A 114139-nucleotide genomic window follows, 5' to 3' on the forward strand; every position below is an offset into this window, starting at 1 on the left:
CCCCGCCCCTCTCTCGCCCCGCCGGGCGAAAGAGGGGAGCCAACAGCCGTATTTGGCCGCGTTTTTTTAGGTAGCGAGTGCATCGTTAAGGGTTTGACCGTTGAAATTTTGACTGTTGACGTTTTACCCGTGAGCTCGATTGCAACTCACGGGCCATCACCGCCTCCCTGCCAACGCACCAAAGCGCATGCACTGCCCACCAAAAGAAACCTAGCTAAATACGGCTGTTGGCCCCCCTCTTTCGCCCGGCGGGGCGAGAGAGGGGTTGGGGGAGTGAGTGGTGGAAGGTGAGGACTAAAGAAAAGCGCTAAATCAAAAACCTACTTAGCAGCCGCAGCCGCATCCCACACAACATGAGAATAAGCCGCCTTACCCGGATCCTTCTTGATCACCGGCGAGCTCCCAGCCGCCAGCAGCACCTTCACCGTCCGCTCATAAGCCGCCGGCTCCAGGTACCCAATCTTCGCAGTCCCCGCATTGGTAATCAGCTTCGCCACGTTTTCCATCTGGCGCTTCTGCACCTTCTCGGTTGCGCTACCCGACATGTCCGCCGCCACCACGATCTTGGCCGCTTCGGCCGGGTTCTTCACCGCGTCATTCCAGCCCTTGAAAGTGGCCTTCAAGAACTTGCCCATGCGCGCCACAAAAGCCGGGTCTTTCAGCTTGGACTCCAGCACATACAAGCCGTCCTCCAGCGAAGCCACGCCTTCCTTCTCATAGAAGAAAGTCACGAGATCGCTTTCCTTGACGCCCGCGTCCACCACCTGCCAGTACTCGTTGTAAATCATGGTCGAGATACACGCAGCCTGGTTCTGCAACAGCGGATCGACGTTGAAACCCTGCTTGAGGATCTTGATGTCGCTGTCCTTGTAGCCGAGCTTGGCCATCCAGTTCAGGAACGGGTACTCGTTGCCGCCGTACCAGACGCCCAGGGTCTTGCCCTTGAAGTCTTTCGGGCTGGTCACGCCGCTGGACTTTTTGCAGGTCAGCATCAGGCCGGACTGGTTGAACACCTGCGCGATGTTGACCAGCGGCACGCCGGCTTCGCGCGCGGCGAGTGCGTCGGGCATCCAGTTCACCACCACGTCGGCGCCATTGCCGGCAATCACCTGCACCGGCGAGATGTCCGGGCCGCCCGGCTTGATGGTCACGTCCAGGCCCTCGGCCTTGTAATAGCCCTTGCTTTGCGCCACGTAGTAACCGGCGAACTGCGCTTGCGGCAGCCATTTGAGCTGCACGGTGACCTTGTCCGCCGCGCTGGCGTTAACGCCGACGGTTGCGCCGCACACGGCCAGCACCGCCGCCAGCAGGCGGTTGGTGATCTTGCTAGAACGAATCATGGAAAAGCTCCTTGGGTTGAGAAAACAAATGAATCAACTTTCACGCACCGACGGGTGCCAGAAGGCAGCGCGGCGCTCCAGCTGCACCAGCACGGCGTAGGCCACCGAGCCGGTCACGGCCGCCACCACAATGGCGCCCCACACCAGCGGCATGTTCATGCGGGCGGCCTCGGTCGAAATGCGAAAGCCCAGGCCGGAGGTGGGCGAGCCAAAAAATTCGGCCACGATGGCACCGATCAGCGCCAGCGTGGCATTGACCTTGAGCGCGCCAAACATGAAGGGCAGCGCGGCCGGCAGGCGCAGGGCCAGCAGTGTGCGGCCGTAGCTGGCGGCGTAGCTGTACATCAGCTCGCGCTCCAGCTTGCCGGAGGCCTTGAGCCCGGCAAGCGTGGACACCAGCATCGGGAAAAACGTCATCAGCACCACCACGGCGGCCTTGGACTGCCACTCGAAACCAAACCACATCACCGCGATGGGCGCAACCGCCACCAGCGGGATGGTGCTGGTGAGCGAGGCCAGGGGAAGGAGGCCGCGCTGCAGAAAGGGCATGCGGTCGATGGCCACGGCCACGGCAAAACCCAGGCCCGAGCCCAGCGCCCAGCCGATCAGCACAGCCTTGAGCACGGTCTGCACAAAGTCGCCCCACAGCGTGGGCCAGTGGCTGGCGAGGGATTGTGCGATCAGGCTCGGCGGCGGCAGCAAGACCCGGGGCACCTCGAACGCCACCACCAGCAGCTGCCAGAAGTAGATCACCCACACGCCAAACAGCGCGGCGGTCAGCATGCCGTAAACGCGCCGACCATCGAGCCGCGCCAGGCGCCGGATCGACTGCACGGCCAGCATCGCCAGCCCGCACGTGATCAGCCAGAATGTTGCGTTCGGTGGCACTTCGCCCATGGCTGCCGGCGTCTGCAACAACAGTGCTGCGAAGCCCAGGCAGGCAGCGATCAAGATAGCGGTGCTTTGGGTTGCGCGCTTCATGGCTGGCTCCGGTGGCGCAACACGAGACGTTCAATCAGCGCGACCACACTGGTCAGCGCCAGACCCAGCAGGGCCGACATTACCAGCGCGGACCAGATTTGAATGGTGTTGCCGTAATAAGAGCCGGTCAGCAAGCGTGCGCCCAGGCCTGCCACGGCGCCCGTCGGCAACTCGGCCACCATCGCGCCGACCAGGCCGGCGGCGATGCCCACGCGCAAGGCTGGAAATAGAAACGGCAGGGCAGCCGGCAGGCGCAGCAGCCACAAAGCCTGCCAGCGCGTAGCGGCATAGGTGTGCATCATCTCGGTCTCGATGGTCTGGGGCGAGCGCAGGCCCTGCACCATGGCCACGGTCACGGGGAAGAAGCACAAGTACATGGCGATCACCGCCTTCGGCGCGACACCGGCAAAACCCAGGCTGCCCAGAATCACCAACACGATGGGCGCAATCGCCAGCACCGGCACGGTTTGCGAAGCCACGATCCAGGGCAGCAAGGCCCGGTCCAGCGTGCGCGAGTGGACGATGCACACCGACAGAAACAACCCCAAGGCGGTGCCCATCACAAAACCCCACAGCGTGGATTCGGCCGTGACCGCGACGTGAAAGAGAAGGTTGCGCGGTGAGTCCAACGGCCAGTCCACGAGGCTGGACCAGAAATCGAGCGCCACCTGGTGCGGCGCCGGCAGCACTGGGCGCTCCATCGCCAGGGTGGCGGCCAACAAGTCTTGCCAGGTCCATGCCCCATCGGCGGGCAATACGCGCTCGATCGCGCCCGGCGCGTTGAGCACCCAGGCGCCGACATACCAAGCCAGCAGCACCGCGAACAACATGACGGTGACCGGCAAGCCCTGCTGCCTGAAGCGCGCCAGGCGGCTCTTCAAGACGGCCTCAGTCATGGTGGCCATCAGCCAGCGCTTCGCGCACCGCGTGCGCCACGTCGATGAAGGCCGTGGTGTCACGCAGGCCCAGATGCCGCGCATCTGGCAGTGGCGAGTCAATCACCTTGACGATGCGCCCCGGGCGCGGCGACATCACGACGATGCGCGTGGCCAGGTACACGGCTTCAGCAATCGAGTGGGTGACGAACACCACGGTGCGACGCTCTCGCTGCCACAGCTGCTGCAACTGCTCGTTGAGCCGGTCGCGCGTGATCTCGTCCAGCGCGCCAAAAGGCTCGTCCATCATCAGAATCTTCGGCTCGAACGACAGCGCACGCGCAATCGACACGCGCTGCTGCATGCCGCCGGACAGCTGCCACGGGTACTTACCCTCAAAGCCGGTCAGGCCGACCCGCGCCAGATGCGCCAGTGCAATGCTTTTGCTGTCGGCCTTGGAGCGGCCCTGAATCTGCAGCGGCAAGGTCACGTTGGCCAGCACCGTGCGCCACGGGAACAGGGCCGGCGCCTGGAACACATAGCCGTAAGCGCGCGCCAGCCGGGCTTCGTGCGGCGTGACGCCATTGACCAGCACCTGACCGGCGCTGATTTTTTCGAGGTCGGCAATCACGCGCATCAGGGTGGTCTTGCCGCAACCCGAGGGGCCGATCAGCGCGACGAACTCGCCTTCGCGGATGTCCAGGTCAATGTCGCTGAGTGCATGGACCGGTGAATCGGTCTCGGCCTGGTAGATCACACTGGCGTTGCGGACTTCGACTGCCAGTCGCGCGCTGGCCAGGGGCGTGGCAGCAAGCGACGACAGCACTTCAGGATTTTTCATGAACAGGCACGATAGTTGGGTGACTTGCACCACAATGAAGCGGCGCAACCGGGAAGCTAACCAATTGGTCAACTTATTCTAGCGATGCATGCTAGTTTCGTGCCACAAATATCATCAGGGTTTGTACCGCCCTTCATAAGGGAAGTGGCCCTGCATCGCGACGATGTCCGCGTGGCCCTTTCAGGTGATGTGCCATGATGCCCCTCTGGGCATCCCATGGCACAGAATAAAACCACCCTGACAAGCATGTCGCTGCATAGATTCCTGACACGGTTGATTTGGCTGTGCGTATTGCCTTTGGTCGTGCTGGCGGCCTATCTGGCCATCGAGGATGTCCGCAGGGGACACAACGAGCGCAATCGGGACGCCGAAAACCTGGCAAGAAACCTTGTCTCCGTGATTGACCAAGGCCTGAGCGCGCGCATCGGTGCCCTGCACATGCTGGCCGTGTCACCACTCGCCGACCAGGTCCCGCGCTGGCTGGAGTTCTACGAAGCAGCGCAGGGCTTCCACCAGAGTTTCGGCAGCCATGTCATCTTTTCCGATCCGCAGAGGCGCATGTTGTTCAACACACGCATGCCCTTCGGCGCTGCCCCGACCCTGATGCCGCAACACAAGGGGCGTGGCGCGACGCTAATGACACTGCAGACCGGCCAACCCGCCGTTGGCGATGTCTTTCTCGGCCCGATCGCCAACGAACCCGTGGTTGGCATAGCCGTGCCCGGCCTGCGCGACGGCAAGACGGCCTTTGTCGTCAGTACCACCGTCGAGATCCACCAGTTCCAGCCCTACCTTGAGCAGATGGCACTGCCATCCGGGTGGTCCCTCGCCCTGCTTGACGGCACGGGCGAGACCATGGCCCGCCGCGGGCCGCCCGGCATCAGTACCGGCCCCGACCACGATACCGCCAGGCGTTTCGTCGCCAAATCGTCCGCGGCGCCATGGTCTGTGGTGCTCGAGATTCCGCGCAGCACTTATCTTGCGCCGCTGGTCGAGGCCGGCGCCACGCTAGCGATCGCCCTCCTGGGCGCCACCCTGGCCGGGGTGATTGGTGGCGCCATCGCCAGCCGCCGGCTTGGAAGATCGGTCGCGTTGCTCGCGAACACACCAGCGCCGGGGGCGCCGGGGCCAAGCATCACCGAAATTGCCGCCGTGCGCCGCCAGCTCGATGAATCGTTTGATGCGCGCGCACAAGCCGATGCGGCCAGGCGCGACAGTGAGCAACGCTTTCGCGCCACCTTCGAGCAGGCGGCAGTGGGTATTTCACTGGTCGCGCCGGAAGGAAGCTTTCTGCTGGTAAACCAGAAACTGTGTGACATCGTCGCTTACCCCCGGAACGAGCTGTCGAGCAAAACCTTTCAGGACATCACTCACCCGGACGACCTTGATGCCGATCTCAACTGTGTGCGGCAGATCCTGGCCGGCGAGATCGCAAGCTACTCGCTGGAGAAGCGCTACATCCGCAAAGACGGCGCCATCACCTGGATCAATCTCAGCGTTGCCCTGGTGCGTCACCCTGATGGCAGCCCCGACTATTTCATCTCGGTGGTCGAGGACATTCAGCGCCGCAAGACCGCGGAGGCCGCGTTGCAGGCCAGCAAGGCCGCGCTGCAGGAGGCGCAGCGCGTGGCCGGTCTCGGTAGCTGGAGCTGGAACCTGCGGACTGGCGAACACGCCTGGTCGGAGGGCATGTACCTGATCTATGGCCGCGACCCCGGCTTACCGCCGGCGGTTTATCCGGAAGTTCTGACGTATTTCACGCCCGACAGCTGGGCCCAGCTCCAGGTGGCCGTGGAGACGGGTCGGGCGCAGGGCATGCCTTACGAGTGCGATGCCGAGGTCGTGCGCGCCGACGGCACCCACCGATGGGTCATCTTCTGCAGCGAAGCCCTGCGCGACGCCGACGGCACGGTGGTGGAGCTCCATGGCACGGTGCAGGACATCACCGAGCGAAAACAGGCCGCGCAGGTGCTGCGCGAACTCAACACCAGCCTGGAACAGCGCGTGGCGCAGCGCACCGCCGAACTGACGGCCGCCCTCACGGACAGCACACTATCGCGCGAACGCCTGCAGGTCGAGATGAATGAACACCAGCGCACGGTGGCGGGTTTGCGACTGGCATTTGAGGGCGCGAGTGCCGCCGGCTACGAGTGGAACAGCGAAACCGGGGTGGATATCTGGTCGGACGAACTCTGGGCACTGCTGGGGCTGGAGCCCAACTCCGCGCCAGCGTGCCACGAGACCTGGCGGCAGGCGGTGCATCCCGATGACCGGGAACGCATCGAGTTGGTCATTGCGGCGGCGGTGGCCCGGGGCGCCGAATACGAAGACGAATGGCGGGTCAATTTGCCGCCGGGTACGGTCCCGCGCTGGTTGCTGGGCCGTGCCCGCCCGGTGCCGGAAGCCGATGGCAGGGTGGTCCGCTACCGCGGCATCGTCATGGATATCTCCAAGCGCAGGCAGGCCGAACTGACCCTGGAACTGTACCGGGCCCATCTGGAAGAGCGGGTCGCCGAACGTACCGCTGAACTGTCTGACGCCGAGGCCGAACAGAGGCGGCTTAACCGCGCCCTGCGCCTGCTCAGTGAATGCAACATTACCCTGATCCACGCCAAAGACGAAGGCCAACTGCTGGACGAGTTGTGTCGCCTGGTGGTTGAGACTGGCGGCTACCTGATGGCCTGGGTTGGCGTGGCGGAGCAGGACATCGCCAAATCCGTGCGTGCCGTCGCCAAATCCGGCTACGAAGAGGGCTACCTGGACAACATCCGTGTTTCCTGGGACAGCGAGCAGGACATCGGACTCGGGCCGACAGGCACGGCCATCCGCACCGGCGCCACCCAGGTCAACCAGAACTGCTGGACCAACCCGAAGATGACGCCCTGGCGCGAAGCCGCACTCAAACGTGGATACCAATCGAGCGTGGCGTTGCCCCTCGTCATTGACAAGCAAATCCTGGGCGCCCTGACGCTTTATTCGGCTGAGCCGGAAGTGTTTGGCATGGAGGAGGTGCAGTTGCTGGAGGAATTGGCCAGCGACATGTCTTACGGCCTTCAGTCGCTGCGCGCGCGCAGCGAACTTGAACGCTACCAGCAGCGACTTGAAGCGCTGGTCGCGCAACGCACCCACGAGATTGCAGCATTGAATATCGAACTGGTGGCAAAGGCGCGGGACGCGGATTCGGCCAACCTCGCCAAGGGCGCCTTCCTGGCCACCATGAGCCACGAGCTTCGCACCCCGCTGATTGCCGTGGTCGGCCTGGCGGGACTGCTGGCCGACTCACCCCTGAATCGCCGCCAGCGCGAATACGCGGACAACATCCAGTTGTCGGCGCAGGCCTTGCGTGCGCTCATCGACGACATTCTGGATTTCTCCAAGATCGAGGCCAGGGCACTGCGGCTGGAGCAGGCGCCCTTCTCCTTGAACGCCATCCTGCGCACCACGGCAGCGGTCGTCGGTGTCGGCCTGCGCAGTAAACCCATCGAAGCCTTGTTTGACGTGCCGCGAGACATTCCTGACGCACTGGTCGGGGACTCCTTGCGGCTGCAGCAGATCCTTCTGAATCTGACCAGCAATGCGGTCAAATTCACCGAGGCGGGCGTCATCGTGGTGTCGGTGCGCTGTCTCGCCCGCCAGGACGGACAGGTGACGCTGCAATTCGCCGTTCGCGATACGGGTATCGGCATCGCAAGCGAACAATTGGGGCCCATTTTTGAGGGCTTCACCCAAGCCAACCCGTCGATCAGCCGCCTGTACGGCGGCTCCGGGCTGGGACTGAGCATCAGCGTCCGGCTCGCCGAGCTGATGGGCGGCCGGATCGATGTCAACAGCACCTTGGGGTGGGGTAGCGAATTCCGTCTCGGCGTGCCACTGACCCTGGGCATTGGCGCTCCCATGGCCGCGAAGGAGGAAATCCCGTCGGCTCTGAGCATCCTGATCATTGATGACCACGGACTGGCCCGGGACATCCTGGCGCAGACCTGCGCCTCCTTTGGCTGGCAGGCGACCGCCGTCGACTCCGGCGCGGCGGGCCTGGATGAACTGCGCCGCAGCGTGGCGCAAGGTCGCGATTACGACCTCGTCCTGCTCGACTGGCGCATGCCCGGCATGGATGGCATCGAGATGCTCAGACAGGCGTATGCCACGCCGGACATCGGCCTGCCGCTGGTGGTCCTGATGGCGTCCATTTTTGAGCTGGAGCAGGCGGTGGCGGCCAGCGATGATCTCTACCTCGACGGGATCGCGGCCAAGCCGATGACGCCGACCAGCCTGTATGACGCCGTGGTGCGGGCGTATTCAGGCGAATTCATCGGCAATGTGACGCTCCTGGGCAAGACCGACCGGCGGCTCTCCGGCATGCGCCTGCTGGTCGCCGAGGACAATGAACTCAACCAGGAGGTGATCGAGCAGATCCTCACCCGCGCCGGGGCCGAGGTCGTGATGGCCGCCGACGGACTGGCCGCGGTGAGGGCCCTGAAGGTGCCCGGAGCGCATTTCGATGCGGTCCTCATGGACATCCAGATGCCGGTCATGGACGGCTATGCCGCCACCCAAATCATTCGTGAGCAGATGGGGAAAGTCGATCTGCCCATCATCGCGGTCACGGCGTTTGCCCGCCCGGAGGACCGCGAAAGAACCCGGCTCGCGGGCATGGTGGGCCATATTGTCAAACCACTCGACGTCGAGGATTTGCTCGACATCGTGGACAAGGAACGCCACAGTTTTTCGGGCACCTCTGCTGCCAGACCGGCCCCCGTACCGCCAGCCCTGACAGATGAAATTCAATTGCCGGGGCTGGATCTCCCCACAGGGCTGCAAGCCTTCGGCGGCGACCGGAAAAAGTACAGTGAGCTGTTGCACAAGCTCCTCGCGCAGCACGGGGGCGACGCGGATGAGGCCCGTCGCCTGTTCTGCGCCGAAAACCCACAGGGCGCAGTCAAACTCCTGCATGGCCTGAGCGGCGTGGCCAGCATTCTGCAGGCCACTGAACTGGCGCGTCTGGCGCAAACGACTGAGAGGGCCTTGCTGGACGACAAGGCGGACGTGATGCTGCCCTTGTTCGATGAACTTCACGTGGCCATGCGTACCCTTGAGATGTCCATCGAGCAACTTGACGTGCTGTGGGCCATCGCTTAAAGCGCTGCGGGGCCCACACCGTACGGCGCCGGCACCATCGTCACGATGCGCGAGAACAGCGCCTGGAACTGGCCGGTGGGGCCAGACCAGGGGTCTTTATTGGCCGCGAAGGCCGCGTCGATACCGGCCCAGTCCTCGGGTGTCAGCTTCTGGCGCGCCAGCGGCAACAACTCCCGCTCTTCCGTGCCCACATGGGCCCAGGAGGTGTCAATGTAGGAACGGGCCGCCGTCTCAAATTCGGCAAAACCTGTAGCGCCGGCGGACTGGTAGCGGCGCAAGGCGTCACGCAGCGCGTGCGTGCCCTGCGCACCCTGGACGTGATCGGCCTCGAGTTGGTCGAGCAGGGCCGCAGCCTCGGGGATGCGCGCCCGCATCCTAACGAACAGGTAATCGTCTTCCTTCGGATGATGGAGCTTGTCCGGCACGTCCGTGATGTATTCGATCAAGGCGCCGAGCAGTTCAAAATCAGCATCGAGCCGGCCGTCGCGAATGCCGTCGAGCACGAAACGAAAAGCCTGAAGCACGGCGCCGAGGGCGCGATGCTCGGCGTGAATGATGTCGATCGCTTTCATGTAGGTCCCAGGTTCGGTTAAGGGTTGTCAGTGGGCCGTCACGCCCAGCCAGCTGTCGAGCAGCGCCCGGTCATTCAGCAAGGTCTCGCTGCTGCCCTGGAAAACGCCTTTGCCGCGCTCCAGCACCAGCGCCTGGCGGGTCAGCGGCAGGATCTGGCGCGCATGCTGCTCCACCAGAATCACCGCCATGCCGCTCTCCTCGGTCAGGCGCTGGATGATGGCCAGCAACTCCTGCACGATCAGCGGCGCCAGGCCTTCCAGCGGTTCGTCCAGCAGCAGCAGTTTGGGGTTGAGCATCAGCGCCCGCCCGATGGCCAGCATCTGCTGCTCGCCACCAGAGAGTTGGTTGCCCATGTTGTTGCGCCGCTCGTTCAGGCGCGGGAACATCGCATAGACCTTGGCCAGATCCCAATGTCCCTTGCTGGACACCACGGTCAGGTTCTCCTCCACGGTCAGCGAAGGGAAAATGTCCCGCTCCTGCGGCACCCAGCCCAGTCCCAGATGCGCCCGGGCGTGGGCCGGCACTTTGGCCAGGTCCTGCCCGGCCAAGCGCAGGGTGCCGGATTTAAAGGCAGTGGCGCCCATCAGGGTGGACAGCAGCGTCGTCTTGCCCATGCCGTTGCGCCCGAGCAGGGACAGGCTGTCGCCCTCCTCCATCGTGAGAGAAATCCCCTCCAGCACCACGGCCTCGCCGTAACCGGCCCAGACGTTTTCAAGTTTCAGTAGTTCAGCCACAAATCGCCTCCCCCAGATAGACTTCCTTGACCTTCGGGTCGTTGGCGATGGCTTGCGGCGTGCCTTGTGTCAGCACGGCGCCGTTGACCAGCACCGAGATTTGATCGGCAAAGCGGAACACCAGATCCATGTCATGCTCGATCAACAAAATGGTCACCTCGCGCGGCAAGGCGGCGATGGACTCAAACAGTTCACGGCTCTCGGACGTGGGCACACCGGCCGCCGGCTCGTCCAGCAGCAGCACCTGCGGCTTGGCCGCCAGCGCCAGCGCAATTTCAATCAGGCGCTGCTTGCCATAAGCCAGGTTGCGGGTTTTTTCGTGGGCCACGTCGAGCAGGCGCAAAGAACTCAACAGGCTCGCCGCCTCATCCACCGCTTCGGCGTAGGCGCCGACCGGTTTCCAGAAGCGGGCGCCCAGACCCAGGCGCTCGTTGACCGCCATGATCACCGACTCCAGCACCGTCAGCTCGGCAAACAGCCGGTTGATCTGAAAGGTGCGCGCCAAGCCGCGCTTGACGCGCTGGTGCTGGCCGAGATGGGTCACATCGTCGCCCTTCAGGATGACCTGCCCGCTGCTCGGCTCCAGAAAGCCGGTGAGCAGGTTAATCAGCGTGGTCTTGCCGGCACCGTTCGGCCCGATCAGGGCATGGCGCGCGCCGGCCTCGACCTTCAGACTGATGTTGTTGGTGGCGACGAAGCCGCCAAATTTTTTCACCAGGTTTTGGGTTTGCAGCGCGTAGTTCATGCCGCCTCCCTGTTCGTGGCCCGGCTGAGCAGCGGGCTCAGGCGCCGCAGCCCGCCCATGACGCCATCACGGGCGAACAGCACGATCAGCAGCAGCAGCGCACCGAGCCAGAACTGCCAGTACTCGGGGTTCATGTCCGACAGCACATGGTGGGCCGTCATGAACACGATGGTGCCGATGATCGCCCCGTAGAGCGAACCGGAGCCGCCCAGCACGAGGATCAGCAGCAGTTCCGCCGAGCGGTTGAAAGACAACACATCGAGCGCCACAAACTGAGTGGTCTGCGCCAGCAGTGCACCCGCCACGCCGGCGTATGCCGCGCCCAGGGTGTAGACCGCGCACAGCCTGGCATTGACCGGGGCACCAATCGCCGGCATGCGCCCGACGTTGAGCCGGATGCCCTTGAGGCTCAGGCCAAACGGGCTGTGCACCAGTTTGCGTGCGCCCCAGAACAGGCTGAACAAGACCACCACGGCGTACCAATAAGCGGTCTTGCCTTGCAGGTCAAAGCGGAACTGACCCAGCACCGGCTGCATCTCCATGCCCTGCAAACCGTCCACCCCGCCGGTGATGTAGGTCAGCTTGTTGGCCAGCTCGTACAGCATCATGGCCACGCCCAGCGTCACCATCAGCCGGGTCAGGTCGGCCCCGCGCAACACCAGCAGGCTGGTGACAAAGCCCAGCCCGGCGCACACCAGCGCGGCCACACCCAGGCCCATGAAGGGCTCGCCCAAGCCATGGGCGGCCAGCAGACCGGCCGCGTAAGCGCCGACGCCAAAGAAAGCGGCATGGCCGAGGGACACGATGCCCGCGTAGCCCAGGATCAAATCCAGCGACAGACAAAACAGGGCGGTGATGGCGATCTGGGTCAGCAGCACCAGGTTGTCCGGAAAGACGAAGTAGGCCAGCACCGGCAGCAGCCAGAAGACCAGCTCGGCCGGGCGCCAGCGATCGGCACGTTTAAGCGGCGAGAGATCAAGAACAGGAATGGAAATAGGAACAGGAAGACGCATGAGGATGTCCTTAACGTGCCGCAGGGCGACCAAACAGACCTTGCGGCCGCAGCACCAGCATCACCACCATGACGGCGTAGATGAGGAAGGCGCCGATCTGGGGCACGTAATATTTGCCAGCCACATCGACCACGCCCAGAATCAGCGAGGCCACCAGGGAGCCGACGATGCTGCCACTGCCACCGACCGCCACCACGATTAAAAAATAAACGATGTACTTGACTGGAAAGCTGGGATCCAGCCCCAGCATTTCCACGCCCAGCGCGCCGCCCAGCCCGGCCAATGCCGTGCCCAGCGCGAAGGTCAGCGTGAAGATACGCTCCACGTTGATGCCGACGCCACGCGCCGCGCGCGGGTTGTCCACCGCCGCCCGCAGCTGCGCGCCAAAGCGCGTGCCACTGACCATGCGCTGCAGACCCAAGGCGATCACCAGACTGACCCCGATCAGGAACAGGCGATAAACCCCCATGTCCAGCCCCGGCAGCTTGATCTGTCCGCGCAGAAAATCGGGCAGTGTCAGCGGCTGCTGCTGGGGTCCGAAAAAGAAATGCGCCGCCGCAATCGACATGAAGACCAGGCTGATCGAAAACAGCACCTGGTCCAGGTGCGTCGCCGCGTACAGGCGACGGTACAAGGTGCGCTCCAGCAACACGCCGACCGCCGCTGTCAGCAGGGCCGCCAGCGGCAAGGAGGCCAGAAAGGGCACGCCGGCCCGATTCAGCAGCGTGACGCACACATAGCCCCCGACCATGGCAAAAGCACCATGCGCGAGGTTGACGAAATTCATCAGCCCCAGGGTGACCGACAGGCCTACGCTGATCAGGAACAGCAGCATCCCCGAGGCGATGCCGTCAAATAAGACCGTCATGTTGATCCCTTAGGGCTTGCCCGGGTCCCTGAAGTTGGCGGTCTGCTCGAACTCGACGTTCTGCAGCTTGCCCGCCACCTTCTCGACCTTGCGGATGTAGATGGTTTGCACAATGTCACGGGTCTGGGGGTCGATGCTGATGGGGCCGCGCGGGCTGGTCCAGCTCATGCCCTTGGCCGCGGCCATGAACTTGTCGCCACTGGCGTCGCCGCCGGTTTTCTCCAGCGTTTTGGCGATCAGCTGCATGCCGTCAAAGCCGCTGACCGACATGAAGTTGGGGCGGTCCTTCGGGTAGGCCTTGTAGTAAGCCTGCACGTAGGCCTTGTTTTCCGGCGAGTTGTGCGACTCGGCGTATTGCAGGGAGCTGACGATGCCCAGGGCGTTGTCGCCCACGCCGTCGATCACGTCTTCTTCCGTCAGGTCGCCGGTGGCGATGATGCGGATGCCGCTCTTGGCCAGATCACGTTCGATGAAGCCCTTGATGAACGAGATGGTCTGCTCGCCCGGCGGCACGAACAGGAACACGGCTTGCGGCTTGACGTCCTTGATCTTTTGCAGAAAGGGGGCGAAATCCGGGTTCTTCACCGGCGTGCGCACCTCGCCCACGATCTCGCCGCCGGCGGCGGTGAAGGTCTTCTTGAACTGCGCCTCGGCGTCATGGCCGGGGCCGAAATCGGCCACCAGCGTGTAGACCTTCTTGATGTTGTTTTTGGCCGCCCAGCTGGCGATCGGCGCCGTGGTCTGCGGCAGCGTGTGCGACACACGCAGGATGTAATTGGACTTGGTCGTGATGGCCGAGGTGGCGGCGTTCATGACGATCATCGGCGTCTTCGCCTCGGTGGCAATCGGCGCCACGGCAAAAGCCGAGGGCGTCAGGCCAAAGCCGGCGAGCACATCGACCTTGTCCTTGACCACCAGTTCCTGCGCCGCGCGCTTGCTGATTTCCGGTGCGACCCCGGTGTCGTCCTTGATGATGAGCTCTACCTTGCGCCCGGCAAACACGCCACCGGCCTGTTGCAGGTACAGGCGCGCACCGTGTTCGATTTGCTTGCCATAGGACGCAAACGGACCGGACATCGGCAGCACCATGCCGATTTTCAGCGGCTCGGCGGCGGTGGCGATAGATGTTGCCAGGCTGAGGGCGCAGGCGCCCAGGGTGGACAGCCAGAGCTTGGATTGTTTGACTTGCATGATGTGTCTCCTACTTTTATGGGGGAATGATTTTGGGGAGTCGGCCCGGCCTACTGCGCGTCCGGCTGCAAGGCCGGGGCGGCGCGCTTGAAGGCGTCGAGTTCGGCACAGGCCCGGTCAATGGCGACGATGTTGGGAAACGGCGTCAGATCGACCTTGAAACGCCGCGCGCTTTCCACCTGCGGCACCAGATAAGCATCGGCCAGCGTGGGGGCGTGGCCGAAGCAGAAGGCGCTGCGTTGCCGGTCAGCCGCCAGCAGGGTTTCCAGCGCCTGAAAGCCGTCCTGAATCCAGCTCGCGCACCAGGCAAGCACGGCGGCTTCATCACAGCCCAGCGTCTTGCGCAGGTATTCCAGAATGCGCCGGTTGTTGATCGGATGAATGTCGCAGCCGACGATCGCCGCCAAGGCCCGCACCCGCGCCCGGTCTTCCGGGTTCTTGGGCAGCAGAGGCGGTGTCGGGTAACGTTCTTCCAGCCATTCGATAATGGCCGGCGACTGCGTCAAGATCACGTCGCCTTCCACCAGCGCCGGCACCAGGCCTTGCGGATTGAGGGCCTTGAACGCGGCGCCCAGATGTTCCTCGGTGCGCAGATCAACCGCGACGTAGTCGTAGGCCAGCCCCTTCAGATTCAGGGCGATGCGCAGGCGGTGCGACGTGCCGCTGCGGAAAAAATTATGGAGTTGCATCAGGGTCGTTCCACTCAGGCAGTCGCCAGACAATTGGTGACGTTCCAGCCGTACAACCACTCCATCGCGTCATAAAAACGCTCGGGCGTGCGGCCCCGCCACAAGGAATTGCGCACCAGGCGCTCGACGCCCTTGGCATGGTAGATGCGGCCCATCTCGCGCCCCGACAGCACGATGCGCGCGGTGCGGGTGATGCGCGAGTTCTGGTACAGGTCGAAGGCTTTGATGAAGTCGTTGTCGCAAACGCGCAGCGCTTCTCCCAGAGTGACCGCGTCTTCCAGCGCCATGCAGGCACCTTGCGCCATGTACTGCGTGGTCGGATGCGCCGCATCGCCGAGCAGGGTGGCGCGGCCGAACGACCACTGGCCAATCGGCTCGCGGTCGGCGGTGGCCCAGCGCTTCCATTGTTTCGGCAGGTCGATCAGCTGGCGCGCCTTGGGGCAGATACCCTGGAAGTAGCTTTGTACCTCTTCCGCGCTGCCTTCGGTCACGCCCCACGCTTCCGGCTTGCGGCTGTGAAAGGTCACCACCACGTTGTACTGCTCGCCGCCGCGCAGCGGGTAGTGCACCAGGTGGCAATTGGGGCCAACCCAGATGCTGGCCGCGTTCCATTGCAGATCTTTCGGGAAATCTTTTTTGTCGATCACCGAGCGGTACACCACATGGCCGGTGACGCGCGGCGGGTCGTTCACATACTGTGAGCGCACCACCGACTTCACGCCGTCGGCACCGATCACAGCGACGCCACGGTGGGCCGTGCCGTGCTGGTCGTAAACCGTCACGCCCGTGTCGTCTTGCTCGACGCGCTCGATCCGCGTCGAGGTCAGGAACTCGACCTTGCCGGTTTCCTGCGCGCCTTCCAGCAGCGACAAGTGCACATCGACCCGATGGATCACGGCATAGGGGTTGCCGAAACGCTGGCGGAAGGCCTCGCCCGTGGGAATGCGGCCGACCAGGGTTTCGTCGAGCGCGTCATGCATCACCATCTCGTCGGTAAAGACCGAGCGGCTGCGCGCCTTGTCGCCGACACCCAGGGCATCGAAGGCGTGGAAGGCATTCGGGCCGAGCTGGATGCCGGCGCCGATTTCGCCAATCTCCGGCGCCTGCTCCAATACCTTGACGGTAAAGCCCTGGCGCACCAGTGCCAGCGCGGCAGCGAGACCACCAATGCCGCCGCCGGCGACGATGACGGGAAGTTGCTGAGTCATGTTTGTCTCCTCGAATTTGTGTGTTGTTTATTCGGCTGCGCCGATGCTGAGCGCCACATCACCCACGCCGTCGATATGGCCGGTGATCCGGTCGCCGGTCTTGACCGCGCCCACGCCTTCGGGCGTGCCGGTGTAGATCAGGTCGCCCGGCACCAGGTGGTAGAACTGCGACAGGTCGGCCAGCAGCTCGGGGATGTTCCAGATCAGCTGGCCGAGGTCCGCCGTCTGCTTGGTTTCACCATTCACCTGCAGGTAAATTGCACCGGTACTGAGCACGCCCAGATGACCGATCGGAACGATCTCGGTACAGACCGCGGACTTCTCGAAATCCTTGCCCAGATCCCACGGACGCCCCTGATCCCGCGCCACCAGTTGCAGGTCGCGGCGCGTCATGTCGAGGCCGGCGGCGTAGCCGTAAATCATGCGCTGCGCATCGGCTTCATTCACCCGAAAACCAGATGCACCGATGGCAACCACCAGCTCCATCTCAAAGTGGTAGTTGCTGGTGCCGGCCGGATACGGCACAGTCGCGCCCGACTCAACCAGCGTGGAAGGCGATTTGGTGAAGTAAAACGGCCGGGCCGTGCTTTTGTCCACCGGGCGACCCATCTCGATGGCATGGGCGTGGTAATTGCGGCCGACACAGAAGATGCGGTTGACGGCAAAGCGCAGATCGCTGCCCTGCACCGGCAGGGAGTTAACGGCGGGCGGATTCCAGAGGTAGTTGGCTTGGGTCATGGGTACTCTTAAGGGGCTTAGTTGCGGACTTCGTAGACGCCGAGCTTTTTCTGCAGCGGCGCGTCGTCCGCGATGAAGATGAAGGCGGCTTGGTCTTTGGAGCGGTTGCTCAGGGTCACGGGCGTGTAACCCGGGATGCAGCAGGTGTCGGCTTCCGCCAGGCTGAAGGCATGGCCTTCGAGGCTGACCCCGGCGCCGCCTTCGATCTGGTGAAACACCATGGCGCAGGAGCGGGCTGGCAGTTGCAGCCGTTCACCGGGGCGCAACATCAAGGCCGAGAAGCCCAGAATCTTCTGGCAATCCGCGCCCGTTTCCGGGTTCACATAGGCCACCTGCACGGCATCAAGGTCCGGCTGGCTTTGCGCCAGTGCGACCAGAGTGGCGCGCACATCGACCCAGGGGTAGCGCAGCATCGGGAAGGCCTCGCCGGCGCGGTTGAAGACCGGCGCCGGCACCACGCCGCCGCGCTGGTAGGCGCGGTCATTGGCTTCGGCGGTGACGGTCTGCGCCTTGCCTTCGGTCACATACGAGGCTTCCATGAAATAGACCAGCGGCAGGTCCAGCACATCGAGCCAGACCACCGGCTTGTCGCCGTCGTGGCCATGCTCGTGCCAGAGACCGGTGGGGGTCAGGATCAGGTCGCCGCGGCTCATCGGGCACTTCTCGCCCTCGACCGTGGTGTAGGCGCCCTCGCCTTCCACGATCATGCGCACGGCGTTGGGCGTGTGCCGATGCGCCGGCGCCCACTCGCCCGGCAGCAGCAATTGCATGCCCAGGTAAATGGTCGCGCTGGCCTGCATCTTGTCCAGCCCATGGCCCGGGTTGGCCAGCACCAGCACGCGGCGCTCGGCTTTTTCAATCGGGGTCAGTTCGCCGGCCTGAAGCAGCAGCGGGCGCAAGCCCTCGTAGGACCAGCAAATCGGCTGGGTGCGCGGGGTCGGTTTTCCGGGCGGCAGCACGGCGCGCAAGCTGGGCCATAGCGGCACCAAATTCTGCCCGGTCAGCGCGGTGCGATAGGCCTCAGGGAGGTCTTCCAAACGACCAAGTTCTTGCATATTCTCTCCTTCATTTGTTTGATAGAGCGAATCGTAAAAGCAGACCAAAATGCTGTAAATGCAATGGCGCTAATATGGCGTATTCGAAATTCGCATAGTGCTGCCACCATGAACTCCATCGATATCCGCCTCCTGTCCGTGTTTGATGAAATCTACAAAACCCGCAGCGTCTCCGGCGCGGCGGAAGCGCTGGAACTGGGTCAGCCCGCGGCCAGTGTGGCGCTGTCCAAGCTGCGCCATCAGTTTGGCGACCCGCTGTTCGTGCGCACCTCCAGCGGCATGGAACCCACGCCGTTCGGCGAGGGCCTGGTGCGGCCGGTGCGCGCGGTGCTGGACGCGCTCGACGTGGTGCTGGGCCATCGCAATGACTTTGATCCGCTCTCCTCGGAGCGCATTTTTCGCATCTGCATGACCGACATCAGCCAGCTGGTGCTGCTGCGCAAACTGTGGGAGAAGTTGCGCGTCGCCGCGCCTGGCATCCGTATCGAGATTTTTCCGCTGTCCAAGGACACGGCACGCCTGCTGGAGAGTGGCGAGGCCGATCTGGCGCTGGGACTGATGCCGCAGCTGGAAGCCGGCTTTTACCAGCAGCTGCTGTTCAACCAGAGCTTTGTCTGCATGTTGGGCGCGGACCATCCGCGCATCGGCGACCAGCTCAGCCTGCAGCAATTCGAGGCGGAGGATCATGTGGTGGTCAGCTCCTCCGGTTCAGCCCCCTTGATCGTCGACCGCGAGATTGCGCGCCTCGGCATCAAGCGCCGGATTGCGCTGCAGATTCCTAATTTTGTCGGCGCCGCCCTGGTGGTGGAACACACCGACCTCCTCATCACCATCCCCAAACGCCTGGGCGATGTGCTGCAAGGGCGCGGTGCCTTCCGCATCTTCCCGGTGCCCTTCCCGCTGCCGGAGTACGCGGTCAAACAGCACTGGCATGAGCGCTACCACCATGACCCGGGCTCGCGCTGGCTGCGCGGCGTGATTTCGGAGTTGCTGTCGGATCCGGCTTAAGCGCTTAGGGCGCCGGCGGCGGACCCATCAGCTTGGCCACAAACATACTGGGATGCTCCTGGCTGGCGTACAGGGTCAGGGCGCGCCGGGCGCGGGTCACCGCCACGTAGAGCATGTTTTGTTCCTCGCCCATCTCCGACCTGGGCGCCGGGAACTCGCCGCTGTCCAGATAGGGAATGACGACGTGCTCAAACTCAAGCCCTTTCACGCTGGCCATGCTTGCGATCAGCACGCGGGCTGACTTCTTGCCCATGAGTTGGCGCTGTGACTGCTCGGCGACATTGAGGGATTGAAAGTACGCACTGGCGGTGTCGAACTCCGCTGCTGCCCGCTTCAGTCCGGCCAGATTGCCGATGGCGTCAAGGCGCCGCTGGCGCGACAGCAACCGCTCGTTGATCATGGAATCCATCTGCAAGGCCTCCAGCAGCCGGCCCAACAGGTCCGGCCCGGACTGCTCTTTTGCCACTTTGACGGCGGCCTCAAGACGCCGCCGCATGCCGGCGTCAACGTTGCGCAGGATCTGATTCTCGAACATGTGAACCAGGAAATCAGGCGCGTGGGACAGGACGCCCAGGGCTTCATCCAGCAGGGCTTGCTGGGATTCATCCTCGCGCCCCGTGACGGAAATTTGAGCGCCGGAGAAGTAGAAAATCGCCTGCATGACTTTTTTGCGCGTGGCTTCTTCCGCCACGCTGCTGAGGTCTTGCGCCGCGACCGCCAGCAGGCCGCGCACGAACAGCACTTCCGGGCGCATCAGGTAGCTGTCGAATCCGCTGGTGGTGTAGGAAATGCCCTCTGCCAGCAAGCCATTTTCAATTTCCACGGACTGGTAGGGGTGGCGCAGCAGAATGGCGTACTGGGCAGTTTTGGACTTGAGCTTGGGCTTCCAAAGGGCCGCCTCCTTGACCACCAGAGGCGCACATTGACTGGCGTCGTGGTAGCGCACCCATTCAATTTTTGTCTCATGTTCGGCCATGGAGCTGTAGGGCTTGCCAGCGACCCGCTTGCCCAGGGCGGCCAGCGATTTGCCGAAGCGAAAGCTGTGGCTTAAGGGAAAGTGCGCCACAGGCCCGCCCGTGTGATTTTCCAGCTCGGTGCGCATGAACCGGGCTTCGGCCCCGGCGGCCTCGTGGATCACCTGGTCCATGTCGCCCACGCCACAGAAAAAGCTGTTGGTTGTGGCAATCAGTTCCTTGAGAATTTCAAACATGGCCTGGTTCAAGTCATGCATCTCATCGACCAGGATGACCTTGGCCGACACCGGCCAACTCGGGCAGTCTCTCACCGACTCGCCGGCGAGCAGCAGGCGCGCCAGATCGTAGGTCGCGTCCTGGACACCGCGAAACTGCGGCTTGTCGCCGTTCCCCTGCCGGCGCACCCACTCATAGGCCAGAAAAATCCTGAGTTGGGTGTACTCGACACCGATGGATTCGGCGTAGTCGGGGCTGACCGGCTGCTCCTGGCGCTCCAGATCATCGCGCAGGGTGCCCTTGAGTCGGCTGTTAAGACGAAGAAACTCTTCCACCATGCTGTTGTCACCGAGGGTGGGCATGAGCAGCTCGGAGCGCCATTTTTCATGCGGACTCTCGGCCACACGCAGCACGGCTTGCCAGACGTAAGGGCTGAGCTGCTCGGCCTCTTCAAAGCAGGGAACGGCGCTGCCTTCGATGTCCCGCAGGATCGCCGCGCTGAACGACTCGAAGGTTTGAATGCGAAAGCGATGGGCAATAGTGAGTGGCACGCCAAGCGCGTGGAGTGCGGCCTTCAGCGCGGCGCACGCGGTATCGGTGTAGGTGAGCGCGAGCACCTGCTCGGGATTCGTCCCACGGGCCCAGGCTTCCGCCATGCGCAAGGCGAGTGTTGTGGTCTTGGTCGCACCCGCATTGGCTTCGACCACGATGACCCGGGCTGCGGCGATCTGAATGGCGATCTGTTCACCCGTCGGGACGATCGTCGTGGGAATGAAATGCTGCGTCGCCTTGGAGATTTCTCCCCGGGTTGGATTATTCATGCTCGATGCTTGCCATCAGGCTCGGTGGCCTGATCCCGCCCGCTCTAGAAACCGTAGGACACCGCCACGATGCCGGTGGCGCTGTTGCGCTGGCGCGTCAGCGGACTGTCCTGGGCATCGCCTTGCAGACTGCTGAAGGACACGGCGGTCGTGATCGCCGTCCTGGGGTTGAGTTGATAGGTCAAGGACACGTTGGCCCGCACATCGCGCAGACCGGTGCCGGGGGTGTAGACGGCGTAGCCGCTGTTCAGGCTTTGCACCGCATCCACGCCGAAGTAAGACTGCTGGTACTCGGCATTGGCGAAGGTGGCGGCCGCGCCCAGGCCCAGGCGCCATTGCGGTGCCAGCTCCAAGGCATAGGCAGCGCCCAGATCCAGCAGCATGCCCCGGCTGTTATTGCCCGAGCCATAACGCAGCGAGGAGGTCAGCACCATCTGGCGATTGACGGCGTAGTTGAAGAAGCCACCAAACTCCAGCTTCGCATCGATATCCCCCATGCCCTTCAGTGCGCTGGAGCGGCTCTGGTCACGCCCCAGGTCGGCAGTCAGGCGCAGGCCGTAGTCCAGGTCCGGGCGCTTGGAGAAGTTGATGCCGATGCCGTTGGTGGTGCCGGCAAACCAGCCATTCTTCCACTGGTAGTCCAGCAGCGGGAAAAGCAGGTTGCGGCGCTCGTCCGAGCCCTGGTATTGGCGGGTCGCAATCGCAGCCGCACCCACGGTGCCACCATCGCTGCCGGGCGCGGCGCCGTACAGACGCACGGCGTCGAAAGCCTGGGCGAATAGCAGAGGGGTGGCCAGGGTCAGGCCAGCGGCGAGCGACGCCATTTTGAGGGAACGAGGGGCAAGAAACACGGGGAACTCCAGGGGTCTAAAAGATGGGGAAATCAAGGGGCAGATCATGCCTCAATTAAGGCCTGTTCGGGCTCCGCAAAATTTACTATTAAATGTATAGCTGCATGCGCAATAACTGCGGTGGCTGGAGGCCAATTTGGCATATATTTCGCACAAAACCCACCGGCTTTTCTCGCGGCTCCAGGTCAGAGCGCCAAGGCAATCCCGGCCGCGCCGGCGATGTACAGAAAGCGGTCGTCAAGCGAGAGGTCGATGTCGCTGATCAACGGCGGCACGGCGCCAAAACCTTTCAGCAGCGCGGGCAGTTTGGCTGCGTCGGCCGGCTCGGGCGAGATGGTGGCGGTCTTCTTGATGTTGAACTTGCCGTTTTCGCGGTACCAGGTCCAGATCAAGCCTTCCAGGTTGGTGGTGTCGACCACCACGCCGAGAAAACCGTATTCGCGCGTCGGGTCGTGCGCCGGACGAATCTCCAGCGGCATTTGATGGTTGGCGCCGAGGTCGATGGCCTGCACATGCTTGCGGTCGCGCAGGTCCCAGAAATGTACCGAATGCCCGTATTTGTTGGCAAGCAGGTCTTCCGCCACGAGGCCGTTTTCGAACTGCGGCGGTAGGCCCCATTCGCTCGACACCATGTAGTCGCGCGGCAGGATCCACCAGAAGTCGTAGTGCAGCTTTTGCGGGCCGCGGTCGATCTCCCAGCGCCCGCGGATCTCGAAGGTCTCGCAGTCCATGATGAAGATGCCCGGCGGCCCTTGCGTGCCGTCCTTGGCGGCACCGCCCAGGGTGCTGATGTAAAGACCTTCAGGCCCGCAGTGCACGGTGTGCGGGCGCGAGTAGCCGGTCTTGCGCAACACCTCTTCCGGCTCGATGGTCTTGATGAGTTTGGGCGCGCGCGGATCCGGCTGGGTATCAACGATGTAGATGCGCGAGGAGCGAATGCCCGGAATGATCAGGTAGCGGCGCTGCAGAAAGGCGTGGCCCGACGTGGGCGAGAGTGCCGAGAGGTGAAAGGTGGGGTCCAGACGCAAAGTTTCCATTGCATGGTCGTTACTCCTCAAACTGTGGAGGGCACCGCTGTCGGCCGCGTGTTCCGTGCCGAGACGGCATAGATCTTGAAATATTAGCGTCGGGAGACTTGAAGCAAGGACATGGTGTGTGGAGTGGGCTGGGCTGAGGCAAGGAATCGCGGAGTCAACCGTGCTCCAGAAGTGGCGCCGTTGAAAGACTTTTAGCTGACTGCAAATGTGTCGGGGAAATTTACAAACCAAAATTCTCGAATGTACTCGAGGCCAAGACACGCTTTGCAAGTCATTGATTTGAATAGAGAAATTATTAAAAGTTACAACTTGGTACAAATGTTGCATTCGTATACACGCCGTGTTTAATTGACCTTCGTCAACCGGCCATCCAGGAACAACATGACTATAAAAAAATGTCTTCTGTCTGCCGCCATAGCGCTTGGGGTGAGCAGCATGGCGATCGCCAACCCCGTCTTGACCGATCTGACCCCGAATGACTACATCACAGTAGGCGCTCTGGATTGGGCTTGGGCGGCGCCCATCACTTCCGAGGTCTGGTTTGGCACCAACACCCTATATCAGGCTAGCCTGCATGAGGGCTGGCGAGAAGCCACGGACACTGAATGGGCGGCCAAACCCTCGTTCACCGACTTCGGTGGCAAATGTGCTGCCCAGTACTGGAACTCGAGCTTCACACACTGCGATTTTGGGGACGGCCTTTCCCAGCACTGGCTTCCATCCTCAGCAGGGGCAAACTCGCTGGATCTTTGGTACGTGCGCAGCTTGGCCGTTTCCCAGGTCCCAGAGCCTGGAACGCTTGCCCTGCTAGGCATGGCACTGGCTGCTGCGGCCGTCGCGCGAAGGAAGAAGCAGCGCTAAGCTCTTCGCCCCGTCTGCATGCAACGTGCTGGGGCGGCGGACTGCTTTCCAAGCTTCCGACAACACGGTTGGACCCATATTGATACGCCATGAACGCTCGACGAATGACGTCCTTCAGCTGTCGTCGGGCGACACGGCATGTGAGATCGCAGTGCCGGATTGAAGCCGAATGCAAGTTTCCGTAACTGGTCAAGTTTGCGTCGGCGCCAACACCAACCGCGAGTGCCGCAATTGACAGCCATAAAATAACTACAAAATATATAGCGTAATACACTTATTCCACGGGGGCTAGAGACCTAAAACACCATTAAATTATGACGATTCACAGGGTCAACCACCACACGAGCGGATGGACTGCAAATCAGACCCCGAGATACCCCGACAAGGCCGCGCTCTGCGCCACCTCGTCCGCCGTGCCTTGCAGCACCACTTGCCCCTTTTGCAGCACCAGCGCATGGTCCGAGTGCGCGAGCACCTTGCGGTAATCACGATCGACGATCAGCGCCGGGTGCGTCATCAGGGCGCGGCCGATGGACAGCATCTGCAGCTCGCCGCCGGAGAGTTGACCCTGCACGTGCAGTGGCGGTTTCTCACCAAGCCGTGACCGTAGTGCCGGGACACGCTTCATCTCCCGCAAGCATGGGTTGATTGCGTGAGCCCAGGGCAACTTTCGCAAGCCCTCTGTACTGGCGCGGGCTCAGACCCAAGCGCTCTTTGAGCACTGCGCCGAGATGGGATTGGTGGGCAAACCCACATGCGAAGGCAATGTCGGCAAGCGGCTCGTCTGAGGCGCGCAACGACCGGCGAGCCCGCTGCAACCGCCGCTCGGTGATGTAGGCGTGCGGCGTACTGCCGATGGCGTTCGAAAAGCTGCGCAAGAAACGCAACAGCGGCATCTCTGCGACACCAGCCAGATCCTCCAGGCTCAACGGCCCATCGATCGCACCGTCAATGTAGTCCAGGACCCGCGCATGCGCCTTGCGATCCGCCGCGTAGCAACTGGGCGCGTGACCGGGCAGCGTGAGCCGAGACAAGCCTTGACCCAACAGCAGCGCCGCGTGCTCCTCGATCAACCGGGCGTCGGGTTGTACGGCATGCAGCAGACGACGCAACGCCCAACCGAGTCGCACCGCTTGCCGATCTCCATGAAAGACCGTGCGCGGCCCCGCACGAGGAGCATCCACTTGCAGGTCTGGCATGTCGGGCGCCACGCGCAAAGTCAGGTACTCACCGCCGGTGCATGACTCCGAGAACATCTCCACGTCGGGGAGTGTGAAGGCCAGATCGCCAGGCCAGGCATCGAAGTCCTGGCGCGTATCGGAACCAATGGCATGCACCCCCCGTTGCCGCTCGAATGCCAGACCCAGCACATACCGATGCGACGCGTCGCGCACCGAGTACGGCGCCGACGGCAGCAATGCAACACTGGCCCAGCCAAAGTCGATTTTCATGGCGCGACGCCTTGTCTGAAATTTCCTGATAGATGCGATACGGGCATGTGGCGATGATAGGCGCATACCCACATAACACGGCCGCCAATCCATGACATCCACATCTGCACCGCTGGTTTGCCAGCGCGATTTCTTCTCCATCCCTGCCGACCATTGCTACCTGAACAGCGCCTTCATGGGACCCTTGCCCAAGCCGGTGGAGCAAGCGGGAGCGAGGGCACTGGTCGCACGGGCCTCGCCCATTGGAATGACAGCACAGGATTTTTTTGTGCCCGCCGAGCGAACGCGCAAGTTGTGCGCGCAGTTGGTGAACGCGGACCCGGAACGTGTTGCCTTCATCCCCACCGCGGCGTATGCCGCAGCCATCGTCGCCAAAAATTTGCATCCAAAGCCAGGCCAGAACATCGTCATGCTGGGTGACATGTTTCCGAGCAATGTTTATGCATGGCGCAACTGGCGGAGCAGCGGCGTCGAGATGCGCATGGTGCCGGCGCCCCAGGCACCCTGGTCGCCACCGGCGTTGCACACCAGCCGGGCAGCTTTGTGGAATGCGGCCGTGCTGGCGGCCATTGACAGCAACACCGCGCTCGTTGCCGTGGAGCCAGCGCACTGGACCGATGGAACGCTGTTTGACCTTGAGCGCATTGGCAAGCGCTGCCGCGAGGTGGGCGCCGCGTTCGTGGTGGACGCAACCCAAACCGTGGGCGCGATGCCATTCGATGTCCAGCAGGTGCAGCCCGACGCGTTGATGGTGCACAGCTACAAGGCTATGTTGTCGAACTATGGCCTCGGCTTCGCCGTGTTGGGTGCGCGATTCCTGGACGCCAGCCCGCTGGAGGAAAGCTGGTTGATGCGATCCGGCAGCGAGAATTTTGCGCGTCTGGTCGACTATGAAGACCTTTACGCGCCGGGCATGCGGCGCTTTGATACCAGTTTGCGTGCCAACCCCTCGTTGATTGGCATGCTGGAGGCCGCGTGCCACCTGCTGATCCAATGGCAGCCGAAGCGCATCCGCGACTACTTGCTGGAGATTGCACGCAGGCCGGTGGATCGCTTGCGCGCGCTCGGGTTCGAGATCGCAGATGAAACCCAGCGCTGCGCAAACCTCTTCGGCGTGAGACTCCCCTCCACCCTGGATCCCGAAGCCTGCCGCCAGCATCTGGCGCGACAACAGATCCATGTGTCGGTACGCGGCAGCGCGGTGCGGGTTTCGCCACACGTCTACAACGACGAGGGCGACCTGATGAAACTGGCGGACGCATTGGAGCAGTTGGTGCGCGCCGATGGACGAGGGAAATAACATGGCGGATGCGTCCCTGCTGCCGCTGGCGTTGTTTGTACTGACATCCACCCTGACGCCGGGTGGTGCGACCACATTGGCAACGGCCTCCGGCGCGCAGTTTGGCTTTGGGCGCTCCCTCCCGTTGTTGTTGGGACTCAGCGCGGGATTGGCGACGCTTGCATGCATTGCGGCCACAGGTTTGTCTGGACTCATGTTGGCCGCACCGTCGTTGCAGCTCGCCATGAAGTTGGTCGGCACGGCATACCTGTTCTGGCTGGCATGGAAAATTGGACGCAGTGGGCCGCCCCACCTACAGACTAAGCTGGCAAGCCCGCTTGGATTTTTCAGCGGCGCCAGCATGCTGTGGATGAATCCCAAGGCCTGGGCCATGACCACCGGCGCGGGCGCGTCGTTCGCGGGGCTGGTCAATCATCCTATGGAGCTTGCCGTGCTGCTGGGCGCGGCATTTGGATTGGCAGCCAGCGTGTCGTTGGCCATCTGGTGCTGGGCGGGTCTTGTGCTGGCAAGGCTGTTGCGAACTGCCAGGCAATGGCATACCGTCAACGCCATCTTGGGGGTGCTACTCGCCGCTTCTGTCGTGCCGGTGTGGTTGCCGTAGCGAGAGGTCAGGGCTTTACAAATCCAGCACCAGCCGCAACGCTAATTTATGGGAATGGCGTAGTGCATCAGCGATGCGTCGGACGTGGCGCTGTAGCGGGAGTCATACACCTCCAGATCCACCCCTCCGGTGTGCGATGCGCCAGAGGACAACATCCAGCTGGAGTAGATGTAGTTAACCGTGTTGTCTATGTTCTGGGCCGGACCCTGGTGGCAAAACTTGGCATAGCGTGCACCCGGCACCTCCAGCGCCAGCATGCCGGGGGGCAGAGCAGCCTGCTGGCTGACCTCAATGGCTGCAAAGTATTGCAGTTGATCCGAAGAAGCACGCATGGGGCTGACCACGCCGTAGCACACCCCCGGCACTGCGTGCGGCACTTCAGCCAGCCGGGGTAAAAAACTGGCCCATAGCGGCGGCAACTTCTTGGCCAGGTTGTTTTTCTCGGAATCGATACCGTAGAACAGCGTGCGCACTGCGACCAATTGCATGGCGCGTTGCTCGTACACCTGGGGCACCAGGGACACGTTGCGGTGGATGTGGCGCAGGTAGTCGGCATCCAACTCCACCTTCTTCACAAACAAGGACCGGCTGCCAAGAGCGCGGTACTGGCCCGGTGTGAGGCTAAAGCACGACTTGAAGGCGCGGGTAAAACTCTCTTGCGTCTCATACCCCGCGGCCAGTGCGATGTCCAGAATCGGCAGCTTGGTGGTTCGCAATTGGTCCAGGGCCTTGGCAAAGCGACGCGACCGTATGTAGGTCTTCAAAGTCTCGTTGGTCAAAGCCCGGAACACGCGCTGAAAGTGCCATTGGCTCAAACCCGCCGCCTTGGCCACGTTTGACAGTGCTATCTCCGTGTCCAGATGGGCTTCCACAAAGTCAATGCCTTGCTGGACGCGTTTGAGGTAGTGCATGGTGTGGGTTCTCGTCAGGCCGCGGCAAAAAAACCGGTCATGGCCACTAGCTTGCCATCGCCGTTGTATTGGCCATAGCTCGTGCCTTCACCAATCACCTGGTCTTTGCCGTCGAGCATGTTCCATGTGGCCAGGCTCTGCTGGTGGTGGGTGCTAAACGTTTTGGTCTGGAAGTGGCCGCCGGGTACCTGCTGGTGAAACGCGTCCATGTAAGCCGTCAGTTCTTGCCAGCCGTGGGTGGCCGCCTGGGGATCGTTGTAGACGCATTGGGGATCCAGACTTTGTGCAAACAGCGCATACTTTTCAGCGGCGGTGGCCGCTTTCCAGGACGCAGTGTAGGTTTCCCAGGTCAGGTTCAAAGAGTGGTTCATCGCAAGTCCAAAGTGGTTAATAACACCGGATTGTTCTGTGCGAGAAGCCATCCTTTTGATATTTTGTGCTTTTGATTGCGATGTCGCGTGCAGCGACTGCGGACTACGAAGCCCCGGGCAGCTTCAACGGATAGGGACTTCAACCGCATGAGGCAAAGTATGGCACGGTTGGGAGTGCCAAAACGCTCCCTGATTCCCAAGGATTTCCGAAGATTGAGCCGCTGAACCACGTGATTGGCGATACCCTTGCTCGCCCAATGGTTGACGGCCTTGCGCGCACGCAGGCCTGGCCCAGCAGCATGTCAAAAACGCCGCTTTGTCTTCTCACCAGTTGACGCGCTGATCGACCTCGTAGTCAGGTGAGGCTTGCGCCGCCAGATCCCAATCCGCAGCGATTTGCCCACCCCACATCGAACACAGCAGCGGGAACACCTCGTGGATTGTGCATTTGCGATGCTGTCAGAGGGAAGGCCAATCACTCCTCAATTAATAGCTACATGCGCATATTCGACGAGGGCTACAGCCACATTTCTCCATGATGAATTCCGCAAAACCCCTCAAACCCCCAAATACCCCGACAAAGCCGCGCTCTGCGCCACCTCGTCCGCCGTGCCCTGCAGCACCACCTGGCCTTTTTGCAGCACCAGCGCGTGGTCCGAATGCGCCAGCACCTTGCGGTAGTCCCGATCGACGATCAGCGTGGCGATGCCGCTGGCGCGGATCTCGCCGATCACGCGCCAGATCTCGGCCACGATCAGCGGCGCCAGGCCTTCGGTGGCTTCGTCCAGCACGATCAGCGCCGGGTGCGTCATCAGGGCGCGCCCGATCGACAGCATCTGCTGCTCGCCGCCGGAGAGTTGCGCGCCCAGGTTCGTCAGGCGTTCCTTCAAGCGTGGAAAGGTTTCCATGACGCGCTCAAACGACCAGTCATCGCGGCCGTCGAGTCCGCGCCGCGCCGCCATCACCAGGTTCTCGCGCACCGTCAGGTTCGGGAACACGCCACGCCCCTCGGGCACATAGGCCACGCCCAGACGTGCGACCTCGTGCGGCTTGAAGCGCGAGGCGTCCTGGCCGAACAAGGTGATGCTGCCGTCGCGCTGCGCGACATGGCCGAGCAGGGTGCGGATCAACGTGCTTTTGCCCATGCCGTTGCGACCCAGCAGGCCCACGGTTTCACCGCGCTCGATCTGCAGATCGACCCCGTGCAGGACGTGGCTGGAGCCGTACCAGGCGTGCAGGCCACGGGCGTCGACGATTAGACTTTGGGCCATCTCAGTGTTCCCCCAGGTAGGCCACGCGCACGTCGGCGCTGTTGCGCACGAAGTCCGGTGTGCCGGACGCGATCACCGCGCCGTTGACCATCACGGTGATGCAGTCGGCGATGCGAAACACGGCGTCCATGTCGTGCTCCACCAGCAGGATGGCATGGCTGGCCTTGAGTTCCGCCAGCAGCGTGAGCATGCGTTCGGTCTCGTCCGCGCCCATGCCGGCCAGTGGCTCATCGAGCAGCAGCACCTGCGGCGCGGTGGCCAGGCACATGGCGATTTCCAGCTGGCGCTTCTGGCCGTGCGAGAGCAGGCCGGCCGGGCGCTCCAGCAGATCGTCCAGCCCGGCGCGGGTGGCTGCGGCGCGCGCGGCCGCGGTGCTGACTTCGCAGCGCTGCGCGTCGCGCCACCAGGCCCAGGGCTTTTGCACCCGGGCCTGGGCCGCGAGCCGGCAGTTTTCAAACACGGTGAAGCTCGGGTAGATGGTGTTGCGCTGGTAGCTGCGACCCAGGCCGGCGCGGGCGCGTTTGGGCTGCGACCACGTCGTGACGTCCTGGCCCAGCAACTCCACCTGGCCGCTGGAGGGCGGAATCTCGCCCGACAGGATGTTGATCAGCGTGGACTTGCCGGCCCCGTTGGTGCCGATCACGGCATGCACCGTGCCGCGTTCGAGCTCAAGCGACACCCGGTCCAGCGCGACCAGGCCGCCCCAGCGGCGCGTGATCTCGCGCCCGCGCAACAGCACTTCAGACTGACTCATGGGGAACCTCCTTGCTGGCGGCGCCATGCGCTCCGATATGGCGCCCGCGCAGGCGCGCCGCCAGTTGTTCCGGTACCCCGACCAGGCCGCGCGGCAGCAAGGCCACGCAGGCGATGATGCTCAGGCCCAGGCCCAGATGCCAATGCTTGGCGAAGTCGCCAAAGATCGCCTCCGACTTGAAAAACTCCTGCAGCAGCGCAAAGGCGAAGGCGCCAATCAGCGCCCCGCGCAGATGGCCGAGGCCGCCGAGGATGATCATGATCAGCACCTCGCCCGACAGGTGCCAGCTGATCAGCTCGGGATTGACGAAGCCGTCCTTCACCGCAAACAAAAAGCCCGCCAGCCCGGCGAGACCACCGGAAATCACAAAGGCGGCCAGCTTGTAGGGATAGGTGGAAAAACCGGTGGCGCGCATGCGCTGCTCGTTGACGCGAATGCCGGCCAGCGCGCGGCCAAAACGCGAGCGCAGCAGCAGGGCCAGAAAACCCAGCACCGCGACCAGGCAGGCCAGCGTGAAGCCATAAAACACCAGCGGCTTGTCGAGGTCAAGCAGCGTGCCGAGCACGGGTTTGCTCAGCAGGTAGATGCCGTCGGTGCCGCCGCCCAGCGGGGTGTCGTGCACCACGTAATAGGCCATCTGGGCGAACGCCAGCGTCACCATGATGAAGTAGACGCCCTTGGTGCGCAGTGACAGGGCGCCGACCAGCAGCGCATAGAAAGCCGCCGCCAGCACGCAGGCCGGCAGCAGCCACAGCAGCGAGGGCGCGCCGTCCTGCGGTGTCAGCAGCACGGTGGCATAGGCGCCGATGCCGAAGAAGGCGGCCTGGCCAAAGCACACCAGGCCGGTGCTGCCCACGAGCAGCTCCAGGCTGAGCGCAAAGATGGCGAAGATCATGATCTTGGTGACCAGGTCAACCCCGTATTGGCCGGCCATCAGCGGCCACAGCGCGAGCGCCACCAGCGCAAGCGCGATGAAGAGAAATTTGGATTGCTTCATGTCGTTGATTTTTCGTTGAACGTGAAAGTCAGCCGGCCTTGAACAGACCGTCCGGCTTCCACAGCAGGATCAGCGCCATCAGCACATAAACCAGCACGCCGGAGGCCTGCGGCAGCAGCACTTTGCCGAAGGTGTCCACCACCCCGATCAGCAGCGCCGCCAGCAGCGCACCGCGTATGGAACCAATGCCGCCAATCACCACCACGACAAAACAGATGATCAAGACAGTATTGCCCATGCCCGGATAGACCGAGGACACCGGCGCGGCCACCATGCCGGCGAACACCGCGATGGCGACGCCGGCGGCGAACACCACGCGGTAGAGAAACTTGATGTCGATGCCCAGCGACTGGACCATCTCGCGGTTGGTGCTGCCGGCGCGAATCATCATGCCCAGGCGGGTGCGCGTGAACACGAAATACATGCCCAGCGCCAGCACCAGGCACACGCCGGAGATGAAGAGCCGGTACACCGGGTAAGTCATCAAATCGCCCAGCGGGAGCGTGCCGGCCAGAATGTCCGGCACCTTGACGCCGTAGACATCGTCGCCGACCAGCAGGCTGCGCAACTCCTCGAACACCAGAATCAGGCCGTAGGTCATCAACACTTGCTGCAGGTGCTCGCGCTCGTACAGAAAGCTGAAGAACACCCATTCGAGCACGTAACCCAAGAGCACGGCCAGCACGAGGCCGATGAACAGCGTGGCGAAGAAACCGCCGCCGAAGGTGGCTTCCACAATCGGCGCCAGCGCGTAGGCCATGTAGGCGCCGATCATGTAGAAGCTGCCGTGCGCCAGGTTGATGACGCCCATGATGCCGAAAATCAGGGTCAGCCCGGAGGCCACCAGAAACAGCAGCAGCCCGTATTGCAGCGCATTCAGGCACTGGATCAGGAAGGTGGTTAAGTCCATAGTTTGTACTCAGTGGCGAAGCGCCGCAGCGCCGGGCCGCCCCAAGCAAGGCACGGCCCCCTCGGGGGGCAGCGCAATACGCGAAGCGATAAGCGTGGGGGCACTATTTACATGCGGCAACCGCGACCGGGGTCGGCCAGCGCCTTGCTGGCGATGCTCACCAGCTTGTTCTCCTTGCCGCCGACCTGGCGCAGGTAGATGTCCTGCACCGGGTTGTGCGATTTGGACAGGGTGAACGGGCCGCGCGGGCTGTCGATCTTGGCCTTTTCAAGCGCGGCGGTGAACTCGGCCTTCTTGCTGATGTCGCCCTTCACGGCCGCCAGGCCGATGCCCAGCATCTGCGCCGCGTCATAACCCTGCACGGCGTACACGTCGGGCTGCAGCTTGTAGGCCTTGGCATAGGACAGGCGGAACGCGTTGTCGCGCGGCGTGCCCAGGCTGTCGGCATAGTGCAGCGTGGTCAGCAGGTCGGCCGCGTCCGCGCCCTGCGCTTCCAGCGTGCCGTCGGTGAGGAAGCCGGCGCCATACAGCGGAATGCTTTTCTTCAGGCCGGCGGCCGCGTAGTCCTTGACGAACTTGACCGCACCGCCACCGGCGAAGAAGGTGTAGACGGCATCCGGCTTGGCGGCTGCAATCTCGGTCAACAGCGCCTGGAACTCGACGTTGGGAAAGGGCACGTTCAGTTCCTTGACGACCTTGCCGCCGGATTTCTCGAACGCTTCCTTGAAGCCGCGCACCGACTCATCGCCGGCCGCGTACTTCCAGGTGATGGTCACGACCTTCTTGTGGCCCTTCTTGGCAACCACCTCGCCCATGGCGTAGCCGGGCTGCCAGTTCGAGAACGAGCTGCGGAAGATGTTGGGCGCGCACATCGGGCCGGTCACCGCATCGGCGCCGGCATTCGGCACGATCAGAAAAGTGCCAGTGTCCTTGGCCACCTTGGCCATGGCCATCGCCACGCCGGAGTGCACCGAACCGATCAGCACATCGACGTTGTCGCGCTTGATCAGCTTGTTCACGTTGTCGGTGGCCTTGGACGGGTCGGACTCGTCATCGACCTTGACAAACTCGATCTCGCGTCCGCTGAGCTTGCCGCCTTGCTCCGCGACATGCAGACGGAATCCGTTCTCGATGGCATTGCCGAGTGCGGCAAAGGTGCCGGTGTAGGGCAGCATCAGGCCGACCTTGAGTTTGGGCAAGCCTTGCGCGTGCGCGGGTAACGTGCTCACGGCGACTAGGGCGAGTGCTGCAACAGCGCTGTGGATCAGGGTTCTGCGGGATGGGCTCATGGTGTGTCTCCAGTTTTTTGTGTGATGAAAGCGGAAGCAATGGCGATCAGGCGTTCAGGCTGATCGCGATGCGGGGAATGACCACAATCGCTCAGTTCGAGCAATTCGGTTTGCGGCAGGCGGCGCGCGATGCCGTGAATCTGTTCCAGCGTGCCGTATTCGTCGTCCAGTCCCTGCACCGCCAGCAGCCGGCAGCGGATAGTCTCGATCTCGGCCTCGATCGACCACTCGCTGAACGGCGGGTGCAGCCAGATCTGGTTCCAGCCCCAGAAGGCCGAATCGGGATCGTCGTGGTATTTGGCCAGGCGCTCGCGCAGGTCGGTTTCCAGATAGGCCGTGCGGGCTTGCGTGATGCTCGCCACTGCCATGTCTTCGACCAGGATGTGCGGCGCCAGCAGAACAGCGCCCGCGATGTTGCGCGGGAATTGGGCCGCGTACAAGAGCGTGATCGAGGCGCCATCGCTGTGGCCGAACAGCCAGGGCGGCTGGCTTATGGTGTCGACGTCGAGCGCCGCCAGCAAGGCCGGCAGCACCTCATGCGCTTGGCGGTGCAGGAAGTCCAGGCCCCAGACTTCTTCTGCTGCGCGCGGCGTCGAGGCGCCATAGCCGGGGCGTGAATACACCAGACCACGGCAGCCCGCCGCCTCGCACAGTTGCTGCGGAAAATCCTTCCACATGGCCAGCGAACCCAGGCCTTCGTGCAAAAAGACAATCAGCGGTGCGTTCGTGCGGTCCGGCGCGATCCACTGGTATTCAATCCGCACGGGCCGGCCGGCCCAGTCGATCTGAACGAACTGCACGGTTTCGCTCATTTAGCGGCCGTCTCGCGCTCGCGCAGCTTGAAGCGCTGGATCTTGCCGGTCGCGGTCTTCGGCAAATCCGTGACGAATTCGATCTGGCGCGGGTACTTGTAGGGCGCCAGCCGCTCTTTGACGAAGGCTTTCAAGTCGGCCTCGGTGGCCTCTGCCCCCGACTTGAGCACGACAAAGGCCTTGGTTTTGGTCAGCCCCTCGTCGTCGGACACGCCGATGACGGCGGCCTCCAGCACCGCCGGGTGTTGCACCAGTGTGGCTTCCACTTCAAACGGCGACACATAAATGCCGCTGACCTTGAGCATGTCGTCGCTGCGGCCGGAGTAGGTGTAGCTGCCGTCGGCGTTGCGCACGTATTTGTCGCCGCTCTTGGTCCAGGCGCCCTGAAAGGTTTCGCGCGATTTCTCGCGGTTGCCCCAGTACATCAGGGCGGCGCTGGGGCCCTGGATGTAGAGGTCGCCTGTCTCGCTGGCGCCGTCAGCGTTCACGGGCACCGGGCGGCCGTCGTCACCACGCAGCTCGATGTCGTAGCCCGGCACCGGCCAGCCGGTGGTGCCGTAGCGCACCTGGCCCGGGCGGTTGGACAAGAAGATGTGCAGCATCTCGGTCGAACCGATGCCGTCGATGATCTCGACCCCGAAGTGGGCGGTAAAGCGCTCACCCAGTTCGCTCGGCAAGGCTTCGCCGGCGGACGAAGCCAGCCGCAGCGCCACGTCTTTTTTGGCCGGCAGCGCGGGCGAGGCCAGCATGCCGGCAAAGCCGGTCGGCGCGCCGAAAAATGCCGTGGGCCGCTGGCCGCCGATGTCGCCGCGCCAGCGTTTGAAGGTGGCGTCGGGCGTGGGCCGCTCCGCCATCAGAATCGTGGTGGCGCCCACGCTCAGGGGAAAGGTCAGCGCATTGCCCAGCCCGTAGGCAAAGAACAGCTTGGCGGCCGAGAAACAGACGTCGCGCTCGCTGATACCGAGCACCGGCTTGCCGTACAGCTCGGCTGTCCAGTAGGGATTGGCATGGGTGTGCAACGCGCCCTTGGGGCGGCCGGTGGAGCCGGAGGAATAGAGCCAGAAACCGGGGTCATCGGGGCCGGTGCCGGCCGGTTCCGCCAGCGGCGCCTGTTGCGCCAGCAAGGTGTCCAGCGCCACCATGCCGGCGGGCAAGGCAGCTTGCGGGCGCGAGACGATCACGCTCTTGACCTCATGGCCGCCCTGGGCCAGGGCCGCCTGCAGGGTCGGCAGCAAGGCCGCGGACACCAGCGCCGCTTGGGCCCGACTGTGTTTCAGCATGTAGGCGTAGTCATCGGCGGTGAGCAAGGTGTTCACGGCCACCGGCACGATGCCCGCGTACATCGCACCCAAAAAACTCACCGGCCAGTCGCTGCAGTCGTGCATCAGCAGCAGCACGCGCTCCTCGCGGCGCACGCCCGAGGCCAGCAGGGCAGCCGCCAGGCGGCGGATGCGCTCCGCCAGCTCGCCATAACTCAGGCTGCCCTGGTCGTCGATATAAGCCGTCTTGCTCGGGCGGGTCAGGTTGCGCTCTATCAGGTGCTGCGCAAAATTGAAAAGCGGCCCTGGCGGTTGGATGTCGGTGAAGCTTGTCACTTGGGGTTCCTCGTACTTGGTTCTGACTATGCGGACAAGGCAGCGAGTACGACTGTACTGGCTTGCACGGCACTGCGGCGGTGGTAGAAACCCAGGGCGCGCAGACCACCCAGCTCTTCGCCGCCGCCCGCCCGGCCCGGGCCGCCGTGCAGCGATTGCGGCATGACATTGCCGTGGCCGGTGTGCAGTTGCGCCACATCGGGCGAGATCACATGCACGCGGCCATGGCTGTCGGCCAGTTGCAGCGCCGTGGCGGCCAGTGTTTGCGGATCACTGCCGTACAGCGAAGCCACCAGCGAACCCTGACCGCGGCGCACCAGCGCCAGCGCATGTGCCGGGTCGCGGTAGGGCAGCAAGGTGGCGACGGGGCCGAACACCTCGGTGTCGTGCACGCGGTCAGCGCCATCGGCGTTGCGCACGCCCAGCAGCGTGGGGCCGACACAGCAAGCCACCGTCGAGTCTGCGTCCACCAGCGCGTGCGTGGCGCCGTCATGCAGGGTTTCGGCCTGTTGTTTCAGATAGTCCAGACCTTCACGCACGCTGGCCAGCTGCGCCTGATTGACCAGTGCGCCCATGCGCACGGACTCGTTGCGCGGATTGCCGACCGTGGTCTTGGCCAGCCGTGCCGCAATCGCCTCCGCCGCCGCGCCATAAAACGCCTCGGGCACGAAGATACGGCGGATCGCGGTGCATTTCTGCCCCGACTTGACCGTCATCTCGCGCGCCACTTCTTTCACCAGCAGGTCAAAAGCTTCGCTGCCGGGCACGGCGTCGGGCAAAAGCAGGGCCGAGTTGACGCTGTCAGCCTCGATATTGACGCGCACAAAACGCTGCGCCACGGCCGGGTGGGAGCGGATGACGGCAGCGGTTTCGGCCGAGCCGGTGAACGACACCACGTCGAAGGTCTGCAGTGCGTCCATCAGGCCGGCCGAGCTGCCGCAGACCACCGACAGCGCGCCCGGCGGGAAGATGCCGGCATCGACCACATCCTTAACCATGCGCTGGGTCAGCCAGGCGGTGGCGGTGGCCGGTTTCACGATCACCGGCACGCCGGACAGCAAGGCCGGCGCCGCTTTTTCCCACAAGCCCCAGCTTGGGAAGTTGAAGGCATTGATGAACAGCGCCACGCCGCGCGTCGGCACCAGCACATGCTGGGACTGGAACAGCGGGTCCTTGCCCAGGCGCGCGGCCTCGCCGTCCCGCATGAAATTAAGCTCACCGAGCGTCTCGCCGAGTTTGGCGTAGGTGCCCAGCGTGAAGATGCCGCCGTCGATGTCCACCGCCGAATCGTTCTTGACCGTGCCGCTGTTGGCGGTGGCGATCTCGTAATAGGCATCGCGGTTGGCCTGCAGCACCTTGACGGCGGCTGCCAGCATGGCGGCGCGCTCGCGGTAGCACAGCGCGCGCAGTGCGGCGCCACCTTGTTCGCGGGCAAAGGCAAAGCCGGCCGCCAGATCCAGGCCGGTGGCGTCCACGCGCACCAGCTCGGTCCCGAGCACGGGGTCGATGAGTGCCGTGCCGGCGCCGCGGCCGCTTTGCCACTGGCCACCGATAAAGTTGGAAATCAGTTCTGTCATGTGTTCTTTCGATTTAACTTACGTCATCCGGGCGTCGGTCTGGTTTCGTAGATTTCAGCGGGTGAAGTCAATGCGGCCTTCGGGCAGCAGATAAAGCACAAGCGCGCGACCGCCGGTGACGGTAGGCGGGTGGGCGCTGCCGGGCGGGTAGACCAGCCAGCCAGCGGCGCGGCCGTCAAACCGGGCGCCGTCGTCGATCGGCATGATCAGGTCGATCTCGCCGGTCGGGTGCGCATGGTGCGGGCCGGCAATGTCTTTCATATCGACCACGTCGACCGAGAAGCCGCCCAGGTCCGGCGCGGGCTTAAAGATGCGCCCGTAGCGGACGCCGCCGCCTTCGCGGTCGCACAACCAGCCCTCGGCGACACCGGCTTCGCAGCTTTGTTTCAGGCACTCATAAGTGACTGTGCCGACGCCGTGTTCGGCATTCAGCCAGGTATCCAGCGCGGCATCCAGGGGGCGCCCGGCCAGCTGGGCGCTAAGTTCTGCGATTTGTTCGCGAAATTGGGTGGGTGACATGGTTCGTCTCCGTGGTTACGATTCAGCTTGCACATTTCAACAAGATGAATTATTGTGCAGGCACGAACCATAAAGTTTCCCCTACATCATGTCAAGCACTATATTGCAGTTATCCGGGTTAGCACCTAGTCTGACCACCACCGACCTGGACCTCACCAAGGCGTCAACCGGCCCCGCCGAAGGCGTGGAGGGAGAGGAAAAAAACCCTTTCCTGGCGGCGCTGGGCGATCGCGTACGCGCCCTGCGTGCGCGCCGCGGCATGACGCGCAAGGCGGTCGCGATAGCGGCCGATGTGTCCGAGCGGCATTTGGCGAACCTGGAATACGGTGTGGGCAACGCCTCCATTCTGGTGCTGCTGCAAGTGGCGGGCGCCCTGCAGTGCTCGCTGGGTGAACTGATTGGCGACGTGACCACCCTGTCGCCCGAGTGGCTGCTGATCCGCGAATTGCTGGAGCAGCGCGACGATGCCACGCTGCAACGGGTGCGGATCGCGATCGGCGAAATGCTGGGCACGGGCGGCGGCAATGCGGGCTTGAGCCCGCGCATCGCGCTGATTGGCTTGCGCGGCGCCGGCAAGTCAACGCTGGGCCAGATGCTGGCCGATGACCTGGGCTTTCCCTTTGTGGAACTGAGCCGTGAAATTGAAAAATTTGCCGGTTGCAGCGTGTCCGAAATCCAGGCGCTCTACGGCGTCAACGCCTATCGCCGCTACGAGCGGCGCGCGCTGGAAGAAGCGATCCAGATCTACCCGGAGGCGGTGATCGCCACCCCCGGCGGCCTGGTGTCGGATGCGGCCACCTTCAACCAGCTGCTGGCCCACTGCACCACCGTCTGGCTGCAGGCCGACCCGGAAGACCACATGAAACGCGTTGCTGCGCAGGGCGACCTGCGACCGATGGCGGCCAGTAAGGAGGCCATGGAAGACCTCAAAGGCATCCTTACAGGCCGCGCGGCTTTTTATTCCAAGGCTCAATTCAAACTCGACACCAGCGCGCAGCCGCTGGAGCCCACTTTTTTGGCTTTGCGGGAGATCGTCAGAAAAGTATTGCAGCTGCCGGCGTGAATTAATTTTCGAAAGATGCATAAAAATGCATTGTCACATCTCAATATATGCACTATCATGCGTGCAGTGGCATTGATTAATGCATTTTTGTGCTTCATATTAAGGAGAGCAACCCGTGAGCAATCCCAGCCGTGTCGAATACCAAACCACCCCGTCCCAGTACAAACACTGGAAACTTGAGTTCAATGGCCCTGTCGCCACGCTCAAGGCGGATTTTGATGAAAACGCCGGCCTGCGCCCCGGCTACAAGCTCAAGCTCAACAGCTACGACCTCGGCGTCGACATCGAGCTGAACGACGCCATCAGCCGCATCCGCTTCGAACACCCCGAAGTGCGCACCGTGGTGATGACCAGCGCCAAGGAGAAAGTGTTCTGCTCCGGCGCCAACATCTTCATGCTTGGCGTCAGCAGCCACGCCTGGAAGGTGAATTTCTGCAAATTCACCAACGAAACGCGCAACGGCCTGGAAGACTCTTCCACCCACAGCGGCCTGAAGTTCCTCGCCGCCGTGAATGGCGCTTGCGCCGGCGGCGGCTACGAGCTGGCGCTGGCCTGCGACGAGATCATCTTGGTGGACGACCGCTCCAGCGCGGTGAGCTTGCCGGAAGTGCCTTTGCTGGGCGTGCTGCCCGGCACCGGCGGCCTGACCCGCATCACCGACAAGCGCCATGTGCGCCACGATCTGGCCGACCTGTTCTGCACCAGCGTCGAAGGGGTGCGCGGCGACAAGGCCGTGGCCTGGCGCCTGGTGGATGCGATCGCCAAGCCGGCGGTGTTTGCCCAGAAGGTACAAGAGCGCGCGCTGGCACTGGCCGCCCAAAGCGACCGCCCCGCCGAAGCCAAAGGCGTGAGCCTGAGCCCGTTGGAGCGCACGTTAGAGGCCGACGCCCTGCGTTACTCCCATGTCACGGTCGAAATCGACCGCGCCAAGCGCACCGCCACTTTCACCGTCAAGGCGCCCACAGGCAAGCAACCCACGGACATCGCCGGCATCACAGCCGCTGGCGCCGCCTGGTACCCATTGGCCATGGCACGCGAACTGGAAGATGCCATCCTGCAGATGCGCACCAACGAAACCGACATCGGCACCTGGTTGATCAAGACCGAAGGCGACGCGACTGCCGTGCTGGCGATGGACGCCACGCTGCTGGCGAACCAGGGCCACTGGCTGGTGCGCGAAACCATCGGCCTGCTGCGCCGTACGCTGAGCCGCCTGGACGTGTCCTCACGCAGCCTGTTTGCCCTGATCGAGCCGAATTCGTGTTTTGCCGGCACCTTGCTGGAACTGGCCCTGGCCTGCGACCGCAGCTACCACCTGGCCTTGCCCGATGATGAAGTGCGCACGCCCCGCATCACGGTGGCCGAGACCAATTTCGGCCTGTACCCGATGATCACCGGCCAGAGCCGCCTGGGCCGCCGCTTTTATGACGAACAGCCGGCGCTGGATGCCGTGCGCGCCAAAGTCGGCCAGGCACTGGACGCCGACGCCGCCTTCGCGCTCGGCCTGGTGACCTCCAACCCCGACGACATCGACTGGGCCGACGAAGTGCGCATCGCGGTGGAAGAACGCGTCTCGATGTCGCCCGACGCGCTGACTGGCATGGAAGCCAACCTGCGCTTCAACGGCCCGGAAAACATGTTCACCCGCGTCTTCGGCCGGCTCACTGCCTGGCAGAACTGGATTTTCCAGCGCCCCAACGCCGTCGGCGAAAAGGGTGCGCTCAAGGTCTATGGCAAGGGCGAGAAATCAGTTTTTGACTGGAATCGGGTCTAGCCCCCGTGTTCATTGCGTAAGCAGCTATTATTTTTCTAGCAAATATCCACTGGAGATAAGCATGAGTTCAATCACCTACAGCGACAAGATTCCCAACAACGTTAACTTGAGCGAAGACCGCACCCTGCAGCGCGCGCTGGAGCAGTGGCAACCCAACTACCTGAAATGGTGGGGCGACATGGGTCCGGACGATTCGCAGAACTTCGATGTCTACCTGCGCACCGCCGTCAGCGTCGATCCGCAGGGCTGGGCGCAGTTCGGCCATGTGAAGATGCCCGATTACCGCTGGGGCATTTTCCTGAACCCGGCCGAGAAAGACCGCAAGATTCACTTTGGCGATCACAAGGGTGAAGACGCCTGGCAGGACATTCCCGGCGAATACCGCGCCAACCTGCGCCGCATCATCGTCACGCAGGGCGACACCGAACCCGCGTCGGTCGAGCAACAGCGCCACCTGGGCCTGACCGCGCCCAGCCAGTACGATCTGCGCAACCTGTTCCAGGTGAACGTCGAGGAAGGACGCCATCTGTGGGCCATGGTCTACCTGCTGCACAAATACTTTGGCCGCGATGGCCGTGAAGAAGGCGAAGCGCTGCTGGAGCGCCGCAGCGGCCAGGAAGACAACCCGCGCATCCTGCAGGCCTTCAATGAAGAAACGCCGGACTGGCTGAGCTTTTTCATGTTCACCTACTTCACCGACCGCGACGGCAAGTTTCAGCTGTGTGCCCTGGCGGAGAGCAGTTTCGACCCACTGGCGCGCACCACCAAGTTCATGCTGACCGAAGAAGCGCACCACATGTTCGTGGGTGAGTCCGGCATCTCGCGCATCATCCAGCGCACCTGCCAAGCCATGAACGAAATGAAGACCGACGACGTGGGCAAGCTGCGCGCGGCCGGCGTGATCGACCTGCCGACGCTGCAGCGTTACCTGAATTTCCACTTCAGCGTGACGATCGACCTGTTCGGCGCGGACGAGTCCAGCAACGCCGCCACCTTCTATAGCACCGGCCTGAAGGGTCGCTACGAGGAAGGCAAACGCATGGACGACCACATCCTGAAGGGCAGCACCTACAAGGTGCTCAATGTGCAAGGCGGCCAACTGGTCGAGAAGGAAGTGCCGATGCTCAACGCGCTGAACGAAGTGCTGCGCGACGACTACATCAAGGACTCCATCGGCGGCGTCGAGCGCTGGAACAAGGTGATCGAAAAAGCCGGCATCCCGTTCAAATTGAAGGTGCCGCACAAGGCCTTTCACCGCAATATCGGCGCGCTGGCGCAAGTCAAGGTGTCGCCGGACGGCCGTGTGCTGAACGAGGCCGAGTGGAAAGCCAATGTGGACAACTGGCTGCCCAGCGAGACGGACCGCGCTTTTGTCGGCAGCCTGATGGGCCGCGTGGTGGATCCCGGCAAGTTTGCCAACTGGATCGCGCCGCCGATGCTGGGCATCAACCGTCAGTCAGCTGACTTTGAATATGTGCGGTTTAACTGATCCTGTTTAACGTGAGTTGCCTCACTGAGCCCGCAGGGGGAGTGGGGCACATGCCGCCGCTCATGTCCCCCGCCCTTCGGGCTCCTCCTTGACTTCGCTATGGCATGTACCCCACTCCCCCTGCTGCGAACGGTATTGCTTGCAGGCCGGCCCGAACGCGACGCAGGATCAGGTGACTGGGGTGTACTGCGCAGTGAGGTCAAGGAGGAGGCCGAAGGCCGGGGGACACGAACGAAGCAGTGCACCCCAGCCGCCTGATCCCACACCAACGCAGCGAACGAAGTAACTCACACGAACGACGCAAAATACACAAGTGATCCAGAAAACAGAGAGGCATGACCATGACAGAAGCCGCCATCAAGCAGCACTTGATTGACCCCGAGATATGCATCCGATGCAATACCTGCGAAGCCATTTGCCCGGTGGCTGCGATCACCCATGACTCACGCAATTACGTGGTCGATGCCGAAAAATGCAATTTCTGCATGGCCTGTATCGCCCCCTGCCCGACCGGCTCGATTGACAACTGGCGCACCATGCCACGCATCAAGGCCTACAGCCTGACAGCGCAATTGAGCTGGGATGAGCTGCCGCCCGAGTTGACGGCTGAGGAGTTGGCGGCCGAAGGTATAGCGGCCGATGCGCCACCTGTGGAGATGCCAGTAGCGCCGGTGTTGCCGGCGGCCGTCAGCCTTGAGGCCACGTTCAACAGCGCCCAGTACGGCGCCACGCTGCCGCCTTGGTCGGCCGCGCACGCCTACACCAATCTCTATGGTCCCAAGGCCGCCGGAAAATCGGTCACCGCCACCGTCGGCGGCAATGTGCGCGTCACGGCGGTGGGCCACGACTACGACACCCACCACATCGTGCTGGACTTTGGCGCCATGCCGTTCCCGCTGCTCGAAGGCCAATCGATTGGCATCATTCCGCCCGGCGTCGACGCCAATGGCAAACCGCACCATGTGCGTCAATATTCGATTGCCAGCCCACGCAACGGCGAACGCCCGGGCTACAACAACCTGTCTCTCACCATCAAGCGCGTGCTGGAAGACCACCAGGGCCAGCCGGTGCGCGGCGTCGCCTCGAACTACATGTGCGACCTGCAGGTGGGCGACAAGGTGCAGGTGATCGGCCCGTTCGGCGCCAGCTTCCTGATGCCGAACCACCCGCGCTCCAACATCGTGATGATCTGCACCGGCACCGGCAGCGCGCCGATGCGCGGCATGACCGAATGGCGGCGGCGCTTGCGCCAGTCCGGCAAGTTCGAGGGCGGCAAGCTGATGCTGTTCTTCGGCGCACGCACCAAGGAAGAACTGCCCTACTTCGGGCCGCTGCAAAACCTGCCCAAGGATTTCATCGACATCAACTTTGCCTTCTCGCGCACACCAGGCCAGCCCAAGCGCTATGTGCAGGACGTGATGCGCGAGCGTGCCGCCGACCTCGGGCCCTTGCTGAACGACCCGAACACTTACTTCTATGTCTGCGGACTCAAGAGCATGGAAGAAGGCGTGGTGCTGGCGCTGCGTGACGTGGCGCAGCAAGCCGGCCTGTCCTGGGACACCGTCGGTGCGGCGCTCAAGACCGAAGGCCGGCTGCATCTGGAGACCTATTGATGAGCGACTTTCAAACCCTGACCGTGTCGCGCCGCGCTGCCGGCGTGACGCAGGTCACGATGTCGCGCCCGGCGGTGTTCAACGCTTTCGACGAGGCGATGATCGCCGAACTGGACACCGTCTTCACCCAACTGGCTGACGACAACAGCGTGCGCGTGATCGTGCTGGCCGGGGATGGCAAGCACTTCAGCGCGGGCGCCGACCTGCAATGGATGCAGCGCGCCAGCACGGCCTCGCAGGAGTGGAATCTGCAGGACGCACGTCGCTTTGCCGGCATGCTGGCGCGCATCGAGAATTGCCCCAAACCCACGGTGGCGCGCATCCAGGGTGCCGCGCTCGGGGGCGGTGTCGGCCTGGTCTGCGCCTGCGACATCGCCATCGCCACCGGGAGCGCCTCGTTCTCGGTAAGCGAAGCCAAATTTGGCATCTTGCCGGCGGTGATCGGGCCCTATGTGGTCAACGCGGTCGGCAAGCGCCAGGCCCGGCGTCTGGCGCTTGCCACCACACGCATCACGGCCACCGAGGCTATCGCCATCGGCTTGGTGCATCAGGTGGTCGTCGCCGATGCGCTCGATGCGGCGGTGGATTCCGCCGTGACCGAACTGCTGGCGGGCGGCCCCAATGCCCAACGCGAGATCAAGCAACTTTTTGCGCTACTCGAAGTCGGCCCGATCACGCCGGAGGTGCGGGAGCTGACAGCCCAGACCATCAGCCGCGTGCGCGGCACCGAGGAAGCGCGCGAGGGCTTTACCGCCTTCCTGGACAAGCGCCCTGCCCCCTGGATTCCGCAAGCATGAGCAATACCCTGAACAGCGCCCCCTTGCTGGTGGTCGGCGCCGGCATCATGGGCGTCGGCATCGCGCAGGTGGCAGCGCAGGCGGGCCACGCCGTGATGCTGTTTGACGCCCGCGAAGGCGCGGCTGCGGAGGCTAGGGCCAAGCTGGCCAAGACGCTGGAGGCGCTGGCGGCCAAGGGCAAGCTCAGTGCTGAAGATGTCACGCAGATCCTGTCGCGCATCCAGGCGATCAACGCGCTCGACGCGGCAGCGTCTGTGCGATTGGTGGTGGAAGCCATCGTCGAGAAGCTCGATGTCAAACGCGGGCTGTTCCAACAGCTCGAAACCATTGTGGCCGCCGACTGCGTGCTCGCCACCAACACCTCGTCGATCTCGGTCACCGCCATTGCCAATGGCCTGCAGCATCCTGGCCGGCTGGTCGGCATGCATTTCTTCAACCCGGTGCCCTTGATGAAGCTGGTTGAGGTGGTGTCGGGCCTGCAGACCGAGCCGGCGGTGGCGACGGCGATCTTTGATTTGTCCAAGGTGTGGGGCAAGGTGCCGGTACATGCGCGCTCGACGCCCGGCTTCATCGTGAACCGCATCGCCCGCCCCTATTACGCTGAGACGCTGGCCTTGCTGCAAGAGCAGGCCGCCACGCCCGCCGTGCTCGATGCCTGCCTGCGCGCCGCGGGCTTTCGCATGGGTCCGTGCGAACTGATGGACCTGATCGGCCATGACACCAATTTTTCGGTGACCCAATCGGTCTATGAGGCCAACTTTTTTGACAAACGTTTTGCCCCCTCGCTGGTGCAGCGCGAGCTGGTCGATGGCGGACTGCTAGGCCGCAAATCGGGCCGCGGCTTTTACGACTATGCGGACGGCGCGGCGGCGGCGGCGGCGGCGGCGGCAACAGCAGTAGCGATGGCCGCCGCCGAGTCCATGCCAATGCCCAGCGCCGAACTGCTGCGCGTGCATGGTCAAGGGCCGCTGGCGGACCGTTTTGTTGCGGTGCTGGAAACAGCCGGCCAGACCGTTCAATGCGTGCCGGCCAGCGACTGGCTCGGGCTGGAAGTGGACGGCGCGCAGCTGCGCCTGAGCGACGGCCGGACCGCCTCCCAGCTCGGTGCCGAGGTCGCTGTGTTTGACCTGCCGCTGCAGGCCGGCCAGGACCTCACGCTGGCCTGGGCGCCTTCGCTGCGCGCCAGCGAGGCCTGGACGGCCACCGCCGCGCATTGGCTCGTCGCGCTGGGCTTCAAGCCACAGCGCATCGCCGATGTGCCCGGGCTGGTGGTGGCGCGCACCCTCGCCATGCTGATCAACGAAGCCGCCGACGCGGTGCACCAAGGCGTCTGCACGGCCGAGGGCGCCAATGCCGCGATGAAGCTGGGGGTGAACTATCCGGCCGGACCGTTCGAGTGGCTGGCGGACTGGAATGCCGGCGCGGTCATCGGCCTGCTGGATGCACTGGATGCCCACTACCGCGGCGAGCGTTATCGCGTGAGTCCGTGGTTGCGCCAGCATGTGTGGCAAAGCCTCACGCCAAGCGTCAACTGCTCATGAAGTTTGCCGAGTTCCACACGGGCCAGGTCATCCAGGCCGGGCCTGTCGAGGTCAGCGAGGCCGAGATCATCCAGTTCGCCACCGCCTACGACCCGCAGTGGTTTCACACCGACCCCACAGCGGCCGCGCAGGGCCACTTCGGCGGCCTGATCGCCAGCGGCTGGCACACCTGCGCCATGGCCATGCGCCTGGTGGCCGACGCGGCGCTGCACGGCTCGGAGTCGTTTGCCTCACCCGGCCTGGCCTATGTGAAATGGCCGCACCCGGTGCGACCGGGCGACCGCTTGTCGCTGTGCGCGACGGTGCTTGAGACGCGTTGCGCGCGCGAGCAGCCCCACCTGGGAATATTGCGCTGGCGCTGGCAACTTTTCAACGCCCGGGGCACCGAGGTGCTGGACCTCGAAGCCACCAGCCTGTTTAATCTTTCCTGACCTCGACGCAATTGCGCCCGGCCGCCTTGGCCGCGTACAGCGCACGGTCAGCGGCGGCAATCAGTTCGTCGCCTGTTCGGCCATCGCGCGGAAACGTCGCAACGCCAAAGGAGGCGGTCACCGCGATCATCTCTGCGCCATAAGGAATTGGCGCAGCCGCCATCGCACTGCGCAACTGCTCGGCCCGCGCCATCGCGCTGTCCTGCGCCATTTGCGGAAGGACCAGCAGAAACTCCTCACCACCGTAGCGGCAGTAGATATCGCTGGCGCGCGCGTGCCGCTTCAACAGCCCGCCGAAGACCCGCAATACCTCGTCTCCACCCAGGTGTCCGTAGCAGTCATTGACCGCCTTGAAATGGTCCAGGTCGCCCATGATCACGCTGACGGGATAACCATGACGCCCGGCTACGATCAACTCCCGGCCCAAGGTTTCCTCAAGGTAGCGGCGGTTGTACAGGCCGGTCAGCGCATCATGCGTTGACTGTTCGCGCAACTCGTCATGCAAGGCCTGCACTTCGCGCTCGGCACGGGTGCGCTCGGTCACATCCATGAGCAGGCTGATCAACGCCAGCTTGCCGCCGATTTCCATGGCATTGGTATGGACCTCAACGTCGAACTCAACCCCATTTTTGCGCAGACCACGAAATACATAATCAACCCTCGTGACCTCGCCGCTGAGGCGCTTGCGCACGCTTTCTGCAACGAGTGGGCGATCATTCTTGGCGACGATGTCGAGAATCCCCAAGCTCCGAACATCATCCGCGCTGTAACCGAACATTTCGTCGAATTTGGCATTGGAGTAGCTGAACACACCCTCCTCCATGATGACGATGCCAACCAGGGACTGGCTCACCAGCTCGTGGAACCTGGCTTCCGATTCGCGCAGGGCGCGCGTAATTTTCTCGTTCTCGCGCAGGGCGGTCTCCAGTTTTTCGGTCCGGCTGCGTACCTGTTCTTCCAGCATGACGGCGGTCTGGAACAGACCAAAGTCGGAGCTCTGCACACTGGCGCTGCGCTCAGCACGGTCCATGAGCGCCCGGATGATCTTGTTGAGCCGGACGATTTCGCCCTGCAAGGCCCGCGGATCCGGGCTGGCATCCGGCCAGCCCCGCTCAGACACGTTGAGTCTCCATCGGATCGATACCGATCGCAATGCCAACGAACGTCTGATTGACATGCACACCATGAAACTGTTCGCCGTAAGTATTGAACCCCACGGTATTGTTGTGCTGAAGGAGCTCATCCACTCTATTTTTTAGCGGGCCTTGGGAAATTTCCAGTTTGCGCAAGACGCAATCGCAGCCGAGCACAAATTGCGGCGGACCGATTTCCGCGCGGATCTGCGTAAACGTTCGCTCCAGGTCATCCAGCAAATCCACGCCCTTCGCCACCCGCAACACCAAGCCGTTCTCGATGGCGCAAAAAAAAGTCAGGCTGCCATCCCCATTAACTTTCTGGATGGAGCGCACGAAGTTCGTACCGTCGATCATGACCACCACCGGCCAGGCGGCAAAACGCAGTGGGTCGAGATCGCTCGCGTCGATGCCCAGTATCCGCGCATACTCCTGCGCCGCCGGCAGGCCATTGATTTCCTTGACAACACGAAGATCGGTATCGGCCTCGGTAACGACCAGCCGCTCATCGGTGGCGACAAAATGCTGCGTCATGAAGAGCTTGAACGGCAAGCGGGTGGTAACCAGCAGCAAGACGGCGCTATCGGTGTGGAATCGCCCCTCGAAATAGACATGGGTACGACCAAAAAGCACACCGTCCCCCGCCGAGCCCCCGATCAGGGGAAGCCTGCCCAGCGCGCTTTGCAAGGCACGCGTGACCGGCTCTTCGCGGACCGACAAACCATCAATCAACAGCAATGCAAAGCTGTTATCTGTATCGGTTTGCGGCGCGTGGCTTTCCTGCCTTTGCAACAGTTCCTGAACGAAAGCCTGAACCGAGGTCATCGCGAATTGCTGCAAGTGGTCAAGCAGCCCGCTCACGGCATTAAAGTCGCTGGCCGGAAAGCTCGCCCCGGTCAGGCTGAAATTCCGATACCCGGAGGGGCCGATTTCGCCGGCCGTGGTGCAACCCACAACCTGGACGCCGGCAAACAAACGCTTCATTTCCGCGGCGAGTATCTCCAGGTTGTAGGCACTGGAGCAGAAAAAAATAACCAGTGCCATGTCTGGCTGCATTACTGCAGCGTGAAATTCACGTGCAGCCTCTAGCGCCCCGCTGGCGCACGACTGCGCCCTGCGTATACGGGCCCGGTTGTCCATATTGTCATCCTTGTTATGCGCCCACCAACCAACGACGCGCTGCTCCAGGCTATTCGCGCATTTTAATGGTAGCCAACTATTGGATGAAATAGTGAAAACATTACGCTGTCAGGGCAAGCGCTCCGGGACGGAGGCAAGCCCATTGCGGTCATGGAGGTCGCTACAAACGCCGTCCTTGAATGACGCGAATCAAGATCACCACGACGGCGACAACCAGGAGGATGTGGATGAATCCGCCCATGGTGTACGAGGTGACAAACCCCAGCAGCCAGAGGACAACCAGAATGATGGCAATGGTTTCAAGCATTTTCTTCTCCTTTGGGCACCGTTTGACGAGTGGTAAATCCTGCGGTCCACCGCCATCAAAACATGGCGGGAGACCCCGGCTCGTGAATGCAAGAGTAAGCCGGGGAAACCATCCTGAACTTGACGGACTGACTTGTCAACCGAAACACTTCGCACTATTATATTTTTAGGTGGTCATGCCTATCGCCACCTGATAGGAAGCAAGCACACATCTACTAAAACTGGAGGTTCAACATGATCATTCGTACCACCCTCGCGGCCGCCGTTGCTGCGGCCGCTTTGCTCACCGCGTCCGGCTGCGCTGTAACGCGCGGCCAGGAAACCGTAGGCGCCTACGTTGACGACACCACGATCACCACCCGTGTCAAGGCGCGCTTCGTCGAAAACAAAGACGTAGATGCGAGCAGCATCCGGGTCGAGACGCTCAATGGCACTGTCATGCTGTCAGGCTTCGCCAAGAACGCCACCGAGAAGAACACCGCCGAGAGCCTTGCGCGCGGCGTGAGCGGCGTGAAGTCGGTCAAGAACGAGATCGCCATCCGTCCCTGAGCCTTCGCTCAGGCTCGCATTCATGCGGCGCTTATTGCGAAAACGCAATGCGCTGCAATGCCATACGTCCTGACCAGCAATCGCTGATCGGCATTTGATCCATTTAGGATGATTGATATGAATTGCACTCCCGAACAATTCCTCGCCGCCAGCCAGTCGAATTTCCAAACCCTGGAGGGTCTGACAAACCAGGCATTTACCGGCTTCGAAAAACTGGTTTGCGGACGCCATGGAAAACTTCTTGAAAAACGCACCGGCAGGAACTGAGACCGCTGTTGCCGCGTTCAGGAGCGCGGTGACCGCCAGCAAGAGCGTCATCGAGACAGCCCAGAATTCGGCCAAGAAGGCCGCGGAAGTCGTTGAGTCAAATTTCGCTGCGGCGACAAACCATGCGACCAGTGCCGCTACCAGTTCGTCCAAGAAACGCTGATTCGGCGCACGCGTCATCGCGTGTCGGCATTCGAACTGGGCCTGTGGGCCGAGATCAAGACGAGGAGAACACTATGACGAAAATCATCGGCCTCGCGGGCAGTTTGCGCGCCGGATCATTCAATGCGTCGCTGCTGCGTGCGGCTGCACAGCTCATGCCGAATGACGCCAGCCTGGACATCGCGAGCATCAAAGGCATCCCCCTGTACGACGGCGATGTGGAGGCCAACGAAGGCATTCCGGCCACGGTAACAGCACTGAAGGACCAGATCGCGGCTGGCGACGGGTTGCTGCTGGTTTCGCCGGAGTACAACAATGCCATGCCAGGCGTGTTCAAGAACGCGGTGGACTGGCTGTCGCGACCACCGGCCGACATTGCGCGCGTTTTTGGCAATCGCCCGGTCGCCGTCATCGGCGCATCGCCCGGCGGCTTCGGCACCACACTGGCCCAAAATTCCTGGCTGCCGGTGCTACGCACCCTCGGTACGCGGCCCTGGTTCGGCGGCCGCTTGATGGTGGCGCATGCAGCGGCTGTGTTCGACGACAAAGGTGTGTTGGTGGACGAAAAAATCCGGGCGCAACTGCAGCAGTTCATGCAGGGCTTTGTGGCATATGTGAATGCCTCCGTTACGATGCGCCAATGAAAAAGTCAAAAAACGGCAAGAACGACAAGCTGAGCAAGGACGAGTACTACAACCGACTTGAGCCCTTGCAGCTGGAGCTCAACGATGTGGCGCGCTGGTTGCAGCACACCGGTAAACGCCTGGTGGTGGTGATCGAGGGGCGCGATACCGCCGGCAAAGGCGGCGTCATCACCGCCATCGCCGAGACCTTGAACCCGCGGCTATGCCGCACGGTGGCACTGGCCAAGCCGAGCGAGCGCGAGCAGACGCAATGGTATTTTCAGCGCTACGTGCCGCAGCTGCCGGCGGCGGGCGAGATCGTGCTCTTTGACCGCAGCTGGTACAACCGCGCCGGCGTCGAGCGTGTGATGGGCTTCTGCTCCGAAGGCGAGGCCAAGGTTTTTCTAAAACAGGCGCCGGTGTTCGAGCAGATGCTGATCGACGATGGCATCCTGCTCTTCAAGTACTGGCTGACGGTGGACCAGGCGCAGCAGGAAGAGCGTTTCACGGAGCGTCTGGCCGACCCGCTCAAGCGCTGGAAGCTCAGCCCCATCGACTTGCAGGCGCGCGAAAAATACGCCGACTACGGCCGCGCGCGCGATGCGATGCTGAAAGCCACCCATACGGCCAAGTCACCCTGGACCCTGGTGGATTTCAACGACCAGCGGCGCGGCCGGCTCACGCTGATCCGCCACCTGCTCGATCACATTCCGGAGCGCCAGGTGCCCGAAAAACTGATCGAATTCCCACCGCTGGACCACAAGCCGCTGCGCGAGCGCTTTGGCACGCCGCTCAAACCCATCCCGACGCTGCGCTGACGCCCTGCCCTTACGGCTCCACCTGCACCAGAACAAAACCACGGCGGCGGTTCTGGTTGTCGGCATCGGACGTGTTCATCGCAGCGTACAGATCGGCGGTCTTCACCCAGACCGGTGGATATTTGTAGCGCGACACGTCGAGCACGAGGAAACGATCGCTCTTCGCGTCAAACGCGGCCAGAGGCGAGATGTGTCCACCCAGCTCCTGACCCAAGGCGCGACGCAGGTAGTTCACGACCACATGCTGGTTGGGCGTGCCCAGTGCATTCGCGGCCATGGCTCGAAAATGGTCAAGACTTCTCTCATCGACGTGAAAAACCTGGGTTCTGACGCCATGCGACTCAAGCAACTGGCCCAATTGATCCAGCGTCATGCCCTGTTTCATCAGCAGCGCCTGGGGCAGGATCCGCTCCGTATCCTCGTTCAGGACATTGTCCTGCGTGAAGGTTTTAAAGGGTTCGATGCCCGGTGTGACCGGCGCGCGGACGGCCAGCGCATTGAGCACCATCACCATGCTCGCCACGCCGCAGTAGGCCTGGTTTTTCTGCGTCACAAACTGGATGCTCAGAGGCCAGTAAGCTTGTCGCGCCGAACTCTGCACCAGCAGCTGGCCGCCCGCTTCATCGCCCAGGCTGATCAGGTTGGCCGGTAGTGGCAGCGTCTGGGCCGTCGCCGCTAACGCGGCCAGGCAAGCGGAGACCAGGGCGAATCTGAGCGGGAGAAGTCGAAGTTTCATGGTGTGTCTCCTGGTGATCGGGTTGAAGAGTGATAGAACCGATGGTGCCATGGGCTTGAATGTCCGGCTCGGCGAGATTAGGCTTGGGCGGTTAGATTTACGGTTTGGCTTTCCAAGGAGACCGCCCATGTCCAGTTCCACCCGCCGCATGCTGCTCACCACCGGCGCCACCGTCCTCGCGGCCAGCGCCGCACCCCCCTGGCTCAGTTCCGCCTGGGCGCAGGCGCGTCAACTGCAGCCGACACCCAGCCAGACCGAAGGGCCGTTTTACCCTGTGGCCCTGCCCGCCGACAGCGACTTTGACCTGCTGCACAACGGCCACTCGAACTACCAGCACGGCCAGCCGGCCTGGGTTGAAGGCACGGTGCTGGACACGGCAGGCCGTCCTGTGGCGGGCGCGGCGGTGGAGATCTGGCAGTGCGACCACGCGGGCCATTACCACCATCCCGGCGATGGCGGCCGTGCCGATCCGGCGTTCCAGGGTTTTGGCCGCGTGACCGTGGGGCGCGACGGTGGCTACCGCTTTCGCACCCTCAGGCCGGTGCCGTACAGCGGGCGCACACCACACATCCACGTCAAGGTGCGGCTAGGCCGCCAGGAACTGCTGACCACCCAACTGTATGTGGCGGGCGATCCGGGCAACGAACGCGACTTTCTCTGGCGGCGCCTGAACGAGCCAGACCGTGCCGCGCTCACCGTTCCCTTCATGCCCGAGGCCGACGGACTGCGGGCACGCTTTCCCATCATCGTGCAGGCTTGACGTCCTGATGGGCATACCAACCTGGCGGCAAATCTGAACGCCTGCTCTCATCCCCTTGTTTTTCAAAGCGACGGCGAACGTGATCCGCATACCGGTGGCACCCGCGGATGGATGCCGACACCGCACATTGCTGGCTGCGCGGCTGCGTTTGGGACGCTTGCGTTGATCTGAAAAATCGATCAGACGATATGCAGCACGCGTGATCTTGGTAAGCTCTTCCCGATGACCAACCGACACGCACGGGAGACCCGCCATGAGCCACAAACACTACGCACTGCTGTGCACGATTTTCCAGGACCCGCTGCCCGCCAACATCCACTGGCGGGAGCTTGAGTCGCTGCTGAACCATCTCGGCGCGACCGTCGAACCATCGCACGGCGCGCGCTTCAAAGTGTCGCTCAACAAGGTCAGCGATTTTTTTCACCATCCGCACCACAACAGCGACTGTTCGCGCGACCTGATCAAGCAGGTGCGCGAGTTTCTGGCGCATGCCGGCGTCAGCCCGTCGACTTACGGCGCCGAGAAAAATAGTTAAGCTCGCGGTTCACCACCTTGCCCGGCGGCTGGCCCGGCATGTGCGCTTATCCGTACCGTTTGCTGCGCAGGTTGTGTACGACTTCGCGCAACAAGGGTTGCAGCTTGCCGGTGTCGAGGCGCAAGGCCACACAGGTGGAAAGTACGTCGATGATCAACAGATGCAGCAGACGCGAGACCATCGGGATAAACCGCTCACAGAGCTCCGAGTGATCAGCAGCCAGATGCATGTGGCCTGCTGAAGCCAGCGGCGTACCACTGGCCGTGATGACAATGGTGGTGGCACCATTCTTCCGTGCGATGGCGCAGGCGTCCAGCAGATCGCGGGTGCGGCCAGAGCTGGAAATGATGACGACGCAATCGCCAGGGCGCAGCATCGTCGCGCTCATGACTTGAAAGTGGGCGTCGCTGTTGGCATGGGTGTTGATCCCCAGCCGAAAGAATTTGTGCTGCGCATCCTGCGCAATCATTCCGGACGTTCCCGCGCCAAAAAATTCGATGCGTTTGCCCCTGCTATGGGCGTCGGCCAAAAGGGTGGCTACTGCCTCTATCGCGACAATATTGGCACCGTGGCGGTAGGCCGAAAAGGCCGCCATGGTGTTGTCAATGACCTTGACCAGGATGACCCCCGTCTTGTCTTCGGCATCGACACAACGATGAATGAACGGCACGCCTTCTTCAACACCGCCTGCCAGCTTGCGCTTGAAATCCGACAAGCCGTCATACCCGACGCTGCGGCAGAAACGCACCACCGTCGGCTTGCTCACTTGTGCCTGGCACGCCAATTCACTGACGGACGATTTGGCAAAGCACTTCGCGTCAATCAACAGGAGCTGGCCTACCCGCAACTCTGCAGGCGACAGCGAGGGCAAAGCGGCTTTGATTCGCTCCAGCATGGCAGCTGATGCAACAACGCCTGCGCCTGATTTCGCACGCGCTGAAACACCATCGCCGTGCTCACCGAACTGCTTGGCCACGCCCAAGCGCGTCAGCACTGGCATGGGCAGTTGCGGGCTTGTGGCCTGATTCAGGTTGATCAACACGATCAGTCAATCAGGACGCCGCAACAAGCGAGGCGATCAGGGTACGTCGGTTTTGTTTCATCAAAGTCTCCTCAAGCAATAGTCATTGAACGGGCACGAGATTCAACCGAAGTCAAGAGCCTGACAATCGGGTGCCCCGCTCCTGTCGGCAGATGATACGGAGCGCAAGCATATATATCCAATAGATATTTCAAGGCTATTGATACGAAAATAGGAATTAACGAAAACCCTGATAGCCAGCAATAAAGCGGTAAAACGAGGCGGGAAATCCCGATTTCTAGCGCTATTGGACCCATTGCAATATACATATGTTTGGCGTTTGATCTGGGCCAAACCTGCAAGCGACGGCGAGGGCAGCACGGCCTTGATTCGGTCCAGCATAACGGCTAGTGCAACAAGACCTGCGCCTGATTCTGTCCCGCGAGTTTGAACACCATCACCGTGCTCACCAGTTCATGGGCTTGCGACTTCAGACCGCCGGCTGCGGCCGCCATCTGCTCGACCAGGGCGGCATTCTGCTGTGTCGCAAGGTCCATTTGCCGGATGGCCTCACCTACCTGCGCGACGCCCGAGGCCTGTTCATGGCTGGCCGAGCTGATTTCCCCCATGATGCCGGTGACGCGCTCAATCGCGCGGACAACTTCAGTCATGGTGACCCCGGCCTGGTTCACCAAGTTGCCACCCTCCTCTACGCGTGACACGCTATGGTTGATCAACAACTTGATTTCCTTGGCCGCTTCGGCTGATCGCCCGGCCAGGCTTCGCACCTCGGAGGCCACCACGGCGAAGCCGCGGCCTTGCTCGCCCGCCCGGGCGGCTTCCACGGCGGCGTTGAGCGCCAGGATATTGGTTTGAAAGGCGATGCCATCAATCACTTGAATGATGTCGGAAATCTTCCGCGAACTGTCGTTGATGCCTTTCATGGTCTGGACAACCTGGCTCACCACCTCGCCCCCTTGCGCGGCAACCGTCGATGCACTTCTGGCCAACTGGTTTGCCAAAACAGCACTTTGCGCATTCTGCTTGACCGTAGCGCTGAGTTCCTCCATCGCCGCGGCAGTTTCTTCCAAGGCACTGGCTTGTTGCTCGGTCCGGGCGCTGAGGTCGTTATTGCCATGCGCGATTTCAGCACTGGCCGTGGCCACGCTGTTGGCGCCGGCGCGCACCGCCCGGACAATGTTTTGAAGAGACGCTTGCATGCGGGCCATGGCAGCCATTGCACTGATCGTATCGCCCTGCCGAACGGGTATCGTGCTGGCGAGGTCGGCATTTGCAATGGCGCTGGCCAACACCGCCACGTCGGCGGGTTCTCCCCCGAGTTGCCTCACGATGCCACGAACCACCAGCCAGGCCAGAACGGCCGCCAGCAAGGCCGTGCCGACGGCGCAGGCGGTCAGTCCATTGCGTGCCAGGGTATAGTTGCTTTGGGCATGTTCGTATTGGGTCAGGTTCTTGTCTTCCTGATGACTCACGTTGTCGCTGATGGCCCGTTGCAGGGCAGCGGTCGCAGGTGCGGCCTCCTTGAGCAACCTGACGGCCTCCGAGTCCTTGTGAGCGATTGCCAGTTCAATGACGTGGCTGTTCAGGGGCCACGCTTTGCGGGCAGCGGTCTCGACGGCGGTGCGCTTGATCTGGTCGACCTCATCCGCCGAAAAAGTCTTCAGCTTCGCGTCGAGCTGCTCATAGCGGGCCTTCTCCGCCTGGAACCTGGCCTGCTCCTCCAGAATTTCCTTGTCTTCGTTCAAGAGCAATACTCGTTGCAGGATCAGCGCCACGTTGTGCGCCGACTGCGACATGTTCTGGGCCAGCGCTATCTGCACGTTATTGCCTTTGACAATGGCTTCGAGGTTCGCCTGCACACTGCTCAGCAGGTTCAAAGCCAGCACGCTCGACAACACGGATAGCAACAGGGTGCTACCAAAGGCAAGGGTCAGCCGGGCGGCTATTTTTCTTGAGGACAGATTCAACATGGGCAAGGCCTATTGGCTCTCCAGATCAAATATCCGTTTCATGCCCACCCATTTCTCGCCCGGCGGTGTCCAGGGCGTGGGCCATTGGTAGCGCCACATCAGCGCTTCCCATTCCACGATCGCGGGATTGGCGCCAGCGACAACCGCCTGCGTGCCGTACACGGAATCGTCCGTCTCCATGATCATGAACAGCCGGGTTCCGAGCCGGTAGATTTCCATGCTCGTGATGCCCGAAGCCCGCAGATGGTCACGGACCTCAGGCCAGATTATTTCGTGCGCTTTTTCATATTCCGCTATGAGGGTCGCATCGTCAATCAAATCCAGCGCCCGGCAATGTCTCATAAGGCGCGGTCCAGGTGGGTGTAGCCGCCGTCGACAAACATCCATTGACCCGTGGTGTGCGACGAGGCATCAGACAGCAGGAACACACACATGCGGGCAATTTCTTCGGCCGTCGTCATGCGATGGCCCAGGGGGATTTTTTGGGTGATGCTGGCCAGCTTTTCCTCGGGCTGCTCAAAGCTGGCGATCCATCGTGCGTACAGTGGCGTCATCACCTCGGCCGGAATGACGGCGTTCACCCGTACCCCAAAGTCAAGCAAGGCGGCGGCCCATTCGCGCGTCAACGACAGCTGTGCGCCTTTGGATGCGCAATAACCGCTGGTATTGCCCTGACCGGTCAGCGCGGTCTTGGACGACACGTTCACGATGGCGCCCCTGGAGGCCTTGAGGTGCGGCACGCAGTAATGCGCCATCACGTAATAGTGAATCAGGTTTCGCTCCAATGAGCCGACAAAGGCGTCGCGCCCGGCATCCAGCCCGATGTTGTCATTGATGCCGGCGTTGTTCACCAGGCCGTCAATCCGGCCAAACAGGGCCTGTGTTTGGGTTACGGCCGCGCGGCAGGCCGCATCGTCGGAAAGCTCCAGCTGAATAAACTGGTAACGCGGTTGCAGGGCCGTCAACTGCGCAGCGAACGCCTCCGGCAGAGGGCTTTTTCCGTACACCACGGGGATCGCGCCCTCCTGCGCCAAGGTCAGTGATATGGCCGCACCAATGCCGCTGGCACCGCCCGTGACGATCACCACTTTGTCTTTGAGTTGCAAGTCCATAAAGTTCCTTCTCTTCAATCTATCGCCGCCGGCAGCGGCAAGCCATAGCACTGCACGGCATTGCCGCCCCAAAACGCCTCTTGCTCCTGCGCCGTGAGACGCGACGTGGCCCACGCCTGGGCTATGCGATGGACCGACGCGTAGGGCGCAGCGAGCTCGCACACCGGCCAGTCCGAGCCGAACATCAGGCGCAGGGGGCCAAAGGCCTCCAGCGCCTGGTCAAAGCAGGCGTGTATCACGCGGGCATCCATGGACCGCACGCCCACCTGCTGCCAATTGGTTTCGGTCACCAGACCGGACAATTTGCACATCACATGCGGCATCGCGGCCAGTTCCCGAACGCCGGCGGCCCAACGCCGGGGAACGTCGGCGTCGCTGAACCAATCCCGCAGCGCGGGCTTGCCGACATGGTCCAGCACCAGCCAATGGGCATCGTGCCGGGCGCAAAAATCCACCGCAGCCGGCAGTTGACGGTCAAACACCAGAACGTCATAAACAAGCTGCCGCTTTTGCAGACTTGCAACGCCTCGATTGAAGGCGGCACTGCCGATCAGCGTCGTGATGTCCGGCTCGTCCTGCAGAATATGGCGCAAGCCGCGCAAGGCAACGTGATCGGCCCAGTGATTCAGCTGCGCCTCCAATCCTGGCCCCGTCAGGTCCGCCCAGCCCAGCACGCCAACAATGCGCGGGTCTTGTGCTGCCAGACCCAGCAGGAAGTCGGTCTCGTCCAGCACGCCGCGGGCCTGCACCGCCACCACGGCGTCGATGCCACAGGCCTGCATCGACGACCGGCAATCAGCGGGCATGCGGTCCTGCTGCAGCACCGGCATGTGCGCATTGATCCACGGAAAATCCTGTGCCTGGTAATGCCAGAAGTGCTGATGGGTGTCGATTTTCATCATCGTTGTCCGTGGACGCGGCTGGTCTTTGTATCAGCCCCTGAATTCATATTGCTGCAAGGACTGGGGCTTCATCGCAATGGAAAAACCCGGGGCCTGCGGTGGCATGTAAGCCGCATGGCGAATCACGCAAGGGTCGATGAAGTGTTCATGCAAATGGTCCACATACTCGATCACCCGACCCTCTCGCGTGCCCGCGATGCACAGGTAGTCGATCATCGACAGATGCTGGACGTACTCGCACAGCCCGACGCCGCCGGCGTGGGGGCACACCGGCAACTTGTATTTGGCGGCCATCAACATCACGGCCAACACTTCATTGAGACCGCCCAAGCGGCAGGCGTCGATTTGCACCACGTCAATGGCGCCGCGCATGATGAGTTGCTTGAACATGATGCGGTTCTGGCACATCTCCCCCGTCGCGACCTTGACCGGAGCGACCCCTTCACGAATGACGCGGTGACCCTCGATGTCGTCCGGGCTGGTGGGTTCCTCGATAAACCAGGGCTTGGCAAACGCCAGCTCGCGCACCCATTCAACGGCCTGGTTCACTTCCCAAATCTGGTTGGCGTCGATCATCAGGTGGCGCTCGGGACCGATCGTCTCGCGGGCGATGCGCAGGCGCCGGATATCGTCCGCCTTGTCGCGCCCCACCTTGAGCTTAATATGGTTGAAACCGGCATCCACCGCTTCCTGGCACAGGCGGCGCAGCTTGTCGTCGTCGTAGCCCAACCAGCCGGCCGACGTGGTGTAGCAGGGGTAGCCTTCGCGCGCCAACGTGGCCAGACGTTCTGATTTGCCGACCACCTGTTGTTGCAGGAACGCCAGCGCTTCCTGCGGCGTGATGCAGTCCGTGATGTAGCGGAAGTCAATGAGCTGGACGATTTCCTCGGGGCTCATGCGGGACACCAGCTGCCACACCGGCACCCCTTCCTGCTTGGCCCACAGGTCCCACACGGCATTGACCACGGCGCCGGTGGCCAGGTGAATGGCGCCCTTGTCCGGGCCGATCCAGCGCAGCTGGCTGTCCGATGTCATGTGCCGCCAGAAGCGCCCCATGTCCTCGGTCACCCACGCCATGTCCAGGCCCACCACCAGATGACGCATGGCCTCAATCGCGGCGCAACAGATCTCGTTTCCACGCCCGATCGTGAAAGTCAGGCCATGCCCTTCCAGGCCCGCCTGGTCGGTTTCAAGAATGACGTAGGCGGCCGAATAATCGGGGTCCGGGTTCATGGCGTCGGAGCCATCCAGGTGCTGGGAAGTCGGGAAACGCACGTCTATCACGCGCATCGATTGAATGATGCTCATCGCTGTCCTCAAGTGAAAAATGGTCGGTGGATGTGATCGCTCAGCCCTCAGGCCTGCACGGTGATCTGGGTTTGTGTACCCAGGCCTTCGATACCCAAATGCATGGTTTGCCCGGGCCGGAGGTACACCGGCGGCTTTTGTCCGAGGCCCACGCCGGGCGGCGTTCCCGTGGAAATCACATCCCCGGGTTGCAGGCTCATGAAACGGCTCAAGTAGCTCACCAGGAACGGAACCCGGAACACCATGGTGGCCGTGCTGCCGTTTTGGTAACGCTTGCCATCCACCTCCAGCCACATCTTCAGGGCGTGCGGGTCCGGCACTTCGTCGGCGGTGACCAGCCAGGGGCCGGTGGGTCCAAACGTATCGCAGCCTTTGCCCTTGTCCCAGGTGCCACTGCGGTCGAGCTGGTATTCGCGCTCGGACACATCGTTGATGACGCAATAGCCCGCCACATGCGAGAGGGCGTCAGCTTCGTCAATATAGCGGCCGCCTTTGCCGATCACCACGCCAAGCTCGACCTCCCAATCGGTCTTCACGGAGCCGCGAGGAATTTCGACAGCGTCATCAGGACCGACCATGGCACTGGTCCATTTACTGAACACCACCGGCTCGGGGGGGACCGGCATGCCGGACTCGGCGGCATGGTCCGAATAATTCAAGCCGATGCAAATGAACTTGCCCACCCGTCCCACGCACGGGCCCAGGCGCAAATCTTTTTGCGGCAGGCCCGGCACCAAAGGCAGGGACTCTATGTCGATATCGCGCAAACGGCTCAGGCTTTCAGGCAGCAGCGCCTGCGCGCCCACGTCGACGATCCATGTCGACAAATCCCGCACGCGGCCTTGCGCGTCCAGTACCCCTGGTTTTTCCTGACCTGCTACTCCGTAGCGTAAAAGTTTCACAAAATGTCCTTCAAAAATTGGAAGCCTCAACCCGTGAAAGACTTGCGCGATGGCACAGGTCTTTCACGCATTCACGATCAGTCGTACAACACGGCGGCGATTTTGGGGTCGCTCATGTTGGACTTGTCGTAGTAGTAAAAACCGGTGTCGATGATTTTTGGCAGCTTCTCGCCCTTCAACGCTTTCACCGCGGCCTCGACTGTCTTGTAGCCAATACCGACCGGGTTCTGGGTGATGGCGCCCGCAATGGTGCCGTCCTTGATCATGTCTTTCTGGGCCTTGCCGGAGTCAAAACCAATGATGGTCACGCCGGTCTTTTTGGCTTCCTTCAAGCCCTTGCCGGCGCCGATGGCGGAGCCCTCGTTGGTCCCGAAGATGCCCTTGAGCTGCGGGTGCGCCTGCATCAAGGTCTTGGCGATTTCTGCGGACTTGAGGTGGTCCCCGCCGCCGTATTGCACATCGACTACCTTGATATTGGGGTACTTGGCCTTGATTTGATTCACAAAGCCATCGCGCCGGCCGGTGCCTGTGCCGCTGGTCTGGTCGTGACCGATCACGGCCACCTCACCCGCGCCGCCAATTTTTTCAGCCATCTTGTCTGCGGCCAGGGCAGCCGCTGATTTGTTGTCGGTCTGGGTGGTGGTGAGCGGAATGTCGCTGTCCACGCCCGAGTCGAACGCAATGATGGGAATACCGGCAGCCTGGGCTTTCTTCATCAAAGGAATGGTTGCCTTGCTGTCCAGGGCAGCCAAGCCAATGGCTTTCGGCTTCTTGGCCATTGCCGCCGACAGCATGTCGATTTGCTTGTCCACTTGCTGTTCCGTCTCCGGGCCTTCGAATGTCACTTTGACTTTGTAGTCTTTGGCCGCCTGGTCAGCGCCCTGTTTCACGGCCTGCCAGAACTGGTGCTGGAAGCCTTTGGAAATCAGCGGAATATAGATTTCCTGGGCAGCGGCAAAGCTGCTGAAACCAGCGAATGCGAGGCCAGCGGTCAGTGCCAGCATTTTTCTCTTCATGTTCATGAAATGTCTCCTGTGGAAGTTGTACTTGGTGTGAAATGAAATCGTCGGATAACGGGGGCGGGATAGGTTTTGAACAGCGTCAGCGCGTCTCCTTGGCGAGGGTTGGTAGGACTTGATCAGGCTCTGCATCACTTTTTGTTGCGCCGCAGGTTGTCGGTGTAGACCGCCAGGATGATGATCACGCCGGTGAGCACCATTTGCCACTCTTGCGCCACCGACATGATGCGCAGCCCGTTGATCAGCACGCTCATGATGAAGGCGCCGATGATGGTGCCCAGGATGGTGCCGACCCCGCCGCTGAGCGAGGTGCCGCCGATGACCACGGCGGCAATGGCGTCGAGTTCATAGCCTTGGCCCAGCGCAGGCTGCGCCGAATTCAAGCGCGAGGCAATCAACAGGCCGGCGATGCCGCAGATGCCGCCGCTGAAGGTGTAGATGATGATTTTCCAGCGGTCGACGTTGACGCCCGACAGGCGAACGGCTTCCTCGTTGCTGCCCAACGCGAAGGTATAGCGGCCCAGCGCGGTCTTGTTCAACACCACCGCACAGACGATGGCCACCAGAAACATGATCAGCACGCCATTGGGGATCGGCAGCAAGGGAAAGACGTCGCCGATCCAGGAACCGAGCGCGATCTGGTCAAAGCCGTCCACGTCGTTGAAGTAGATCGGGCGGGCGCCGGTGATGATCAGGGACAGGCCCTTGAGCAACATCATCATGCCCAGCGTGGCAATGAACGGCGGCACCTTCAGCTTGGTAATGGCCAGGCCGGAAGTACAGCCTGACAGCGCCCCCACCGCAATGGCAGCCAGCACCCCCAAGGGCAAAGGCAAACCGAGATTAACCATGAACATACCGGCCATCACAGCGCAGAAGGTCATCAGGACGCCGACCGACAAATCAATGCCGGAGGTGATGATGATGAAGGTGCTGGCGATGGCCAGCACGCCGATGACGGTGGTGGACTGCAGAATGCCGATGATGTTGTCCGCCGTCATGAACGCATCCGGCTTGAGCGCGGTGAAGATGCCCATCAGCGCGATGAGGCTGGCGAACGCCAACAGTTTTTGCTTGGCCTGGGCACCGGACAGACGGACCAGCCAGGCGCGAAGAAGAGTAGGTTGCGGCATCGTGAAGTCCAGAAATAAAAGTAGGTAGAGCGTCAGTGAGGGGAGGCGTCAGTGCATGGGCGCCGCATCGAGCTCGCGCCGTGTGGCCAGCGCCATCAGGTTTTCTTGCGTGGCTTGGTCACCGGGTATCTCACCGGTCACCCGGCCCTCGCACATGACCAGAACACGGTGACTCAATTGCAGGACTTCCGGCAGCTCCGATGAAATCACAATGATGGCCTTGCCCTGTGCGGCCAGGTCGTTGAGCAGTTTGTAGATTTCGCTCTTGGCGCCGACATCGATGCCGCGGGTCGGCTCGTCGAAAATCAAGACCTCGCAGTCGCGCACCAGCCATTTGGCAATCACCACTTTTTGCTGGTTGCCACCCGACAGCAGACGCGCGGTCTGGGTCAGCGAGGGCGTTTTGATGCGCAGCTTGTCCACCATGGTCCGGGCTATCTGGTTGATACCCGCACGGTTCAGGAACATGCCCCAGCGCAAATAGCTGCTCAGACTTGGCAGTGTGATGTTGGACTCGACGTCCATGCCCGTGGCCAAGCCAAAGTGCTTGCGGTCCTCGGACAGGTAGCCAATGCCGGCCTGCACGGCATCGCGAGGGCTGCGCAACAGCAACTTGCGTCCGCGCACGCGCACCTCGCCGGCGTCAATCGGATCGGCGCCGAAGACGGCGCGCGCCACCTCGGTACGACCCGCGCCCATCAGGCCGGCAAAGCCGAGGATCTCGCCGCGCCGCAGCGTGAAGCTGACATCGCGAATGGCCCGGCCGCGCTGCAGGTGGTTGACCTCCAGCACCAGCTCGTTGGCTGAGGTGTCGGGAATCCGCTTCTCGTGGTGTTCCAGCTCACGACCGACCATCATGGCAATCACGGTGGACATCGGCGTGCTGGCCGGCACGGTGTCGACATAGCAGCCATCGCGCATGACGGTGATCCGGTCGGCGATGCGCTGGATTTCATCCATCTTGTGCGAGATGTACACGATGCCGACGCCCTCCGCCTTGAGCTGGCGAATGATGCGAAACAGCTCCTCGATTTCGGCATTGTTCAAGGCGGCCGTCGGCTCGTCCATGATGAGAACGCGCGAACGAAAGGACAGCGCTTTGGCAATTTCCACCATCTGCTGGCGTGCCACCGTCAACTCGCTGATCAGCGTCGTCGGCGCCAGCGCCAGATGCATGCGGTCAAACAGCGCTTGGGTGTCGCGGTTGATTTGCGCTTCGTCCAGAAACACGCCCAGACGTCCGCGCGGCTCGCGTCCCAGGAAAATATTCTGAGCCGCCGTCAGATGGTTCATCAAGTGCAGCTCCTGGTGCACGATGCCGATGGCCAACGCCTGCGCATGGGCCGGGCTTTCCAATGTCACCGGCTGGCCGTCCAGCAGCACCTCGCCCGAGTCCTTGCTGTACACCCCGGCCAGGATCTTCATGAGCGTGGACTTGCCGGCGCCGTTTTCGCCCATCAAGGCATGCACTTCGCCGGCGTTCAGCTCAAACTGCACCTCGTGCAGCGCACGCACACCGGGAAACGATTTGCTCAGATTTTTGATAGCAACGATGGGGGTCACGAGCAGGTCTTTACAAGGAGGATGCGGTTAAATCGTCACGCCGCCATCGACCAGCAAGGACTGGCCCGTGACGAAGCGGGACTCATCGCTGGCCAGATAGACCACCATCGGCGTGATGTCGTCAACCGTGGCCAGGCGCCCTATCGGTTGCCGTGCGATGAAGTCGCGTTCCGCCTGCGCGGGATCGGCTGCCGATGCAATGCGCCCGCGCAGGGACGGTGTATCGACCGTGCCGGGGCACAAGGCATTGCAGCGCACGCCTTCCTTGACGAAGTCGGCGGCGATGGACTTGGTCATGCCAATCACCGCAGCCTTGCTGGCGCCATAGGCGCAGCGGTTGGGGAAACCCTTAATGGAGGACGCCATGGAGGCCATGTTGATGATGGACACGCTGGCCCGGTCATCACGCGCATGCGTCAGCATGGCCGGCAGAAAGGCGCGAATCATGTTGAACATGCTTTTGACGTTGAGATCGAAGCTCTTGTCCCAGTCCGCTTCGGTGCAGTCCAGCACAGTGCCATTGGCCACCATGCCGGCGCAATTGAACAGGACATCCAGCGGCGGTGTTTGTGCCGCGAGGGCATTCACAGCCCCGCTGTCGCGCACATCCAGCAGCACCACCTGAATGCCGGGGCAGGCCTTGGCCAGGCTTTTCAAATGCGCCTCGCTGACATCGGTGGCAATCACCGTGGCGCCTTCCGCCGCGCAGGCGATGGCACTGGCGCGCCCGATCCCTTGGGCGGCTGCCGTAATCAACACTGTTTTCCCCTGCAAACGCCCCTTGACCATGGTTCAAATCCTCTTTATAAATTCACTAATGAAAAAACAATTCATATTTGAGCTAAATTGTAGGTATGTTTTATTTAGCAAAAGATAGGCATTTACCCTAGTTCCCGATCTGCCGACCTGCAGGCAGGCGCAGGCAATTCATCCCATAAACTTCCCACCATGCAAACCTCACCACCCAAGACACGCGGGCGAAAACCACTGGCAGACGCTGCCAGCGGCCCGCCACAAACTGCCGACGACCGTTACCGGGCGCCGGCGCTGGACAAAGGACTGGACATTCTGGAATTACTGGCCCAGCAGCCGCAGGGGCTGACGCGCGCGGAAATCGTGAAGGAAATGGACCGCAACGCCAATGAGATTTACCGCATGCTGGAGCGCCTGGTGGCGCGCCAATATGTCATGCGCTCCATCTCCGGTGATCGCTATGCCCTGAGCCTCAAGCTGTTTGCGCTGGCGCACATGCATCCACCGCTGAACCGGCTGATCAACCAGGCTTTGCCCATCATGGATGAGTTCGCACGCAAGTCCGAGCAGTCTTGCCACATGGGGGTGTACGACCGGGGCAATGTGCTGATCAGCGCCCAGATCAACAGTCCGCGAGGCTGGGGCCTGGCTTTGCAGCGCGGTGCGAGCGTTACCTTGGTGGGGACCGCCTCCGGACAGGTGCTGCTGGCGTTTTCTGACGAGGCCGCACGTCAAAGAATGCTGGCGGAACATGCGCCGCTGGAAGGCGAGATCCCGCTGGCCGGGAAAAATCTGGCCACCACCCTGCAGGACATTCGATCATGTGGCTACCTGGAACGCGACAGTTTGCAGTCCTTTGGCGTGGTGGATATTTCCTTTCCCATCCTGGGTCCCGACAACACCGCCCTGGCCGCCCTCACCTGCCCGTTCATGCGGCGCATTGACCGGCATGCGGGACCGGATCAAAAAGAGGTTCTGACCCTGCTGGGAAACGCTGCCCGAGCGCTGTCCCTGACCCAGGGCATGACGCAATAACTAATTCTCGAACAGGCCCCCGACGTTCAATATCTCGTAGGAAATTTCAGGCCGCTGCGCCAGACTGCGCTTGATGGCGGCCGGGATGGCCTGGCGCGTCTTTCGGCACAGGCCGGGCTGCTCATGCACCAGGATCGTGATGCCGCGCAGGCTGCGGACGACGTTGGGGCTGGTGCTGATGCTCAGCCGAATGCCGACCTGCTGTTCCATCCGCTCTTCCATACCGCGCAGATCGCTGAGGCTGCTCAAGTTTTCCAACCGATGCAAAAGGCGCTTCTCATCCTCGCGGGTCAGGCGTAACACCCGCAGGTCGCCAGCCGGCTTCTCCAGCAGCGCGTCGCGCCCGCAATTGCAGGCGCCGGGCGGGCACTCGGTGCGTATGGGGAAAGGAGGAAGCGTCGTAGTCATGGGCCTTGCCATCGTTTACCTCGGGCCGGGATGGCAGTGGGAGCGATCATAGTCAGGCTTGGATACCCATCCGCTGACCTTTATCGAAATGGATCTGGCCTCAAGCGGCGCTCTTCAAAGCAGCCAATCAACGACTGAAAACCAGGGTAACTGACCTGCCTCGTCGACGGCTCTTGAGTGCCCTAAACGGAAATACACATGGCGCAATTGGTAACCACAAAGCTGTCATTTACCTCAAGTTCCCTTCGATTGCGAGCTCCCTTCACTCCCTTCATATTGCCGGTGACGCAGGTACGTTGCTAAATAACGTTCGCTGGTATCGGTGTCAAAGGAGGGGTATTGGACTCTGGAACTGCGGTTCTGGCCGCATTCATCACCATTGACAGGAACGCGTAGTAGCCGTTGATTCCAATCAAATCCATCACCCCTTGCTCTCCAAAATGTTGCTTGGCCCTAAGCCAAGTCGCATCGCAGACGCTTTTGTTTTGATGCAATTCCGTGGAAAACTTGTAGAGGGCGGTTTCATCTTCAGGCAGATTTTCAGGGATTCGTCCGTCCGAGATGGCGGCCACGGTTGCGGAAGAAATCCCTTCTCTCTCAGCAATGGGGACATGAATGGCCCATTCAACTTGCTGCGACCAATGCCTGGCCGTGATCAAAATTGCCAGCTCTGATAGTCGCAAGCCCAACGCACTCCTGTATCGCAGGTATTCCCCCATGCGCCCGGCATGCGCCATCAATTCAGGACTGCGCAGCAGCGGAACAAAAGGAGAAATCAATCCACCGCGCGGCCCGTCGACGATTTCTTGGGCATACGTCTGTTGGTCGGCACTCCATTGCTCTTGCGCAATGGGGGGCATTCTGTCCACGCTCATGCCTTTACACCCTTGACGGCTTGCAATGCTTGATCAATCGAAACTGCCAGCAGGTCCACAATTTTGTCCACGTCGGATTCGCTGACGACAAAGGGCGGTGCCAGCAAAACATGGTCGCCCACACGCCCATCAATCGTTCCCCCCATGGGATACACCAATAGTCCATTGGCCATGGCCAGCTTCTTGATCAGGGCGTGCAGTTTCAGACTGGGGTCGAACGATTCTTTGGTACTTCTGTCTTGCACCAGTTCGATGCCCATGAACAGCCCACGCCCCCGAATGTCACCGATGTTTGGGTGGTCCTTCAAGCGTTCGCTCAGTGACTGCCGCAAGTACGCCCCACGATCTTGAACCGCAGCAAGTAGATGGTCGCGCTCAATGACTTGTTGCACGGCCAACGCCGCAGCCGCAGCCGTTGGGTGTCCGATGTAGGTGTGGCCATGTTGAAAAAGGCCACTTCCATTTTTCAGAGGATCCATCACCCGACTTGAAGTCAATACCGCGCCAATGGGCTGATAACCACCGCCCAAGCCCTTGGCAATCGTGACCAGGTCAGGGACAACACCCTCCTGCTCGAATGCGTGCAGGGTTCCTGTGCGGCCCATCCCGCACATCACTTCGTCGGCAATGTACAAAATCCCATAGCGGTTGCACAAGGCACGCACCCCCTGAAAATAGCCAGGTGTCGGCGTAAGCGCTCCGGCGGTTGCACCGACCACTGTTTCTGCAACAAAAGCGATGACTTTCCCGGGGCCAATTTCCTGGAACTTTGCGTCCAGTTCTGCCAGCAGCCTTTGGGTGTATTGATCCTGGCTTTCCCCGGTCTGGCGGTCACGGTACTCGTAGCATGCGGACACTCGCCCCACATCCATCAAGATGGGCGCGAACTGCTTTCGGCGCCATTCGTTGCCACCCACCGCCAGCGCGCCCAAGGTGTTGCCGTGGTAGCTTTGCTGCCTGGCGACAAACTGTGTTCTCTGCGGTTGTCCGATTTCGACAAAGTGCTGACGCGCCAACTTGAGGGCCGCCTCTACGGCCTCAGAGCCACCGGAGACGAAATAGGCCTGATTCAACTCGGCTGGGGCCGTTCGGATCAGTTGGTCAGCAAGCGCCTCAGTGACTTCGGTGGTGAAAAAGCTGGTGTGGGCATAAGCCAATTTGTCAATCTGGGCATGCATGGCTGCCAGCACATCCGGGTGCGCATGGCCCAGGCAGGACACAGCCGCGCCGCCGCTGGCATCGATGTAGTGTTTGCCGCTTTGATCGGTGATGTGAATGCCCTTGGCACCTACTGCGGTTAAGGGAACGGAAAGAAGTGAGCGATGGACGATGTGACTCATGGTGAAAATATTGGTGACTGTGAATTGAAATTTCTAAATGTTGGAAAACGGGTATCCGCTTTTCAATCAGTGGCTGAGAATCTTGGAGAGAAACTGGCGTGCACGTTCAGATTTGGGCGCTGCGAAGAACGTTTCTTTTGCATCGTCCTCAACGATTTCTCCTCGGTCCATGAAGATGACCCGATTGGCGACCTTGCGGGCAAATCCCATTTCATGGGTCACGACCATCATGGTCATCCCTTCTTTGGCAAGCTGCACCATCACATCAAGGACTTCGCCGACCATCTCGGGGTCCAGTGCTGAAGTGGGCTCATCAAACAGCATCACGATGGGATCCATTGCGAGTGCCCGCGCAATGGCGACACGCTGTTGCTGGCCGCCTGACAACTGTCCTGGGAACTTGTGCGCATGTTCTTTGAGCCCCACACGCTCAAGGAGTTGCTGAGCTTTGAGCACTGCCTCATCCTTGCTGCGACCCAGAACCTTCACTGGTGCAACTGTGAGGTTTTCCACAATCGACATGTGGGGGAAGAGCTCGAAATGTTGAAAAACCATGCCCACCCGTGAACGTAGCTTTGGTAAGTCGGTTTTAGCACGTCCAACCGAGATGCCATCGACCTCAATGGTTCCCGATTGAAATGGCTCCAGGCCGTTCACGCACTTGATGAGGGTTGATTTGCCCGACCCGGAAGGCCCACAAACAACCACAACCTCCCCCTTTGTGATGCTGGTGCTGCAGTTGTTCAATACCTGGAAGGCACCGTAGTGCTTCGAGACGCTATCGATCTTGATCATTTGATCCTCAATTTCTCTTTAAGCGTGAACCAAATGGCGGTTCAAGCGCTTTTGATATTTCTTGACAAGGGTAGACATGCCGTAACACATGGCAAAGTAGGCGATTGCTACGAAGCTGTACATCTCCACCAGACGACCATCTCGTTGCGCGATTTTTGATGCAGCCCCCAAGAAGTCCGTGGCGGATATCACATACAGAAGGGACGTGTCCTGAAACAGGATCACGGTCTGGGTTAGCAGCACTGGCAACATGGCCCGAAATGCCTGAGGCAGAATCACAATCCGCATGGATTGGAAATAGGTGAGCCCCAATGCGGAAGCTGCTGAAACTTGACCACGTGGCACGGACTGAATTCCAGCACGCACCACTTCACAGAAGTAGGCGGCCTCAAAAAGGGTGAATGTAATCAAGGCCGTGCGCGTGGTTCCTATTTCAACTGGCCGTTCCGATCCAATCAGCCACCCCAGCATTGAAGGCACCAAGAAGAAGAACCAGAAGATCACCAAGATCAATGGCACAGAGCGCATCAAATTCACATAGCTTGCACAGGCCAATGACAAGGGTTTGACAGGCGAGAGCCGTCCCAATGCCAGTAAAGTGCCGAGGACGATTCCTCCAACGGTGGCCACCAGCGTCACTTCCAGCGTGAATCCCAACCCTTGAAGCAGGTAGGGCCAGACTCGGGTTATTACAGAGAAGTCAAAATTACCCACGTCAATGTCCCCCTTGTCCAAACAAGTCTGGAATGCGACTGCGACGTTCAATGGCCGCCATGAAGCGATTCACGATCATTGCAGTGATCAGGTACAGCACTGTCGCTGCGCCGAAGGCTTCATAGGTCTTGAACGTGAACTCATTCATTTGGCGCGCCTGGGCGGTTAGCTCCAGCAATCCAATCGTGAGTGCCACAGACGAATTTTTGAAAATTGTCATGAATTCGCTGGTAAGTGGCGGAATGATCAGCCGGGCTGCCTGTGGAAGCATCACGTTCGCGTAGGCCTGTGGCAACGTCATTCCCAGGGCAAGGGCTGCGTTCTTCTGCCCCTTTGGCAGAGTGTTGATGCCGGCTTTGACCTGCTCTGCGATCCGGGCAGAGGTGAACAATCCCAGGCAAAGAACTGAAGTGACAAAGGGTCCCCAGGGTGGAAGAATTCCCTTGATCCAATCGCCCATCGCCTTTGGCAGCAACTCAGGCAACACGAAATACCATAGAAACAACTGCACCAGAAGCGGGATATTGCGGAAGATTTCGACATACGCATCACCGAGTCTCACCACCCACTTTGGGGGTAGGGTTCGCAGCACACCTACAAAAAAACCTAGTGCCAGCGCCAACACCCAGGCGCAAAGTGCCAATGCCACCGTCCAACCAAGGCCCGAGATGAACCAATCAAGGTAATTGACACCTGGGTCGGGCGTTTGCTCAAAAAAAACGTTCCACTGAAGTGCCATGATTTGGAGTCCTTTGTGACTGTCTGCCACGCATCGGTTAGTCCTGTTGAAACAGATACATCCAGTCCGCAGACCAAATGCGATTTGGACTACAGGTGCCAACCGTTACGTGGTGCTCGGAATCAATGGGCGGCGTGATCCGACGGAGTCTTGATGAGAGTTTTAAGCCCTTCTGGCATCGGGTAGCCGATATTCACGCCGTTGGGTGCGATGGGCCCCTGGAACCATTTTGCGTAGATGTTTTTGATTTCGCCAGATGCCATCAGCTTGGTCAAAGTAGAGTCAATAATCTTCTTGAATTGAGGATCGTCTTTTCTCATCATCAGTGCGTAGGGGTCTCCACCGAAAGAGTCCTGCAGCAGGACGAGAGCCAGAGGGTCACGAGCGTTTGCACGCAAACCCGCCACCAAAACATCGTCCTCCATGAAAGCCATGGCACGTCCTGATTCCACAGTCAGCAGGGATTCAGCGTGGTCCTTTCCAGACATGAGAACCAAGCCGAGCTTGCGCTCGTCGTTTATCGTACGGATCAAGGTGGCAGTGTCGGTGCCCTGTGTCACAACAACGGCTTTACCCTTGAGATCGTCAATCGTCTTGAGTCCGGAGCCAGTCTTGGCGATGAACTTTTTGGCGACCCAGAACGTTGATACGGAAAAACCAACTTCTTCCTGGCGCTTGATGTAATTAGCGGTCGACCCACATTCCAGATCAACCGCGCCGTTCTTGACCAGTGGAATTCGGTTTGAGGAATTCACCGGTTGCAGCTTCACTTGCAGGTTTGGAATTTTGAGCTCCGCCTTGACTGCATCTACGACTTTGTTGCACAGGTCCATGGAGTAACCAACAGGTTGCTGTTTGTCGTCGTAGTAGGCAAACGGTACTGAAGACTCGCGGTGTCCTAGAGTGATAGTGCCGGTTTCCTTGATTTTTTTCATCGTACCAGTCAGTTCTTGAGCTGATGCCTGGGTGGCGGATACCGTGATGAATGTGCCAACCAAAAATGCCAGCTTTGCAAAGCGCATTGAATTGAAAGAGGAACGCATTGGAGTCTCCAAAAATTGCGGGGTAAAAACACCATGTGACCTGACCATCAGACCCCATGAAAAGGAAATCAACTGCCGCCCACATGGAAACGTATGTTTCACCTTTTGCAAACTAGCAACAAATGATTCCTTCAAGCCGATATTGCAACGTTTGTGCCAAATTTAAACAATAGGGGTTTTTACTTAAGAAATGCGGATATCAAAGGACTTTCCTAGGGCATCCGATGATTCGCATCAATATTTCCGCAACAAATGTTTCAACTGGTGCGCTCGCGCACCAATTCCGGGCGCCTTGCCACCATTCAATTCACCGGATTGGGGTGCGTCGCGTCGGTGCCTGAAGGTAGGCACCTGATTCAAAGAGACTTTGCTCAGTCTGATCAATTTTCTTCACAATGCCTTCGCCAGCATCCGCGACAAGCAATTCCAGCAATGCCTCTGTCACAGCCACCGCTGCGGCAACAGAAGGGAAAAACGAAGGGCTTGTTGCGGAGAAAAGAACCGGCACATCGGATGCCAATGCCAACGGTGAAGCATTGCTGTCAGTCAGGGCAATGATTTTGGCACCAGCAGTTCTTGCTGCTTCGACAACGGCAAGTGATTCGCGGGAATACGGTGCGAAGCTGATGGCGACGACGACATCTTGCTTGGAAATAGACCGCATTTGCATCTCAAGTCCGCCGCCCTGCCCATCAATGAGATGCACTGAATCCCGAAACAAACGGTAGCCATAGACCAGCGCATACGCCACCGGAAAGCTCGCTCGAAATCCGGCGACATGCACGGACCTGGATTTTTTTAACGCTTTGGCTGCGTCTTTCAGTGCCGATGCGCAAAGTGCCTCGGTCAGTACCAGGTTGGCTTGCTGCGCCGAAAAAAGCTCCCCCACCAGATCAGCTGTTTTTCCTCTGGTAGTCAGGTTCTTTGCACGCTCTCCATACCCTTCCCTGCGCAATCCCAGATCTTCCGCAAAAGCTGACTTCAGCTCAGGCCAACCGCTGAATCCAAGTTGTTGCGCCAATCGCACCAAGGTTGAGGGTTGCGCCTTCGCATGCTCAGCCAAAGTTCGCATGGAAGAAATCACCACATCGTTGGGGTGATCCACGATAAACCGCGCCGCGGCCCGGAGCGTGGGACTCAATGCTGGAAATTGATCAAGAATTTTCTCTTTGGCGCGCATAGCTACCTCGCTGAAACATACGCATCATTTTTGCATCAAATGTTCCGTGCGCATAAAAGTAGTATTAAAGCAATGTGCTGGCATCCGAGCTTGGAGCTGGAAAATGAGGGCTCAAGACGGGTTCGACGCATCTCGTTGACGTGAATTTGGCATGCTCCATACCGGCCGCTCACGACCGACCGAAGATGGTCGAGACCCGACCATTGCCCAGAAATACCTGACTTCCAAGAATCAATCTTTCCTCATCATTCAGCGATACAGATTTGGCCAGCACGCCGACCAACAGGCATCCGTCTCAACTGCACCTCGCGGTTCAATCAGCCACCCGCCATCACCCATAAAGTCGCCGCGCCCACCAGCAGCGACAACGTGGGAATGACGGCCAACACACAGCACCGACTGCGCGACAGCGGCTGTGCGCTGGCCAGCAGCAGGCCCAGGCTGGCCAGCGCCGTCGGCTCCGGCGTCAACCCGAACAGCTCGATCTGCGTCCACGGCCGGCCGGCGAACAGCCCGGCCAGCGGATACAGCAGCACGCCGCTGAGGGCCAACAGCCAGCCGAGGTTCCGCACGCGAACACCCATTCCAACAACACCAGCAGTCGGCCCGTGCCCGTCGCGCGGCAAGGCGCCCAAGCCCAGCAGCAACACAGCCTGAATCGCGAAGGCCACGGCGAAGTACTGCGCCGCCCAGTTGATACTGGCATAGCGCTGCCAGTGAAAAGCCCAGCCGACCCAGAGCCAGATGGCAGCGAGCAGGGCCGCCAGCACGCGACCGGCACCGGCGCGCCGGCTTGCGGCCAGCCCCAGCGCGACCAGGCCGGCGGCGAGCGCGACCAGCTGCGCCGGCCAGACCTCGCGGTGGTAGAGCTCGATCAGGCGCCAGTAGGTCGCGGGCGAAAACATCAGCAAGTCGGACAGCCGGTAGCTCCACCAGTCGGACATGCTCACAGCCTCTCGACGTGGGCGACCATGCGCTGGCGAAAGGCTTCGTCGGGCAGCCGGCCGCGGGCGGCGCCCATGTTCTCGCGCACATGGGCGATATCGCGGGTGGCCGGAATCGCGCAGCTCACGGCCGGGTGCGAGACGATGAACTTCAACGCGAACTGGGCCCAGTTGACGCAGTCGATCTCGCTGGCCCAGGCCGGCAGCGGGTGACGCTGCAGCTGGCGCAGCAGCGCGCCCTGGCGAAACGGCCGGTTCACCAGCACGGCGATGCCGCGCTCGCGCGCCAACGGCAGTAGCCGCTCCTCGGCCTCGCGGTCGAGCAGGTTGTAGCTGAACTGCACGAAGTCGATGCGCTGACTGCGCATAAGATGTTCGAACTCGCGGTGGCGGCGGCCCTCCGAGGTGGTGATGCCGACATAGCGCAGCTGGCCGGCCGCTTTCATGGCCTGCAGCAGCGGCAGCTGTTCCTGCCAGGCGACCAGGTTGTGGACCTGCAGCAGGTCGAAGCGCGGCAGCCGCCAGAGCTGGCGCGAGGCCTCGATTTGCGCCGCCCCGCTCGACGAGGTCCAGACCTTGTCGGCGGCAAAAACGCGCCGCTGCGCCGACAGCGTTTGCAGGCCGTCGCCAATCACACCTTGCGAGGAACCGTACATGGGCGAGGAATCAATGAGGCGGCCGCCGGCCTCGAAGAAGTGGCGCATGACCTCGGCGCAATGCACGCGCGCCGGGCGGTCGTTGCCGACGTTGAAGGTGATCCAGCTGCCCAGCCCGACCAGCGGTATCTGCTCGCCGGACGAGTCGATGGTTCTGGTCAGCAGCTGCGGCAACGCCATGTTTTGGGCCTGCACTTGCACAGACGCGCCCGCCGCGCCCAGCGTGGGAATCAGCTGCAGCAACAGATCGCGGCGTCTCATTTTTTCAGCCTAGCACAGGGGCAAAGCGCGCGCAGTAGCATCAACACCCAACCCGAAAGACGTCATGGAGAACCGCATGATGAAGCTGAGCCGAACCACCCGTCTTCTCACGCTGCTGGCCGTGCTGGCCTGGAGCCCATTCGCCTTGGCCGACGAGGCGGCCTTGTGGTCGCTACTGCAGGGCGGCGGCCAGGTGGTGCTGATCCGCCACGCCTTGACCACTGCGGGCGTGGGCGACCCGCCGGGCATGACGCTGGCCGATTGCAACACGCAGCGCAATCTGAACGAGGAAGGCCGGGCGCAGGCGCGCCAGCTCGGCGTGGCTTGGCACGCACGCGGCGTGGCGGTGGGACGGCTGCTGTCCAGCCCCTGGTGCCGCTGCGTTGAGACCGCGCGGCTGGCCTTCGGCCAAACGCCCGAGCTCGCATCGGCGCTGGGCAATCTGTTCGATCACCCGGAGCGCGTGGCCCGACAGCTGACCGAGCTCACACCGCTGGTCAGCCAGACGCCGGCGCGCGGTAACACGGTGTTGATGTCGCACGGCTCCACCATCCAGGCGCTGACCGGCATCTCACCGGCCACGGCGGAGATGGTGGTGCTCACGCCTCAGGGCAGCGGCGGCTTCACGGTCGCCGGACGACTGAGCGCGCGCTCGCCCTGACGGCCACCAGCGCACAGCGCCGACACGTCAATGTCAAACCCTGAGAATCAGGGTTTATACGAATGTTTAATTTATTGTACGTTAGTACAATTCAAACTTGAAGCAGGTTTATACCGAGCGCTTGCCCACTCGGCTCCTGCCACCTCTAACTCTTTGGAGACCCCATGAAACGCCGTCAACTGATCCGAACCGCCGTCGGCCTCGCCTTCACCGCCGCCCTCGCCGCCCTGCCCGCGCAGGCCCAAAGCACGACAAAAATCGCCTACGGCTACACGGCGGTCAGCGATTTCGCCTCGGTGTTTGTCGCCGCCGAAGAAGGCTATTTCAAGAAGCGCGGCCTGGACGTGGAATTGAAATTCATGCCGCTGAACTCCGCCATTCCGGCCGCCGTCCAGTCCGATTCGCTGCAGATGGGCGGCCCGACCCCGACCGTGTTCCTGCAGTCGATCGATGGCGGCCTGGACCATGTGGTGCTGGCCGGCGGCGGTGTGCTGTCCAAGACCTACACCGATCTGGCGGCGGTGGCGCGCGCCGGCTCCGGCATTCGCACGGCGCAAGATTTTGTCGGCAAAAAAGTCGGCGTGCCGGGCCTGGGGGCGCTGCTGCATGTGACCTTTCGCCAGTGGCTCAAGAGCAATGGCGTGGACTATCGCAAGGTCAGCTTCATCGAGGCGCCCTTCCCGCAGCACGCCGACCTGATCCGCGGCGGCTCGATTGACGCGGTGATCACGGCCGGGCCCTTCATGGCGCGCATCGTCGACGGCGGCACCGGCTATGTGGCCTCGTTCTACACCACCTTTCTGCCCGAGGGCCTGCCCACCATTGTTCATGCCGCCCGGCGCGACTGGGCGCGGGCCAACCCGGCGGCGGTCAAAGCCTTTACCCAGGCGGTGCAGGAAGGCGCGACCTTCATGCTGAACCCCAAGAACGATGGCCGGGTGCGCGAAGCGCTGGCCAAGTACCTGCGCCTGCCGGCGCCCGCCGTGGCAAAGATGCAGATTTCCCCGCCCGGCCCGGTGGTCGGTGAGCGTGCGCTCGGCAGCTGGATCCAGATGATGAATGGGCAGGAGATGCTGAAGACCGCGCCCGTCGCCACGATGCTGATCTTCAAATAGACGCTATTATTTTTATAGCTGTCTGCGCTTATTCTATAAGCGCTAGAGGCCTATTTCATACTAAACCAACGAATCCCATGACCCCTGACCTGCTCGAATTCGACCAGCTAGCCATTCACCTGGGCGGGCGCGAAATCCTCTCGCCCACCAGTTTCTCGGTGGCGCGCGGCGAGTTCGTCTGCATCATCGGCCCCTCCGGCTGCGGCAAGACCACTTTGCTGCGCGCCGCCGCCGGCTTTGTCACGCCCAGCGCCGGCGCGGCGCGGCGCCACGGCGTGCCGATTAGCGGGCCCTCGCGCGAGGTGGCTTTTGTGTTCCAGGACTATGGCCGGGCGCTGCTGCCCTGGCGCACGGTGCAGGGCAATATCGCGCTGGCGCTGGAGGCGGCTCACATCCCGGCCGACCAGCAGCCGGCCCGCATCGCCAAAGTGCTGGCAACCGTGGGCCTGTCGGCACACGCCGCCAAGTTCCCGGCCCAGCTCTCGGGCGGCATGCAGCAGCGCGTGCAGATTGCGCGCTGCCTGGCGCAGGAGCCCGAGCTGCTGATGATGGACGAGCCCTTTGGCGCGCTCGACGCCATGACGCGCGAGAGCCTGCAGGACGAGTTGTCCAGCCTGGTGCGCACCACCGGCCTGACCGTGCTGTTCGTCACCCACGATCTGGAAGAGGCCATCTACCTGAGCGACCGGGTGATTGCCCTGCGCGCCAACCCCACCGCCAACAAGCCCAGCTTGGCGGCCATGGTGGAAGTCAGGATCGAACGGCCGCGCGACCAGTTGCTGACCAAAGAGCACCCCGAATTCCTGCGCTTGCGCCGCGAGCTGTATGGCTTTCTGGGCCACCACTGAAAGGCGGCCAGTGATGTTGCGCCTGCTCCGTCCCTTGCGTTATTTACGCCCCTTTGTCTTCCCGGCCCTGCTGCTGGCCGCGCTGGAGTGGTACGCCCGCACCTCCGGTCAGGGCAGCGATGCGGTGGCGCCGCCGAGCCTGGCCGCGCGCGCCCTGATGGGCGCGCTGTTGTCCACGGGCGAGTTTTCCATCCTGCAGGCCACCGCCTTCACCCTGGGCAGTGCCGGGCTTGGGCTGTTGCTCGGGCTGCTGAGCGGTGTCGGCTTGGGGGTGGTGCTGGGCCTGTCCCGGCGCGCCGCTGACATGAGCTTTTTGTCGGTCGAGGTGCTGCGCCCCATTCCCTCGGTGGCGCTGATCCCGCTGGCCATGCTGGTGTTCGGTTTTGGTTTTCGCATGGAAATCAGCATCGTCGCCTTCGCCACCTTCTGGCCGCTGCTGCTGCTGACGCAGGCCGCCGTGCAGCAGGTGGAGCCGCGCCTGCTGGAGGTGGCGACAGCGCTGAACCTGAGTCCGCTGGCGCGCACCACCAAGATTGTGCTGCCGGCCGTGCTGCCGCGCTTGTTCGTCGCCCTGCGCCTGGGCGTGGCGATTGCGCTGGTGGTGGCGGTCACGGTGGAGATTGCCGCCAACCCCAGCGGCATGGGCTATGCGCTGATGATCGCGCAGCAAAGCCTGGCCCCCGAGCTGATGCTGGCCTGGCTGTTCTGGATCGGCCTGGTCGGCTATGCCCTCAACAGCGCCGCGCTGGGACTGCAACGTTGGGTCGCGCAACGCATGGGCGCCGCGCCTGCGGGAGCCGCGCCATGACAACGACTTTCAGAATCCGCGCCTGGACCGAGTCGCTGGGCGTGCTGCTGACTCTGATCGGCCTGTGGTGGCTGGCCAGCCACCAGCAGTGGGTCAGCAAGGTGTTTTTGCCCACGCCCGAGGCCACCGTGGCCAGCCTGCTGGAGGGCTTGATCCAGGGCGACTTGCTGCAATTCACGCTGTCCACCGTCGTGCGCATGGGCCTGGGCTGGGGCCTGGCCTCGGTATTGGGCGTGGCGCTGGGGGCGCTGATCGGCAGCTCGGCCACGGCGCGCGCCTGGATCGGGCCGACGCTGGAGTTTGTGCGCCCGCTGCCGGCCTCGGCCCTGCTGCCGCTGGCGATTGCGATCTTCGGCCTGAGCGCCGGCATGGTGCTGTTCGTGGTGGCCTTTGGCGCCATGTGGCCAGTGCTGCTGGCCACCGTGCATGGTTTCGCCTCCATGCATGTGCGGCTCACGGAGGTGAGCCAGGCGCTGCAGCTGTCGCGCCTGGCTTTCGTGTTCAAGGTGGGCTTGCCCAATGCCATGCCGGACATTCTGGCGGGCATGCGCCTGTCGCTCACGGTGTCGCTGATCGTGGCGGTGGTGGGCGAAATGATCGCCTCGCAGTCCGGTCTTGGCCAAGCCATTTTGCTGGCCGCCCGCTCCTTCCGGGCCAGCGAACTGTTTGCCGGCGTGCTGCTGCTGGGCGCCATCGGTTTTGCCAGCAACGCGCTGCTGGCTCTGGCGGAAAAGAAATTGTTGAACTGGCAAATGCCTTGACTGTCACGTCAGGGGTCTTAAGGAAAAACCAACCATGACACGCAAATTTGTAGACCTGTCGATCTTTCTGGAAAACGATGTGATGTCCGATCCGCCGGGCCTGGGGCCCAAGATCGAGTACTTCACGCACGAAGACAGCTTCGAGCACATCGAGCCTTTCTTCCCCGGGCTGGCCAAGCAGGACTTGCCGGACGGCGAAGCCTGGGCGGTGGAGCTGGTGACCCTGTCCACCCACAATGGCACGCACCTGGATGCGCCCTACCACTTTCACAGCACCATGGACAAGGCGCTGGGCGACAAGAAGCCATCCCTGACCATCCACGAGGTACCGCTGGAATGGTGTTTCCAGCCCGGCGTGAAGCTCGATTTCACACAGTTGCCGGACGGCTATGTGGTGACGGCGGCGGACGTGGAGGCCGAGCTGCAGCGCATCCGGCACACGCTCTCGCCGCTGGAGATTGTGGTGGTCAACACCCGCGCCGGTTCGCGCTACGGCCAACCGGACTTTCTCGCAGCCGGCATCGGCATGGGCTATGAAGCCACCATGTACCTGCTGGAGCGCGGCGTGCGCCTGACCGGCACCGACGCCTGGAGCTGGGACGCGCCCTTTGTCCACACCGCCAAAAAATACCAGGAGACGCAGGACGCCTCGCTGATCTGGGAAGGCCACAAGGCCGGACGCGACATTGGCTACTGCCATCTGGAGAAACTGCACAACCTGGAATGCCTGCCGCCGACCGGATTCCACATCTCCTGCTTTCCGCACAAGATTCGCGGCGCCTCGGCCGGCTGGACCCGCGCCGTCGCCATCTTCGATGAACGCCTGACGGCCAGCGCGTGACATCTCCTGCCCCTCACAGCCCCACCCGATAACGCCCACCATGCCACTCAACCACACCCACGACCCTGCTGCCACGAGCTGGCTGGCATCGGCCAACGCCGCCGGCGGTGACTTTCCCCTGCAGAACCTGCCGTTCGCGGTGTTTCGACGCAGCGGCAGCGCCGAGCCCTTTCGCGGCGGGGTTGCCATTGGCGACCAGGTGCTGGACCTGGCGGCCTTGAGCCGCACCGAGGGCCTGCAGGGGCTGGCGGCGCAGGCCGCGCGCTTGTGCGCCCAGCCGGTCCTCAACGACTTTCTGGCCCTGGGGTCGCCGGCCTGGCAAGCGCTGCGCCACGCCCTGTTTGCCCTGCTGCACAGCACGGCCACCAGCACGACCGAGGCGCTGGTGCGCGCCTGCCTGGTGCCGCAAAGCGCGGTGGACTACGCGGTGCCGACCCGCATTGGCGACTACACCGATTTCTACACCTCGATTCACCACGCCCACAAGGTCACGCAGTTGGTGAAACCGGGTGAGCCCATCACGCCCAACTTTCAGTGGCTGCCAATCGCCTACCACGGCCGCGCCTCCAGCATCGGTGTCAGCGGCCAGACCTTTCGTCGCCCCCTCGGGCAAGCCATGGCGCCGGGCGCCAGTGCACCGGTCCACGGCCCCTGCACGCGGCTGGACTACGAGCTGGAAATCGGTGTGTACATCGGCCCCGGCAATGCCCAGGGCGAGCCGGTGGCACTGGAGCAAGCCGAGTCCCACATCTTTGGCGTCTGCCTGCTCAACGACTGGTCGGCGCGGGACATCCAGTTCTGGGAAATGGCGCCGCTGGGCCCGTTTCTGGGCAAGAACTTTGCCACCACCATTTCCCCATGGATCGTGACCCTGGAGGCGCTGGCCCCCTACCGCCTGGCCTGGACCCCACCGGCCGGCGCAGCGCAGCCGCTGGCCTACCTGGACACCGCCAGCAACCGCCAGGCGGGCGCGCTCGACATCTCGCTGGAAGTCTGGCTCGACACTGCCCAGCGCCGCGCCAGCAACGACGGCCTGGGTTGCGCTCCGGCCCGCCTGAGCCGCACCAGCTTCAAGCACCAGTACTGGACCGTGGCGCAAATGGTGACGCATCACACCATGGGCGGCTGCAACCTGCAAAGCGGCGACCTGCTGGGCAGCGGCACCATCTCGGGACCGGGCCCGGCCGAAGCCGGTGCCATGATTGAACTGACGGCCGGCGGCCGCCAGCCCGTCACGCTGGCAGGCGGCCACGGCCAGCCGGAACAGCGCGCTTTCCTGCAGGACTTTGACACCGTCATCCTCACCGGCTGGTGCGAGGCACCGGGGCGCGCACGCATTGGTTTTGGCGAGTGCCGCGGCCAGGTGCTGCCGGCCCTGAACGCCTGAACCGCCTCACGCTCACCTGCCCCGCTATCGGCCTATCCGCGTCAGCACATCCCAATTTGTACAAACGTACTTTTATTTATACATACGAACCACATCAATTCATCACCGTCCCTGTTCTCTCTCAACTCACCCTGAAAAAAGTCCATCATGAAAAATCTCTCCCAACTCCAGCTTGCCGCCGTCCTCTGCACCGCCCTCGCAGGCCCCAGCGCCTTGGCACAAAGTGCCAGCAGCGTGACGATCTCGGGCCTGGTCGACGCCTACGCCGGCAGCCGCCAGCTCAGCGGCGGCACGCGCCAGAGCAAAGTGGACAGCTCCGGCCTGTCGACCTCGCAGATCAATTTCGACGGCCGGGAGGACCTCGGAGACGGACTGCGGGCCGAGTTCGCGCTGGGCCTGTTTTTGCGGCCCGACGACGGCGGCCAGGGGCGCTTCAACGGCGACACGTTTTTCGGGCGCAATGCCTACGTCGGCCTGGGCGGCAACTTCGGAACCGTGCGCCTGGGCCGCCAGGGCACCGGGAATTTCCTGAATTTCATGCGCACCAATTCCTTTGGCGACTCCGCCCCGTTTGGCCCGACCTTCCTGCACACCTGGATGTCGGCGATTGCGCAGGGACCCCAGTTTGTCAGCGTCGGCACGCCCCCGACCAGCCGCGCGCTGACGGGCACCCTGGGCACGTCTGACAGTGCCTGGAACAACTCGCTGGTCTATATTTCGCCCTCGCTCGGCGGCACGGTGTTGCAGGCGCAGTGGGCGCCAGGTGAAGTTGACGGTGTGGGCAAGCGCTTTGGTGCCAGCGCCTTCTATACCGGCGGCCCCCTGGTGCTGGGCCTGGCGACCGAACAGATCGGCGCCAACTCGGTGCCCGCCAGCGGACCGGCCGCCGCGCTCATCAGCCAGCAGTCCACCTGGCATGTGTCTGGCGCCTACGCCTTTGGCTTCGGTCGGCTCAGTGCCGGCCTGATCAACACCCAGCGCGACTACACCACGGTGACTGACGACCGGATGCGCACTGTGCATCTTGGCGTGACCATTCCCGTGGGTGCCGGCAGCGTGATGGCCCAGATCGCGAACAGCAGCCAGCAGCCCGACGTCGGCAACGAAGTGACGCGCACCACCACCAGCGTGGGCTATTCCTATCGTTTCAGCAAACGCACCGATGCCTACGCGGTGTTGATGCATGACCAGTTCACCGGCCAGTCCAGCGGCAGCACGCTGGGCGTCGGCATGCGCCATCGCTTCTGATCTTCGTTTTCGTTTTCTCCAGGTCTCCAAAGTTTGAGGCGTCGCTTGCGGCGCCTCTTTTTTTGGGGCTGATCAGCCGGACTTGAACGGTTGTACAATTTTCGCTGCTCAACCGACGGCAGGCGCTTTCAGCGATCCTGAAACATCTCATGGCCTACGACTCTGCGATCCCCACGCCCCAACGGCCGCCCAAAGAAGCGCGGCCCGACCGCCGCTATGCCATTTTGCTGGCCGCCGAAAAGCTGTTTGCCCAGCGCGGCTACAACGGTGTCTCGATCCGCCAGATCGCCGACGAAGCCGGCGTGCCGCTGGCCCTGGTGGGCTATTACTTCGGCCCCAAGAACGAGCTGTTCCGTGCCATTTTTGAACACTGGAACAGCACCATCCGCGAACGCCTGGCCGCGCTGGCCACGGTGCGCACGCGCGCCGCAGAACCCGATTACCTGGAGCAGGTGGTGGCCGCCTTCGTCGGCCCGGTGCTGCGTTTGCGCGCCAGCCCGGAAGGCGAGTGGTACGCGCTGCTGATGACGCGCGGCCTGAACGAGCCGCACCAGGAAACCGACCTGGTGCTGCGCGAGTATTTCGACCCCATGGCCCTGGCCTTCATTGACGCCTTGCTGGACGCCTTTCCCGGCAAAACCCGTGCCCAGGTGGCTTGGGCCTACCAGTTCATGCTGGGCGCGCTGCTGCACCACATCGGCGACGAACGGGTGCAGCGCCTGTCCCACGGCAGCAACACGCCCAACGACCCGGCGGCGGCGCCCCTGCTGGCCGCCTTCATCACCGGCGGCATGCGCCAGGCCATGGCGATGCCCTTTACGGCGCCCGCAACGCCGGCCTAGCCGCTGCTGCTTGCTACGAAGACGATAGCCGCTGACGCCTGTTTGACAGGGGCGGCAATCCGTTTTTGTCTATAGTGACGGCAACTCATCTTTGGGGAGCCTCAATGCGTATCTGGAAGCAAGCCATCTCGGTGGAAGAACTCACCGCCATTCACGTCAACACCGCGGTCGCCCATCTGGGTATCGAGTTTCTGGAGGTGGGTGATGACTTCATCCGGGCCCGCGTGCCGGTGGCCCCCCGCACCCAGCAACCCTATGGCTTGTTGCACGGCGGCGTGAGCGTGGTGCTGGCCGAGACCCTGGGTTCCTGCGGCGCCGCCTACGCCAGTCCCGCTGGCCACCGTGCCGTGGGCCTGGACATCAATGCCAATCACATCAAGGGCGTGCTCAGTGGTTGGGTCACCGGCATCACCCGTCCGGTGCACCGCGGCCGCACCACGCAGGTCTGGCAGATCGACCTGCACAACGACGCGGGCGAGCTGACCTGCGCGTCGCGCATCACGATGGCGGTGCTGGCGCCAAAATAAAGATCAAATCGGCCTCTAGCCCTTGTCCAACCAGCACAAGCAGCTATTAAATGCAGAGCAATCCCGGGTGCTATTCCGAAGCCGCCTGCGCCAGCTTCTGGCTCTTCCAGTAGACGTCATCGCCGACCGTGCCATCGGGGCGGTGGCGGTTGAGCACGCGGGCCAGCACGAACATCAAATCACTCAGGCGGTTCAGGTACTGGCGCGGCGTGTCTTTCAAAGTTTCCTGAGCTTCCAGCGCCACCACGGCACGCTCCGCGCGCCGGGCCACGGTCCGGCAGACGTGGGCCAGGGAGGCGGCACGACTGCCGGCGGGCAGGATGAACTCCTCCAGCCGTGGCAATTTCTCGTTGTGTTCGGCCAGCGCGGCGTCCAGCGCCAGCACCGCCTCGGGCTTGAGCAGCTCGAAGCCGGGGATCGACAGCTCGCCGCCCAGGTTGAAGAGCTGGTGCTGGATTTCCACCAAAAGTGAGCGCACGCTCTCCGGCATGTCCTCGCACAGCAAGACACCGATGTTGGAGTTGAGCTCGTCCACGTCGCCCATGGCGTGCACGCGCAAGCTGTTTTTAGAGACGCGGGTGTTGTCACCCAGGCCGGTGGTGCCGTTGTCGCCGGTGCGGGTGGCGATTTGTGTCAGGCGCTTGCCCATGATCAGACTCCTTGGTTGGTGGCGCCTTGCTTGGTGGCGTTATGGCTGGATTGTCGCGCCAGCCGAAAGACCACATGGAAGCCGCCCGCCGCCGGGTGCTCGACCGTCAAGCTGGCCTGGTGCTTCTCGGCCACCCGCCGCGCCAGGGCCAGGCCCAGCCCGTGACCGGCACGCGCCGGCGTGGCCTGCGCATACGGCTGGCTCAAAGACGCCAGGGCTTGCGGCGCGAAACCGCAGCCCTGGTCGTGCACGCTCAGGATGTAGTCCTGGACCGTCTCGTGCAGCGCCAGCGTGACGGTGCCACCTTGCGGACCGTGGCGCAGGGCATTCCAGCCCAGGTTCAACAGCACGCGCTGCAGTAAACGCGTGTCGCCGCGCACCAGGGCACAGTCCAGCGCACAGTGGCGCTCGATGCGGGCGCCCAGGCGGCGAGCGTCTTCCCACAGGTCGTCCGCGCTTTGGTGCAGGATTTGCACCAGGTCGATCTCGGCAAAGCCGGCCGGGTCCAGCGCCTCGGCCCGGCCCATCAGCAGCAGCTGTTCCGACAGCTCCAGCGCGCGCCGGGCGCAGGCGTCGATGCGGTCGAGCAAGGCCGCATGGTCGGCTGGCCTGTCGGCGCGCAGGCTGTCCGCCAGTGAGCGCAAGGACAACAGTGGCGAGCGCAGATCATGGGCCAGGTGGCGCATCAGCTCCTCGCGGTGCTGCTGCGCTTCGGGCGTGTTGCCATCCGTGGCCAGGGCGCTGGCGATCTGGTCGACCGCCTGGGTGATGGCGTCAATGCGCATTGCAACCGGGTCAAAAAAACCGCCGACCTCAGTTGCTTTGGCCGGCGAGCGGCCCGATGGCGCCAGGGCGGCGATGCGACGGGTCTCACGCGTCATCGCGCTCAGGCTGGCCTCCAGGCGGCGCCAGCTCCACAAGGGGTAAGCCAGGGCCATGGCGGCGATCGGCGCGGCCGGCGGCCACCACCAGCCGCCCAGCTTCAAAGCCCCAACCGCGGCCAGCGCCGCGCCGGTGCAGAGCAGCAGCGTGACCCACAGCGCGGCCTGCGGCGTGGTGAGCAGCAGGGCCGCCATCAAGGCCAGCAGCAGCGCACCCGAGAAGAGCAGACGAACCCCGTCAGGCATCGGCCGTGGGGCGTAACCGCTGCGCAGACCATCCAGCACATTGGCCACAAACTCGATGCCCGGCATGGTGCCGCTGCGCCCCGCCAGCGGCGTCACCAGGTTGTCGCCCAGACCGGTCGCGGTGGCGCCGATCAACACGATGTGCCCCTTGAGTTCAGCCGCCGCAATACGCCCGTCCAGCAAGTCCACCAGCGAACGCCGGGCAAAATGCCCCGGTGGCCCGGCAAAGGGCACGAGCAGGGCCTGTCCGGCTGGCGCGGCGCCGGCTTTGAAGGTCTGACCCGACAGTTCGAGCAGCTGCTGCGCCACATGGGGAAACGAGACGCCGCCGGCCGTCTCCAGCGCCAGGTAGCGCCGGCTCACGCCATCGCGGTCGACCAGCGCCTGGGCGTGGCCGAGACGCGCCACGGCAGCCAGTTCGGGCAAGGGCAGTACCACCGCGTCACCCGGGGCCGGCATGAAGACCGGCAAGACCACGCGCCCATGGCGGGCCAGCGCCGCCGCCAGCCGCGTATCGGCACTGGGGTCATCGCGCTGCGCTTCTGAAAAAATGACATCCAGCAGCACCGGGCCGGTGCCGGCCGGGGTCAGCCGGTCCATCGCGTCGGCCAGCAACTGGCGCGACCAGGGCCAGCGGCCGCCGCGCGCCAGGCTCTCCTCGTCGATGGCCAGGATCAGGATGTCCGGCGCCGGGGCCCGGCCCGACAGGCTCACGCTGCTGTCGTAGAGCCAGAAATCGGCCCGGTCCAGCCAGCCGCCACGAATCGCGGCCAGCAGCAGCGCCGCCAGCAGCAGTGTCAGCAACGCCCACTCACGCACATGACGGTGGAGGGACCGTCTCACAGCGTCCTCACAACAGGGGCAGCAAGAGCAAGAACAGGAGGCCCCAAGGGTGTCGCTGGGCGGGCACTTCCAGGCGCTGGGCGGAGGACCAGCTTCCGGCACGACCTTCTGACAAGACCACCTGGGTCCGCACAAAATAGGCGCCGGGCGGTGGTGTCGGCAGTTCCAGCCGGGCGCCCGGCACCACCTGATCAAACTCGGTGCGCGAGAAGTCGGCATCCGGCGCCAGCTGCACGCGGTGACTGAAGCCGGCCGGACCCGACCAGGCCAGTGTCAAACCGCCCTCGCCCAGCGCCGGCGCCGCCATGGCGGATGGCGCCAAAAGGGTGAAGCTGGCGCTGTCACCAAAGGGGCCGCGTGGACCATCACCTGACAGCCGGCGCTCGCCCGGCGCGCGCAGCGTCGCCACGCGCCAGTGGTAGGTGCCCGGCGTCCAGTCCGCCGGCAGCGCCAGTCGCTGACCGGTGACGCCGGGGCGGTCCAGCACCAGCTCGGCAAAGCGCGCGTCGCGCGCCACCTGCAGCTGGTAGGCCGGCGCATCCGCTTGACCCGTCCAGACCAGTTCGGCGCCCGGCGCGACGCTGGCGCCGGGTGCGGGCGACAGCAAAATCGGCGGCTCGGGCCGGGCTCGCAGGGCCAACGCCATCAGCGCCTCCTGGCCCTCCAGGCCCTGGGCATCGGCCGCGCGCAGCCGCAAGTGGTAGTCGCCATCGGGCAGACCCGTCAGCAGCCAGCGGGGGGAGGTGGTGCGTTCGTCCTGCAGCAGCCGGGTAAACGCGGCGTCGGCCGCCACCTGCCAGCGCCAGGCTTGAGCTCCGGCCAACGCCGGCACGTCCAGCGGCTGGGTGGTGCGCTCGATGCGAACCGGCACGCCCGAGACATCGGCTGCCGGCAACAAGGGCAGCACCGCGCCGAGCCGACCTTCTTCAGCCCGCAAGCCCTGGGCCGCATTCAGGCGGGCGTTGCCGGCGGCGGCGCCAACCGCCACCACGCCCGACACCACCTCGTGGCGGCTGATCATGCCATCGGCGGCGACACGAAAGCGCGTGCCGCGCACCGCCGTGACCACGCGGGGCGTGCGAATCTCGAAGCGCGATGCCGGCACCTTCAAGGGCGGCACGCTGCTGTCGGCCGAGCCGTTTTGCAGCTCGATGGTGGTGGCCCGGACCTCCGTGTCGGCCACCTGGCGCGACAGCCCCAAACCGGCCTGAGTGTGCGGCGGAAAGACGACGATGGCGCCATCGGGCAGGCGCAAGGTCAGCGTGCCGGACGCGCCGGTGTCAAAACGGTCGCCGGCCTTGAGCTGCATGCCGGTGGCCAGGCGGCCGTCCGCACCGGAGGCGGCACCGGCGACGCTGCCGGTGACCAGGCCCTGCACATGGATGATGTCGGCCGATCGCTCGGACCAGCGCAGCCAGGCCAGCGGAATGCGCAGGCTGCTGCCGGGCTTGAGCTGCAGCGCATTCTTGATGTGGTTGAGGCGTTTGAGTTCGGGCCAGCGCTGCGGCTCCACCAGGTAACGCTGGCTGAGTCCGATCAGGGTGTCGCCTGGCACGACGGCCAGGGTGAGCTCCTCGGCGGCCTGGGCGGAAAAGCCCAGTTGCGCCAGAAACAGCAGCGATGCGAGCGGCCAGCGCGGCAGCGCCGCCCTAGCCAAGGGGTTCGAGGCGGTAACCATGGGCATAGACAGAAGTGATGCGCCAGCCATGGGCCGGCAGGTTCAGGGCGCTGCGCAACTGGCTCACATGCATGTCCAGCGTGCGCGTTTGCACGGCGGCGTTGAGACCCCAAACGGCCTCCAGCAGGTAAGCGCGGGACAAAAGGCGCCCCCGATTGCGAAACAGGAGCATGGCTAGCTGAAACTGGCGCAAGCTGAGCTCCACCGCTGCGCCATTCACCGTGACGGTGTGAACCGCCGGGTCGAATTCATAGGGCGGGACCGACAGCCCCGGGCTGTCCCCCTGCGGGTCGGCCCGGCGCTTCAGGGCCGACAGGCGGGCCAGCAATTCGCCGTTGCGCGGGGGTTTCACCAGGTAGTCATCGGCGCCATGGCTCAGGGCTTCGACGATGTCCTGCTCAGCATCGCGGCTGGTCAAAAACAGCACGGGCACGCGGTCCTGGCGCTGCCGCAGGGCATCGAGCACCTGCAGCCCCGTCTGGTCAGGCAGGGCCCAGTCCAGGATCAGGACGTCAAAGGTGTCACGCAAGGTCGCGCGCAGAAAATCGTCGCCGCGGCCATGGACATGGCAGCTGTGCCCGGCCTCGTGCAGCACGCGCACCGTCATGGCGGCGTGGTCGGGCTCGTCTTCCAGCAGGCCGACTCTCAAGACAAGGACCTCACGCGGGCGCCAAATCGTTCATGTCCAGGCGACGAGCCGCGGGCAGTGCTGTAGCACGGCAAGGCGAGACAACAACGACAGGGATGATTTTGAAATGGAATAAAGTAGTCATGTTGTACTCAAAGCGCCCGTATTATGGCCTTCACAGGTCCTGCTCAGCCGACGGCTGAGGGGCGCAAACTGGAACTCATATGAACGCACCCACGCCCAGCACCCACCTTCTGCCCGACGTCCATCAGCGTGCCGTGCCGCCGGCCCTGATTGAGGCCTTGAAGGCCCGCTTTGCCGAGCGCTGCTCCACCGCCCTGGTGGTGCGCGAGCAGCACGGCCGCGACGAGTCCGCCTTCGCCACCGTGCCGCCACCGGCGGCCGTGGTGTTTGCCGAAAGCACGGCCGACGTGGCCTTCGTCGTGAAGCTGGCCAGCGAGCACCGCGTGCCGGTGATTCCGTTTGGCGTCGGTTCCTCGCTGGAAGGCCATTTGCTGGCCGTGCAAGGCGGCATCAGCATTGATGTGAGCCGCATGAACCAGGTGCTGTCGGTCAATGCCGAAGACCTGACGGTGACGGTGCAGCCCGGCGTGACGCGCAAGCAGCTCAATGAGGAAATCAAATCCACCGGCCTGTTCTTTCCGATCGACCCGGGCGCCGACGCCACCCTGGGCGGCATGAGCGCCACCCGCGCCAGCGGCACCAACGCCGTGCGCTACGGCACCATGCGCGAAAACGTGCTGGCGCTGGAAGTGGTGACCGCCAGCGGCGACATCATCCGCACCGGCACGCGCGCCAAGAAGAGCAGCGCCGGCTACGACCTGACGCGCCTGATGGTGGGCTCGGAAGGCACCCTGGGCGTGATCACCGAGGTGACGGTCAAGCTATACCCGCTGCCGGAAGCGATCTCGGCCGCGATCTGCTCCTTCCCCAGCATCGAGGCGGCGGTGCGCACCACCATCCAGATCATCCAGATGGGCATCCCGATTGCGCGCGTGGAACTGATAGACGCCAACACCGTGCGCATGGTCAACGCCTACGCCCACTTGACGCTGCGCGAGGAGCCTTTGCTGCTGATGGAGTTTCACGGCTCGCCGGCCGGGGTGAAGGAACAAGCCGAGCTGGTGCAGGAGATTGCCAGCGAATTCGGCGGCAATGCCTTTGAATGGGCCACCACGCCGGAGGAGCGCACGCGGCTGTGGACCGCGCGGCACAACGCCTACTTCGCCGCGATCCAGTCCAAGCCTGGTTGCCGCGCGATTTCCACCGACACCTGTGTGCCTATCTCGCGACTGGCCGACTGCCTGCTGGACTCGGTGGCCGAGGCCGACGCCAGCGGCATCCCCTACTTTCTGGTCGGCCACGTCGGCGACGGCAATTTCCACTTTGGCTACCTGATCGACCCCGACAAGCCCGAAGAGCGCGAACTGGCCGAAGGCTTGAATCAGGCGCTGGTGGCGCGCGCCTTGCGCCTGGAAGGCACTTGCACCGGCGAGCACGGCGTGGGCCTGCACAAGATGGATTTCCTGGTGACCGAGACCGGCGCGGGTGCCGTGGACATGATGCGCAGCATCAAACGCGCGCTCGACCCGCACAACATCATGAACCCGGGCAAGATCTTTACGCTATAAATTAAATAGCTACTTGCGCAGAGTGGATGAGGGCTAGAGGCCGATTTTGTTTATATTTCGGCGACCTCGGCAATGGCATTCACCATGTACTCGATCTTCTTTTGCATGTCCAGTTCGGTGTCGGCGAAGCGCTGGGCGATGGCCGCAAACTCGTCCTGCATCTCGATGAAGGCGTCCACCATGTCGGGGTCGAAATGGCTGTCGCGCCCCTGGAAGATGATGCCCACCGCCTCGTTGTGGGGGACGCCGGCCTTGTACACGCGGTCCGAGATCAACGCGTCGTACACATCGGCAATCGCCATCAGGCGTGCCGAGACCGGAATGTGATCGCCCGACAAGCCCTGCGGATAACCGCTGCCGTCCCATTTTTCATGATGGGAGCCAGCCAGCTCCTTCAAGGTCTGGAACGACCCCGCCCGGCAGTCCAGGGTCTTTTCGGCCTGTCCGATCGCATCGCAGGCCAGGGTGGTGTGGGTTTTCATGATCTCGAACTCCGCCGACGTCAGGCGGCTGGGCTTGAGCAGAATCCGGTCCGGAATGCCGATGGTGCCCATGTCGTACAGGGGCGCCAGCTGGAACAGGACCTGGATATACGGCGCCGTCAACACCGCCGTAAATCGGGGATGCTCCTGGAGCCGCTGCGCCAGGGCCTGGACGTAATGCTGGACCCGCTGGATGTGCTTGCCGGTGTCGGAGTCGCGCGTTTCCGCCAATGCGGCCATGGCCACGGCGGCCACGGACATGGCCGCGTGCGCGGGGTCCGTGTCGACTTGGGGGTTGCTGTCGGGTGAGTTCAAAATGGGGTTCCCATGGTCAATCGCATCTTCAATTCGTGGTCAGAGCAGCAGTTTAGGCCACCGGGCGGCGGCCGTGGCGATTTCTCCGGCGGCGCCGGCGTTCAGATCTGGCGGGGCTGAAACGGTGCGCGGTACAGCCACACCGGACGGCCATCGGCGCAACGCAGCATGGCCTGCGGCGTGAGCGAGGCGGCCTCGAACTCCAGACTCACCAGCCAGCCACCCGGCGCGAGCTGCGCCCCGGCCTTGGCCACCGCCCGCGCCATGCTCTCGGGCCGCTGAAACAGATACACCAAGTCATAGGGACGCCAGTCGGCGCGCCAGATGTCGCCCCGACGGACTCGGGCCCACGGGCAGCGCAGTGCGCACAGCGCGCGCAACGGCCAGCTCCACTCCAGGCCATGCAGCTGGGCCTGTGGGTAGGCCTCGCGCAGGGCTTTCAGGCCGTCGCCCAGACCGCAACCGGCATCCAGCACCCGCGCACCCGGGGCCAGCGGCGCCTGCGCGGCCAGATCGCGCAAGGCATGGGCCGGGGTCGGGAACAGCGGCGCATCGCGCCAGGCATTCAAGGGGTAAATCAGCAGGAGCAGCGCCAGAGGCAGCAACCAGGCCCAGGCCGGCACGCTGGCGGCACCGGAGAGAAAGAGCGACAGGGGGAAGCCCAGACCGACCATGGCGCGGCGCCACCAGGTATCGGCCAACACACTGAAGGCGACGCCCAAGGCCGAAGCCACGGCCAGCGCCACCCCAAGCGGCCAGGCCAGCGGGCCCTGCAGGCCCCAGAATACGGCCCAAGCGCCGCTCCAGGCCAACAGGGCGGGCAGCGGCCAGGGCCATGGCCAGAGGCGCCGCAGCATCATTCTCTCAATGAACGGCGGCGGCGCGCTGCAGCTTCTCGACCAGGCCGTTGAGCTCATCGAGCGAGCCGAACTGGATGCTGAGCTCGCCCATTTCCTCGATGCGCCCTGCCCGCTTGACGCGCTTTTTCACGCGCACCTCGACCTCGGCGGTGAGCAGATCGGACAGCTCTTCCTCGACCCGCTTCATGTCGCCGGACTTGGTCTGCCGGGGTTTGCTCGCGGTCAGCGAAAAGTCGGCCGTGAGCTTTTTGGCCAGATGTTCGGCCTCGCGCACCGACATCTTCCTGGCACTGATCTGGCTGGCCGCCGTGATCTGCGTCGCCCGGTCCAGCACCAGCAGCGCCCGGGCGTGGCCCATGTCGAGGTCGCCCGCCATCAGCATGGTTTGCACCGGCTCGGCCAGGTTCAGCAGGCGCAGCAGGTTGCTGGCGGCGCTGCGCGAACGCCCCACGGCCTGCGCCGCCTGTTCGTGCGTCAGGCCAAATTCCTTGACCAGGCGCTGCAGGCCTTGCGCTTCTTCCAGCGGATTCAGGTCCTCGCGCTGGATGTTCTCGATCAACGCCATGGCAGCGGCCGACTCGTTCGGCACGTCGCGCACCAGCACCGGCACGCTGTCCAGGCCGGCCAGCTTGGCGGCCCGAAAGCGGCGCTCGCCGGCGATGATTTCGTACTTGCCCTGGTGCTCACCGTCTTTGAGCTGGCGCACCAGGATCGGCTGCAGGATGCCCTGGGCCTTGATCGATTCGGCCAGCTCGTACAAGGCGCCCTCGTCCATGCGCGTGCGCGGCTGGTAGATGCCGGGCAGCATGTCCACCAGCAGCAGCGAGGCCGGCAAGCCGGGACTGGTGGGATTGCCTTCGGACGAATCAAATGAGGCTTTTTCATCCACTTTGGGCCCGAGCAAGGCTTCGAGTCCGCGGCCCAGGCCTTTGGGTTTTTTGGTAACCATTGAAATCTCTTTTCTTAAGTAGCTTGCAATTGACGCAGCAGGGCCTGCCCTTGCGGCCAGTCGCCCAGGCCGGACTCGGCGTTGAGATGGCCCTGCGCCCCGGCGTCGACAAAGTCGGCGCCCCAGGCGCTGGCGAACGCTTTGGCGCGCTCCAGGCTGCAGTAGGGATCATTGCGGCTGCCTACCAGAATGCTTTTAAAGGGCAGCGGCTGCAAAGGGATCGGCGACCAGCTGGCCAACACCGGGCGCATGTCCTCGCGCTCCGCGTCCCCCGGTGCCACCAGCAGCGCGGCCTGGACCATATGGGTGTTGCGCGAGTGCGCGGCCCAGGCCGCCACCAGCAGGCAACCCAGGCTGTGCGCCACCAGTACCACCGGTTCTTTTTGCTGCAGGAGCACGTCTTCGAGACGGGCGATCCAGTCGCCGCGCAAGGGGCGCAGCCAGTCGTGCTGCTCCACCCGCTCATAGCCGTGCGCGGCCTGCCACAGGCTTTGCCAGTGCGCGGGGCCGGAATTTTGCCAGCCGGGCAGGATGAGGACCGTGCTTGTTGTCATTTGCTATTATTTGAATAGCCGCTGGCGCTTGTTTGACAAGGGCCAGCCGCCAATTTGTTTACATTTTTGCGATGCGCTCGACCATTTCCTGGGCAAACGCCACATAGGCTTGCGCGCCCTTGGACGAGGGATCAAACACCACCCCGGGCGCGCCGTAGCTGGGCGCCTCGGCCAGCCGCACATTGCGCGGAATCACGGTGTTGAACACCTTGTCGCCGTAATACTGTTTGAGCTGTTCGCTCACCTGCTGCTGCAAGGTGATGCGCGGGTCGAACATGACGCGCAGCAAGCCGATGATGGCCAGGTCCTTGTTCAGGTTGGCATGCACCTGCTTGATGGTGTTGACCAGATCGGTCAGACCCTCCAGGGCGAAGTACTCGCACTGCATGGGCACGACCACGCCGTGCGCGCTGCACAGGCCGTTGAGCGTCAGCATCGACAAGCTGGGCGGGCAGTCGATGAGGATGAAGTCGTATTCGGCATCGACGGCGGCCAGCGCGGTCTTCAGGCGTTTCTCGCGGCGCTCCAGGTCGACCATTTCCACCTCGGCGCCGGCCAACTCCCGGTTGGCACCCAGGATGTCGTAGCCGCACTCGGCCTCGATCAGCTTCTCGCTTTGGACCCTCGCCTCCGCCACCGTGGCGGATTCCAGCAGGACGTCGTACACGCTGAGTTCCAGCTTGCGTTTGTCCACCCCCGAGCCCATGGTGGCATTGCCCTGCGGGTCCAGGTCCACCATCAGCACGCGCTGGCCGACCTTGGCCAGACCGGCGGCCAGATTGACCGTGGTGGTGGTCTTGCCGACGCCGCCCTTTTGGTTGGCGATGCAGAATATTTTGGCCATGGAGTGCTTACCTGAGAGGGGGATAAAACCGAACGGAACTTCTATCAATTCGTCATTGCGAGCGCAGCGCGGCAATCCATGAACCCTGGATTGCCGCGCTGCGCTCGCAATGACAGAGATGTGGATTGATAGAAGCGCACCGAATGAAGAATGAGTGTTTCACGTGAAACAGCTTGTGCGTGCCACTTAGCGCGCAAGAACGAACTTTCATGACTCGGATGTTTCGCATTCGGGATCATGCAAGTTAGCGCGACAGCGCCAGCTTGATGCCGAAGCCGATCAGGAACAGGCCGGCCAGCTTTTGCATGGTGCGCGAGATCCGGGGATTGGCGCGCAGGCGCTCGGCCAGAAAATGCGTCAGCAGCACCACGGCAAAACAATAGATAAAGGCCAGCACGGCAACCGTCACCGCCATCACGCCAAAGGTCAGCACACCCTGATGCTGGGCCGGGTCAATGAACAGGGGGAAGAAGGCCATGTAGAACACGATGGCCTTGGGGTTGAGCACGGTGATGGTCAAGGCCTGCTGAAAGTAGTGGTGCGGCTTGATGTGCAGAATCGGGGCGGCACCCGGCTTGGCGGTCAGCATCTTGAAACCCAACCAGGCCAGATAACCCGCGCCCAGCCACTGCACGGCACGGAAGGCCGTGGGGTACGCGGCCAGCACCGCCGCCACACCTGCCACCGCCAGCCACATCAACACCTGGTCACCGGCCATCAGCCCCAAGGTAGCGGCCAGGCCCCCCTTCAAACCGCCCTTGGTGGTGGAGGTGATGATGGCCAGGTTACCGGGGCCGGGGATGAACAAGAGGATGATGAAAGCGACGACAAAAGCGCCGTAGTCGGCTATGCCAAACATGGGATTTTCTTTCAAGGAAGAAGGTGAGTTTACGTTACACCATCGCGGACGCTTACACCAAAGAGCGAACAAATCCCAACGAACTGCGGTGCGTGCACTGCACACCTTAAGAAACACGGCCAAATACGGCTGTTGGCCCCCCTTTCCGCCCCGGCGGGGGTGGAAAGGGGTTGGGGGATAGGGGGGACTCGTTAGCGCAAGCAAAAAACCCAAAAACCCAAAAACAACAAGCCTCTCTACAATCCCACCCCGTGAACGATACAAACAAAACCGCCCCCAACCCAACGACCCCACTCGCCGCGCGCAGCCCAAGAATCCGGGGCAGCATGCCCGAAGGCGTGGCCTATCCCAAGGAAATCAAGAGTTTTGTGCGGCGCGCCGGTCGCGTCACCACCGGCCAGACCAAAGCGTTTGCAGACCTCGGCCCCCAATTCCTGCTGCCCTACCAGACAGACGCTATTGACTTCATAGCTGCTTACGCAGATGCCACGCGGGCTAGAGGCCAGAATGATTTAAATCCGGCCCAAGTCATCCTGGAAATCGGTTTTGGCATGGGTGAAGCCACCGCCCATATCGCGGCCGTGATGCCCGAGAAAAACTTCCTGTGCTGCGAAGTGCATGAACCCGGCGTCGGCGCCCTGCTCAAGCGCATTGGCGAGCAGGACTTGCGCAATATCCGCATCGTGGCCCATGACGCGGTTGAAGTCATCGACCACATGCTGCCGCTGCAAAGCCTGGACGGGGTGCACATCTTTTTCCCCGACCCCTGGCACAAGAAAAAACACAACAAACGTCGCCTGATTCAAAGCCCGCTCATCGCCAAGCTGGCGGCGCGCCTCAAGGTCGGCGGCTACCTGCATTGCGCCACCGACTGGCAGCCCTATGCCGAGCAGATTCTGGAAGTGCTCAGCAACGAACCTTTGCTGAAAAACACGGCCTCGCAAAGCCAACCCGAGCTGGCCGGCTATGCGCCCAAACCGCATTACCGCCCGCTGACCAAGTTCGAAAACCGTGGAATCAAACTCGGGCACGGCGTGTGGGACGTGGTATTTGAGCGCGTCTGAGTTTTCCAAACCGCCCGCGCGCAATGGCGTGGGTCCGAGCTGCATCGGCCTGCCCGCCGGAAACTGGTCGCTCACCCTGGATTTCCTGGCCGAACGCTTCGCCGCCATAGGGCGCGAGGTCTGGCGCCAGCGCATGCTGGACGGCGATGTGGTGAACGAACACGGCATCACGCTCACGCCCGACTGCGCCTACCAGGCCCATGTGCGGGTTTATTACTACCGCGCCGTGCCGGACGAACCGCGCATCCCGTTTGACGAAGTCATCCTGTTTCAGGACGAGCAGCTGATCGTCGTGGACAAGCCGCATTTTCTGCCGGTGATGCCGTCGGGCGGCTACCTGACCGAGACCGTGCTGGTGCGGCTCAAGCAAAAACTGGGCATCGACACATTGGTGCCGGTGCACCGCATTGACCGCGACACTGCCGGGCTGGTGATGTTTTCGGTGCAGCCTGAAACCCGCGCCGCCTACCACGCCCTGTTCAGCCAGCGCAGCGTCAAAAAAACCTACGAAGCCATCGCGCCGTGGCGCGCCGATCTGAAGTTTCCCCTCACCCGCGAGAGCCGCATTGTCGAGGCCGGACACTTCATGTTGCAACACGAGGTGGACGGCCCGCCCAACGCGGTCACCGAAATGGATGTGCTGGAGGTGCACGGCGCGCTGGCCCGCTATGCCTTAAGCCCCGTCACCGGCAAGCGCCACCAGTTGCGCGTGCACATGGCCGCACTCGGCCTGCCCATCCTGGGCGATGGCTTATACCCTACCCTGACGCCCGAGGGGCAAATCGACTACGCGCAGCCGCTGCAGTTGCTGGCCAGGTCGATCGAATTTGTGGACCCGGTCAATGGCCAGGAACGCCGGTTTGAAAGCCGGCGCGTGTTGCAGGCCATGGCACCCGAGGGCTGTCATCCCTAAAATACGGGCAGACTCTGAACATCCCGGAGACGTTCCATGCAACTCACTGTGCTGCCCCTCACGCCAGCGCGCTGGCCTGACTTGGAGACCCTGTTCCATGCCAAGGGCTGTTCGGAGGCGCGGGGCTGCTGGTGCATGTGCTACCGCCATAGCGGCTCGCGCGGACCCTTACCGGCAGGCACCACGCAGGCGCAGGCAAGCCGTTCCGAGTTGAAGGCTCTGGTCGATTCGAGCCGACCGCCGGGACTCATCGGCTACCAAGGCAAGCTTCCGGTTGGTTGGGTGTCGCTCGGTCCGCGCGAAGACTTCGCCAAACTCAAGCGCTCGCCGGTGATGAAGGCGGTTGATGATCAGCCGGTCTGGTCCCTTGTGTGCTTTGTCGTTCCCTTGCAATACCGCGGCCAGGGCGTCGCCCGGGCGTTGCTTGATGGCGCCATGGCCTATGCCAAAAAGCGTGGCGTGAAGTTGCTGGAGGCCTATCCGGTGGACAAGCCCGGTCGCTCCAAGGACGATTTGATGTGGTTCGGCGCCAAGTCCATGTACGACGCCGCCGGGTTTCAAGAAGTGGCGCGGCGCAAGCCGCAGCGGCCGGTCGTTCGCATTCATCCCGTCTGAGGTACACCTGCCTCACAGTGTTTGAGATTTATAAGATTCACTTACAATACATCTTATAAACACTGAAAGGATTTTTCATGAGTTCCTGTGCCACCAACCACGTCACGCCTGAAGCCGTCTATCCGTTTGATGCGCGCGGCGTTGCCAAACGTTTCCGTCATGCGGCCATTTTTGGCGCGCTCGATTCGCTGCAAGCCGGTGAGACCATGCGTTTTTGCAACGACCACGACCCGATTCCCCTGCTGCACCAATTGCACGCCCGGTACGGCAACGCGGTGTCCATCCAGTACGTGCAGCGCGAGCCGGGCGCCATCGTCATCGACTTTGCCTGCCTCTGATCGCTACGACAAGCCCCAGCTGGGCGAATGCGTGAGCGCCACGCCCACGATATAACCCACACTGAGCAATGCCCCGGCAAAGTACGGCAGGCGCAGGGCTTGCGGCGTGTTGCGGCCCAGGGCACGCATGCCCAGCAGGATGTACGCTAGCAGCGCCAGCACCTTGGCCGTGAGCCAGGCATCAACAAACGGATATTGCCCGATGCGCCAGGCCAGCCACAAGGCAGAGCCGAGCAGCAGCGTGTCCACCAGGTGCGGGGCGACGCGCAACAATCGCCACTGGCGCCACGGCTGCGACGTCAACTCCAGCGTGCCGCGCAAGGCAAACAGGCTGATGCTGAGCACGACACAAGTAACGTGCAGGTGTTTAACCCAAAGATATTCCAACAGACTTCTCCGTGAAGGCCGACGCGACAAAACGCGTTCTAGTCCATGCCAATGACTCGCCCCCTGCCCTGCAAGCGGCACGCCATGGTACACAGGCCATTGCGAAAAACTGGCGTCTTGGCCGCCAAAACCCGCAAACCCGAAGCGGGCAAAACACACTTGCCCTGAGCCGGCAGACAAATAGACATACGATTTACATGTATTAAAGAACCAACTGCAATTCACGCAGCCCCTTCGCCAATACACACCGCCACCCCCTCTTGAACATCAGGAATTCCATGACCGTCAACATACTGCTGCTCGAAGACATTCATGCCAGCGCCACGCCCATTTTGCAGGGCATGGCGGGCGCCAATATCGTGCGCCTCAAACATGCGCCACCGGTCAGCGAGCTGAAGACCCTGCTGGCCGATGTGCATGTGCTGGGACTGCGTTCGCGCACCCCCCTCACACGCGAAGTCCTGGCGCAAGCGCCGAATCTACGCGCCGTGGGCGCCTATTGCACCGGCACCAACAACATCGATCTGCTCGCAGCGTCCGAGCTGGGGGTTGTGGTCTTCAACGGCCCCTTTTCCAACACGCGTTCGGTGGCCGAACTGGTCATCGGCCACGCCATCCACCTGCTGCGCCGCGTGCCGGAGCGCCATGCCGCAGCCCGGCGCGGTGTCTGGATGAAGGACGCCAAGGGCGCCAACGAAGTGCGCGGCAAAACATTGGGCATCGTGGGCTACGGCAAGATCGGTACCCAAACCGGGCTACTGGCCGAGGCCATCGGCATGCGGGTGATTTATTTCGACATCGAAGCGCGCCTGCCCTTGGGCAACGCTACCCCGGCCGCCTCGCTGGAAGCCCTGCTGGCCGAGGCCGACGTGGTGACACTGCATGTGCCGCAAACCGAACGCACCCGTAATCTCATCAATGCGCAACGCCTGACCCAGATGAAGGACGGCGCCGTGCTGATCAACCTGGCGCGCGGCCATGCCGTGGACATCGAGGCTCTGGTCGAAGCCCTGGACGGGCCGCGCCTGCGCGGCGCCGCGCTCGACGTCTTTCCGCGCGAGCCGGCCTCCAGGGAAGACGCCTTCGAGTCACCGCTGCGGGCGTCGGACAAGGTCATTCTCACGCCCCATGTGGGCGGCTCCACCGTGGAGGCCCAGCGCAATCTGGGGGTTGAAGTGTCAGAAAAGCTGCGTGACTATTTGATGCTGGGCGCCATCCGCGGCAGCGTCAACCTGCCCGAGCTGCCGGTGGGTTCGCTGCGCGCGCCCTCGCGTCTGGTGCATATCCATCGTGATCGCCCCGGCGTCATGGCGCACGTCAACAGTGCGCTCAGTGACGCCGGCCTTAACGTGTCGCTGCTGCATCTGGAAACCCAGGGTGGGTTTGGGGTGGCGGTGATTGATGTCAGCGCGCCCGTGGATGCGGCGACGCTTGCCAGCCTGGGTGAGATTGAAGGCACGGCGCGGGTGTTTACCACGCTGTCTTCACACGGCTGAGTGACACATCGGCGGCTGATCAGCCGTCTTTGCCGTCCAGCCGGGTGCGCATCAGCCAGGGTGTGAAAACCCACAGGTAAATCGCAAACGCCACGCTCCATGCGACGGCCGCACCGATGAGCGAAACCGCCAGCAGTCCCGGTGACACCAGCGGCAGCAGCACGCGCAGCACCGCGGCACTCATCACCAGCACGTAAGCCAGAACTTCGGCATTCGTCGCCTTCAACGGCCGGCCGGTGTGGCCGCGCGCGGTGCGGGTGATCATGCCGATGATGAGGCCGCCGGTGGCGCCCACCGCCAGTGCATGCACGCCCGCCGACACTGGCACCAGACCGATCTGGGCCAGTGCCAGCAGCCCCAGCCCGACCGGAATCCAGGCATAGGCGGCATGCAGAATCCACAAAATCGGCCGCTTCACCGTCACCGCCGGACGCCAGGTCAACAGCCGTTTAACATGCAACACACTGGCCAGCGCCAGCAAAAGCATGCCCAGCACACCGGGAGGTGCAAACACCCAAAGCGCCAGACCCAGCGCCGTGGCGCCCAGCGTGAGGCGCTCAATCCAAGCGGTGGCGCTCAACTTCAAACCCGGCGTGACCGCCATGGTGAAGGCCGGGATTACCCGCCCGGCAATCACGCATTCAATCATCATGATCAGCGCCAAACCAGCATACAGAGGGGTGACGGCGGCCACGTTCAACACACCCGTTACAGCCAGATGAAACGCCAGGTTGGCGCAAGCCAGCAGCGTCAGGATCACGCCCATGGGCAGGTTGCGGTGATTGCCCGCACGCAGGAACAAGCGAACCAGAATGCCGGCGACCAGCGGCAACAACGCCATGTCCAGCACGGCGTACACCGCATAAGGACCCGTGACCGAGGCGACGCGGGCTGCCAGCCACAGGGCGGCCAGCGCACCCAGCGTGGCGCCCCGCGGCGTTGCCAGACCGGTCCAGGCTTTGCCGGCTGTCAGCAGGAAGCCCACGATAATGGCCACAGCAAAGCCGAACAGCATCTCGTGCGCATGCCACAACAGGGGCGGCACGGCCGGTGCCAATTGGATTTGCCCTAGAAACATGGCCACCCACAGCGGCACGATCAGCGCGGCAATCAAGGCACCGCCGACATAAAAAGGCCGGAAGCCCAGCCGCAAGAAAGGCAAGTCTTTGGGCAACTGCGCGGCCGCTTTGACTTCGTTGAAGATGGGCAATGAATCTGGTTTCATGGCATTGCAATGACCAAGGTCATCAAGTGTTGTTGATAAATGCATTTTACATGCATCTTAAGATTTGTCTGGCCTAAAATAGTCATATAAGCATATTTGGAAGGACCCCATGAGACTGACGGACTACACCGACTACACCCTGCGGGTTTTGATGTTCTGCGCGCTCAACCCCGAGCGATCCATCACCATAGCCGAGCTGGCCGAAAGCCATGCCGTCTCCAAAAACCACTTGATGAAGATCGTCAATGATCTGGCTCGCCAGGGTTTGCTGCAGACCACGCGCGGACGCGGCGGCGGCCTGCGGCTGCTTAAACGCGCGGCCGACATCAATATTGGCGACGTGGTGCGCAAGTCCGAAACGGATTTCCGGATCGTGGAGTGTTTTGACATCAGCCACAACGCCTGCACCATCACCGCGCACTGCCAGTTAAAACATGTGTTCAAGACCGCGCTGCAGAGCTATCTGGCCGAATTGGACAAGGTGACGCTGGCTGATGTAACGCGTCCGATGGCCGTTAGCCGGCTATCTGGCAGCGCAGCTGTCAGCCTCGTGCCGGTGAGCGCGATTGCACGACCGGCGGCGACTAAAGTGCCGCTCGCGACAGACAAACCAGCAAAGGTAAGGGCCAAGGCCAAGCCGCCCAGCCTGCTGTGACCCCCGAGCTAGTACGACAATAGCGCCACCAAGGTCCGTTATAAGATGACGGGGGCTCAATACTTATTGGGCCTATCTCCCACCGGGTAACGAAGAATAATGACGCCATTGATTCCAGATGACTCGCCCGCCAAGCACGCCACCGTGAAAGGAACTTGGGCTCCCGATGCCAGCACACTGAAGCGCTGGTTGAGTCATACAACCGAATATCACATTCTGTTTCCGGCAATCGCGGTTTTCGTGTTGGCGGTGTTCTGGTGGACGACCCTGGCCCTCATCGAAGTCGAACACGACGCTGCCCGGCACGCTGCGGCGTCGTCGAGCCGCGAACTGGTCGAGACGTATGAAGCACAGGTCGTACGCGCGTTGCGCGAAATCGATCAGGCCTTGAAGCTCGTCAAGTATGAATATGAATCCCCCAGAAAGCACGCCGTCCTGCGCGAACTCAAGGCAAAGGCCTTGCTGCCGCCCGACTTGTTGTTCGCGGTCAGCATTGCCGACGACCTGGGAAATGTTGTGGAGAGCACCCGACCACCTCAGATTCGCAATGTTGCCGATCAGGAATATTTCGCCGTGCAACGTCGGGCCGATACCATCTGGGTCGGTCGTCCCTGGAAAGATCCGGCTTCAGCGGAATGGCAACTTCAGTTCAGCCGCAGGCTGAATGGGCCCGATGGAAAATTTGCCGGCATCGTCGTGATCGCTGTCGACGCCGCTTATTTCGTCAGCGGTTATGAGCCCGCCAAACTGGGCGAGCATGGCGTGCTGGGTATCCTCGGCGCCGATGGCGTATTCCGCGTCAGGCGCAGCGGAGAGACGGTATCTGCCGGCGATACCGTCAATTACGCAACGGCGGTGCCTGCCGGGGATGCCGAAGACAGCAAAGTCACGCCCTCCATCAACACCTGGGACGGTGTGCGGCGCTACACCAGCGCGCGCCCACTCTATGATTTTCCCCTGACGGTGATTGTCGGATTGTCGGAAGATGAACAGCTTGCCGCCACGCGGCAAAACAGGCATGCCTACCTGTGGCGGGCAGCCGCAGGCAGCGGCCTGGTGGTCCTGATTCTCGCGCTACTGGCCCGCATGAGTCAGCAACTGGCGCTAAGCCGTCGACGCGCGGTCGAGGAGCAGGTCGCACATGCCGAGCGTGTCGAATATCTTGCCTATCACGATGGCCTCACGACCTTGCCCAATCGCAGCCTGTTCAGCAAGCTCTTGGGCCAGAGCATTAACCAGGCGCATCGCTACAAGCGGCAACTGGCAGTGCTGTTTCTCGATCTTGACCGCTTCAAACAAATCAACGACACCCTCGGCCACGACGCCGGCGACCAACTGTTGCAGGAAGTCGCGACCAGACTCAAGGCCTGTCTGCGCGATAGCGACACCGTCGCCCGGCTGGGCGGCGACGAATTCATTGTCTTGCTGCCGGAACTGGACGAGGAAAAGTACGCAGCGACCGTGGCCCAGAATATCCTTTCCGCTATCGCCCGACCATTTGGCCTGCGCGGTGAGGAATTTCGCGTCACGGCAAGTATCGGGATCAGCACCTACCCGCAAGACGGACTGGACGAGCAGACACTGACAAAAAATGCCGATGTTGCGATGTACCAGGCGAAAGCGGAAGGTAAAAACAATTTTCAGTTCTATTCCGAGAGACTGAACGTCAACTCGCTCGAACGGCTTACCCTGGAGTCGGGCTTGCGCCACGCCCTGGAGAGAGACGAGTTTCAGCTTCACTACCAAGTCAAGCGGGATATCCGCAGCGGCCGGATCACGGGCATGGAAGCGTTGCTGCGTTGGCGGCATCCCGACCTGGGTACGGTGGCGCCCATGCAATTCATCCCGGTCGCCGAGGAAACCGGTTTGATCGTGCCCATCGGCAAGTGGGTGCTCAGGACCGCCTGTCTGCAAAACATGGTCTGGCAGAATCAGGGTCTGCCCCCTATGAGCATGGCCGTCAATCTGACGGCGCGTCAGTTTCTCGATGAAAACCTGCTGCGGGATCTGGCGGTGATACTCGCGGACACCGGTATGCAAGCGCATCTGCTGGAGCTGGAAATCACCGAGAGCCTGCTGATGCACGAGGTCGAAAAGACTCTGCGGATATTGAGCGGACTCAAGAGCATGGGAATCCGGATAGCCATCGACGACTTTGGCACCGGCTATTCATCACTTGCCGCGCTCAAGCAATTCCCGCTCGACACCATCAAGATTGATCGCTCCTTCATGTGCGATGTTGCCAGCGTTACCGAAGACAAAAATCTGACCGAGGCGATCATCGCAATGGGGCGGACGCTGAGCCTGACCGTCGTGGCCCAGGGCGTGGAAACGAGGGAGCAAGCCGAGTATTTGCGCCAGAACGCCTGCGACGAATTCCAGGGCTTTTATCTCAACGAGCCCGTGCCGGCGGATCAAATTACCGAGTTGCTGCGGAAACAGTCGGGGGTTGCGGACGGCGCACCCATCTTGCCCTCATGACGCGAGCGGCGGGCGCCGCCGAACTGGATTGACGACTATTGGATTGGCAAGACCTTCACGCTGCCATCCACCAGATTCCTTTCGATATAGCCAATGGTATTGGGGGTCTCGGCGACGTGTTTCTTCACATCGATACTGTTCGGCACGGCGATCGGGGGCTGGCCCCGGCCGGTGAATATGATCTTCGACCAGTGCGCCTTGAGCTGCGCGGGGGACTTGCCGGCGAACGTGGTATAGAACTCGTCGCGCGCAGCCGATCCTTCAGCCTGGTCGATCGGCACGGCCAGGCGCCCATCGGGGAAGCGGCTCGCCTTGCCCAGAAAAATATCCACGACCTGGTTTTTGCTCAGCGTGGCCACCGGACCGTTCGCTGAAACCACCGCCACAACATCGGCAGCGGTCGCACTGGCGCACAGACCCAAGGTCAGTCCGATAAGGGTTAATCCGATGGGGCTCATAAAGGGTATGGCTCTCATCAGAATACGAAATCAAGGGCGGCGCTGAACACATTGACCTTACCGCCCGCTTGAAAATCCGGCTGGCGGTTGATCAAGGTACCCGGTGAGCCGGCGCCGATACGGGTGTGATCGAACTGCACCTTGAGAGCGCTATTTCTCGCGAAATCCCAACGCGTACCGACGGAAAGGGTGGTCTGAACAGGCGCCGTTTCCAAGAGAGCGTTAAGGCCCGCGTTGAGCCCGGTGGCAGGTCCCGCCAGAAATGCGGGCAAGGCCGATACCGTCAAACCGGGATCGGATGTGTTGCTCTGCGCCTTGGCTTGGGCGTAAGTGAAATAAGGCGTGAACTGCCCCAATCGGTATCCGCCGCTGGCATACCAGGCGGCCCTCTTGCCCAGCACAGAATCGCCCTCGGTCAAGCCCCATTCACCCATCACAAACCAGCTGCCCGGATCGTACCTTGCGCCTATCCCGATGAAGGTAAAGGGCTTGTTGCTGGCTCCGTATTTGTCCGCCAGAGCGACTCCCTCGGCGCCAAACTGCCTGAATCCATCAAACAGCGGCTTGTAGGCATCCACAGTCAAATGGGTCTGGTGGTATGTGGCGTGCACGGTCGCGGCGCCGTATTCGCCAGTGTAGGATACGCCCCAGGTGTCCTTCGCTGTCGCCACGCCGCCGCCAGCCGGGAGTCTGGTTTCACTGTTACCGTAAGAGCCCTGCACGGTATTCGTGAATTCACCAATCTGTACCCGGTAGCTGGCATCGACGCCGTCATTGTTGCTGACCGGAATCAGGCTATACAACTCGACCGGCGGACGTACCCATGGATTCGCGTAGCTCAGCTTTCGATAGTCGGAAACCAGGAAGACCGGCAGCACGATCCGACCGACACGGACACTGAAATCTGGCGTGAACTGATATTTGACATTCGCCCACTCGATGGTTGGCGTGTATGAGTTGTCGTATCGCTGCTCCGAAACGACTTGCACCACGGCAGACATCTGCCGGGTGAAATTGGCAGTGACCTGCGCCCCTATCCGGCTGTCCACATCGGCACTCCAGGTGTGACTGTAGCCAGCGCCGGTGGGAGCCAAAACAGTGGCTCCGAAGTCAGCCTTGTTCTCGCTCGAATGGACTGCACCCAATGTGCCAAACCCGGCGAATGAAAGCATCGGCGTGGCGGCATCCTCTGCGTGAGCGCCGCTGGCATGCAGCGCTATGACCAGCAGGGCAATAGGTGTCAGTTGGCATGACTTGCCATCAAATGATTTGATACTTGCTCCAGGATCGGATGAATGCGGCGCCACCCCACGGGTTCAACGGCTTTGGGATTACTGAAATTGTTCTGAAATGTAACTCACACTGTAAGGGACAAACGCCGCGATTACCCTGACAACGGACACCCCGGCTCGTTATGCCTTGATTTCTTTGGCGCTGATCTGGTACTTGAAGTCGTCCGGCGCATAGGAGTCGAGCCGGCCGGCGTCGTTTTCGGCCGTGGGGTACATGAAGAAGCCCAGTTTGGGGCCTTTGGCATGCGGCAGGTTCACGTCGTGCGCATTGTTGTAGGCCATCCAGTTGCCTTCCCAGCCCCCAAACAAGGCCTTGTTGACCGGCGCCACGACGGCGTTTTTCGTGGTCTTGATCCACTCCGGCGTTTCCAGGCGCATGACCTTGGCCACGTCGGCGGGGTCCATGGCCACCCAGCCCTGGCCCTTGAGGAAGACCTCGGCGCGGCAGTGCTGCGCGCCCTTGAGACTGACCGGGTTGCCACTCAATTCCCGGTAGCCAAAAGCACTCGGGGCCACGCGCAGGCCGTACACATCGCGGGCAGGCAAGCCGACTGAGCGGCACATGCCGACAAACAAGGCGTTCAAGTCAGCACACTTGCCGCCCAGGTTGCCAGTCTCCAGCATGGTCTTGATATCGCCTTCGCCGCAACCGCGCACTTTGGGCTCGCGGTAGGTATTGGCCACGATCCAGTCGTAGATTTTTTGCGCTTTTTCCACATCGGTGCTGGCGCCGCGAATGGCGTCCGTGGCGGTCTTGCGCACGATGCCGTCGGTGGGCAGCAGGCTGGTGGGCTGGGTCCAGTACTTGAGCGTGGCCGCGTCCTCGGAAATGTTGTGCCCGGCAGTCCAGTCCACCGCCCGGTTCTGGGTCTGGACGCGGCTGGTCAGCTCGACAAAGGGCTTGGCCTCGCTCTCGGCAAACTCGACGTAAAGCATGCGCGCGCCATACTGGTTGTCGTCGGTCAGCTCGGTCTTGCCGTTGCTGGAGAAGCTGCTTTCCAGGGATTTTTGCCAGTCGGTGTTGACCGACGGAATGGGCAGCCAGACGCGGGTGACGCCCTGCGGTTTAACAATGTCCACCCGCGTGGTGACCTCGAAGGTGCGCCAGTTGCCCGGTTGAGGCGTGAACTGGCGTTCGGTCGGCGCCGTACCCTGCGCAAAATTGATAGCGGGTAGCGCAGAAGATACGCCGGCTACAGCCGTATTTCTTATAAATTGGCGACGAGCGAGGGCGTGGACGTGGACGGTGGTCATGAAGAGAACTCCGGAAAAGTGGTGAAAACGGGCGCCATCGGCGTAGGTCAAGATACCCCGAACTGGCTCTGGCGAACGCGGGCAAGCCCGGTTCGGCGGGTCAATTATCGCTGCGGGCCCCAGCGTATCAATGCGTGCGCTGGCGCAAGGATTCAGACGGACTCTGTCCAAAAAGCTTGCGGTAATCGCTGGAGAACTGGCTGAAATGCCAGAAACCCCAGTCGGCCGCCACATCCTGAACCGTGCGCGAAGCAGACGAACTTTCACGCAAATGGCGACGCGCGCCGTTGAGGCGGATGATGCGCAGGTACTGCATCGGGCTGATGCCCAGCACGTCCTCGAAACAATACTGCAGGGTTCGGCGGCTGACGTACAGGCGCTCGCACAGGTCGGGCACGGTGGTGACCTGATCGCTGTGTCCCAGCACATGGTCACGCACCTGCGCCACGATGCGCTGGCGCCGCATGAAGCTGCTGCTGACCGCCGTGTCCACCTCGCTGGTGTCCAGCATGGACAGCAGGGCCATCATGACGGTTTGCTGCGCATACGCCACGCTGGCCACTGGTTTCGGGCCACCCTCCCCCTCGTCTTGTGAGATCAGGTGGGCCAGCGTCTGCAGGCAGGCCTGCCTGGCAGGCTCGGCCACATGCAGCACTTCCGCACCGGCCAGTTGATCCCAGTCAATCCGGCAGCCCGTCTGGCTGGCGGCGGTTACCAGGGCATCGCGCTGTATCACCATGCCGTAGATCGCGTAATCGGCCGGGGTGAGCAACTCAAACCCGCAGTTACCCGGACGCACCATGATCGTGTCCGCGTCGCCCAGGCGGCCGTTGATGCGGGCATCCATCCCGCCCTGCACGCAGGTTTTTCCGACCTTGCCCTGTACGCCAAACCAGAACGCATCGGGCCAGACACGGCAGGACTGGCGCACCGCCTGGCTGGTGTGTTCCAGGAACACTTGCATCTGCGGCAATTGCAACTCCGTCAATACGCCGTGAAACGGGCCACGCGTGATCTGGTCGTAGCTCTGCTCCCACGCGGTCAGGTTGCGCGCATGGTCGTCGGCATCATGGGCCGCCACGGTTCGAATTTGGTGCAGGCCGCCCAAGGGTGGCGCGGCCGGCGCCCTCTCATTGGGCTGAGAATTTGAGGCAAAGGGCATGAGGCACCTCCTTCCAGGCGAAAACCGGCATCCGGTTGGACAGACGGGCTCACGATTAAGCACAACTCATGCCGTGCATGCAACTCAAAAACGCAAGGTAAAAGTTTGCCGAAATTCGATAACGCCAAAAAACCAGGCTGACTACATTGAATGGGTTGTTGAACAGAAAAGGAAAACTCCGATGAATCCAAATACGCATTCACACGGCACACATGTGCTCAAGCCGGTCCTCGGCACCCTGCAACTGTGGGGTATCGCCGTCGGGCTGGTGATCTCCGGCGAATATTTCGGTTGGAGCTATGGCTGGGCCTCCGCCGGCACGTTGGGCTTCACCGTCACCTCGCTCTTCATTGCGGCGATGTACGCCACTTTCATTTTCAGCTTCACCGAACTGACCACCTCCATCCCGCATGCAGGCGGACCGTTCGCCTACAGCAAGCGCGCTTTCGGCCCCACGGGCGGCTACCTGGCCGGCGCGGCGACCTTGATTGAATTTGTGTTCGCGCCACCCGCCATCTCGCTCGCCATTGGCGCCTACCTGAACGTGCAATTCCCGTCCCTGGACCCCAAGACGGCCGCCCTGGGTGCGTATCTCGTGTTCATGACGCTCAACATTGTGGGCGTGCAGATCGCGGCCACGTTTGAGCTGGCCGTGACCTTGCTGGCCATCTTTGAGTTGCTGGTGTTCATGGGCGTGGTGGCGCCCGGCTTCTCGCTCGTCAACTTCACCAAAGGCGGCTGGTCGGGCGCGGACAGTTTCAGCCTGGCCTCGGTTCCCGGCATGTTTGCCGCGATCCCGTTTGCCATCTGGTTCTTCCTGGCCATCGAAGGTGTGGCCATGGCGGCCGAAGAGGCCAAAGACCCGAAGCGCTCCATTCCCATCGCCTACATCACGGGCATCCTGACGCTGGTGGTGCTGGCCATCGGCGTGATGGTGTTCGCCGGTGGCGCGGGTGACTGGACCAAACTCTCCAACATCAACGACCCGCTGCCGCAAGCCATGAAACTGATCGTGGGCGAGAACAGCGGCTGGCTGCACATGCTGGTCTGGCTCGGCCTGTTCGGCCTGGTGGCGTCCTTTCACGGCATCATCCTCGGCTATTCACGCCAGATTTTTGCCTTGTCGCGCGAAGCCTATCTGCCCTCTTATTTCGCCAAGCTGCATCCACGCTTCAAGACCCCGCACCGCGCCATCCTGGCCGGGGGGGCGATCGGTATCGCCGCCATTTACAGCGATGAACTGATCAAGATCGGCGGCCAGACCCTGACGGCCAACATCGTCACCATGTCGGTGTTTGGCGCCATCCTGATGTACATCATCAGCATGCTCAGCCTGTTCCAGTTGCGCCGCACCGAGCCGAACATGGTGCGCCCGTTCCGGGCACCGTTCTATCCCTACTTTCCGGCCTTTGCGCTGTTGGGCGCTTGCGTGTGCATGGTGACCATGATTTATTACAACCCCCTGGTCTTTGGCCTCTTCGTGGCGTTCATGGCCTTGGGCTATGGCTACTTTCTGTTGACCGGTCACCATCGAAGCAGGGCAATAGCTGCTATCGTCCCGGATTTGACCTGAACGCATCGTGCAACGCCATCAGTACACCCATACCGTCGGACCCAAGACTTACGGCTTTCGCGACCTGAAAGAGCTGATGGCCAAGGCCACACCGGAACGCTCCGGCGACTTGCTGGCGGGTGTGGCCGCGCGCAGTGCAGAAGAACGCGCCGTGGCGCAGATGGCACTGGCCGAGTTGCCGCTGGCGACCTTCCTGAACGAAGTCCTGATTCCGTATGAAGAAGACGAAATCACGCGGCTGATCATCGACAGCCACGACGCCGCCGCGTTTGCGCCAGTCAGCCACCTGACAGTGGGCGACTTTCGCAACTGGTTGCTCGGCGACGAGGTGGACAGCGCCGTGCTGGCCGCCCTGGCCCCCGGCATCACGCCGGAAATGGCGGCCGCCGTGAGCAAGATCATGCGCAACCAGGACCTGATCCTGGTGGCCAAAAAATGCCGCGTGGTCACGCAGTTTCGCAACACCATCGGCCTTGCTGGCCGACTGTCCACCCGGCTGCAGCCGAATCACCCGACCGATGACGCCACCGGCATCGCCGCCAGCCTGCTGGACGGCTTGCTGTATGGCAGCGGCGATGCGGTGATTGGCATCAACCCGGCTACCGACAACGTGGCCCAGGTCATCAAGCTGGTGACGATGATGAACGACATCATCAGCCAGTACGAGATCCCGACCCAGTCCTGCGTGCTGACGCATGTGACCAACACGATGGAGGCCATCAACCGGGGGGCGCCGGTGGATCTGGTGTTCCAGTCGGTCGGCGGCACCGAAGCCACCAACCGCAGCTTCGGCGTCAGCCTGGCGTTGCTGGGCGAGGCACGCAGCGCGGCCCTCTCCTTGCATCGCGGCACGGTCGGCGACAACGTGATGTATTTCGAGACCGGGCAAGGCAGTGCGCTGTCGGCCAATGCGCACCACGGGCTGGACCAGCAAACCTGCGAGGCGCGGGCCTACGCGGTGGCGCGGCGCTTCAAGCCACTGCTGGTCAATACGGTGGTCGGCTTCATCGGCCCCGAATACCTGTTTGACGGCAAACAAATCATCCGCGCCGGGCTGGAGGACCATTTCTGCGCCAAGCTGCTGGGCCTGCCGATGGGCTGCGACGTCTGCTACACCAACCACGCCGAGGCCGACCAGAACGACATGGACGTGCTGCTGACCCTGCTCGGCGTGGCCGGCTGCAGCTTTGTGATGGGCATTCCGGGCTCGGACGACATCATGCTCAATTACCAGACCACCTCTTTTCACGACGCTCTGTATGCGCGCCGGGTGTTGGGATTGAAGCCCGCGCCGGAGTTCGAGACCTGGCTGCAGAAAATGCAGATCTTCAGCCGCGACGAGCAGTTCCGGCTGCACCCCGCCTTGCCGCCGGCTTTTCAGAAAGCCCTGCTGCGCCTGCCTTAGCTTGCACGTCAACGCCCACCTGCCATGAACGCCCCTCAATCGCCCGTCATCGCCAACCCGTGGGCCGCGCTACGCCAGTTCACCGACGCCCGCATCGCGCTCGGACGCGCCGGCGTGAGCTTGCCGACGGCCGCGCATCTGGACTTCCAGCTGGCGCATGCCAAGGCGCGCGACGCGGTTCATCTGGCGCTGGATGTATCGCAATTGGCGAGCACTTTGACCACTTCACTGCAAGAGCAGAGCGCGCCCTGCCTCACGCTGCACAGTGCCGCATCCGACCGCACCACTTACCTGCAGCGCCCCGACCTGGGGCGCCGGCTCGACGCTGCCTCAAGGGAGGCCTTGAATGCGCTGACCCGCCCGACAGGAGAACCACCGTCGGCACGCCCTTACGACCTGGCCTTCGTGGTGGTGGACGGCCTGTCCGCCTTGGCCATCGAGCAAAACGCCGCGCCCTTCCTGATCGCCCTGCAAGCCCGGCTCGCGGCGGAGAACAGGTCCATCGCACCCATCTGCATCGTTGAACAAGGCCGCGTGGCCGTCGGCGACGAGGTGGCCGAACGCCTCGGCGCCAAGGCGGTGCTGGTGTTGATCGGCGAACGGCCGGGCCTGAGTTCACCCGACAGCATGGGCCTGTACCTGACCTGGATGCCGCGTGTCGGCTTGACGGATGCCAGCCGCAACTGCATCTCCAACGTGCGCCCGGCCGGGCTGGGCTTTGACGAGGCCGTGGGCAAACTGCACTATCTGCTGTCACAGGCCCGTCAGCGGCAAGTGTCCGGCGTCGAACTCAAGGAAGAAGCTGCCGGCAACGACCAGCTGACGGCAGACCAACAGAAGAATTTCCTGCTGGAACATGCGCAGGCGCCAATCGAGGCGAATCCATCGCCTTGAGGCCGCCGGTACGCCATCCGAAGATGGCCTGCGCTGACGCGCCTCACGGCACGCGCAAAAGACCACAAAATTCTTGGGGTATATTGCCCGGAAACATCAAGCGCTATCGGCAGGAGACAAACAGCACTATGAACGTTACGGCGCATGAAGGCGATCCCGCGGCTCGCGGCATTCTGGTTCGGGGCAATGAGACAAACGACGCGAACGGGGCTCGGCACACCGTGCTGGGGCTGCTCGACGCATTGGATTTGACGCCCCATGTGATGGCTGAAACCGGGGCCGATGGCCTTGGACCTTTTGTACGGCTGTGGCTCAACGAGCATCAGACCCAGGCCTGGGCGCCCAACCACGACACTTTGCAACTCTGCGAAACGCTGCACCTCGACCCGCTGAACCAGCCCGCTGACCTGACGCGCGAGATCGTGGTGAGCCTGCTCATGGGGCCGGTGGCCTTCGAGTTCCCCAGCCTGGATGAGCTGGTATCGGCGGTGCGCATCCGTTGCAACATCGTGCAAGCCGCCCGCAAAACATCGCTGGCCTTTCATACCCGTGCGCTTGATCGCCCCCTGGACTGCTGGACCTATGACGAGGATCGCGGCTTCACGATCCGGCCCGGGGTGTCGCTGATCACGGCCCTGACCAAAGCCACCCAGCCGGAAGTCTCGGGCAGCCTGTATGCATTCTCCTGCTACCGCGCCACCGAGTACGTGATGTTGCTGGGCATCGCGCAAGAGCTGGAAACAAGCAACCCGGCCCTGCTGCAGCAATTGCAGGCGATGTGGACGACGCGCCCCATCGCATCGGGCGAGTTTCATGACGTCTTTCTGCGCGAACAGGGTTCGATGGATGTGCCCCTGCCGCCGCGTTATTTCGTGCCGGGTGACCGCACCTGGTTTCGCAATCCC

111 protein-coding genes and 1 pseudogene (1 of these 112 cut by a window edge) are annotated in these 114139 nt (G+C 62.5%); 41 read left to right on the forward strand and 71 right to left on the reverse strand.

Annotated features, from left to right (window positions below):
* Positions 1–320: 320 nt before the first annotated feature.
* The 4 genes from C5P05_RS21855 to C5P05_RS21870 are packed head-to-tail and all read right to left on the reverse strand — an operon-like array spanning position 321 to position 4037.
* Positions 321–1340, reverse strand: a complete 1020-nt coding sequence (locus tag C5P05_RS21855) for an ABC transporter substrate-binding protein (protein WP_114971969.1) — start codon at positions 1338–1340, stop codon at positions 321–323.
* A 33-nt stretch (positions 1341–1373) separates the two neighbouring features.
* On the reverse strand, positions 1374–2321 hold the full coding sequence (locus tag C5P05_RS21860) for an ABC transporter permease (RefSeq protein ID WP_114971970.1): 948 nt from the start codon (positions 2319–2321) through the stop codon (positions 1374–1376).
* Positions 2318–3226, reverse strand: a complete 909-nt coding sequence (locus C5P05_RS21865; protein WP_232834616.1) for an ABC transporter permease — start codon at positions 3224–3226, stop codon at positions 2318–2320. Before C5P05_RS21865 ends, C5P05_RS21860 begins: the two co-directional genes overlap by 4 nt.
* Positions 3210–4037 (reverse strand): ABC transporter ATP-binding protein, encoded by an 828-nt coding sequence (locus tag C5P05_RS21870; RefSeq protein ID WP_114972085.1) that lies wholly within the window; start codon positions 4035–4037, stop codon positions 3210–3212. Before C5P05_RS21870 ends, C5P05_RS21865 begins: the two co-directional genes overlap by 17 nt.
* A 216-nt stretch (positions 4038–4253) precedes the next feature.
* Here C5P05_RS21870 and C5P05_RS21875 point away from each other — a divergent pair, with 216 nt between their 5' ends.
* The gene (locus C5P05_RS21875) at positions 4254–9173 is read left to right on the forward strand and encodes a PAS domain S-box protein (RefSeq protein WP_114971971.1); all 4920 of its coding nucleotides are present in this window, start codon (positions 4254–4256) and stop codon (positions 9171–9173) included.
* Here the strand turns inward: C5P05_RS21875 and C5P05_RS21880 are convergent.
* Genes C5P05_RS21880 through C5P05_RS21925 form a run of 10 tightly spaced genes read right to left on the reverse strand, consistent with a single transcriptional unit; the run spans position 9170 to position 17987 of the window.
* Entirely contained in the window at positions 9170–9745 is a 576-nt protein-coding gene (locus C5P05_RS21880) for a hemerythrin domain-containing protein (protein ID WP_114971972.1), read from the reverse strand. The two genes, C5P05_RS21875 and C5P05_RS21880, sit on opposite strands and share 4 nt — an antisense overlap.
* Positions 9746–9772: 27 nt before the next feature.
* Positions 9773–10480, reverse strand: coding sequence for an ABC transporter ATP-binding protein (locus C5P05_RS21885; RefSeq protein WP_114971973.1), 708 nt, complete (start codon positions 10478–10480; stop codon positions 9773–9775).
* Positions 10473–11225, reverse strand: coding sequence for an ABC transporter ATP-binding protein (locus tag C5P05_RS21890; protein WP_114971974.1), 753 nt, complete (start codon positions 11223–11225; stop codon positions 10473–10475). Before C5P05_RS21890 ends, C5P05_RS21885 begins: the two co-directional genes overlap by 8 nt.
* Positions 11222–12238, reverse strand: coding sequence for a branched-chain amino acid ABC transporter permease (locus C5P05_RS21895; RefSeq protein ID WP_114971975.1), 1017 nt, complete (start codon positions 12236–12238; stop codon positions 11222–11224). The genes C5P05_RS21890 and C5P05_RS21895 overlap by 4 nt, the downstream gene beginning before the upstream one ends.
* Positions 12239–12248: 10 nt before the next feature.
* Positions 12249–13106, reverse strand: coding sequence for a branched-chain amino acid ABC transporter permease (locus C5P05_RS21900; protein ID WP_114971976.1), 858 nt, complete (start codon positions 13104–13106; stop codon positions 12249–12251).
* A 9-nt stretch (positions 13107–13115) separates the two neighbouring features.
* A complete protein-coding gene (locus C5P05_RS21905) occupies positions 13116–14297 on the reverse strand; it encodes an ABC transporter substrate-binding protein (RefSeq protein WP_114971977.1) in 1182 nt (393 codons plus the stop codon).
* Positions 14298–14347: 50 nt separating this feature from the next.
* Positions 14348–14986: a maleylacetoacetate isomerase gene (gene maiA, locus C5P05_RS21910; protein ID WP_198674819.1), complete on the reverse strand. Its 639-nt coding sequence runs from the start codon at positions 14984–14986 to the stop codon at positions 14348–14350.
* Between the two features lie 14 nt (positions 14987–15000).
* The gene (locus tag C5P05_RS21915; RefSeq protein WP_114971978.1) at positions 15001–16194 is read right to left on the reverse strand and encodes a 3-hydroxybenzoate 6-monooxygenase; all 1194 of its coding nucleotides are present in this window, start codon (positions 16192–16194) and stop codon (positions 15001–15003) included.
* Between the two features lie 27 nt (positions 16195–16221).
* On the reverse strand, positions 16222–16932 hold the full coding sequence (locus C5P05_RS21920; protein ID WP_114971979.1) for a fumarylacetoacetate hydrolase family protein: 711 nt from the start codon (positions 16930–16932) through the stop codon (positions 16222–16224).
* A 17-nt stretch (positions 16933–16949) separates the two neighbouring features.
* Positions 16950–17987 (reverse strand): cupin domain-containing protein, encoded by a 1038-nt coding sequence (locus C5P05_RS21925; RefSeq protein WP_114971980.1) that lies wholly within the window; start codon positions 17985–17987, stop codon positions 16950–16952.
* Between the two features lie 108 nt (positions 17988–18095).
* Between C5P05_RS21925 and C5P05_RS21930 the strand changes: the two genes are divergently transcribed.
* Positions 18096–18995: a LysR family transcriptional regulator gene (locus C5P05_RS21930; protein ID WP_114971981.1), complete on the forward strand. Its 900-nt coding sequence runs from the start codon at positions 18096–18098 to the stop codon at positions 18993–18995.
* Positions 18996–18999: 4 nt separating this feature from the next.
* On the opposite strand, the gene C5P05_RS21935 is transcribed toward C5P05_RS21930, so the two are convergent.
* The 3 genes and pseudogenes from C5P05_RS21935 to C5P05_RS21945 all read right to left on the reverse strand — a co-directional run.
* On the reverse strand, positions 19000–21006 hold the full coding sequence (locus tag C5P05_RS21935; RefSeq protein ID WP_114971982.1) for a UvrD-helicase domain-containing protein: 2007 nt from the start codon (positions 21004–21006) through the stop codon (positions 19000–19002).
* Positions 21007–21050: 44 nt separating this feature from the next.
* The gene (locus tag C5P05_RS21940) at positions 21051–21857 is read right to left on the reverse strand and encodes a MipA/OmpV family protein (RefSeq protein ID WP_157979426.1); all 807 of its coding nucleotides are present in this window, start codon (positions 21855–21857) and stop codon (positions 21051–21053) included.
* Between the two features lie 215 nt (positions 21858–22072).
* Positions 22073–22858 (reverse strand): annotated as a pseudogene (locus C5P05_RS21945) (selenium-binding protein SBP56-related protein); the annotation flags it as partial.
* 471 nt (positions 22859–23329) lie between these two features.
* Here C5P05_RS21945 and C5P05_RS21950 point away from each other — a divergent pair.
* Complete coding sequence (locus C5P05_RS21950) at positions 23330–23755, forward strand: PEP-CTERM sorting domain-containing protein (RefSeq protein WP_157979427.1); 426 nt, start codon at positions 23330–23332, stop codon at positions 23753–23755.
* Between the two features lie 361 nt (positions 23756–24116).
* On the opposite strand, the gene C5P05_RS21955 is transcribed toward C5P05_RS21950, so the two are convergent.
* Entirely contained in the window at positions 24117–24329 is a 213-nt protein-coding gene (locus C5P05_RS21955; protein WP_420130766.1) for a hypothetical protein, read from the reverse strand.
* Between the two features lie 16 nt (positions 24330–24345).
* Positions 24346–25206, reverse strand: coding sequence for a helix-turn-helix transcriptional regulator (locus C5P05_RS21960; RefSeq protein WP_114971986.1), 861 nt, complete (start codon positions 25204–25206; stop codon positions 24346–24348).
* Between the two features lie 91 nt (positions 25207–25297).
* On the opposite strand from C5P05_RS21960, the gene C5P05_RS21965 reads away from it, so the two are divergent.
* Positions 25298–26506 carry an aminotransferase class V-fold PLP-dependent enzyme gene (locus tag C5P05_RS21965; RefSeq protein WP_114971987.1) on the forward strand — a complete coding sequence of 403 codons (1209 nt, stop codon included), beginning with the start codon at positions 25298–25300 and terminating at the stop codon, positions 26504–26506.
* The gene (locus tag C5P05_RS21970; protein ID WP_232834617.1) at positions 26490–27107 is read left to right on the forward strand and encodes a LysE family translocator; all 618 of its coding nucleotides are present in this window, start codon (positions 26490–26492) and stop codon (positions 27105–27107) included. The genes C5P05_RS21965 and C5P05_RS21970 overlap by 17 nt, the downstream gene beginning before the upstream one ends.
* 41 nt (positions 27108–27148) lie before the next feature.
* Here C5P05_RS21970 and C5P05_RS21975 read toward each other — a convergent pair whose 3' ends face one another.
* The 11 genes from C5P05_RS21975 to C5P05_RS22025 all read right to left on the reverse strand — a co-directional run bounded on the left by C5P05_RS21975 (position 27149) and on the right by C5P05_RS22025 (position 38113).
* Positions 27149–28018: a helix-turn-helix domain-containing protein gene (locus C5P05_RS21975; protein ID WP_114971988.1), complete on the reverse strand. Its 870-nt coding sequence runs from the start codon at positions 28016–28018 to the stop codon at positions 27149–27151.
* A 14-nt stretch (positions 28019–28032) separates the two neighbouring features.
* The gene (locus C5P05_RS21980; RefSeq protein ID WP_114971989.1) at positions 28033–28389 is read right to left on the reverse strand and encodes a nuclear transport factor 2 family protein; all 357 of its coding nucleotides are present in this window, start codon (positions 28387–28389) and stop codon (positions 28033–28035) included.
* A gap of 557 nt (positions 28390–28946) precedes the next feature.
* Positions 28947–29660 (reverse strand): ABC transporter ATP-binding protein, encoded by a 714-nt coding sequence (locus C5P05_RS21985; RefSeq protein ID WP_114971990.1) that lies wholly within the window; start codon positions 29658–29660, stop codon positions 28947–28949.
* Position 29661: 1 nt separating this feature from the next.
* Positions 29662–30414 (reverse strand): ABC transporter ATP-binding protein, encoded by a 753-nt coding sequence (locus C5P05_RS21990; RefSeq protein WP_232834618.1) that lies wholly within the window; start codon positions 30412–30414, stop codon positions 29662–29664.
* Positions 30401–31411 (reverse strand): branched-chain amino acid ABC transporter permease, encoded by a 1011-nt coding sequence (locus tag C5P05_RS21995; RefSeq protein ID WP_114971992.1) that lies wholly within the window; start codon positions 31409–31411, stop codon positions 30401–30403. Before C5P05_RS21995 ends, C5P05_RS21990 begins: the two co-directional genes overlap by 14 nt.
* Before the next feature lie 28 nt (positions 31412–31439).
* The gene (locus C5P05_RS22000; RefSeq protein WP_114971993.1) at positions 31440–32321 is read right to left on the reverse strand and encodes a branched-chain amino acid ABC transporter permease; all 882 of its coding nucleotides are present in this window, start codon (positions 32319–32321) and stop codon (positions 31440–31442) included.
* Positions 32322–32428: 107 nt separating this feature from the next.
* A complete protein-coding gene (locus C5P05_RS22005; protein ID WP_114971994.1) occupies positions 32429–33610 on the reverse strand; it encodes an ABC transporter substrate-binding protein in 1182 nt (393 codons plus the stop codon).
* On the reverse strand, positions 33607–34422 hold the full coding sequence (locus C5P05_RS22010) for an alpha/beta fold hydrolase (protein ID WP_114971995.1): 816 nt from the start codon (positions 34420–34422) through the stop codon (positions 33607–33609). The genes C5P05_RS22005 and C5P05_RS22010 overlap by 4 nt, the downstream gene beginning before the upstream one ends.
* Positions 34419–36017: a benzoate-CoA ligase family protein gene (locus tag C5P05_RS22015; protein ID WP_114971996.1), complete on the reverse strand. Its 1599-nt coding sequence runs from the start codon at positions 36015–36017 to the stop codon at positions 34419–34421. Before C5P05_RS22015 ends, C5P05_RS22010 begins: the two co-directional genes overlap by 4 nt.
* Positions 36018–36043: 26 nt before the next feature.
* On the reverse strand, positions 36044–37594 hold the full coding sequence (locus C5P05_RS22020) for a 3,4-dehydroadipyl-CoA semialdehyde dehydrogenase (RefSeq protein WP_114971997.1): 1551 nt from the start codon (positions 37592–37594) through the stop codon (positions 36044–36046).
* A gap of 54 nt (positions 37595–37648) precedes the next feature.
* Positions 37649–38113, reverse strand: a complete 465-nt coding sequence (locus C5P05_RS22025; protein ID WP_114971998.1) for a DUF4863 family protein — start codon at positions 38111–38113, stop codon at positions 37649–37651.
* Positions 38114–38201: 88 nt separating this feature from the next.
* On the opposite strand from C5P05_RS22025, the gene C5P05_RS22030 reads away from it, so the two are divergent.
* The 7 genes from C5P05_RS22030 to C5P05_RS22060 all read left to right on the forward strand — a co-directional run bounded on the left by C5P05_RS22030 (position 38202) and on the right by C5P05_RS22060 (position 46821).
* Entirely contained in the window at positions 38202–39176 is a 975-nt protein-coding gene (locus C5P05_RS22030; RefSeq protein WP_114971999.1) for a helix-turn-helix transcriptional regulator, read from the forward strand.
* 115 nt (positions 39177–39291) lie between these two features.
* Complete coding sequence (gene boxC, locus C5P05_RS22035) at positions 39292–40950, forward strand: 2,3-epoxybenzoyl-CoA dihydrolase (RefSeq protein WP_114972000.1); 1659 nt, start codon at positions 39292–39294, stop codon at positions 40948–40950.
* Between the two features lie 61 nt (positions 40951–41011).
* A complete protein-coding gene (gene boxB, locus C5P05_RS22040) occupies positions 41012–42439 on the forward strand; it encodes a benzoyl-CoA 2,3-epoxidase subunit BoxB (RefSeq protein WP_114972001.1) in 1428 nt (475 codons plus the stop codon).
* Between the two features lie 335 nt (positions 42440–42774).
* Positions 42775–44052, forward strand: coding sequence for a benzoyl-CoA 2,3-epoxidase subunit BoxA (gene boxA / locus C5P05_RS22045; protein ID WP_114972002.1), 1278 nt, complete (start codon positions 42775–42777; stop codon positions 44050–44052).
* Entirely contained in the window at positions 44052–44849 is a 798-nt protein-coding gene (locus C5P05_RS22050; RefSeq protein WP_114972003.1) for an enoyl-CoA hydratase-related protein, read from the forward strand. The genes boxA and C5P05_RS22050 overlap by 1 nt, the downstream gene beginning before the upstream one ends.
* Positions 44846–46390: a 3-hydroxyacyl-CoA dehydrogenase gene (locus C5P05_RS22055; RefSeq protein WP_114972004.1), complete on the forward strand. Its 1545-nt coding sequence runs from the start codon at positions 44846–44848 to the stop codon at positions 46388–46390. The genes C5P05_RS22050 and C5P05_RS22055 overlap by 4 nt, the downstream gene beginning before the upstream one ends.
* Positions 46387–46821, forward strand: coding sequence for a MaoC family dehydratase (locus C5P05_RS22060; RefSeq protein ID WP_114972005.1), 435 nt, complete (start codon positions 46387–46389; stop codon positions 46819–46821). The genes C5P05_RS22055 and C5P05_RS22060 overlap by 4 nt, the downstream gene beginning before the upstream one ends.
* Here C5P05_RS22060 and C5P05_RS22065 read toward each other — a convergent pair.
* The 3 genes from C5P05_RS22065 to C5P05_RS22075 all read right to left on the reverse strand — a co-directional run bounded on the left by C5P05_RS22065 (position 46808) and on the right by C5P05_RS22075 (position 49401).
* A complete protein-coding gene (locus tag C5P05_RS22065; protein ID WP_198674820.1) occupies positions 46808–47941 on the reverse strand; it encodes a sensor domain-containing diguanylate cyclase in 1134 nt (377 codons plus the stop codon). The two genes, C5P05_RS22060 and C5P05_RS22065, sit on opposite strands and share 14 nt — an antisense overlap.
* Positions 47934–49094, reverse strand: coding sequence for a nitric oxide-sensing protein NosP (gene nosP, locus C5P05_RS22070; RefSeq protein ID WP_114972007.1), 1161 nt, complete (start codon positions 49092–49094; stop codon positions 47934–47936). Before nosP ends, C5P05_RS22065 begins: the two co-directional genes overlap by 8 nt.
* 160 nt (positions 49095–49254) lie before the next feature.
* Entirely contained in the window at positions 49255–49401 is a 147-nt protein-coding gene (locus C5P05_RS22075; protein WP_114972008.1) for a lmo0937 family membrane protein, read from the reverse strand.
* Positions 49402–49634: 233 nt separating this feature from the next.
* Here C5P05_RS22075 and C5P05_RS22080 point away from each other — a divergent pair, with 233 nt between their 5' ends.
* The 4 genes from C5P05_RS22080 to ppk2 all read left to right on the forward strand — a co-directional run bounded on the left by C5P05_RS22080 (position 49635) and on the right by ppk2 (position 51819).
* The gene (locus C5P05_RS22080) at positions 49635–49949 is read left to right on the forward strand and encodes a BON domain-containing protein (protein ID WP_114972009.1); all 315 of its coding nucleotides are present in this window, start codon (positions 49635–49637) and stop codon (positions 49947–49949) included.
* Between the two features lie 241 nt (positions 49950–50190).
* Positions 50191–50379 (forward strand): hypothetical protein, encoded by a 189-nt coding sequence (locus C5P05_RS35320; protein ID WP_420130767.1) that lies wholly within the window; start codon positions 50191–50193, stop codon positions 50377–50379.
* Between the two features lie 73 nt (positions 50380–50452).
* Positions 50453–51022, forward strand: a complete 570-nt coding sequence (locus tag C5P05_RS22090) for an NADPH-dependent FMN reductase (RefSeq protein ID WP_114972010.1) — start codon at positions 50453–50455, stop codon at positions 51020–51022.
* Complete coding sequence (gene ppk2 / locus C5P05_RS22095) at positions 51019–51819, forward strand: polyphosphate kinase 2 (protein WP_114972011.1); 801 nt, start codon at positions 51019–51021, stop codon at positions 51817–51819. Before C5P05_RS22090 ends, ppk2 begins: the two co-directional genes overlap by 4 nt.
* Positions 51820–51829: 10 nt before the next feature.
* Here the strand turns inward: ppk2 and C5P05_RS22100 are convergent, their stop codons facing one another.
* Positions 51830–52555: a phytochelatin synthase family protein gene (locus tag C5P05_RS22100; RefSeq protein WP_198674821.1), complete on the reverse strand. Its 726-nt coding sequence runs from the start codon at positions 52553–52555 to the stop codon at positions 51830–51832.
* 127 nt (positions 52556–52682) lie between these two features.
* On the opposite strand from C5P05_RS22100, the gene C5P05_RS22105 reads away from it, so the two are divergent.
* Complete coding sequence (locus C5P05_RS22105) at positions 52683–53315, forward strand: protocatechuate 3,4-dioxygenase (RefSeq protein ID WP_232834620.1); 633 nt, start codon at positions 52683–52685, stop codon at positions 53313–53315.
* A 253-nt stretch (positions 53316–53568) separates the two neighbouring features.
* Complete coding sequence (locus C5P05_RS22110; protein WP_114972013.1) at positions 53569–53850, forward strand: type II toxin-antitoxin system HicA family toxin; 282 nt, start codon at positions 53569–53571, stop codon at positions 53848–53850.
* A gap of 46 nt (positions 53851–53896) precedes the next feature.
* On the opposite strand, the gene C5P05_RS22115 is transcribed toward C5P05_RS22110, so the two are convergent.
* From C5P05_RS22115 to C5P05_RS22165, 11 genes are all read right to left on the reverse strand, one after another.
* Positions 53897–54745 (reverse strand): MurR/RpiR family transcriptional regulator, encoded by an 849-nt coding sequence (locus C5P05_RS22115; RefSeq protein ID WP_114972089.1) that lies wholly within the window; start codon positions 54743–54745, stop codon positions 53897–53899.
* Between the two features lie 533 nt (positions 54746–55278).
* Positions 55279–56862, reverse strand: coding sequence for a methyl-accepting chemotaxis protein (locus C5P05_RS35035; protein ID WP_114972014.1), 1584 nt, complete (start codon positions 56860–56862; stop codon positions 55279–55281).
* A 9-nt stretch (positions 56863–56871) separates the two neighbouring features.
* Positions 56872–57204, reverse strand: coding sequence for an L-rhamnose mutarotase (locus C5P05_RS22125; RefSeq protein WP_114972015.1), 333 nt, complete (start codon positions 57202–57204; stop codon positions 56872–56874).
* Positions 57201–57974: an SDR family oxidoreductase gene (locus C5P05_RS22130; RefSeq protein ID WP_114972016.1), complete on the reverse strand. Its 774-nt coding sequence runs from the start codon at positions 57972–57974 to the stop codon at positions 57201–57203. Before C5P05_RS22130 ends, C5P05_RS22125 begins: the two co-directional genes overlap by 4 nt.
* A 14-nt stretch (positions 57975–57988) precedes the next feature.
* Positions 57989–58873: an amidohydrolase family protein gene (locus C5P05_RS22135; RefSeq protein WP_232834621.1), complete on the reverse strand. Its 885-nt coding sequence runs from the start codon at positions 58871–58873 to the stop codon at positions 57989–57991.
* A 33-nt stretch (positions 58874–58906) separates the two neighbouring features.
* A complete protein-coding gene (locus tag C5P05_RS22140) occupies positions 58907–60184 on the reverse strand; it encodes an L-fuconate dehydratase (protein ID WP_114972018.1) in 1278 nt (425 codons plus the stop codon).
* Positions 60185–60231: 47 nt separating this feature from the next.
* Positions 60232–61086, reverse strand: a complete 855-nt coding sequence (locus C5P05_RS22145) for a fumarylacetoacetate hydrolase family protein (protein WP_114972019.1) — start codon at positions 61084–61086, stop codon at positions 60232–60234.
* 77 nt (positions 61087–61163) lie between these two features.
* Positions 61164–62108 (reverse strand): ABC transporter substrate-binding protein, encoded by a 945-nt coding sequence (locus C5P05_RS22150; RefSeq protein WP_198674822.1) that lies wholly within the window; start codon positions 62106–62108, stop codon positions 61164–61166.
* 128 nt (positions 62109–62236) lie between these two features.
* Positions 62237–63238, reverse strand: coding sequence for an ABC transporter permease (locus tag C5P05_RS22155; protein WP_114972020.1), 1002 nt, complete (start codon positions 63236–63238; stop codon positions 62237–62239).
* A gap of 48 nt (positions 63239–63286) precedes the next feature.
* Positions 63287–64801: a sugar ABC transporter ATP-binding protein gene (locus C5P05_RS22160; protein ID WP_114972021.1), complete on the reverse strand. Its 1515-nt coding sequence runs from the start codon at positions 64799–64801 to the stop codon at positions 63287–63289.
* Positions 64802–64828: 27 nt separating this feature from the next.
* Positions 64829–65590, reverse strand: a complete 762-nt coding sequence (locus C5P05_RS22165; protein ID WP_114972022.1) for an SDR family oxidoreductase — start codon at positions 65588–65590, stop codon at positions 64829–64831.
* Between the two features lie 159 nt (positions 65591–65749).
* Between C5P05_RS22165 and C5P05_RS22170 the strand changes: the two genes are divergently transcribed.
* Positions 65750–66589 (forward strand): IclR family transcriptional regulator, encoded by an 840-nt coding sequence (locus C5P05_RS22170; RefSeq protein WP_114972023.1) that lies wholly within the window; start codon positions 65750–65752, stop codon positions 66587–66589.
* On the opposite strand, the gene C5P05_RS22175 is transcribed toward C5P05_RS22170, so the two are convergent.
* The 10 genes from C5P05_RS22175 to C5P05_RS22220 all read right to left on the reverse strand — a co-directional run bounded on the left by C5P05_RS22175 (position 66590) and on the right by C5P05_RS22220 (position 75544).
* Positions 66590–66997: a hypothetical protein gene (locus C5P05_RS22175; protein WP_114972024.1), complete on the reverse strand. Its 408-nt coding sequence runs from the start codon at positions 66995–66997 to the stop codon at positions 66590–66592.
* Between the two features lie 299 nt (positions 66998–67296).
* Positions 67297–67866 carry a carboxymuconolactone decarboxylase family protein gene (locus C5P05_RS22180; RefSeq protein WP_114972091.1) on the reverse strand — a complete coding sequence of 190 codons (570 nt, stop codon included), beginning with the start codon at positions 67864–67866 and terminating at the stop codon, positions 67297–67299.
* Positions 67867–67868: 2 nt separating this feature from the next.
* Entirely contained in the window at positions 67869–69212 is a 1344-nt protein-coding gene (locus tag C5P05_RS22185; RefSeq protein WP_114972025.1) for an aspartate aminotransferase family protein, read from the reverse strand.
* 66 nt (positions 69213–69278) lie between these two features.
* Positions 69279–70007 (reverse strand): amino acid ABC transporter ATP-binding protein, encoded by a 729-nt coding sequence (locus C5P05_RS22190; protein ID WP_114972026.1) that lies wholly within the window; start codon positions 70005–70007, stop codon positions 69279–69281.
* An 18-nt stretch (positions 70008–70025) separates the two neighbouring features.
* Positions 70026–70721, reverse strand: coding sequence for an amino acid ABC transporter permease (locus C5P05_RS22195; RefSeq protein ID WP_114972092.1), 696 nt, complete (start codon positions 70719–70721; stop codon positions 70026–70028).
* A gap of 1 nt (position 70722) precedes the next feature.
* Positions 70723–71460, reverse strand: a complete 738-nt coding sequence (locus C5P05_RS22200; RefSeq protein ID WP_114972027.1) for an amino acid ABC transporter permease — start codon at positions 71458–71460, stop codon at positions 70723–70725.
* Positions 71461–71582: 122 nt separating this feature from the next.
* The gene (locus tag C5P05_RS22205; protein WP_114972093.1) at positions 71583–72482 is read right to left on the reverse strand and encodes a transporter substrate-binding domain-containing protein; all 900 of its coding nucleotides are present in this window, start codon (positions 72480–72482) and stop codon (positions 71583–71585) included.
* 328 nt (positions 72483–72810) lie between these two features.
* Entirely contained in the window at positions 72811–73683 is an 873-nt protein-coding gene (locus tag C5P05_RS22210; RefSeq protein ID WP_114972028.1) for a MurR/RpiR family transcriptional regulator, read from the reverse strand.
* Between the two features lie 317 nt (positions 73684–74000).
* Positions 74001–74627: a DUF6064 family protein gene (locus C5P05_RS22215; RefSeq protein ID WP_114972029.1), complete on the reverse strand. Its 627-nt coding sequence runs from the start codon at positions 74625–74627 to the stop codon at positions 74001–74003.
* 2 nt (positions 74628–74629) lie between these two features.
* Complete coding sequence (locus C5P05_RS22220; protein WP_114972030.1) at positions 74630–75544, reverse strand: aldo/keto reductase; 915 nt, start codon at positions 75542–75544, stop codon at positions 74630–74632.
* Positions 75545–75620: 76 nt separating this feature from the next.
* Between C5P05_RS22220 and C5P05_RS22225 the strand changes: the two genes are divergently transcribed.
* The 10 genes from C5P05_RS22225 (at position 75621) to C5P05_RS22270 (ending at position 84582) form a co-directional block, all read left to right on the forward strand.
* Entirely contained in the window at positions 75621–76205 is a 585-nt protein-coding gene (locus C5P05_RS22225; protein ID WP_157979428.1) for a histidine phosphatase family protein, read from the forward strand.
* 164 nt (positions 76206–76369) lie between these two features.
* Entirely contained in the window at positions 76370–77320 is a 951-nt protein-coding gene (locus C5P05_RS22230) for an ABC transporter substrate-binding protein (RefSeq protein WP_114972032.1), read from the forward strand.
* A gap of 77 nt (positions 77321–77397) precedes the next feature.
* Positions 77398–78168, forward strand: coding sequence for an ABC transporter ATP-binding protein (locus C5P05_RS22235; protein WP_114972033.1), 771 nt, complete (start codon positions 77398–77400; stop codon positions 78166–78168).
* Positions 78169–78181: 13 nt separating this feature from the next.
* Positions 78182–78976 (forward strand): ABC transporter permease, encoded by a 795-nt coding sequence (locus C5P05_RS22240; RefSeq protein ID WP_198674824.1) that lies wholly within the window; start codon positions 78182–78184, stop codon positions 78974–78976.
* Entirely contained in the window at positions 78973–79737 is a 765-nt protein-coding gene (locus C5P05_RS22245; RefSeq protein WP_114972034.1) for an ABC transporter permease, read from the forward strand. Before C5P05_RS22240 ends, C5P05_RS22245 begins: the two co-directional genes overlap by 4 nt.
* 34 nt (positions 79738–79771) lie before the next feature.
* The gene (locus C5P05_RS22250) at positions 79772–80578 is read left to right on the forward strand and encodes a cyclase family protein (protein WP_114972035.1); all 807 of its coding nucleotides are present in this window, start codon (positions 79772–79774) and stop codon (positions 80576–80578) included.
* A 40-nt stretch (positions 80579–80618) separates the two neighbouring features.
* Positions 80619–81965, forward strand: a complete 1347-nt coding sequence (gene fahA / locus C5P05_RS22255) for a fumarylacetoacetase (protein WP_114972036.1) — start codon at positions 80619–80621, stop codon at positions 81963–81965.
* A 147-nt stretch (positions 81966–82112) separates the two neighbouring features.
* Entirely contained in the window at positions 82113–83213 is a 1101-nt protein-coding gene (locus C5P05_RS22260; protein WP_114972037.1) for a porin, read from the forward strand.
* Between the two features lie 149 nt (positions 83214–83362).
* On the forward strand, positions 83363–84055 hold the full coding sequence (locus C5P05_RS22265) for a TetR/AcrR family transcriptional regulator (protein WP_114972038.1): 693 nt from the start codon (positions 83363–83365) through the stop codon (positions 84053–84055).
* A gap of 104 nt (positions 84056–84159) precedes the next feature.
* On the forward strand, positions 84160–84582 hold the full coding sequence (locus C5P05_RS22270; RefSeq protein WP_114972039.1) for a hotdog fold thioesterase: 423 nt from the start codon (positions 84160–84162) through the stop codon (positions 84580–84582).
* A gap of 70 nt (positions 84583–84652) precedes the next feature.
* On the opposite strand, the gene C5P05_RS22275 is transcribed toward C5P05_RS22270, so the two are convergent.
* From C5P05_RS22275 to C5P05_RS22290, 4 genes are read right to left on the reverse strand one after another with little or no spacing between them, the layout of a single operon-like run.
* Entirely contained in the window at positions 84653–85231 is a 579-nt protein-coding gene (locus C5P05_RS22275) for a cob(I)yrinic acid a,c-diamide adenosyltransferase (RefSeq protein WP_114972040.1), read from the reverse strand.
* Between the two features lie 2 nt (positions 85232–85233).
* Positions 85234–87201, reverse strand: a complete 1968-nt coding sequence (locus C5P05_RS22280; protein WP_198674825.1) for a CHASE2 domain-containing protein — start codon at positions 87199–87201, stop codon at positions 85234–85236.
* Between the two features lie 7 nt (positions 87202–87208).
* Entirely contained in the window at positions 87209–88885 is a 1677-nt protein-coding gene (locus C5P05_RS22285; RefSeq protein ID WP_198674826.1) for a FecR family protein, read from the reverse strand.
* On the reverse strand, positions 88851–89528 hold the full coding sequence (locus tag C5P05_RS22290; protein ID WP_114972043.1) for a response regulator transcription factor: 678 nt from the start codon (positions 89526–89528) through the stop codon (positions 88851–88853). The genes C5P05_RS22285 and C5P05_RS22290 overlap by 35 nt, the downstream gene beginning before the upstream one ends.
* Positions 89529–89731: 203 nt before the next feature.
* Between C5P05_RS22290 and C5P05_RS22295 the strand changes: the two genes are divergently transcribed.
* Positions 89732–91159, forward strand: a complete 1428-nt coding sequence (locus C5P05_RS22295; protein ID WP_114972044.1) for an FAD-binding oxidoreductase — start codon at positions 89732–89734, stop codon at positions 91157–91159.
* A 50-nt stretch (positions 91160–91209) separates the two neighbouring features.
* Here the strand turns inward: C5P05_RS22295 and C5P05_RS22300 are convergent, their stop codons facing one another.
* From C5P05_RS22300 to C5P05_RS22325, 6 genes are all read right to left on the reverse strand, one after another.
* Positions 91210–91956: an HD-GYP domain-containing protein gene (locus C5P05_RS22300; protein WP_332871361.1), complete on the reverse strand. Its 747-nt coding sequence runs from the start codon at positions 91954–91956 to the stop codon at positions 91210–91212.
* Positions 91957–92057: 101 nt separating this feature from the next.
* Positions 92058–92816 (reverse strand): class I SAM-dependent methyltransferase, encoded by a 759-nt coding sequence (locus C5P05_RS22305; RefSeq protein ID WP_114972045.1) that lies wholly within the window; start codon positions 92814–92816, stop codon positions 92058–92060.
* A 4-nt stretch (positions 92817–92820) separates the two neighbouring features.
* Positions 92821–93765: a ParB/RepB/Spo0J family partition protein gene (locus C5P05_RS22310; protein WP_114972046.1), complete on the reverse strand. Its 945-nt coding sequence runs from the start codon at positions 93763–93765 to the stop codon at positions 92821–92823.
* A gap of 14 nt (positions 93766–93779) precedes the next feature.
* On the reverse strand, positions 93780–94319 hold the full coding sequence (locus tag C5P05_RS22315) for an RBBP9/YdeN family alpha/beta hydrolase (RefSeq protein ID WP_114972047.1): 540 nt from the start codon (positions 94317–94319) through the stop codon (positions 93780–93782).
* A 58-nt stretch (positions 94320–94377) separates the two neighbouring features.
* Complete coding sequence (locus tag C5P05_RS22320; RefSeq protein ID WP_114972048.1) at positions 94378–95163, reverse strand: ParA family protein; 786 nt, start codon at positions 95161–95163, stop codon at positions 94378–94380.
* Positions 95164–95407: 244 nt separating this feature from the next.
* Positions 95408–96022 (reverse strand): LysE family transporter, encoded by a 615-nt coding sequence (locus tag C5P05_RS22325; RefSeq protein ID WP_114972049.1) that lies wholly within the window; start codon positions 96020–96022, stop codon positions 95408–95410.
* A gap of 326 nt (positions 96023–96348) precedes the next feature.
* Between C5P05_RS22325 and trmB the strand changes: the two genes are divergently transcribed.
* From trmB to C5P05_RS22345, 4 genes are all read left to right on the forward strand, one after another.
* Positions 96349–97086 carry a tRNA (guanosine(46)-N7)-methyltransferase TrmB gene (gene trmB, locus C5P05_RS22330; protein ID WP_232834624.1) on the forward strand — a complete coding sequence of 246 codons (738 nt, stop codon included), beginning with the start codon at positions 96349–96351 and terminating at the stop codon, positions 97084–97086.
* Positions 97073–97999, forward strand: coding sequence for an RluA family pseudouridine synthase (locus tag C5P05_RS22335; protein WP_114972051.1), 927 nt, complete (start codon positions 97073–97075; stop codon positions 97997–97999). Before trmB ends, C5P05_RS22335 begins: the two co-directional genes overlap by 14 nt.
* Before the next feature lie 36 nt (positions 98000–98035).
* Positions 98036–98614 carry a GNAT family N-acetyltransferase gene (locus tag C5P05_RS22340; protein ID WP_114972052.1) on the forward strand — a complete coding sequence of 193 codons (579 nt, stop codon included), beginning with the start codon at positions 98036–98038 and terminating at the stop codon, positions 98612–98614.
* A gap of 77 nt (positions 98615–98691) precedes the next feature.
* Complete coding sequence (locus C5P05_RS22345) at positions 98692–98952, forward strand: DUF2249 domain-containing protein (RefSeq protein ID WP_114972053.1); 261 nt, start codon at positions 98692–98694, stop codon at positions 98950–98952.
* Positions 98953–98955: 3 nt separating this feature from the next.
* Here the strand turns inward: C5P05_RS22345 and C5P05_RS22350 are convergent, their stop codons facing one another.
* Complete coding sequence (locus C5P05_RS22350; protein WP_114972054.1) at positions 98956–99339, reverse strand: SirB2 family protein; 384 nt, start codon at positions 99337–99339, stop codon at positions 98956–98958.
* Positions 99340–99617: 278 nt separating this feature from the next.
* Between C5P05_RS22350 and serA the strand changes: the two genes are divergently transcribed.
* Positions 99618–100835 (forward strand): phosphoglycerate dehydrogenase, encoded by a 1218-nt coding sequence (gene serA / locus C5P05_RS22355; protein WP_114972055.1) that lies wholly within the window; start codon positions 99618–99620, stop codon positions 100833–100835.
* Between the two features lie 19 nt (positions 100836–100854).
* Here serA and C5P05_RS22360 read toward each other — a convergent pair whose 3' ends face one another.
* On the reverse strand, positions 100855–102060 hold the full coding sequence (locus tag C5P05_RS22360) for an NnrS family protein (RefSeq protein WP_114972056.1): 1206 nt from the start codon (positions 102058–102060) through the stop codon (positions 100855–100857).
* Positions 102061–102169: 109 nt separating this feature from the next.
* On the opposite strand from C5P05_RS22360, the gene C5P05_RS22365 reads away from it, so the two are divergent.
* Together C5P05_RS22365 and C5P05_RS22370 are read left to right on the forward strand one after the other, a co-directional pair.
* Positions 102170–102715, forward strand: coding sequence for an Rrf2 family transcriptional regulator (locus C5P05_RS22365; protein ID WP_114972057.1), 546 nt, complete (start codon positions 102170–102172; stop codon positions 102713–102715).
* Between the two features lie 99 nt (positions 102716–102814).
* Entirely contained in the window at positions 102815–105196 is a 2382-nt protein-coding gene (locus tag C5P05_RS22370) for a putative bifunctional diguanylate cyclase/phosphodiesterase (protein ID WP_114972058.1), read from the forward strand.
* A gap of 35 nt (positions 105197–105231) precedes the next feature.
* Here C5P05_RS22370 and C5P05_RS22375 read toward each other — a convergent pair whose 3' ends face one another.
* From C5P05_RS22375 to C5P05_RS22390, 4 genes are all read right to left on the reverse strand, one after another.
* Positions 105232–105654 carry a phosphate ABC transporter substrate-binding protein gene (locus C5P05_RS22375; RefSeq protein ID WP_198674827.1) on the reverse strand — a complete coding sequence of 141 codons (423 nt, stop codon included), beginning with the start codon at positions 105652–105654 and terminating at the stop codon, positions 105232–105234.
* Between the two features lie 17 nt (positions 105655–105671).
* A complete protein-coding gene (locus tag C5P05_RS22380; RefSeq protein WP_198674828.1) occupies positions 105672–106961 on the reverse strand; it encodes a hypothetical protein in 1290 nt (429 codons plus the stop codon).
* A gap of 105 nt (positions 106962–107066) precedes the next feature.
* A complete protein-coding gene (locus tag C5P05_RS22385; RefSeq protein WP_114972059.1) occupies positions 107067–108200 on the reverse strand; it encodes a transglutaminase-like domain-containing protein in 1134 nt (377 codons plus the stop codon).
* A 127-nt stretch (positions 108201–108327) separates the two neighbouring features.
* Positions 108328–109362, reverse strand: a complete 1035-nt coding sequence (locus C5P05_RS22390) for a helix-turn-helix domain-containing protein (protein WP_114972060.1) — start codon at positions 109360–109362, stop codon at positions 108328–108330.
* Between the two features lie 181 nt (positions 109363–109543).
* Here C5P05_RS22390 and eat point away from each other — a divergent pair, with 181 nt between their 5' ends.
* From eat to C5P05_RS22410, 4 genes are all read left to right on the forward strand, one after another.
* Complete coding sequence (eat, locus tag C5P05_RS22395) at positions 109544–110935, forward strand: ethanolamine permease (protein ID WP_114972061.1); 1392 nt, start codon at positions 109544–109546, stop codon at positions 110933–110935.
* Between the two features lie 7 nt (positions 110936–110942).
* Positions 110943–112340 (forward strand): ethanolamine ammonia-lyase subunit EutB, encoded by a 1398-nt coding sequence (locus tag C5P05_RS22400; RefSeq protein ID WP_114972062.1) that lies wholly within the window; start codon positions 110943–110945, stop codon positions 112338–112340.
* Between the two features lie 24 nt (positions 112341–112364).
* On the forward strand, positions 112365–113234 hold the full coding sequence (gene eutC, locus C5P05_RS22405; RefSeq protein ID WP_114972063.1) for an ethanolamine ammonia-lyase subunit EutC: 870 nt from the start codon (positions 112365–112367) through the stop codon (positions 113232–113234).
* A 128-nt stretch (positions 113235–113362) separates the two neighbouring features.
* Positions 113363–114139 carry the 5' portion of a hypothetical protein gene (locus tag C5P05_RS22410; protein ID WP_232834622.1) on the forward strand. Its footprint extends 375 nt past the window's final position, so the window shows 777 of its 1152 coding nt (coding positions 1–777); the start codon lies at positions 113363–113365; its stop codon lies off the right edge, out of view.

This window comes from Rhodoferax ferrireducens (assembly GCF_003347515.1).
In the GTDB taxonomy this organism is placed as follows: domain Bacteria; phylum Pseudomonadota; class Gammaproteobacteria; order Burkholderiales; family Burkholderiaceae_C; genus Rhodoferax.

Bases quoted from the DNA above. Each gene is read 5' to 3' on its own strand.
- C5P05_RS21855 (WP_114971969.1), bottom strand. From the start codon at position 1,340: ATGATTCGTTCTAGCAAGATCACCAACCGCCTGCTGGCGGCGGTGCTG.
- C5P05_RS21860 (WP_114971970.1), bottom strand. From the start codon at position 2,321: ATGAAGCGCGCAACCCAAAGCACCGCTATCTTGATCGCTGCCTGCCTG.
- C5P05_RS21865 (WP_232834616.1), bottom strand. From the start codon at position 3,226: ATGGCCACCATGACTGAGGCCGTCTTGAAGAGCCGCCTGGCGCGCTTC.
- C5P05_RS21870 (WP_114972085.1), bottom strand. From the start codon at position 4,037: ATGAAAAATCCTGAAGTGCTGTCGTCGCTTGCTGCCACGCCCCTGGCC.
- C5P05_RS21875 (WP_114971971.1), top strand. From the start codon at position 4,254: ATGGCACAGAATAAAACCACCCTGACAAGCATGTCGCTGCATAGATTC.
- C5P05_RS21880 (WP_114971972.1), bottom strand. From the start codon at position 9,745: ATGAAAGCGATCGACATCATTCACGCCGAGCATCGCGCCCTCGGCGCC.
- C5P05_RS21890 (WP_114971974.1), bottom strand. From the start codon at position 11,225: ATGAACTACGCGCTGCAAACCCAAAACCTGGTGAAAAAATTTGGCGGC.
- C5P05_RS21895 (WP_114971975.1), bottom strand. From the start codon at position 12,238: ATGCGTCTTCCTGTTCCTATTTCCATTCCTGTTCTTGATCTCTCGCCG.
- C5P05_RS21900 (WP_114971976.1), bottom strand. From the start codon at position 13,106: ATGACGGTCTTATTTGACGGCATCGCCTCGGGGATGCTGCTGTTCCTG.
- C5P05_RS21905 (WP_114971977.1), bottom strand. From the start codon at position 14,297: ATGCAAGTCAAACAATCCAAGCTCTGGCTGTCCACCCTGGGCGCCTGC.
- maiA (WP_198674819.1), bottom strand. From the start codon at position 14,986: ATGCAACTCCATAATTTTTTCCGCAGCGGCACGTCGCACCGCCTGCGC.
- C5P05_RS21915 (WP_114971978.1), bottom strand. From the start codon at position 16,194: ATGACTCAGCAACTTCCCGTCATCGTCGCCGGCGGCGGCATTGGTGGT.
- C5P05_RS21920 (WP_114971979.1), bottom strand. From the start codon at position 16,932: ATGACCCAAGCCAACTACCTCTGGAATCCGCCCGCCGTTAACTCCCTG.
- C5P05_RS21925 (WP_114971980.1), bottom strand. From the start codon at position 17,987: ATGCAAGAACTTGGTCGTTTGGAAGACCTCCCTGAGGCCTATCGCACC.
- C5P05_RS21930 (WP_114971981.1), top strand. From the start codon at position 18,096: ATGAACTCCATCGATATCCGCCTCCTGTCCGTGTTTGATGAAATCTAC.
- C5P05_RS21935 (WP_114971982.1), bottom strand. From the start codon at position 21,006: ATGAATAATCCAACCCGGGGAGAAATCTCCAAGGCGACGCAGCATTTC.
- C5P05_RS21950 (WP_157979427.1), top strand. From the start codon at position 23,330: ATGGCGATCGCCAACCCCGTCTTGACCGATCTGACCCCGAATGACTAC.
- C5P05_RS21960 (WP_114971986.1), bottom strand. From the start codon at position 25,206: ATGAAAATCGACTTTGGCTGGGCCAGTGTTGCATTGCTGCCGTCGGCG.
- C5P05_RS21965 (WP_114971987.1), top strand. From the start codon at position 25,298: ATGACATCCACATCTGCACCGCTGGTTTGCCAGCGCGATTTCTTCTCC.
- C5P05_RS21970 (WP_232834617.1), top strand. From the start codon at position 26,490: ATGGACGAGGGAAATAACATGGCGGATGCGTCCCTGCTGCCGCTGGCG.
- C5P05_RS21975 (WP_114971988.1), bottom strand. From the start codon at position 28,018: ATGCACTACCTCAAACGCGTCCAGCAAGGCATTGACTTTGTGGAAGCC.
- C5P05_RS21980 (WP_114971989.1), bottom strand. From the start codon at position 28,389: ATGAACCACTCTTTGAACCTGACCTGGGAAACCTACACTGCGTCCTGG.
- C5P05_RS21985 (WP_114971990.1), bottom strand. From the start codon at position 29,660: ATGGCCCAAAGTCTAATCGTCGACGCCCGTGGCCTGCACGCCTGGTAC.
- C5P05_RS21990 (WP_232834618.1), bottom strand. From the start codon at position 30,414: ATGAGTCAGTCTGAAGTGCTGTTGCGCGGGCGCGAGATCACGCGCCGC.
- C5P05_RS21995 (WP_114971992.1), bottom strand. From the start codon at position 31,411: ATGAAGCAATCCAAATTTCTCTTCATCGCGCTTGCGCTGGTGGCGCTC.
- C5P05_RS22000 (WP_114971993.1), bottom strand. From the start codon at position 32,321: ATGGACTTAACCACCTTCCTGATCCAGTGCCTGAATGCGCTGCAATAC.
- C5P05_RS22005 (WP_114971994.1), bottom strand. From the start codon at position 33,610: ATGAGCCCATCCCGCAGAACCCTGATCCACAGCGCTGTTGCAGCACTC.
- C5P05_RS22010 (WP_114971995.1), bottom strand. From the start codon at position 34,422: ATGAGCGAAACCGTGCAGTTCGTTCAGATCGACTGGGCCGGCCGGCCC.
- C5P05_RS22020 (WP_114971997.1), bottom strand. From the start codon at position 37,594: ATGACAGAACTGATTTCCAACTTTATCGGTGGCCAGTGGCAAAGCGGC.
- C5P05_RS22025 (WP_114971998.1), bottom strand. From the start codon at position 38,113: ATGTCACCCACCCAATTTCGCGAACAAATCGCAGAACTTAGCGCCCAG.
- C5P05_RS22030 (WP_114971999.1), top strand. From the start codon at position 38,202: ATGTCAAGCACTATATTGCAGTTATCCGGGTTAGCACCTAGTCTGACC.
- boxB (WP_114972001.1), top strand. From the start codon at position 41,012: ATGAGTTCAATCACCTACAGCGACAAGATTCCCAACAACGTTAACTTG.
- boxA (WP_114972002.1), top strand. From the start codon at position 42,775: ATGACCATGACAGAAGCCGCCATCAAGCAGCACTTGATTGACCCCGAG.
- C5P05_RS22050 (WP_114972003.1), top strand. From the start codon at position 44,052: ATGAGCGACTTTCAAACCCTGACCGTGTCGCGCCGCGCTGCCGGCGTG.
- C5P05_RS22055 (WP_114972004.1), top strand. From the start codon at position 44,846: ATGAGCAATACCCTGAACAGCGCCCCCTTGCTGGTGGTCGGCGCCGGC.
- C5P05_RS22060 (WP_114972005.1), top strand. From the start codon at position 46,387: ATGAAGTTTGCCGAGTTCCACACGGGCCAGGTCATCCAGGCCGGGCCT.
- nosP (WP_114972007.1), bottom strand. From the start codon at position 49,094: ATGGACAACCGGGCCCGTATACGCAGGGCGCAGTCGTGCGCCAGCGGG.
- C5P05_RS22075 (WP_114972008.1), bottom strand. From the start codon at position 49,401: ATGCTTGAAACCATTGCCATCATTCTGGTTGTCCTCTGGCTGCTGGGG.
- C5P05_RS22080 (WP_114972009.1), top strand. From the start codon at position 49,635: ATGATCATTCGTACCACCCTCGCGGCCGCCGTTGCTGCGGCCGCTTTG.
- C5P05_RS22090 (WP_114972010.1), top strand. From the start codon at position 50,453: ATGACGAAAATCATCGGCCTCGCGGGCAGTTTGCGCGCCGGATCATTC.
- ppk2 (WP_114972011.1), top strand. From the start codon at position 51,019: ATGAAAAAGTCAAAAAACGGCAAGAACGACAAGCTGAGCAAGGACGAG.
- C5P05_RS22100 (WP_198674821.1), bottom strand. From the start codon at position 52,555: ATGAAACTTCGACTTCTCCCGCTCAGATTCGCCCTGGTCTCCGCTTGC.
- C5P05_RS22105 (WP_232834620.1), top strand. From the start codon at position 52,683: ATGTCCAGTTCCACCCGCCGCATGCTGCTCACCACCGGCGCCACCGTC.
- C5P05_RS22110 (WP_114972013.1), top strand. From the start codon at position 53,569: ATGAGCCACAAACACTACGCACTGCTGTGCACGATTTTCCAGGACCCG.
- C5P05_RS22115 (WP_114972089.1), bottom strand. From the start codon at position 54,745: ATGCTGGAGCGAATCAAAGCCGCTTTGCCCTCGCTGTCGCCTGCAGAG.
- C5P05_RS35035 (WP_114972014.1), bottom strand. From the start codon at position 56,862: ATGTTGAATCTGTCCTCAAGAAAAATAGCCGCCCGGCTGACCCTTGCC.
- C5P05_RS22125 (WP_114972015.1), bottom strand. From the start codon at position 57,204: ATGAGACATTGCCGGGCGCTGGATTTGATTGACGATGCGACCCTCATA.
- C5P05_RS22130 (WP_114972016.1), bottom strand. From the start codon at position 57,974: ATGGACTTGCAACTCAAAGACAAAGTGGTGATCGTCACGGGCGGTGCC.
- C5P05_RS22135 (WP_232834621.1), bottom strand. From the start codon at position 58,873: ATGAAAATCGACACCCATCAGCACTTCTGGCATTACCAGGCACAGGAT.
- C5P05_RS22140 (WP_114972018.1), bottom strand. From the start codon at position 60,184: ATGAGCATCATTCAATCGATGCGCGTGATAGACGTGCGTTTCCCGACT.
- C5P05_RS22150 (WP_198674822.1), bottom strand. From the start codon at position 62,108: ATGAACATGAAGAGAAAAATGCTGGCACTGACCGCTGGCCTCGCATTC.
- C5P05_RS22155 (WP_114972020.1), bottom strand. From the start codon at position 63,238: ATGCCGCAACCTACTCTTCTTCGCGCCTGGCTGGTCCGTCTGTCCGGT.
- C5P05_RS22165 (WP_114972022.1), bottom strand. From the start codon at position 65,590: ATGGTCAAGGGGCGTTTGCAGGGGAAAACAGTGTTGATTACGGCAGCC.
- C5P05_RS22170 (WP_114972023.1), top strand. From the start codon at position 65,750: ATGCAAACCTCACCACCCAAGACACGCGGGCGAAAACCACTGGCAGAC.
- C5P05_RS22175 (WP_114972024.1), bottom strand. From the start codon at position 66,997: ATGACTACGACGCTTCCTCCTTTCCCCATACGCACCGAGTGCCCGCCC.
- C5P05_RS22185 (WP_114972025.1), bottom strand. From the start codon at position 69,212: ATGAGTCACATCGTCCATCGCTCACTTCTTTCCGTTCCCTTAACCGCA.
- C5P05_RS22190 (WP_114972026.1), bottom strand. From the start codon at position 70,007: ATGATCAAGATCGATAGCGTCTCGAAGCACTACGGTGCCTTCCAGGTA.
- C5P05_RS22200 (WP_114972027.1), bottom strand. From the start codon at position 71,460: ATGGCACTTCAGTGGAACGTTTTTTTTGAGCAAACGCCCGACCCAGGT.
- C5P05_RS22205 (WP_114972093.1), bottom strand. From the start codon at position 72,482: ATGCGCTTTGCAAAGCTGGCATTTTTGGTTGGCACATTCATCACGGTA.
- C5P05_RS22210 (WP_114972028.1), bottom strand. From the start codon at position 73,683: ATGCGCGCCAAAGAGAAAATTCTTGATCAATTTCCAGCATTGAGTCCC.
- C5P05_RS22215 (WP_114972029.1), bottom strand. From the start codon at position 74,627: ATGTCCGACTGGTGGAGCTACCGGCTGTCCGACTTGCTGATGTTTTCG.
- C5P05_RS22220 (WP_114972030.1), bottom strand. From the start codon at position 75,544: ATGAGACGCCGCGATCTGTTGCTGCAGCTGATTCCCACGCTGGGCGCG.
- C5P05_RS22225 (WP_157979428.1), top strand. From the start codon at position 75,621: ATGATGAAGCTGAGCCGAACCACCCGTCTTCTCACGCTGCTGGCCGTG.
- C5P05_RS22230 (WP_114972032.1), top strand. From the start codon at position 76,370: ATGAAACGCCGTCAACTGATCCGAACCGCCGTCGGCCTCGCCTTCACC.
- C5P05_RS22235 (WP_114972033.1), top strand. From the start codon at position 77,398: ATGACCCCTGACCTGCTCGAATTCGACCAGCTAGCCATTCACCTGGGC.
- C5P05_RS22240 (WP_198674824.1), top strand. From the start codon at position 78,182: ATGTTGCGCCTGCTCCGTCCCTTGCGTTATTTACGCCCCTTTGTCTTC.
- C5P05_RS22245 (WP_114972034.1), top strand. From the start codon at position 78,973: ATGACAACGACTTTCAGAATCCGCGCCTGGACCGAGTCGCTGGGCGTG.
- C5P05_RS22250 (WP_114972035.1), top strand. From the start codon at position 79,772: ATGACACGCAAATTTGTAGACCTGTCGATCTTTCTGGAAAACGATGTG.
- fahA (WP_114972036.1), top strand. From the start codon at position 80,619: ATGCCACTCAACCACACCCACGACCCTGCTGCCACGAGCTGGCTGGCA.
- C5P05_RS22260 (WP_114972037.1), top strand. From the start codon at position 82,113: ATGAAAAATCTCTCCCAACTCCAGCTTGCCGCCGTCCTCTGCACCGCC.
- C5P05_RS22265 (WP_114972038.1), top strand. From the start codon at position 83,363: ATGGCCTACGACTCTGCGATCCCCACGCCCCAACGGCCGCCCAAAGAA.
- C5P05_RS22270 (WP_114972039.1), top strand. From the start codon at position 84,160: ATGCGTATCTGGAAGCAAGCCATCTCGGTGGAAGAACTCACCGCCATT.
- C5P05_RS22275 (WP_114972040.1), bottom strand. From the start codon at position 85,231: ATGGGCAAGCGCCTGACACAAATCGCCACCCGCACCGGCGACAACGGC.
- C5P05_RS22285 (WP_198674826.1), bottom strand. From the start codon at position 88,885: ATGCCCATGGTTACCGCCTCGAACCCCTTGGCTAGGGCGGCGCTGCCG.
- C5P05_RS22295 (WP_114972044.1), top strand. From the start codon at position 89,732: ATGAACGCACCCACGCCCAGCACCCACCTTCTGCCCGACGTCCATCAG.
- C5P05_RS22305 (WP_114972045.1), bottom strand. From the start codon at position 92,816: ATGATGCTGCGGCGCCTCTGGCCATGGCCCTGGCCGCTGCCCGCCCTG.
- C5P05_RS22310 (WP_114972046.1), bottom strand. From the start codon at position 93,765: ATGGTTACCAAAAAACCCAAAGGCCTGGGCCGCGGACTCGAAGCCTTG.
- C5P05_RS22315 (WP_114972047.1), bottom strand. From the start codon at position 94,319: ATGACAACAAGCACGGTCCTCATCCTGCCCGGCTGGCAAAATTCCGGC.
- C5P05_RS22320 (WP_114972048.1), bottom strand. From the start codon at position 95,163: ATGGCCAAAATATTCTGCATCGCCAACCAAAAGGGCGGCGTCGGCAAG.
- C5P05_RS22325 (WP_114972049.1), bottom strand. From the start codon at position 96,022: ATGTTTGGCATAGCCGACTACGGCGCTTTTGTCGTCGCTTTCATCATC.
- trmB (WP_232834624.1), top strand. From the start codon at position 96,349: ATGCCCGAAGGCGTGGCCTATCCCAAGGAAATCAAGAGTTTTGTGCGG.
- C5P05_RS22340 (WP_114972052.1), top strand. From the start codon at position 98,036: ATGCAACTCACTGTGCTGCCCCTCACGCCAGCGCGCTGGCCTGACTTG.
- C5P05_RS22345 (WP_114972053.1), top strand. From the start codon at position 98,692: ATGAGTTCCTGTGCCACCAACCACGTCACGCCTGAAGCCGTCTATCCG.
- serA (WP_114972055.1), top strand. From the start codon at position 99,618: ATGACCGTCAACATACTGCTGCTCGAAGACATTCATGCCAGCGCCACG.
- C5P05_RS22360 (WP_114972056.1), bottom strand. From the start codon at position 102,060: ATGAAACCAGATTCATTGCCCATCTTCAACGAAGTCAAAGCGGCCGCG.
- C5P05_RS22365 (WP_114972057.1), top strand. From the start codon at position 102,170: ATGAGACTGACGGACTACACCGACTACACCCTGCGGGTTTTGATGTTC.
- C5P05_RS22370 (WP_114972058.1), top strand. From the start codon at position 102,815: ATGACGCCATTGATTCCAGATGACTCGCCCGCCAAGCACGCCACCGTG.
- C5P05_RS22375 (WP_198674827.1), bottom strand. From the start codon at position 105,654: ATGAGCCCCATCGGATTAACCCTTATCGGACTGACCTTGGGTCTGTGC.
- C5P05_RS22385 (WP_114972059.1), bottom strand. From the start codon at position 108,200: ATGACCACCGTCCACGTCCACGCCCTCGCTCGTCGCCAATTTATAAGA.
- C5P05_RS22390 (WP_114972060.1), bottom strand. From the start codon at position 109,362: ATGCCCTTTGCCTCAAATTCTCAGCCCAATGAGAGGGCGCCGGCCGCG.
- eat (WP_114972061.1), top strand. From the start codon at position 109,544: ATGAATCCAAATACGCATTCACACGGCACACATGTGCTCAAGCCGGTC.
- eutC (WP_114972063.1), top strand. From the start codon at position 112,365: ATGAACGCCCCTCAATCGCCCGTCATCGCCAACCCGTGGGCCGCGCTA.